Consider the following 113,117-nt stretch of genomic DNA (forward strand, 5'->3'; position numbering starts at 1 on the left):
GACGAGGCCGTCCACATCGGGCCGCCACCTGCCAATGAGAGCTACCTGCTCGCCGACAAGATCATCGCCGCCTGCAAGCAGACCGGGGTCGAGGCGGTGCATCCGGGCTATGGCTTCCTCTCCGAACGCGCCAGTTTCGTCGAGGCGCTGGAGGCGGAGAACATCGCCTTCATTGGCCCGCCAGCCAGCGCGATTGCCGCGATGGGCGACAAGATCGAGTCCAAGAAGCTGGCCAAGCAGGCGGGCGTCAACACCGTGCCCGGCTCCGAAGATGCCATCGATACGACGCAAGAGGCGCTGAAAGTCTCCAACGAAATCGGCTATCCGGTGATGATGAAGGCCAGCGCAGGCGGCGGCGGCAAGGGCATGCGGCTTGCATGGAACGACAAGGACGTGGAGGAAGGGTTCGAGGCGACCAAGCGCGAGGGCCTCAACTCCTTCGGTGACGACCGCGTGTTCATCGAGAAGTTCATCGAGGACCCGCGCCATATCGAGATACAGGTGCTGGGCGACAAGCACGGCACGGTGCTGTATCTGAATGAGCGCGAGTGCTCTATCCAGCGTCGCCATCAGAAGGTGGTGGAAGAAGCGCCGTCGCCCTTCGTCACGCCCGAAATGCGCCGCAAGATGGGCGAGCAGGCCGTCGCTCTCAGCAAGGCCGTGGGCTATCACTCGGCAGGGACGGTGGAACTGATCGTGTCGGGCGCGGACCCGACGGGGGAGAGCTTCTACTTCCTCGAAATGAATACCCGACTTCAAGTGGAGCATCCCGTCACCGAAGCCATCACCGGTATTGATCTGGTGGAATACATGATCCGCGTGGCGGCGGACGAAAAGCTGCCGATGAGCCAGGACGATATCGGCATCGACGGCTGGGCGATCGAAAACCGCATCTATGCCGAAGACCCCTATCGCGGCTTCTTGCCCAGCACCGGGCGACTGGTGCGCTATGCCACCCCGGTCGAGCCGTGGGCGGGCGACCTTCGCGGTGTGGACGGTGTGCGGTTCGATTCAGGTGTGCAGGAAGGCGGCGAGGTGTCGATCTTCTACGATCCGATGATCGCCAAGCTGGTGACATGGGGCAGGACGCGCGACGAGGCGGCAGACCTTCAGATTGCGGCGCTGGACGCGGTGGAACTGGAAGGGCTTGGCCACAACGTCGACTTCCTCTCCGCGCTGATGCAGCACCCGCGGTTCCGCAGCGGCGAACTCACTACCGGCTTCATCGCCGAGGAATATCCCGAAGGCTTCGAAGGGGCGGCGACCAGCGAAGATCGCCTGCGCCGCATCGCTGCCATCGGGGCTGGTATCGAGTTTACGCACCAGGCGCGCCAGCGGCAGATCAGCGGCCAATTGAACGGCCCGCAGCCTGTCACACCCGCATGGATCGTGCGTGTCGACGGTGTCGATCATTCGGTCACGCTGGGCGAGGGACACGCCATTGTCGACGGGCACACGGTGGAAGGACATTGCGACTGGATGCCCGGCCAGCGCGCCGCCACTGCCACGCAGCCCGATGGCCCGACGCTGGGCCTCAGTATCAAGCGCCAGAGGCCGAACTGGGCAATCAACACGCATGGCCGCACCTATACCGTGCGCGCGCTCCCCGCGCGTCTGGCAAGCCACGCCGGGCACATGATCGAGAAGCAGCCGCCCGACACCTCGAAAATGCTGCTGTGCCCGATGCCGGGCCTGCTGGTGAAGCTGCACGTGGGCGAGGGGGAGCAGGTGGAAGCCGGACAGCCGCTTGCCACGGTGGAAGCCATGAAAATGGAAAACATCCTGCGCGCCGAAAAGAGCGGCACTGTCGCCAGCATCAACGCCGAAGAAGGCGAGACCCTGGTGGTCGATGCGGTGATCCTCGAGCTGGAGTAGACGGGCCTTTGTCATGTATTGAACATGGAAGGCATTCGCTCTAGCAAGGCTTCTGCGGATACCGGGCCCCTCTGGCGGGCGGCGCAAGCCACCCGTGATGTCGGACCGCATCGGACAACCGATGCCGTTCGACGGAGCCAATCTCCTCCAATCGCATCGGTTGATGAGAAGAGGAGTGTATTCAATGACCACACGCAGAAATTTCATCGGCGGCTTGGGAGCCGTGGGTGCCGCCACGGTTCTGAGCGGCAATACGGCCATGGCGCAGGACAGCGCCGGCGGCATGATCCCGGCGCCGCTGGCCACGGATCTGACGCCGCAGCAGGCGCTCGATTTGCTTCGGGAAGGCAACGCGGCGTTCCTGCGCGGAGAGCAGACACGGGTGCTTACCAGCGCGCAGCGCCGGTTGGACCTTGCGCGCGGGCAGTCGCCCTTTGCGGCTTATGTCACTTGTTCGGACAGCCGCGTTCCGCCTGAATTGCTATTTGGTCGGGGATTGGGCGAGCTGTTCATCATCCGCAACGCCGGGAACACCGTCGATACCGTGGCCCTGGGCTCCATCGAATATGCTGTGGCCCAGTTGAAAACCCCGCTGGTAGTCGTGATGGGGCACGAGAGTTGCGGCGCGGTGGACGCGGCCACCAAGGTGGTGACCGAAAACGCGACTTTTCCTGGCTCCATCGGGCCTATGGTCGAGCCGATCATTCCCGCAGTGCTGAGCGTTCGCGACGAACCCGGCGACCTGCTCGACAATTCGGTGCGCGCCAATGTGCGCCGCGTGGTCAACCAACTGCGCAGCCAGACCGATCCGATCATGCTCGATCCGCAGCGCTCCGGCGATCTCTGGGTGGTGGGCGCATATTACCACCTCGATACAGGCGCGGTGGATTTCTTCGATCTGCCGGAAGGCGCGGCGTAAGCCTGCCAGGCGCTAGAAAACCAAAGGCCGGCAGAGTCGTTGACGACGCTGCCGGCCTTTTGTCGTCCACTGGTCGGGAAGACAGGATTCGAACCTGCGACCCCCACACCCCCAGTGTGATGCGCTACCAGGCTGCGCTACTTCCCGAGACCAGTGGAGAGCGGCCCTATAGTTGGGCATTTGCGGTATGGCAACCACCTCGATTGCCACAATTTGCCAATGCTGCTAGGCGCGCCGCCAATGTGTCGGAGAGGGGCGCACCTTGAACCTCGCTGCGGCCTCCCCACTCTAGTAATTCCAACGTTCGGGATGGACCTCGATTGATGCTTGATATTCTTTCCGCCGCTGCTGCTGGCGATGCCCCTCCGGGATGGCTGCAGTTCCTGCCCATCGTCGGCATGATCCTGATCTTCTGGTTCCTGCTTTTCCGTCCGCAGATGAAGCGTGCGAAAGAACACCAGCAGAAAGTGGCTGGACTGAAGAAGAACGACCAGGTGGTGACTGCAGGCGGCATCGTGGGCAAGATCACCAAGGTGGACGAGACCTACGCCGAAGTGGAAATCGCCCAGGGTACGCGAATCAGGGTGGTGAAGAGCACCATCGGCGACATTATCCAGCCGGGCGGCAAGCCCGCGAACGACTAACCTTTTCCGGCGGATAACCATGCTCGATTTTCCCATCTGGAAGCGCCTTTCGTTCTGGGCCATCACGCTGGTGCTGGCCCTGCTTGCGTTCCCATCGATTGCGATGCTTTCCGGCTCCGATGTGCCCGAAGCTTTCGAGGGCTACGAAGTCAATCTCGGCCTCGACCTTGCCGGCGGCAGTCACATCCTGCTGGAAGGGGAGACGGAAGCCGTCCAGCGTGAACGCCTGGAAACGATGGAAGAATCGGTCCGCGATGCTCTTGGCGATGCGGAGCCTCCCATTCGAATCGGCGATGTTTCCACGGCTAACGGTCGCCTGTCCTTCATGCTGGCCAATCCGGCCGACGTCGATCGGGCTCGCGAACTCCTTACCCCGCTGATGAACGGGCAAGGGCTGGTGCGCGAATGGGACCTCTCGGTGCTGGACGGCAACCGCATGGTATTGACGCCGACAGAGGAAGGGCTGGAAACCGCTGTCGACGACGCGATGGAAGCGACCGTCGACGTTATTCGCCGCCGCATCGACGAACTAGGCACGCGTGAGCCCACCATCCTGCGCCAGGGGGACGATCGTATCGTCGTCCAGGTGCCGGGTCTGGAAGATCCGGAGCAGCTTAAGAACCTGCTGGGTGAGACAGCGCAGCTCGAATTCAAGCTGGTCGATGCCAATGCGCTGCCAAGCGACGTGGCTCAGGGCATCGCCAATCCGGGCAGCGAGATCGTGCCCTATTCGGAAGACAGCGACTTTGCCGGGCAATTCGAAGCGGTTCGCCGCCTCGGCGGCATTCGCGGTGACAGTCTGACGGGCGCGCAGCAGAGTTTCGATGCGCAGACCAACGAGCCGGTCGTGACCATTCAGTTCGATCAGGAGGGCGGTCAGCGCTTTGCCGTGCTCTCGACCGAGAACGTAGGTCGCCGCTTTGCCATCATCCTCGACGGCGCGGTGATCTCGGCCCCGAACTTCAACGAACCAATCCTTTCGGGCAGCGCCCAGATTTCCGGTGGTTTCACCACGGAAACTGCCAACAATCTCGCGATCCAGTTGCGTTCGGGCGCCCTGCAGGTGCCGCTCACGATCATCGAGGAACGCACCGTCGGACCTGACTTGGGTCGCGATTCCATCGTGGCGGGCGCGATTGCCATGGGCATCGGCTCGCTGCTGGTTATCGGACTGATGATCGCCTCGTACGGCCGTTTCGGCGTCTATGCCACGATCGCACTGGGTCTCAACGTGCTGATGGTGCTGGGCATCATGGCGTTCATGAACACCACGCTGACCCTGCCCGGTATTGCCGGATTCGTGCTGACGGTGGGCGCGGCGGTGGACGCCAACGTGCTGATCAACGAGCGTATCCGCGAGGAGAGGAGGCGAGGGCGGCGTGTGGTTGCCGCGGTGGAAAACGGCTACAAGGAAGCCAGCCGCGCCATTTACGATGCCAACGTCACCAACTTCATCGCCGGTGTGCTGCTGTTCCTGTTCGGCTCCGGCCCGGTGCGCGGTTTTGCCGTGGTGCTGATCATCGGCCTGTTCACCAGCGTCTTCACCGCAGTTACGCTTACCCGCATGTGGGTGGCTGGCTGGCTGCGGGGCAAACGTCCCAGCGACATCAACATTTGAGGGGCGGGGATTAGATCATGAAACTGCTCAAGCTCGTACCCGAGAACACCAACATCCAATTCCTGAAATGGCGGGTGCCGTTCTATGTCGTCAGCCTGCTGCTGATCGCGGCAAGCTGGGGCCTGGTGATGACCAAGGGGCTCAACTACGGCGTCGATTTCGCCGGCGGCCAGGAAATTACCGGCACTTTCCAGGAAGAAGCCGAAGCTCCCATCGGTGAGCTGCGCGATACCGTGGGCACGCTGGGGCTGGGCGACCCTGTCATCCAGCGCTTCGGTGAGGCAAATCAGGTTTCGATCCGCGTGCGCCTTCCTGAAAGTGCCGAGGGCGATCCGGCTGCGGCCAATCGTATTTCAGGCCAGATCATCGACACGGTAACTGCGGAGCACCCCGATTTCCGTGTCGATTCGAACAACACCGTGTCGGGCAAGGTCTCTGGCGAATTCCGAGAAACGGCGCTCTATGCCCTGCTGTTCGCGATGCTGGCGATTGCAGCCTACATCTGGATTCGTTTCGAGTGGCAGTTCGGCGTCGGCGCCCTTTTCGCACTGTTCCATGACGTGTCACTGACGCTGGGCATGTTCGCGCTGTTCCAGCTTGAATTCAGCTTGCAGATCATCGCTGCCATCCTGGCGATCATTGGTTATTCGCTGAACGACACCATCGTGGTCTACGATCGCATCCGCGAGAACCTGAAGAAGTATCGCAAGATGCAACTTCCAGAATTGTTGGACCTGTCGGTGAACGAGACGCTGGCGCGTACGGTGATGACCTCGCTCACCCTGCTGATCGCGCTTCTGCCGCTGCTGTTCTTCGGGCCTGCCAGCCTGTTCGGCATGGTCGCCGCGATCGTGCTGGGCGTGTTCGTAGGCACCTATTCGTCTGTATACATGGCCGCGCCTATCCTGGTGTGGCTGGGCGTGACGAGCGACAGCTTCGTGCCCGAAGAGACGGTTGCGGAGCAACAGGAGAAGAAGGCGCGCGGGGAAATCTAGGCGATGATCCCCGCGTAGTATTCTGCCAGTGCCGCAGCATTCGCGTCCCAACTGAACTGCGCGACCATGTTCGTCACGTCTTGCTGCGCATAATCGGCGGCCAGAACTTCACGTACGCCTTCGGCCACGGCTTGGGGATTTCGCGCCACGATCCGGCCTGCCACCGGCGCTGTCACCAGTTCGCGGGCACCGCCTGCCTCGGTGACAACCAGCGGGGTCCCGCAGGCCAGTGCCTCGACCCACGCATTCGCCAACCCCTCGCTGGCGGAGGGTAAGACCATCGCGTCGGCGGCTGACAGCACCACCGGCAGGCTACCGTGATCGAGGCTGCCGAGGAAATGCACGCGGTTCGGAACACCCAGTTCGATGGCCAGCTGCCGCAGCGCCCCCTCGTCGCCGCCCGTGCCGACGAGTACCAGCTGCGTATCGGGCAGCCGCGCAAGCGCCCGGATGACGAAGTGCTGGCCCTTTCGGGGAATGAGCGCGCCTACGGTTGCCAGAAGTCGCTCACCGTCTTCCAGCCTGACGTTGAAATCCGCGGCCATCTTGCGCCGACTCTGCGTGCGATCCAGCGGCCGGAACAGCTCTCGATCCAAGCCGGTGTAATGTACGGTGATCTTGTCCTTGGGTAGGCCCAGTGCTGTCATGTCATGTTTCAGCGCTCTGCTTACGGCCAATAGGCCTGCCGCTTGCCTGCTGGCTTCCAGCATCTGTTCCAGCGCATATCCCTTGTGGCCCCAGTGCGAGATATCCGCCCCGCGCGCCTTGATGCTGAGCGGCAGGTCCAGCGCCTTCGCAATGGCAGCCGCCGCGGGGCCGTCGGGATAGAAGAATTGCGCATCGATCAGATCGAAAGGCGCTTCGGCACGGAGCCGCTGGGCAATGGGCCACACGGCCTTGGCGATCATGCGCGGATTGAAAGGTCCGCCCACCGCGGGGATCAGCGTGAAGCGCGGACGGCGCACATCGACGCCGCCTTCCTCACCGGATATCGCAGCAGCGGCGAGCGCCCTGTAGCGCCCCATGGGCACGGGTGGCACGCCGATTGGGTTGATGACCGTCACTTCCCAGTCGCCGCGCGCAGCGAGCGCTTCCATCTGCCGCGCGACGAACGTGCCAAAGCGTGGTATGTGGCTGTTGGGGTAAAGCGTGGCGATCGAGAGGACGCGGGGCATCGTGCGCGCAGGCCTCTTACAGTTTCCTCACCAGCATCTCGGCAACGGCTAGCCATGCCGGGCTGTCGATCACGATCTGCCGCTGGCCGATGCCGGGGGGCAGCAGGCCAACCAGCGATCCTTGGCGGTCGATCAGCCGACCGAAGGCAAAGCGACCGCCAGAGCGCGGGGCCAGCACGTCGCGGTTGATGAGGTTCGCGGTTTCATCGGGTGACACCTGCCGCATCCACAACTGGTCTCCGCTGCGGTATTCGCCCTGGCTGGTCTCGATGGAGAGACAGACGAGCGATCCGCCATCGACAAGTTCGGTCGGCAGAATGGCATCGCGCGGTGTCGAAAGGCTTTCCGCCCCGGCTTCGGTGAGACGGGCAATCACCTGTGTCTGCTCCTGCGCTTCGCCCTTAACCAGAGTTTGCGGATCGACGCCCAAAGCCTCACCGATGCGGTTCATCCAGGTGAGCGAGAGGTTGCGCATACCAGTTTCGAGCCGCCCGATAGTCTGCGCCGTGGTCGCCGGATTACACGCAGCGGCCACTTCGGCCAGCGTCATGCCCTTCTGCTTGCGAATGTCACGGATGCGGTTGATCATACTCTGGGACCCCGAATAACCATATTGGTTGCAAGTTTCTCTTTCCTACACCCGATTCGCTTTTGCAAGGGGTGTTCGGCTCGAATGGAAGGGAATCTGCATGAACAATCGCAAGCTCGTGGAACGCGAACTGACATCCGAAGGCCCGCGCCGCCGTGCGGGGGTGGGGCGAAAGCGCCGCAGTGTGACCGTGAACGTTGCCGAAAGTCCGCTCAGTTGGCTGCATGCACGCGGCCACCTCGATGACCGTTTATACGATGCAAGTGAGCGGCTGCGCGCCGATTACGAGCGGGCTCAACTAGGCGCGAACGTCACCATGCGCTGGGATCCGGTGCGAATAAAAGGTACCGGTGAGCAAGGGCTGACACAAACCGAGCGCCAGATTGCGGCGCGCAGCCGATTCGACGCCGCGCTGCAACAGGCGGGGCGCGGGCTGGAAGATATCCTCTGGCGGGTAGTTTGTGCGGGTGAAACGCTGCCGGTGGCAGAGAAGGCGCTCGCTTGGCCGGCGCGCAGCGGCAAGCTTGTTCTGAAACTGGCGCTCGACCGCGTGGCGGACTTCTACCGGATCACCTAGCCGAACAGGCCGCGCAGCCAGTGGGCGAAGCGTGCGAAGATCGAACGTCGATCCCTGCTTTCTTCCTGAGCGGCTGCATCGGCGCGTTCCTGCAGCAGCTTGGCCCGCAGCGAATTGCTTTCGCCATCGGCCAGAGCCTGGAGGGTTCGGCCGCGCGGGTTGTGGGCATACATGAAGGCATAGCCGTCGACTGGTTCGTCTTCGATATCGGTGTAGCTGCCGTCCTGTTCGCCCGTCTCGTCATGCGCGTACGTCGCGCTCGTGTCTTCTATTTCGGGCTCCAGGCCAAGAGGGGCATCCTCTTCCCAATCGTCGTCGACTTCGTACTCGAGCGGCGATGGAGCCTGTGGTGTCTCGCCGCGAACCTGTGCGGGGAAAGGTTGCGGCTCTTCCCGGCGAACGTCTTTGGCTTCGAAGCGGAGCGGAATGGTGGGGAAATCGAGGAAAGGCTCCTCGCCAAAGGCGCTCGCCGGTTTTGACGTTTGCGCAAGTGAGCCGAGCATGGGTTCGGGCTCCGCAGACGAGTGCGCAGCCAGCTCAGGTTCCACCGCCTGAGGCTCGATTATCTCGGGCTCCGGGTCAGGCAACGGATTGACGGGGAAGGCACCGTATCGCGCGATCGGCCCAGTGTTCTGCGGCTCGACAGGTTCCGGTTCGTAAGAAATCGCTATGCTGGCCTCGGGCAAATCGGCTTCGTCCAGAGGCTCTTGCGATGCCGCGCGCGCATCCAGCGCGGCACGCTCGGCTTCTTCCTCGGCGGCGATTTCCTCTTCGGAGCGCAGCGGCAGACTCGGGAAGATGCGATGATCGACATCGAGGTTTTCCAGCTGCCGGGCAATGAAATCGTCCTCGGACGCCTGCATCTCAGGGTCGAGTTCCTGATCCTCCCGCTCGCGTGCGGCCGTTATGCGCAGCACTTCTTCGGCGCTGGGGATGGCGTCGTTGTCGTCGCCCGCTTCGGCATCGTCGCTTTCGCCCATATCCTCGGGCGCGGCTTCCTCGTCGTCGATCGGGGCGAGGCCGAGCACCGCCTTGGGACGTTCAGGACGTTCCACCTGTTCGCCCAGCATCTCCGCGCTGGCTTCCTGGAACATCATGTGGGCCTTTTCCAGTTCCTCGGGATCGAGGACCAGGACGGGCTTTTTCTTGAATTTGCGGGGGCCGCCAAGGTTGGCGAGGCTGCCGAAGGCAGGGCCATCGTCACCCGCGCCTGGCGCAGGCATTACCGGTTGATCGGCACGCAAAGCGGAGCTTATCGCATTCCCCATGAAAATCGTTTTGCGCCGGTTTGGTGCAAACGCCGTAAGCAAGCGTGGTTAACGCGGATTTACCTTCGCAGACGGCATCAATCCTCGACCAGAGAGGCAAGGTCGAGCCAGCGCTCCTCGGCCTCGTCCTTTTCCGTGCGCGCCATTTCCAGCGACTTCGAGATACGCGCGAACTTGTCCGGGTCGCGGGCGTAGAGATCGGGATCGGCAAGCGCTGCTTCGCCCTTCGCGATCAGCGCTTCCAGTTCCTCGATGCGCGCCGGCAACTGCTCGTAATCGCGCTGGTCCTTGTAGCTCAGCTTGGCAGGGTCTTTTGGCGGCGGTGGAGGGGGCGGCGAGGGGGCAGCGTTGCTGTCGCTTGCCTTGCCGTCCTTCTTGCCCGGACGTTCCTTGCGCTTGGCCTGCCAGTCCTCGTAGCCGCCTGCGACGATATCCACCGTGCCGCTGCCGTCGAGGCCAAGCGTCACCGTGACCGTGCGATCGAGGAAGTCACGGTCGTGGCTGACGATCAGCACCGTGCCTTCGTAGTCGGCAATAACCTCCTGCAGCAGGTCGAGCGTTTCGAGGTCAAGGTCGTTCGTCGGCTCGTCCAGCACGAGGAGATTTGACGTGCGGGAGAATTCGCGGGCCAGGAGCAGGCGGGAGCGTTCTCCGCCCGAGAATGTGCCAATCTTCGCATCCACAAGCGAGGGATCGAAGAGGAAATCCTTGAGATAGGCCTGCACGTGCTTGCGATGCCCGCGCACGTCCAGCCAGTCGCCGCCCTCGGCCAGCACCTGCCGCACGGTCATGTCCGGCTTCAGCAGGGCGCGCTGTTGGTCGATCATGACGCCGGACAGGGTCTTGGCATGTGTCACGGTGCCGGTGTCAGGCGCGATTTCCCTCGTCAGCATCTTGAGCAGCGTGGTCTTGCCAGCACCATTCGCACCCACGATGCCGATACGGTCGCCGCGCTGGATGCGCAGGGAAAACGGCTTAATGATCTCGCGCCCGTCGTAAGACTTGGAAATGTCTTCCGCCACGATGACGGACTTCGACTTGAAGTCGTCGTCGCTCGCCAGCTTCAGCTTGGCCGTGCCGCCGGGCGTTATCATGGCGGCGCGAGCGGCCCGCATTTCCCAGAGCTTTTCGAGGCGACCCATGTTGCGCTTGCGCCGTGCGGTCACGCCGCGTTCAAGCCAGTGGGCCTCGATCTTCAGCTTCGCGTCCAGTTTTTCCGCCGCGCGGGCTTCCTCGGCATAGACCTGCTCCTCCCACGCCTCGTAACCGCCAAATCCCACGTCCTTGCGGCGCAGGTTGCCCCGATCCAGCCAGAGCGTGGAGCGTGTGAGGCGTTTCAGGAACGTGCGGTCGTGGCTGATGACGATGAAGGCACCCTTGTATCGCGTCAGCCAGGCTTCCAGCCAGTCGATTGCGGCAAGGTCGAGGTGGTTGGTCGGCTCGTCCAGCAATAACAGGTCAGGTTGCAGGGCGAGGGCGCGGGCGATGGCCGCGCGGCGACGCTCGCCGCCGCTGGCACCCGCGGCGCCCGTCGTCATGTCGATACCGAGCTGGCCCGCGATCGACTCGACCTCATGCTCTGCCGGAGGACGGTCACCCGAAAGCGCGAAATCCATCAGCGTCTCGAACCCGGAGAAATCGGGCTCCTGCTCCAGCCAGACGATATTCGTGTGCGGCTTCACTTTGCGCAGGCCGCGGTCGGCCTCGATCTCGCCGGTGATTAGCTTGAGCAGCGTTGTCTTGCCCACGCCATTGCGGCCGATCAGCGCGAAGCGATCTCGCGGGCCGATATGAAGGTCCATGCCGGGGCCTTCAGCGGGGTCGCCGAACAGCCAGCGTCCGCCTTGTTGCAGGCCCAGTCCTTCCCAGCTCAAGATCGGTGGTTCTGCCATGGTGGACGCGCAGGTAGGGGCGATGTGGGCGACTGGCAAGCTGAAGGAAGGGGAACGGCCCCGTTCAGCCCGGCGTTATGCTGTCTGACGCAGATAACACGCCTGTTTCATTAGGAGCTTTTCGATGATCCGTCCCATTCTTCCCATTGCTGCCGTCGCCGCCCTGGCCAGTCCCGCCGCCGCCGAAGTGGCCATCGAATCGAGCGGCCCAGTCATCCAGCTTTCCGTCAGCGAGAGCGTGGCGGTCGATCCCGACATCGCCAACCTTAGTGCGGGCGTGACGACGGTCGCGCCGACGGCTGTCGAGGCGATGCGCCAGAACGCGCGGCAGATGAATGCGGTGGTCGACCGGATCGAGGCGCTGGGTATCGACGAGGACGATATCCAGACAAGCGGCGTCAATCTGAACGCGGAATACGATTACAACCAGCAAACGCGCGAGCAGGAGTTTCGCGGCTACCGGGTGATGAACCGGGTGAACATCGTTTTGCGCGACATCCAGCGTACGGGCGAGGTGCTGGATGCCCTCGTGGCGGCAGGCGCGACCGACCTTGGCGGTATCGGCTGGGCAGTGGACGATCCCGCTCCTGCCGTCGAACAGGCGCGACAGGCAGCTTTCGCGACGGCGCGCCAGCGGGCGCAGAACTACGCACGGCTTTCCGGATTTTCCGACATCCGCCTGCTCGAGATAAGCGAGAGCGTCACCAGTCGCCCGATGCCGATGATGCGCCAGATGGCGACGGCCGACGTTGCCGAGCAATCCACTCCCGTGCGACCCGGCCAGATCGATGCCGGCATCACGGTAAACTTCAGCTTTGAGATGGTGCAGTAACGCGAAAGCAACACCTTGCTGAACGCGGGGCCCTGGCAACATTCACACCTTGTTCAATGCCCCGCGTTTATGCACATTCGCACCATGAAGACGATATCCGCCTTTATTGCCGCAGCAGCGCTGGCCGCCTCCATTGGCGCGGTGCCCGTACAGGCTCAGCAGGGCCGCGGGGACCAGCAGAGCGCGCGTGCGGAAATGCAGGCGGGCCGCATCCTGCCCATACGCGATATCGAGCGTCGCATCATACCCCGCATGGAGCAGGGCGACGAGTACATCGGCTTCGAATACGACCCGACGGCGCAGGCCTATCGCCTGAAGTTCATTCGCAACGGACGGATGATCTGGGTCGATGTCGACGCGCAGACCGCGCGTATCCTGCGCGTATCGCGCTGAACCTCTCCACAATTTGGCTCGCGGGAAACCAGCCCCTTGCTTGACGCGTTCATGACAAGCGCCCACTTATCGGGCGTTATTGCACGGGAGAAGACAGCCAGATGCGCATCCTGATCGTCGAGGACGAGCCGACACTCGGCCAGCAGCTTAAATCGACGCTGGAACAGAACGGTTATGCGGTGGATCTTTCCACCGATGGCGAGGACGGCCACTTTCTCGGCAGCACCGAGGATTACGATGCCGCCGTGCTCGATCTCGGCCTGCCGGAGATCGACGGGCTGACCGTGCTCGGCATGTGGCGCAAGGAAGGCCGCAATTTCCCCGTGCTGGTGTTGACCGCGCGTGACAGCTGGTCAGACAAGGTCGCCGGTCTGGATGCCGGGGCTGATGATTACCTCGCCAAGCCGTTCCAGACCGAGGAACTGATCGCTCGTCTGCGCGCGCTGATCCGCCGTGCATCGGGCAATGCCTCGTCCGAACTGACCGCTGGCGATGTGCGCCTCGATACCCGTTCCGGCCGCGTCACCCTGGCGGGCGAGCCGGTGAAGCTGACGGCGCAGGAATACAAACTGCTGAGCTACCTCATGCACCACAAGGGCAAGGTGGTCAGCCGCACCGAATTGATCGAGCATATCTACGACCAGGATTTTGACCGGGATTCCAACACGATCGAAGTCTTCGTCACCCGCATCCGCAAGAAGCTCGGCGCAGACGTAATCACGACAATCCGTGGCCTCGGTTACAGCCTCGACGACCCCGACGATCCCGCCCGAGAGTAGCACCTCGCCAGCGGCTGACCCGGCGACGCAGAAGAAGAGTGGCAACACCGCCGCTCCCCTAGCGCCGCGCCATACAGGCAGCCTTGCGCGGCGCATGATGCTGATCGCGGCGGGCTGGATTTTCGCCCTGCTATTGCTTGGTGGGCTCGCGCTGGACAGGGCGCTCACCAACCTTGTCTCGAGCCAGTTCGACGATCAGCTTTCCATCGCCCTCAACGCGATGGCGCTCTCGGCAGAGCTGGACCCGTTCGGGGAAGTGCGCTTCAACCGCATACTTGGCGACCAGCGCTTTCTGGAGCCGAATTCCGGCTATTACTGGCAGATCAACGGGGAGGGGGTGGAGCCGCTGCCGTCTCGCTCCCTGTGGGACGAGCGGCTGGATATCCGCGAGGATGCGCAGGCTCTGGAAACCATCTTCTATGATTCACAGCAGCCCGAACTCGGCTCCCTGCGGCTTGCGCAGCGCACGGTGATCTTGCCAGACAGCGACGTGGAATGGCAGTTCGTCGTTGCGGGAAGCCGCGAGGAACTGGATGCGCAGATCGCCGACATTCGCTCCATCGTGGCCTGGTCTTTTGCCGTGCTGGGCATTGGCCTGTTCCTGATGGCCATGGCGCAGATCTGGTACGGCCTTGGGCCGCTGCGCCGCGTGCGCAAGGCGATTGCGCGTATTCGCTCTTCGGGCAGCAATCGAGTGACTGACCCGCTGCCGCTGGAAGTGCAACCGATGGTGGACGAATTGAACGCGCTGCTGGAACACTCCGAACTCCAGGCGGAGGAAGCCCGGCGACACGCGGGCAATCTCGCTCATGCGCTGAAAACACCGCTCACCGTCGTCACCAATGCCGCGAGCGCCGATGCGCCCGATCTGGGCGAAACCGTGCTGCGGGAGGCGGCCACGATGCGCCGTCAGGTAGATCACCACCTCGCCCGCGCCCGCGCAGTTGGCAGGCGGGCCGTAGGCCTCAGCCGCGCAAACGTCATGGACAGCGCCGTCGCGGTGGAACGCGCGGTTGCTCGCCTCTATCCGGATGTGCGCTTCGATATCGACGGCAACGGCGCGGCTCACGTGGCGGTAGAGAAGCAGGACCTTGAGGAGTTGCTCGGCAACCTGATCGAGAACGCGGCGAAATACGGCGGAGGTAGTGTCTTTGTCACCGTCGACGCCGAACCGGAAGCGGAACAGTGCGCCGTGCTGATCGAGGACGACGGCATGGGCATTCCGGAAGAAAAACGCATCGAGATTTTCGGGCGCGGGGCGCGGCTCGATACGGAGAAGCCCGGCACTGGCCTGGGTCTCGCAATCGTGCGCGACGTGGCCGAAATCTATGGCGGCAGCGTCCAGCTTGGCGAGAGCGAAGACCTGGGCGGCCTACTCATTGCCCTCAGGCTGCCGCGCAACAGCGAATAGCTTCGCCGATGGTATAAGGCGTTACGCCGAGGTGGTTTCCTTCAGAATGCCGAGTGCGGTTTCGATAACCACGTCGCTGTCTGCCGGCTTCGGCAAGTGCTTCGCGCCGAGGTTGCGCACGGTTTCGTCGGCGCGATTCAGATCGCCGGAATGCAGGAGATAGGGAATACCGCGTTGATCGAGTTCCTCAGCAACGGGGACACAATTCTCGCGACCCTTCAGCGTCACATCGAGCACCGCGACATCGATGTCGGCCTCCTTCAGATGCTTCATCGCGGCATCGACGCCAGACGCGCAGTAGGCGCGGCAGCCCTTGTCCTCTGCGGCGAACTCAAGATCCATAAGGATTAGCGGTTCGTCCTCCAGCAAGAGGATTGAGTGTTCCGGCATATTATTGTTTTCCTTGTAAATTATGCTGCGACTACTTGGCGGCGAACCGGATCGTCACTTCAAGCCCGTCAGGTCTCCATTCGCGCGTAATGGTGCCTTCGGCGTGCTTGATCAGCCTGTCGATGATGGCATTGCCGGAGCCCGAGTCCGCCGACGGGTGCGAGGCATCGGGACCGCCGCTTTCGGACCAGGTCACGACGAGGTCACGATCGTCGGGCCCTTCAGCCTGCCAGGCAACCTTCACGATGCCGTCATCGGTCGACCATGCACCGTGCTTCTCCGCATTGGCGGCCAGTTCGTGCAGGGTGACGCCGACGCCGGAAACGACGTTGAAAGGCACCTTCAGGCCATTGCCCTGAAGTTGCAGGCGGCCCGTTCCCAGGTCGTATGGCTCGAGGATGGCGCGAATGGCATTGCCGATCTCGATATCGCCCGAAGAAGCCTCGTCCAGCGTGGTTTCGTAGGCACGGCCCAGCGCCTGCACCCGGTGGTTGATCTCGCGCGCCTCGTCCTCGACGCCGCGCATCCTGCCGGTGATATTCACGATGCCGGAAATGACAGCGAACATGTTCTTCATCCGGTGCGAGAGTTCGCGCGCCATTTCCTTGGCATACAGCTCTTCCGCGCGGGCAGCGCGCACGTCGGACACGTCCCACTGGCTGCCGAAGAAATAAATGAGTTCGCCCCTCTGGTTGTAGATTGGCCCGATGTGCAGCGCGTTCCAGAACGTCTCGCCATTCTTGCGATAGTTCAACAGCTCGACGACGGTAACGTCCTCGGTTTCCAGCGCCCGCCGAATCTTAGCAACCTCGTTGGGATCGGTGTCCGGCCCTTGCAGGAAGCGACAATTGCGCCCGACGATCTCGTCCTGATCGTAGCCAGTCAGTTCGCGAAATGCGCGGTTGGCGAAGACGATGGGCATATCCGGCGCATGCGGATCGGACAGGCAGATTGCCATGCGCGTCTGCGCCATCGCCTGCTCGAAAAGCACGCCCGATGCACCGACGAATTCGTTGTCGGGATTGGCCTTGCGAAACTCGTCGGGACTCCGGTCGTAATCAGGCCGGGTATCGTATGCCTGCGACGAACCCGACGACGGCTTCTCGATCTTAGGTGTAACTGGCTTGTCCATTGGACAACTCAACTCTCAAGGTCAGTATCCGGTTCCGGCACAATCTTTCAGTGCCTTAACCTGTCACAACGAGGGCTTACCCGCCGCGGGCAATCTCGTGGTGGCGGATCACCTCGTCGATCACGAAGCGGATGAATTTCTCGCTGAATTCAGGGTCCAGATCGGCCTCCACGGCCAATTTGCGCAAGCGTTCGATCTGGCGCGCTTCCCGGTTGGGATCGGCGGGCGGAAGCTGCGTTTTCGCCTTGTACTCGCCCACGGCCTGCGTGATCCGAAACCGTTCGGCCAGCATGTGGATCAGCGCGGCATCGATATTGTCGATGCTTTTGCGAAAACCGGTCAGGGTCGGGTCGGGAGCATGGTCGCTTGGGCTATCGGTCATGGCAGTCGAGGGTTCGGGCTGGGGCGATTGACGGGACATGACTACCCCTTGCGGGAGAAATGCGCGCTTGCCAACACCCCTGTGCATCCCCATGGAGGGCCGCATGAGCGACAACGTCGTACCGATCAAGCGCGGCCCGGATGCAGCACCTCCCACGCTGACGCCGATTCTGTCGCTGACAGCCACTCCCATGAATGCGGTCAACGCCATCATCCTCGACCGGATGCAGAGCGAAATCCCGCTAATCCCTGCACTTGCCGGTCATCTGATCGCCGGCGGCGGCAAGCGGATGCGACCGATGCTGACGCTGGCCGGTGCCGAAGTGGTCGGATACCAGGGCACTCGCCATCACAAGCTAGCCGCTGCTGTCGAGTTCATTCACACCGCCACGCTGCTGCACGACGATGTCGTGGACGGCAGCGAGATGCGCCGTGGCAAGGAAGCTGCCAACATCGTCTACGGCAATCCCGCCACGGTGCTGGTGGGCGATTTCCTGTTCAGCCGCGCGTTCGAACTGATGGTGGAAGACGGTAGCCTGAAGGTGCTGAAAATCCTCTCCGGCGCCAGCGCCATCATCGCGCAGGGCGAGGTCGACCAGCTTACTGCCCAGCGCAAGATCGAGACGAGCGAGGATCGCTATCTCGATATCATCGGCGCCAAGACGGCCGCGCTGTTCGCTGCTGCCAGCCGCATTGCCGCCGTCGTGGCGGAGTGCGGCGAGGAAGAGGAACTGGCACTGGATGCATATGGCCGAAATCTCGGCATCGCTTTCCAGCTGGTCGACGATGCCATCGATTACGATTCCGACGCAGCCGAAATGGGCAAGGACCGGGGGGACGACTTCCGCGAAGGTAAGATGACCCTGCCGGTGATCCTCGCCTACGCGCGCGGCAATGCCGAGGAGCGCCGCTTCTGGCAGGACGCCATCGCCGGGTTCAGCACAGAGGACGAAGACCTCGCGCAAGCAGTGGAGCTCATCCGCAAGCACGACTGCGTCACCGAAACGCGCGAGCGCGCCCGGCACTATGCTCAGCGTGCCTGCAATGCGCTGTCGATCTTCCCCGATTCCGCTGCCCGCCGCGCCATGGTGGAAGCAGCCCAGTTCGCGGTGGCCCGCGGTTACTAAATTCGGGACACGCTTCGCCCCGTTCGCCGGAGCGGAGCGTTTCCCTGATCGCGAAGGCCCACCTTACTGGCGGGTTGCGGTGTATCGAACTGTGCTGTTGTCCCGCTGATCCATGCTGACACCCGACATTGTATCGCCATCGACGGTCATTTCGGCAATCGATAGAACCTCGCCATCGCGCGAGTAGGTTTCACGGTAGGAGTTCGGACCGATCTCTTCGACGGCCACCATCGTGTTGGAATTGCTGCCCTCGATCGGCACCGGTTCACCGCCGATGGTCGCAGCGAAACGGCTGCCATTTCCGGTGTAGCTGTACTGGTCACCGTCCACCGAGTAGGAGAACCGCAATCCGGCGTCGCTTACGTTTATGTCGCCGGAGTGCGTCCATTGCCCGGAGACGGCATGTGCGCCATCGGGACCTGCGCGCGTCCGTGTGTAAGTCTCCGAACCGGTGACAGTCTCGTCACCTGCCGTGTCGGTGAATTCGACGGTAAGCGTTTGCCCGTCCTCGCTAACGGTCCAGACCGAACTGCCCAGTTCTTCCTCGCCCAGCCTGAACGCGGTGCGGACGGTGTTGTCGTCGACCACTTCGATCATGGCGCCATCGGTACCGGGGCGATCGATTGTCTGCCATTCGCCGTCTGCCGTCACCTGGTAAGGCGGCGTGCAACTGCGGCACTCCCAGACTCCATCGGCGATCAGGTAATCGCGGGTTTCGTTCTCGAACTCGGCGGAGTCCACATTGACCATCCACTGGCCGGTCAGCGTGCCGTCCGAGGTAGCCTCTTCGGTCTCGACTTCGGCCGAGTCGCCACACGCAGTCAGCCCCGCGCAAAGCGAAGCCGCGACAACGGCTGTCACAATCTTCTTCATTGATTTTCCCCCATTTAGATCTCCGCACCCCAACCGGATCGTTCGATTGTAGGTGCGACCAGATGTGCGCCCGCTCCTTCGGACCTTACAACGAACCCGCAGCGCGACAAAATTCATCGGCGGGAGCACAGCTTGCATGGGGGCTGTAACCTGTCGTCGATCGTGTAATGGCGAGCGGATAATGACTAACTTGCCTATCCATGCCGTTTTGCCGGATCTGCTTCGCGCACTGCGCGAGCGCAGCGGTGCGGTGCTGGTCGCACCTCCGGGTGCAGGCAAGACCACGGCTGTCGCACCGGCATTGCTGGAAGAGCCGTGGTGCACCGGCCAGATCATCCTCACCTCGCCGCGCAGGGTGGCAGCTCGCGCCGCGGCGGAGCGGATCGCGGACATGCTGGGCGAGAAGCCTGGCGAACGCGTCGGTTACCTGACGCGGCTGGATAGCAAGCAATCGAAAGCCACGCGCATCCTCGTGGTGACGGAGGCGATCCTCGTGAACCGGCTGCTGGAGGATCAGGAGCTGGAAGGCATCTCGGCGATCCTGTTCGACGAGGCGCACGAGCGGCAACTCGACAGCGATCTCGGCCTCGCGCTGGCGCTCGAAAGCCAGCAAGTGCTTCGCGAGGATCTGCGTATCTGCGTCATGTCCGCCACCATCGACGGAGCGCAGTTCGCGCGTCTGATGGGCGAGCAAACGCCGGTCGTGGAAAGCGAGGGCAAGGCGTGGCCGCTGCGGCTGGAGTGGCTGGGCGCATCGCCTGAAAAGCGCATCGAGGATTCGATGACGTCGGCAATCCTGAAGGCGTGGCGAGAGGAAGAGGGTGACATTCTCGCCTTCCTTCCCGGCGTGGGCGAGATCGAGCGCACAAGGGAACGCCTTGCCGATCGCCTTCCCGCTGCACCGATCCTGCCGCTTCACGGTCAGGTCCAGCCGCAAGACCAGCGCGCCGCCATTCGACGCGATCCGGAAGGTCGTCGGCGTATCGTGCTGGCCACGAGTATTGCCGAAACCTCGCTGACGTTGGAGGGTGTCTCGGTCGTCGTGGATAGCGGTCTCTCCCGCAGTGCCGAATTCGATCGGACGGCTGGCACCACGCACCTGATCACAAAACGCGCAAGTCAGGCCGCCGCTGCGCAAAGGGCAGGGCGTGCAGCTCGGCAGGGGCCGGGTGTCGCCTATCGTCTATGGGAGGAGGGCGGTCATGCGGGCAGACCCGAATTCGACGCCCCCGAAATGCTCACGGCAGATCTCGCGCCCCTGGTGATGAGCCTTGCGAAGTGGGGCGTCACCGATCCTGCCAGCCTGCAATGGCTCGACACGCCGCCGGAGGCATCCGTGTCTTCTGCTCGTGAAAGACTGCGCGCTCTCGGTGCGCTGGACGAAGCAGGAGCGATCACCGCGTGGGGAGAGAAGGTCGCCGCGCTTCCGCTCGATCCGGAGGGGGCCGCGGCGGTCCTGTTCGGCGCGATGCACGGGCAAGCCGGGGACGCCGCGCGGCTGGTTCTGTTGGCGCAGGAACGCGGCCTTGGCGGGCGCGGGGAGGACCTGATGACGCGGCTGCAACGCTGGCAGTCGGATCGCGGCAAGCGCGCCGATGCCTCGCGCAAGCTGGCTGAGCGTTGGGCGCGAATGGCGGATCGTCTTGTAGGCGATTCGCGGGATGGAGGCACTCTCAATCCTGCGGTGTTCCTCGCAATGGGCAGGCCGGATTTCATTGCCCGGCGGCGCGATGTATCAGGCGAGAACTGGGTGTCGGCAGGGGGCAGGGGTTTTGCGCTCGATCCCGCATCGCCGCTGGCGCGGGCCGAATGGCTGGTAATCGCCGATGCACAGGGGCAGGCCAAGGCGGCGCGCATCACGGCGGCCGCGGAAATTTCGACTTCCGAAGTGGAGAAACACTTCTCGAACCGAATCGAGAAGCGCACCGTAGCGCGCTGGAATTCCAGCGAGAACCGGGTCGAGGTCCGGCTTGAAAGGCGGCTGGGCGCGATCACTCTGGCGAGCGGGCCGGACCCCGATCCTGATCCGCAGGCGATTGTGGACATGCTTGTGGATAAAGCGGTGGAACAGCTGGGGACTTTGCTTCCGGCGTCCTTGCTGGCGCGCGCTCGCTTTGCCGGTATCGAGACGCTTTCCGAGGCTGCATTGGCCGAACACAAGGAGGAATGGCTGGTGCCGCTGCTGCAAGGCCGGCGCGACCTCAACCTGCCCCAATCACGCTTCGCCGAGGCGGCGCTGAACGTGCTTTCGTGGGAAGAACGGCAGCATCTCGACACGGCTGCCCCGCGCGAGTTCACCAGCCCGGCTGGCACGACGCACAAGATCGATTACGCGAGTGACGACGCGCCCAGCGTGGAAGTGCGCGTACAGGCGCTCCTCGGCCTCGAACGCCATCCCATGATCGGCACGACGCCGCTGCTGCTTAAGCTTACCAGTCCGGCGGGTCGCCCCATACAATCCACCCGCGATCTTCCCGCATTCTGGCGCGGTAGCTGGGACGATGTGCGCAAGGACATGAAGGGCCGCTACCCGAAGCACCGCTGGCCGGACGAACCGTGGGCGGAAAAACCCAGCCTGAAGACCAAGAACGCCTTTTCAAAAGGCGGCGGTTGAATTATCCGCATGCCCACTATGGAAGCTCGCATCTACAAACGCCCCAAGAATGCCATGCAGTCAGGCAAGGCGCTCACCGACCAGTGGGTCCTCGACTTCGTGCCTGCTGAAGCGAAGAAGCCCGATCCCCTGATGGGCTGGGCCGGCAGCGGCGACACGCGCCAGCAGGTGCAGCTGAAGTTTCCGACTTGCGAGGCCGCGCAGGCCTACGCCGAGAAATACGGCATCGCCGCGCGCGTCCACACGGTTCCGCCCAAGAAGCTGAAGATCCAGGCCTACGCGGATAATTTCAGATGAGTTGATTGCGAAGCCGCCTCCGCAGCTTCGTCCTCGGTGCTAATCGCTCCGCTTCGCTGCGTGGCACCTGCGGGCGCGCATTCGCGCTTGCGGCCCTAAGGGCCGAAACCTCGATCTACTTTCCCGGTTGAAAAGTGAGCGCAGCCCCGCCATATGGCGCGCCGGGAGTCGGGTGGACGTTCGCGTTTGCTCACCGGGTCAGGTCCGGAAGGAAGCAGCCCAGGTAAATGGCAGCGGGTCGCTCGGCTCCTTTTCCACCACATTGTTGCGATGACATTCGCGCGGGCAGCGCCTACCTTTGCCCGCATGAGTGATTCCCCGGAAAATCCGGACACCCCTCCGTGGAAGGGTGACGACGAGACAGACGCGCAACCTTCGGCGGCGGAGCTGGAGGCGGCCGGGCAGAATTCGATGTTCGGCGATCCCGCGCCCGCTCCGGCAGACGAACCCGCTGCGCAAGAGCCGCCAGTGCCGACAACGCCCGCTCCAGAAGAGCCTTCGGCAACGCAGCCGACAGCCGCCGCCCCGCTGCCCGATCCCGCGCAGCCCTACCGCGTGCTGGCGCGCAAGTATCGGCCGCAGACCTTCAGCGAACTGATCGGGCAGGAGCCCATGGTCCGCACGCTGGGCAATGCGATCGAGCGCGACCGGCTGGCCCATGCTTTCCTGATGACCGGCGTTCGCGGGGTGGGCAAGACCTCCACCGCGCGCCTTATCGCCAAGGCGCTGAACTGTGTCGGGCCGGATGGGCAGGGCGGCCCCACTATCGATCCGTGCGGTGTCTGCGAGCCGTGCCGCGCCATCGCCGAGGGGCGCCATATCGACGTGATCGAGATGGACGCCGCCAGCCATACCGGCGTTGACGACGTGCGCGAGATCATCGAGGCAGTGCGCTATTCCGCCGTTTCGGCCCGCTACAAGATCTACATCATCGACGAAGTCCACATGCTCAGCCGCAATGCGTTCAACGCCCTGCTGAAGACGCTGGAAGAGCCGCCCGCGCATGTGAAGTTCCTGTTCGCCACCACCGAAGTCGACAAGCTGCCGGTGACGGTGCTCAGCCGCACGCAGCGCTTCGACCTGCGTCGTATCCCACGCGAGATGCTGCAAGAGCATTTTGCCGCCATCTGCCGCAAGGAAGGTGTCGAGGCAGAGGACGAGGCGCTGGCCATGATCTCCGCTGCTGCCGAAGGTTCGGTCCGCGATGGCCTCTCCATTCTCGACCAGGCGATTGCCCACGCCGATATGGACGCGGGCACGTCAGGCACCACCGTCAGCGCCGCCAAGGTGCGCGACATGCTGGGCCTTGCCGACAAGGGCGCACAGCGCCGCCTGTTCCAGCACTTGCTGGAAGGCAATGCCAAGGCGCTGCTGGCGGCTGTCGACCAGCAATACTCGCTTGGCGTGGAGCCGCTGGCGCTGATGCGCGCGCTGATGGAGTTTTCGCACCGGATCGCGCTGGCGCAGGTCGCCGACGGACAGGCTGACGCGCCGACCGCGGAGGAACGCGAGGCTCTGGAGGAATGGGCGGAGAAGCTTTCCGCCGGACAGGTTCATCGCCTGTGGCAACTGTTGCTGAAGGGGCACGACGAAGTGCGCACCGCTCCCGACCCGCTGGTGTCCGCGCAGATGGCACTATTGCGCGTGTTGCACGCCGCAGACATGCCGGACCCCGGCAAGCTGGCGAAGGAAATCAGAAACGCGGCGCTTGCGGGCGGCATCGCAAACGGCGGCGGCGCGGCAAGCGCGGGCGGGCCGCAGGCGATCAGCTGGCAGGATCTCGTCGCGCAGGTCGACCACAGCGGCATCGCCAACGCCATGTCGATGGCCTCCATCATGTCGCGCCAGGTGCGGGTGATCGAACTTGCGCCCGGCAAGCTCGTCTATACCCAGCCGCATGGCTTCGATGACGATATCACCCCCGCCATGCGGCAGGCACTGAACGAGGTCACCGGCCAGCGCTGGGAAGTGGTGAAAGGCGAAGGCGAGGGCGCTCCCAGTCTTTTCGAGCAGGCCGAGCTTGCCGTGCAGGCAGAGAAGGACCGCATCGAACAGCACCCGCTGATGCAAGCCGTACGACAGCATTTTCCCGATGCGCGCGCCGTGGAAGACGCGGAACCCCCGCGCGGCCACAAGAATTGGTCTCGCAGCGCATAACCCCCCAAGGAGCATTACATGCAGAACATGGAAGAGATGATGAAAGCCGCGCAGGAAGCGGCGCAGAAAATCCAGCAGCAGATGAACGATGCGCAGGTGAAGCTGGACCAGATCGAGGTCGAAGGCAGCTCCGGTGGCGGCCTTGTGAAAGTCCGCGCCAGCGCGCGTGGCCGCATTCTTGGTGTGAACATCGACGACAGCCTGTTCAAGGAAGAGGAAAAGGGCATCCTCGAAGACCTCGTGGCCGCCGCTTTCAATGATGCGCGCGACAAGGCCGACCGCAAGGCGGGCGAGCACATGGCAGAAATGCAGCAGGGCCTCGGCCTGCCGCCGGGCTTCAATCTGCCGGGTATGGGCTAGGCGGGACGACGTTTTGCGATAAGAATGCGTTTCATGTCTTTGATTCGGATAGCTTGCATCGTATTCCTGCTCGCTGCTCCGGCATTTATGCCGCTAGCGGCAAAGAACAACCGCGTTCTACCACCCAGTTCGCACTGGAACCTCAAGTATGACGAGGACAGCTGTGCTCTGCAAAGAGGCTTCGGCGAGGAGGGAGGCGCCATATTGCTCGAGTTGCGTCAGTTCGCGCCCGGGCCGGGGTTCCAGTTGCTTTTCGCCAGCGTAGATTTCGATTTACGGAACGAGCGTCCCGAAATTCGCTACGGCGGTGATGAGGAAAACCGGCTAATCGAAAATGCCATAATTGCGGATTACGGGGATGACCTTCACGCGGTCATCCTCAGCGACAGTTTCCACACGATCTCCGAAAAAGAGGAATGGGAAGAACTCGACGCGAACGAGAGGGCGCGCTGGAATTTTCGCTCCCTACAAAATTTGGCTTCCCTGCAGACACGCGAAGAAAGCATCGAGGCAATCGGTATTGCCGAGACCTTCGGTGAAGAAATCACGCTCCAGACCGGCTCCATGAGAGCGCCGATGGACGCCATGCGACAGTGCATGGACGAATTGCTCACACATTGGGGCGTTGACGCCGAAGCGCACCGCTCCCTCATCCGCCCTGCACTCCCGCGCAATTACAATCGGCTCGTCCGCCGCGTGATACAAAATTATCCCAGCGCCATGCTGCGACAGGGCAACAATGCCAGATTGCAAGTCCGCCTTTCGGTCAGTGAAGCCGGAGATGTGACGGGATGCTACCTGCAGTTGCCGATCGAATTCGACGATTTTCGACAGGATGCCTGTCATGCACTGGAGCGCGCACGGTTCGATCCAGCACTGGATGCGCAGGGAAACCCGATTGCGAGTTACTGGACGAGTACTATCCTCTACTTGATGAATTAGCAGCGGATTGCAAATCTTCGGCAAGCAATCGGCATTCTGTCTGTAACTGGCTATCCACCCCTAAGCCGCACCTCGTCATTGCAGGCGCAGGCGGTCGCCCCCATATTCCTGCCAAAGCCAGAGACCTGGCAAGAAATATGGACATTGAAATGACTGCATTCCCCCTTCTTCCCTTGCGCGACATCGTCGTTTTCCCCGGCATGGTCGTCCCCCTGTTCGTGGGGCGCGACAAGTCGGTGGCGGCGCTGGAAGCGGCGATGGAAAACGGCAAGGATATTTTCCTTGTCGCCCAGCTTGACCCGGCAACCGACGATCCCGAAGCGGAAGATCTCTACGATCTCGGCGTGGTCGCGCAGGTGTTGCAGATGCTGAAACTGCCCGACGGCACCGTGCGCGTGCTGGTGGAAGGCCAGTACCGCGCCCGGATGACCGAAATGCGCGTTTCCGAAGACTTCGTGATGGCGCAGACCGAGCAGGTGGAGGAAACCACCGCCAGCGGCACCGAAGTTTCTGCCATGATGCGCAGCGCGCTGGGCCAGTTCACCGAATATGCCAAGTCGAACAAGAAGATGTCCGACGAGCTTGAGGAAGAGCTGGAAGCCATCGACGACGCCGGACGGCTGGCCGACGCGATTGCCGCGAACCTCTCCGCGAAGGTCGACGCCAAGCAGCAGCTTCTTGCCGAAAGCGACGCGCTGAAGCGGCTGGAAATGGTCTTCTCCGTGATGGAGGGCGAGCTTTCCGTGCTGCAGGTGGAGAAGAAGATCCGTGGCCGCGTGAAGCGGCAGATGGAGAAGACCCAGCGCGAATATTACCTCAACGAACAGCTGAAGGCGATCCAGAGCGAACTGGGCGGTGAGGGCGAGGACGGCGACGAGCTGTCCGAACTGGCCCGCCAGATCGAGGAAACGAAGCTTTCCAAGGAAGCCCGCGCCAAGGCGGAAGGCGAGCTCAAGAAGCTGCGCTCCATGCAGCCGATGAGCGCCGAGGCGACCGTGGTGCGCAACTATCTCGAGGTTCTGCTCGGCCTGCCGTGGGGCAAGAAGAGCAAGCTGAAGAAGGATATCGGCAAGGCGCAGGACGTGCTGGATGCCGATCACTACGCGCTGGAAAAGGTGAAGGATCGTATCGTCGAATACCTCGCCGTGCAGGCGCGCACCAACAAGCTGAAGGGGCCGATCCTGTGCCTCGTCGGCCCTCCCGGCGTGGGCAAGACCAGCCTCGGCAAGTCGATCGCCAAAGCGACGGGTCGCGAGTTCATTCGCCAGTCGCTGGGGGGCGTGCGTGACGAAGCCGAGATCCGCGGCCACCGCCGCACCTATATCGGCTCGCTGCCGGGCAAGATCGTGTCCAACCTGAAGAAGGCCGGCACCAGCAATCCGCTGTTCCTGCTCGACGAGATCGACAAGCTCGGTCAGGATTTCCGCGGCGATCCGGCTTCGGCGCTGCTGGAAGTGCTGGACCCCGAACAGAACAACAAGTTCCAGGATCACTACCTGGAACTGGATATCGACCTTTCGGACATCATGTTCGTGACCACCGCGAACAGCCTCAACCTGCCGCAACCGCTGCTCGACCGGATGGAGATCATCCGCCTCGAAGGCTACACGGAAGATGAAAAGGTCGAGATCGCCCAGCGTCACCTCATCGCCAAGCAGGTGAGCGACCACGGCCTGAAGGACGGCGAATTCGAGCTGACCGAAGCGGGCCTGCGCGACCTCATTCGCTACTACACCCGCGAGGCGGGCGTGCGTACGCTGGAGCGCGAAATCGCCAAGCTGTGCCGCAAGTCCTTGCGCAAGATTCTCGAGAAGGAAGTCGAGAGCGTGACCGTCACGCCGGAAAACCTCGGTGACTTCATGGGCGTCCGCAAGTTCAAGCACGGCGTTTCCGAGGAAGAAGCGCAGGTGGGTGCAGTAACGGGCCTCGCCTGGACCTCCGTGGGCGGCGAGTTGCTCACAATCGAAAGCGTGACCACGCCTGGCAAGGGCGAGGCAAAGACGACTGGCAAGCTGGGCGACGTGATGAACGAATCCGTTGCCGCCGCTTTCAGCTTCGTAAAGGCGCGGGCACCTGCCTACGGCATCAAGCCGAGCATCTTCCAGCGCAAGAACATCCACATCCACCTTCCCGAAGGGGCGGTGCCGAAGGATGGGCCGAGCGCGGGCATTGGCATGGTCACTTCCATCGTCTCCACGCTGACGGGCATTCCTGTCCGTCCCGAAGTGGCGATGACGGGCGAAGTCACGCTGCGCGGCCGGGTGCTCGCCATCGGCGGCCTGAAGGAAAAGCTGCTGGCGGCGCTGCGCGGTGGCATCAAGACCGTGCTGATCCCGGAAGAGAACGAGAAGGACCTCGCCGAGATACCGGACAACGTGAAAGAAGGGTTGGAGATCATCCCCGTCAGTCATGTCGACCAGGTGCTGGAACACGCACTCACCGCGCTGCCCGCGCCGATCGAGTGGACCGAGGCGGACGACATCGCCAGCCAGCCGCACGGTCCTGGCGCCGGTGGAGCCCCGATCACGACTGCACACTGAGTCGCGCGCGGACTCCGGACGAGGGTGGCTCGCCGAAAGCGGCAGTTACCCTCGCGAGGGGGGTCTCGGCGCAAGAATCAGGGCGTTGCACGAGATAAAGCTACGTCCTGCCTCAAAAATCCCGCCAGTTGAGCGGCTTTGCCTTTGACTCGGGCGGGAAAACTCGCTCAATTCCCCCGCATCGCAAAGCGATTCAGAATTTTCGTTTTGAGCACAGAACAAGTGAGGGGGTTCTCCGAAACATGAACAAGAATGAACTTATCGGCGCGGTCGCGGACTCCAGTGGCCTTTCGCGCAACGATGCGACGAAGGCTGTCGAAGCTGTTTTCGATACCATCACCGGCACGCTGTCCAAGGGCGACGAAGTACGCCTGGTAGGCTTCGGCACGTTCTCCGTGGCGAAGCGCAAGGCGTCGACCGGGCGCAACCCGCGCACCGGCGAGCCGATGACGATCAAGGCATCCACCCAGCCCAAGTTCAAGGCTGGCAAGGGCCTCAAGGACGCCGTCAACTAGGACGCGAAAACCGGGGTACCGGGGCGCGGACCCGCGCCGAATCTACAGGGGGAGAAAGGGCTGTCCGTAAGGGCGGCCCTTTTCTCTTTGCCGCTCACTACTCGCCGAAATCGATCAGGGCCGTCGGAGCGGCAGCGGTGCTGCTGCCGATTTCCCAGACGAGCATCTGGCCGCGCGGATCTGTCTTCGGCCCATCGTCAGTGTTGTTGGCAAGGATGGGCGCGTCGGTGATGATCCGGAAAGTGCCCTCTGGCTGACGCATGTCGATCTGCGGATTACTTTCGCCGCCCTCCGCGCTTTCTTCTGCAAAGGCGCCCATCATTCCCATGAACATCGCGCCCATGGGATTTCCACCGGTAGGAGCAAAGCCCGGCGCGGAAATCCTCGCGCGGCCATCCTGGCGCAGGCGTACCTGCACGAAGGAATTGGACATCGGCATATCCTCAAACGTTGGGAAGTCGAAGTCGTGGCCAAGCGTGCTGGTGATGGAGAAATCGACGACGAATGTCCCATCGCCGATGAATTCCACGCTGTTCCAGCCGGCCTGCCGTTGCAGCATGGCGGTCATCTCGGCGACCTGCTCCTCGTCCTCCAGGTCGACGCCGCCGAGCATCCCTTCCATCATCTGACGGCCCATGGCGTCTTCACGCGCGCGCTCGGCCAGTTCCTCCTCGGTGCAGGGACGCTCCTTGCCGCTGCTCTCGTTGTAGCAAGGCTGCTGGCCCTCGGCCTCCTGTGCCATGTCTGCCAACTGGTCCATGCCGGCCATCACGATCTCGCCGTCGTAGGTGAAGGTGAACTGTCGATCCGCCGCAATGTGGAGCGTGGCATCGAACGTGCCTGGCTGGAACAGACAGCCCGACAGCAGCGCGCTTGACGCCAGCAAAGTCGCCGAGGCGGCAAGGCGTTTGATACGGATCGGCATGGTCATGATCGGTTCCCCCAAGAAAGTCTGTCTAGCCCAGGTCGCGTGTCGCAATAGCATATAGCGCAATCGCACCCGCATTGGACACATTGAGACTTTCCATCGCCTCGCTGATCGGCAGGCGGGCGAGGGCGTCGCAATGCTGGGTGACGTTATGGCGCATGCCTTCGCCTTCGGCGCCCAGGACCAGAGCGACAGGGCCGGTGGGCAGTGCCTCCGCCAGCGTTGCCTCCGCTTCACCGGCAAGACCGATGCGCCAGTATCCTGCCTCTGCGATTTCCTCCAGCGCGCGCGACAGGTTGACCACGCGCACCCAGGGCACGATTTCCAGCGCGCCCGATGCGGACTTGCCGATCACCCCGCCTTCGGGCGGCGCATGGCGATCCTGCGTCACGATGGCGGCCGCGTCGAAAGCGGCGGCGGAGCGCAGCAGCGCGCCAACATTGTGCGGGTCCGTCACTTGGTCCAGCACCACGATGGGCCGCGTAGGGTCTCCGTCGAGAACATCGCTGAGATGCAGGTCTTCCAGCGGCTCGCATTCCAGCACCAGGCCCTGATGCGGGGCATCCTTGGCTACCAGGCGGGCGAGATCGCTGACATCGGCATATTCAACGGGGAAATCTGCAGGGAGTTCGCCGTCGAGCGATTCGACGCCTTCACGGGTCGCCCAAAGCTTGCGGTGCTGGCGGCGCGGGTTCATTAGCGCGGCTTCCACCGCGTGGCGCCCCCACAGGCGCACCGCGCCCTTGCTCGCCCGGCCGGAGCCGCGCCCGCCCTGCATGCGCCCGGCGCGTCCGCGCAGCGCTTTCTTGTTCTTGGCCATTTCACTTCGCCTTTTTCGAAAGAATGGCGCCTCCTGCCAGCACGCCCATTGACAGGCAAGCGGCGCTTCGCCATTGGGGCGCCTCTCGGCTGGAAAGCGCACTTTCAGGGCGCCAACCAATGCGGGCCAGCGCCCGCCTCCGGCAACGGTGTGGACAGGTGGCCGAGTGGTTAAAGGCAGCAGACTGTAAATCTGCCCGCGCAAGCGTACGCTGGTTCGAATCCAGCCCTGTCCACCACCGCCGTTACCAAGAAAAACGACCGCCCCGGCCATGGCCGCGACGGTCGCTTTCCCTCTCCAGCTCGTGTCAGCGCCCTTGCTTCGCCAGCGCTCGTGCGCGGTGCAGAACGGGCTCGGTATATCCCGACGGTTGCTTCGTCCCCGCAACGATGAGTTCTCGCGCGGCGTTCAGCGCGATCGAGTGGCGCTCGTTCCCGGCCATCGGGCGGTAGGTCGGGTCGCCATCGTTCTGCGCATCGACCTTTGCCGCCATGCGGTGCAGGGCATCGTCCACCATGAAGCGGCTTACGATCCCGTGGTGCAGCCAGTTGGCGATGTGCTGGCTGGAAATGCGCAGCGTCGCGCGGTCTTCCATCAGGCCGATATCGTTGATGTCCGGCACCTTGGAGCAGCCGACGCCTGCATCGATCCAGCGCACCATGTAGCCGAGGATGCCCTGCACGTTGTTGTCGAGTTCGGTGGCGATCTCGTCCGCGGACCAGTTCGCGTCCTCGGCCAAAGGGACGGTCAGCAATTTCTCGACCGGCACCGTTTTTTCGTTCGCTCGTGCGCGCTGGCGATCCGCCACATCGCAGTGGTGATAGTGCACCGCGTGAAGAGTGGCCGCCGTAGGCGAGGGCACCCAGGCGGTGCTCGCGCCGCTCATCGGATGGCCGATCTTTTCCGCCAGCATGGCCTGCATCCTGTCGGGCGCGGCCCACATCCCCTTGCCGATCTGCGCACGTCCGGCCAAGCCGCAAGCGAGCCCGATCTGCACGTTGCGATCCTCGTAGGCAGCAATCCACTCGGCCTTCTTGATGTCGCCCTTGCGCTGCATCGGCCCGGCCAGCATCGAGGTGTGTATCTCGTCGCCCGTGCGATCGAGGAAGCCGGTGTTGATGAAGAACACCCGGTCCTTCACAGCGTGAATGCAGGCGGCGAGGTTGGCGCTGGTGCGCCGTTCCTCGTCCATCACGCCGATCTTGATGGTGTTGCGGGCAAGGCCGAGCATGTCCTCGACGGCTGCGAACAGGCTGTCGGCGAAAGCGCACTCTTCCGGTCCGTGCATCTTTGGCTTCACGATATAGATCGAGCCTGTGGCACTGTTTCCGAGACGGCCAAGGCCCTTGAGATCGTGCAGACCGATCAGGCCGGTGACGGCGGCGTCCAGCACGCCTTCGAAGATCTCCGATCCGTCCGGCAGGTACACGGCGGGGTTCGTCATCAGGTGGCCGACGTTGCGCACCAGCAGCAGGCTGCGGCTTCGCAAGGTGCGTTCATCGCCGTGCATGTCGCGATAAGTGCGATCGGGGTTGGCCGTGCGGATCACCTTCTCGTCACCCTTGGTGAAGCTGGCGACAAGATCGCCGCGCAGGGCGCCTAGCCAGTTGCGGTATCCGGCAACCTTGTCGACCGCGTCGACGGCGGCGACTGAGTCTTCGAGGTCTATGATAGTGGAAAGTGCGGATTCGAGGCGCACGTCGGCGATTCCCGCCGGATCGCCGCTGCCGATAGGGTGGCTGTCGTCGATGACGATCTCGATATGCAGGCCATTGTGCTTCAGGATGAAGTTGTCGCCGATCGTTCCGACCAGCTGGTCGGGATTGGCGAGGGCGGGTACGCTGCCGGTCCACTCGCTCCACATCCCTTCGGCGAGCGGGACTACATCATCCAGGAATGCCTTGGCCCAGGCGATCACTCTTGCCCCGCGCCCGGCATCATAGTCCGCGCCTGAGGGCGTGGAGCCGTCCAGTGCATCGGTGCCGTAAAGCGCGTCGTAAAGACTGCCCCAGCGCGCGTTCACGGCATTGAGGACGAAGCGGGCGTTGAGCGCCGGAACCACGAGCTGCGGTCCTGCAATGGTGGCGATTTCGGGATCGACATTCGCCGTGCCGATAGTAAACGCCTCCGGTTCCGGCACGAGGTAGCCCATCTCGCGCAGCTTGCGCGGAGGAACGCCGATACCGGCATCGGGATTTGCGCGGTGCCAGTCGTCGATCTGGTGCTGCAATTCTTCTCGCCGCTGCAACAGGTCGCGGTTCTGCGGCGTGAAGCGGTCGGCGAGATCTGCGAGGCCGGACCAGAAGCGCCCGGCCTCAATTCCGGTGCTCGGCAATGCTTCGTGTTCAATAAAATCGGCCAGCACAGGGTCGACGGCCAATCCCGCGCGCTGGACGGTGCCGGCGCGCGGGGTGTTGGCATCGCTTTGCTGTTGCTGGCGAAGCGATGCGGTGGTCATCGGCCGAACCGCCCCATGCGGTGATGCAGGTTCACCAGCTTGCGGGTCTCGGCGTTGTCTTCTCCGTTGCGGATGGCGACTGCCAGCGCGTTGCGGATGAGGCCGAAATCTTCGGTCGAGAAGACCGGGCGGGCCATTGTCGGGTGTGCCATATTACTTCTCCTTCTTCGCGTTGCGCCGGCTCATGCGGCAAACTGGTTCATCGTGTTGTGCTCGCCGCCAGCCTTCAGGGCTGCTTCTCCGGCGAATGCTTCCTTGTGATCGTCGCCGATGTCGGAACCGGCCATGTTCTGGTGCCTGACACAGGCAATCCCTTGGCGGATTTCCTCGCGCTGCACCTGCTTGACGTAGCCGAGCATCCCTTCTTCGCCGAAGTAGCGCTTGGCGAGGTTGTCCGTGCTCAGCGCTGCCGTGTGGTAGGTCGGCAGCGTGATCAGGTGGTGGAAGATGCCCGCCCGCTTCGCAGCATCGCGCTGGAACGTGCGGATCTTCTCGTCGGCTTCCTTCGCCAGATCGCTGTCGTCGTAGTGCTGGCTCATCAGCTGCTCGCGTTCGAACATCGACAGGTCGCGGCCCTCGGCTTCCCAGGCGTCGTACACCTGCTGGCGGAAGTTCAGCGTCCAGTTGAAGCTGGGCGAATTGTTGTAGACGAGCTTGGCATCGGGAACGACCTCGCGGATGCGATCCACCATGCCGGCGATCTGTTCGATGTGCGGCTTCTCCGTCTCGATCCACAGCAGGTCGGCACCGTTTTGCAGCGCAGTGATGCAGTCAAGAACGCAGCGATCCTCTCCCGTGCCGGGACGGAACTGGAACAGGTTGGACGGCAGACGCTTGGGGCGCATCAGCTTGCCATCGCGGTTCAGCAGCACGTCACCGGGATTGCCCGCGCCGTCCACTGCCTCGCAATCGAGGAAGCTGTTGTACTGGTCGCCCAAGTCTCCCGCTTCGCGAGTGAAAGCGATCTGCTTCGTCAGGCCAGCGCCCAGCGAATCGGTGCGGGCGACGATGATGCCGTCAGGCACACCCAGTTCAAGGAAGGCGTAGCGGATCGCGCGGATCTTCTGGAGGAAGTCCTCGTGCGGAACGGTAACCTTGCCGTCCTGGTGGCCGCACTGCTTTTCGTCCGAAACCTGGTTCTCGATCTGCAGGGCGCAGGCACCGGCTTCGATCATCTTCTTGGCGAGCAGGTAGGTCGCCTCGGCATTGCCGAAGCCTGCATCGATATCGGCGATGATCGGCACGACGTGGCTCTCGTGGTTGTCGATCGCCTGCTGCGCCTTTGCGGCAGCGGCTTCGTCACCGGCCTTGCGAGCTTTGTCGAGATCGCGGAACAGGCCGCCCAGTTCGCGAGCGTCTGCCTGACGCAGGAAGGTGTAGAGCTCCTCGATCAGCGCGGGAACGCTGGTCTTCTCGTGCATGGACTGGTCGGGCAGGGGGCCGAATTCGCTGCGCAGTGCGGCGACCATCCAGCCCGAAAGGTAGAGGTAGCGGCCCTTTGTGCTGCCGAAATGCTTCTTGATGGAGATCATCTTCTGCTGGCCGATGAAACCGTGCCAGCAGCCGAGCGACTGCGTGTACTGGGCCGGATCCTTGTCGTAAGCTTCCATGTCCGCACGCATCACCTTGGCCGTGTGGCGGGCGATATCGAGGCCGGTCTGGAACTTGTTCTGTGCCCGCAGCCGAGCGGCGAATTCGGGGTCGATACCCTGCCAGTCTGCGCCGTGGCGATGCTTGATACCGGTCTGGCGATGGATTTCTTCGAAGTAAGTCATGATGATACGGTCCTTGGCGTTGGTGTCGCTTGACAGTCATGTGGCACCCGATTTCGTGGCCGTCGCGCATTCCGGTGTAATGTTGTCGAACTTTACAAGATTTGCGTGTAATGTTGTAAACAACCGCACTCGCACCGGAATGACCATGGCTACCAAGACACTCTACCTCGGACCCCGCCTGAAAAAATTGCGCCGCGAACTGGGGCTGACCCAGGCCAACATGGCGAACGATCTCGATATCTCGCCCAGCTACATCGCGCTGATGGAGCGCAACCAGCGCCCCGTGACGGCGGAGATGCTGCTGAAGCTGGCGACCACCTATCGCATCAACGTGGCAGACCTGGCGGACGAGGACGCCGACGAAACTGCCGCCCGCCTGCAATCGGCCCTGCGCGATCCGCTGTTCGCGGATATTGCCATCGAACCCCTCGATATCGAGGATATCGCCACCAGCTACCCCGGCATGGCCGAGGCGCTGCTGCGCCTGCACACCGCGTTCGGCGAGGAACAACTCGCCCTTGCCGAGCGCCGTGATGCAGCGGCAACCGAAAGCGCGGGAGTGGCGTCCAGCGATCCGGTGGGCGAGGCGAGGGCGTTTCTCGCTGCGCGGAGAAACTGCTTCCCCGAACTGGACGACAGCGCCGCCGCGCTATCGAAAAAACTCGATTCCTTTGCCGCAATGAAGGATCATCTTGCCGAGAACCACCAGCTCGACTTGCGCCTGACAGATGACGGGCTGCTGCGCGGCGCGCTGCGCTGGCACGACTATCACCGGCGGCGCATCCATGTGTCGGAGCGGATCGACCAGGCCGGGCGGCGGTTTCAGGCGGCCTTGCAGATCGCCATTCTGGAACAGGAAGAGCCGATCGCGCGCATCGTGGCCGAAAGTCGCCTCACCAGCGAGGATGGCAAGCGGCTGGTCCGCCGTGCCCTGCAATCATATTGGGCCGCAGCGCTGTTAATGCCTTACCGCGCTTTCGCCAAGGCTGCCGAGAACCTGCGCTATGACGTGGAGGCGCTGTGTTCGCGCTTCGCCGTCAGTTTCGAGCAGGCGGTGCATCGGCTGACGACCTTGCAGCGTCCCGGCGAGGAAGGCGTGCCATTCTTCTTCCTGCGCGTCGACCGCGCGGGCAATGTTTCGAAACGGCTGGACGGTGCGGGCTTCCCATTCGCGCGGCATGGCGGCGGGTGTCCGCTGTGGAACGTGCACACGGTGTTCGATCAGCAGAACGTAGTCGACGCGCAGTTGATCGAACTGCCCGACGGCGAGCGATACGTCTCTATAGCGCGCACGGTGCGAGGCGGTGGCGGTGCTTTCGGTGTTCCGCGCGTCGTGAGGTCCGTGGCGATTGCCTGCTCGGCTACGCACATGGACAAGCTGGCTTATGGCGACGCGCTGAAACAGAGCGACCCTACTCCGATAGGCGTTGCCTGCCGCCTGTGTCACCGCCCACGCTGTATTGCGCGATCCGCTCCGCCGATGGGCCGCGAGATCGTGCCCGTTCGCTTCCGCGAAAGCGGCGTGCCGTTCGACTTTTCCATGGAATAGGTCGCGCTAACCGGAAGGCAGGCTGGCAAGCTTCGCCTCTACCATTGTCCGAATATCTATCTTTGCCTTCATGCGAGCAGCCAGCAGGGCAGTGCCGCTGATCTTGCGCTGGGCGAAGAGCATCTCGGCAGGCGGCAAGTGCCATGCAGCCTTGTCCTGCGCGATGGCCATGCCTTCTTCGCGCACTGTCTTCACGAAGGACCGGTCACCGAAGTCGAAATCGCCGGGCTTGCCGAGCTCCTCGACGATCACCGCGATGATCCTGTCGAGGTTGGCACGGTGTGCGTCTGCCGTGTGCCGAGAGAGAAAGCCCGCCGCAATCGCGGCTTCGGCAATCGCCTCGTGATCTTCGGCCAGCCCTGCGGCCAGAAGCCGGCGATAGCTCATGGTAATGTGCGGCGATACTTCGCGCGCGGCGCCGAAATCGAGCAGCACCAGCTTTTCGCCGTCCTCCGAGATCCGGTAATTGGCGAAGTTCGGATCGGTCTGCATCAGGCCGAAATCGAATAGTTCGCGCAGCACGAGGGCGATCAGCCGCTCCATCATGGCGTCGCGCACTTCCTGCGGCTCGTGCTCCAGCGTATCGATGGAGCGGCCCGGCACGAAATCCATTGCGAGCACGTTCGTGGTGGTGAGATCGGCGTGAAAGCCGGGGACGATGTATTCGCTCTCCCCCGCCAGCAATTCGCCGTAAGCCTGCATCTGCCGCGCCTCGCGCTGATAGTCGGCTTCTTCATGCAGTTGCTGCTTGGCCTCTGCCAACAGGGGCGCAATATCCATGTGCTTGGGAAGCAGGCCCGAAACGCGCAGCAGCGTTGCCACATTGTCGACATCGGCATCGATCGATTCGCGCACGCCGGGATATTGCACCTTGATCGCCAGGTCGCGCCCGTCGCGCGTCTTGGCGCGGTGAACCTGACCGATGGATGCCGCCGCAAGGGGCCGCGGGTTGAAATACTTGAACTCGCGCCGCCAACCAATGCCCCAGTCCTTCGCCAGCACGGCCTCAAGCTGCTTGGGCGGCATCGAATGGGCATTTTCCCGTAGTCGCGCCATGATCTGCGCCAGTTCGGGCGGCAGCACGTCGCCTGCATCCATGGACACCATTTGCCCCAGCTTCATCGCCGCACCGCGCAATTCGGAAAGCCGGTCTGCCACACGGCCCACGTTGCCCGGTGTCAGGAGCAATTCATTGAGACGAGGGCGCTTTCCTTCCGCCAGTCGGCGGGCGCCTTCGGCCATGACGCCGCCCGCCAAGCCTCCAGCCAGTCGGCCGAATTGGCCAAGGCGCGCGCTTCGGCTGCCGGGAACGGCGCGCGAGCCGCCATCGTTATCCTTGTCAGACATTCACATTAGCTGGTGTGCGCGGCAGCGAAACGCCAGCGGGGACAAAAGGCGGTATCGCTTGTGAGCGCAGCAGCAACAGCATAGGTAGAGGCGATGGCTGGTGAACTCAGAGACAATCGCGGTCGCGGCGATGCCGAGTGGGGCTTACCCCCGGTCCATCCCGAGGGCCGCAAGTTCGGCATGATCGCCACGGCGATTGCGCTGGCGGTGCTGGTTATCTTCGACTGGGACTGGCTGGGCTGGCCGCTGCTGTTGCTGGCGGTTGGCGTCTTTGCCTTTTTTCGCGATCCCGAGCGTGTCGTGCCGCAGGGCGACAAGCTGATGGTGTCCCCGGCCGATGGTCTGGTGACGCTGATCTCGCAGGTAACGCCGCCGACGGAACTGCAGAACGCGACCGAGGATGGCGGCCGCGGGCTGGGCAAGGACCCCGTGACGCGCATATCCATCTTCATGTCTGTCTTCGACGTGCACGTGAACCGATCGCCGATATCGGGCACGATCAGGCGCATCGTCTATATCCCCGGCGCTTTCATGAATGCCGATCTGGACAAGGCGAGCGAGGAGAACGAGCGCCAGCACGTGCTGATCGAGCGGGGCGACGGGACCGCCATCGGCTTCACGCAAATTGCCGGGATGGTGGCGCGGCGCATTGTGCCGTTCGTGAAGCCGGGCGATATCGTCGCCGCCGGACAGCGGGTCGGACTGATCCGCTTTGGCAGCCGGGTGGATGTCTATCTGCCCGCAGGGACGGAACCCAAAGTGCTGCTGGGGCAGCGCGTTATCGCAGGAGAGACAGTGCTGGCCGAGATCGGGACGGTAGGGCTGCTTGAAGGAGTAAGCCAGTGAGGCCAGGCCAGGACGACACGAAAGACTTTGATGAGGACGAGACAGTAACCGCCGGTCCTGCATGGCTCGGTCCCAAGGCCAGCGAGCATGAGCGGGTAACGCGGTCGCGTGCGGGGAAGGGACTGTCGCTGCGTGCTGTCTTGCCCAATGCGATCACCGCGGCGGCACTGTGTTCGGGGCTTACCAGCATTCTTTTCGCCATCGGCGGGCAGTGGCCGCAGTCGGTCTTCGCCATGATCCTTGCCGGCGTGCTGGACGCGATGGATGGCCGAATTGCTCGCCTGCTGAAGGCGCAGTCGCGCTTCGGTGCGGAGCTCGATAGCCTCTCGGATTCAGCCAGCTTCGGCATTGCGCCTGCGTTGGTGCTTTACCTGTGGGCGCTGGTGGATGCGCCGCGTCTCGGCTGGCTCGCGGCGTTGGCTTATGCCATTTGCTGCGCTCTGCGATTGGCCCGCTTCAACGCGCAGATCGATATGGAAGAACAGCCGCACAAGTCGGCGGGCTATCTCACGGGTGTTCCTGCGCCAATGGGAGCAGGCTTTGCCTTCATGCCGGTCTATCTCTGGTTGGCGACGGGCGAGCCGATCTTCCGCGAACCCTTGCTGGTTGGCCCGTGGATCATCCTGGTTGCGGTGCTGATGGTATCCAACATGGCGACGCCCAGCTGGAAGTCCCTCGCGCCGTCCGGCGATTTCAAGCTCGCTTTCATCGCGGTGGCCGGGCTGCTGGTGGGCGGCCTGCTGATCGAAACCTGGTGGACGCTGGTGCTGATCGGCGTTGTCTACATGGCGCTGATCGTCTGGTCGGTCAGCGGCTATGCCAAGGTGAAGCGGGAGCGGCGCGCTGCCGCTGCGGGCGACGTGCCGGACAATGGGCCGGACGACGAGGAAACCGCTACGCCGCCATCCGGGCGAAAGCCTCTTGCGGTCGACGAAGTGGACGCGGCTCTGCAAGAGAAGCGCGACCGATAGCGGCCAGTTCGCGGCGCGTCTGGCGCCAGCGGACGACGCCATAACGGATGCAGGCGTGGCAGGAGAGCAGGGCAATCGCTGCCACCAGTCCGAAGAAAATCGAAATCGCCAGTGCAAATGCCATAAACCGTGATCCTTTGGCTCAAAGCCCCTCCGGCGACCATCGAATGCCGGAACCGCCTGTTTGTTCCTGATGCGTTCTTTGTTCCAATTTCGTTCCTGTCGGTCAAGCACTTTGTTCCGCTTGTGTTCCGCACTTGCAATTTACAGGTGGATTTCCCCATGTTGCTGGGCTAAGGGCCGCCACGCCTGAAGGGCAGAAGCGATTCCCGTTTCTGCCGAAGAGGGCAAATCCACATGGAAGGCACTGACATACCGGTGCCGCCCGCGGGGCAAGTTCCCAAGGGTCGGTTCCCCGTCTTCCAGAGGCTCAACCGGAAAGGAATTTACCTATGGCGGCACCTACCGTCACGATGCAGCAATTGATCGAGGCCGGCGCACACTTCGGCCACCAGACCCACCGCTGGAACCCGCGGATGAAGCCGTACATCTTCGGCAGCCGCAACGGTGTTCACATCATCGACCTGTCGCAGTCCGTGCCCCTGATGGCGCGCGCGCTAGACTTCGTGTCCTCCACCGTGCGTGCTGGCGGCAAGGTTCTGTTCGTCGGCACCAAGCGTCAGGCGCAGGAGCCGATCGCACAGGCCGCGCGTGCCTGCGGCCAGCACTTCGTCAACCACCGCTGGCTGGGCGGCATGCTCACCAACTGGAAGACGATTTCGCAGTCGATCAAGCGCCTGAAGAACCTGGAAGAGCAGCTTGCCGGCGACACCAGCCTGCTGACCAAGAAGGAAGTCCTGCAGCTGACGCGCGAGCGTGACAAGCTGGAACTTTCGCTCGGCGGCATCCGCGACATGGGCGGTATTCCGGACGTGATGTTCGTGATCGACGCCAACAAGGAAGACCTGGCCATCAAGGAAGCCGGCGTGCTCGGCATCCCCGTGATCGCCGTGCTCGACACCAACGTCGACCCGACCGGCATCGCTTTCCCGATCCCCGGTAACGACGACGCAAGCCGCGCCGTGCGCCTGTACTGCGACGCCGTGGCCCAGGCCGCGACCACCGGCAAGACCGAAGGCGTGGTGGACTCGGGTGCCGACATCGGCGCCATGGAACAGCCGCCCGAAGAGGCTGCCGTTGCCGAAGAAGCCAAGGCCGACGCCTGATCTTCGAAATGTGATCGCCGCCGCGTAAGCCGCGCGTCACAATTCACGCACAATGCGCCGGTTCGCTCCCCCAGCGGACCGGCACAAACCCAATCTGAAGGAATTACGACATGGCTGCATTTTCCGCATCCGACGTGAAAGCCCTGCGCGAGAAGACCGGCGCGGGCATGATGGACGCCAAAAAGGCGCTGGAAGCTGCCGACGGCGATATCGAAGCCGCGATCGACGCGCTTCGCGCCAAGGGCCTCGCCACTGCACAGAAGAAGTCCAGCCGCACCGCTGCCGAAGGTCTCGTCGGCGTTGCCGTCGAAGGCACTAAGGGCGTTGCCGTCGAGGTGAACTCCGAAACCGACTTCGTCGCCAAGAACGAGAAGTTCCAGGATTTCGTGCGCAAGACCACCGAGGTCGCCCTGTCGCAGGACAGCGACGACGTGGAAGCGCTGAAGGCTGCATCCTACCCGGACGGCGGCACTGTGGCCGACAAGCTGACCGACAACGTCGCCACCATCGGCGAGAATCAGCAGGTTCGCCGCATGAAGACCGTGTCCGTCTCGAACGGCCTGATCGTGCCCTACATGCACAACGCGCAGGCCCCGAACCTCGGCAAGATCGGCGTGCTCGTCGCGCTGGAATCCGAAGCCGGCGAAGACGTTCTGGAACCGCTGGGCAAGCAACTGGCCATGCACATCGCCGCCGCTTTCCCGCTGGCGCTGACCGCTGAAGACCTCGACCCCGAAGTGATCGAGCGCGAGCGCAAGATCGCTGCCGAGAAGGCTGCCGAAAGCGGCAAGCCCGAAAACGTGCAGGAAAAGATGGTCGATGGCGCGATCAAGAAGTACGCCAAGGAGAACGCTCTCCTCAGCCAGGTCTACGTGATCGACAACAAGACGCCGATCGCCGACGTGGTTGCCGCCGCTGGCAAGGAAGCCGGTACGTCTATCGTCCTGAAGGACTACGTCCGCTTCCAGCTTGGTGAAGGCATCGAGAAGGAAGAAAGCGACTTCGCCGCAGAAGTGGCTGCTGCCGTCGGCGGCTGATCGCTTTCTCAGCAAAGGCTTGAAGGGGCCGCCGGACACGCATGTTCGGCGGCCCTTTTCGTGTCCTGCGCCCACACAAAACACTGCCGGAACCCTTGGCAGTTTCACCCGCTCGCTCTAGAAGCCCGCAAACCCCGCTTCCTGGAAGGAATTTCCCCCCATGCTCCTGCCCGACGCCAAACGCATCCTGCTCAAGCTCTCGGGCGAGGTGCTGATGGGGGAACAGGAGTTCGGCATCGACCCCGCCTACGTCATGCGCCTTGCCGAAGAGGTGAAGGCCGCGAAGGAAACGGGTCTGGAGATCTGCCTCGTCATTGGCGGCGGCAATATCTTTCGCGGGATGGCAGGCGCGGCGCAGGGGATGGACCGGGCGCAGGCGGACTACATGGGGATGCTGGCGACGGTGATGAACGCGCTCGCCATGCAGAGCGCGCTGGAGCAACTGGGCGTCGATACCCGTGTGCAGAGCGCCATCCAGATGGACCAGGTGTGCGAGCCGGTGATCCGTCGCCGTGCCGAACGCCACCTGGCCAAGGGCCGCATCGTGATCTTTGCAGCAGGCGTAGGCGCACCCTACTTCACGACCGACAGCGGCGCTGCCCTGCGCGCGGCGGAACTGCGCTGCGATGCGCTGCTGAAGGGCACCAGCGTGGACGGCGTTTACGACTCCGATCCCAAGCGCAACCCCGATGCCACCCGTTTCGAAACCGTCACCTATGACAAGGTGCTGGCAAATAACTTGAAAGTCATGGATGCTTCTGCCGTTGCCCTGTGCCGCGACAACGCCATCCCCATCGTGGTCTTCTCGATCCGCGAACGGGGCAACGTGGCGCGCGTGCTGGCGGGCGAGGGCGTGCAGACGATTGTGAGGAAGGACTGAAAGCGATGAAATACGACAAGGCCGATATCGAGCGCCGCATGGCCGGCGCCGTCGAGAGCCTGAAGGGAGATCTTTCGGGCCTGCGCACGGGCCGCGCCAACACCGCGCTGCTCGATCCCGTGGTGGTCGAGGTCTACGGCTCCATGATGCCGCTCAACCAGGTGGCCACCGTCTCTGCGCCAGAGCCACGCATGCTGAGCGTGCAGGTGTGGGACAAGGCGAACGTCAGTGCCGTGGAGAAAGGCATCTCCAAGGCCAACCTCGGTCTCAACCCGATGCAGGATGGCCAGACCATCCGCCTTCCGCTGCCCGACCTCAACGAGGAACGCCGCAAGGAATTGGCAAAGCTGGCCGGCGAATATGGCGAGAAGGCCAAGATCGCCATCCGCAACGTGCGCCGCGATGCGAACGAGGCGCTGAAGGAAGACGAGAAGAAGAAGGAAATCTCCGAAGACGACCGCAAGCGCCTCGAAGACGAGGTGCAGAAGCTCACCGACAAGTACGTGAGCGATACCGACGCGGCGGTGGAGAAGAAGGTTCAGGAAATCCTGACCCAGTAATCGAGGCCGGATGATACCGGCTGTCTTGTCATGACCAACCCTTCCTACCCCCGCCACGTGGCAATCATCATGGATGGCAATGGCCGCTGGGCGAAGAAGCGCGCCATGCCGCGCGCCCTGGGCCACAGGCAGGGCGGGGAGGCGGTGCGCCGCACGGTGCAGGCGGCGGAGAACCTCGGGCTGGAATGCCTCACGCTTTACGCGTTCTCCAGCGAGAACTGGAAGCGAGAGGAAGGCGAGATCTCGGACCTGATGAACCTGATGCGCAGGTTTATCGAGGCCAATCTGGAAGACATGGTTGCGCGCAAGGTGCGCCTGAAGATCATCGGCGATTACAAGGCCTTCGCGCCCGATATTGTCGAACGGCTTGAAGACGCACTGGAGCGCACAAAAGACGGCGAACGCACGCTTGCCGTGGCGTTGAACTACGGTGCGCAGCAGGAAATCGCCCGCGCCGCGCGGTTGGCGGCAGAGGAGGGCGATGTGACGCCCGAAGCGATAGACCGTCACCTCTACACCGCCGACCTCCCACCGCTGGACCTGCTGATCCGTACCAGCGGCGAGGTTCGCCTGTCGAACTTCTTGCTGTGGCAATCGGCCTATGCCGAGATGCTGTTCATGGACGTGCTGTGGCCGGATTTTGGCGAGGATCACCTGCGCGAGGCGTGCGAGGAATTCGCGAAGAGGGAGCGCCGCTATGGTGGACGCTGACCTCGAGAACGAACGCAAGCGCGACAGGCTGAAGCGCTACGCCCGCAAGGCTGTCACCGTACCGCTTTCGGTGCGCACGGGTGACTTGCCGAAACGCGCCGCCAGCGCGGTGGTGATGCTCGCCATCGTGTCCGGTGCCATCTGGGCCGGGGGCTGGATCTGGTCGATCTTTGCGGGCCTGCTGGGTCTTGGCGTGTTCTTCGAATGGACTGCGATCGTATGGCGCATCACCGAGAGCTTGATATGGCGCGTAGTCGCCCTCTTGCTTGGCGTCCTCTACATCGGGTTTGGAGCGGCGGTGATCGGCGCGCTCGGCAACGATGAACTCATGGGGCTATCTGAGGGACGGCTTCCGTGGGCGCTGATCGGCATTGTCGCGATCGTTATCGCGACGGACACCGGCGCCTATTTCAGCGGCCGTACCATCGGCGGCCCGAAGATCGCACCTGCCATCAGCCCATCGAAGACCTGGGCGGGGCTGTTCGGCGGCATGATCTGCGCAGCGCTTGTCGTGGCCTATATCTCCATTCAGGACACCGGGATGCCGATTCCTCTGGTCGGCGGAATGATCGCCGGCGCACTGCTGGCGGTAGTCGCGCAGGCTGGCGATTTCCTTGAAAGCTGGATGAAACGCCGCGCCGGGCTGAAGGATTCGGGCAAGCTGATTCCGGGCCACGGAGGTCTATTTGATCGGCTGGATGGATTGCTGGCGGTTGCAAATGTAACCGGAGCAGTGCTTATCTCTCACCTTATGACAGTGAGTAGTTCATGAGCGCAGCCCGGTCCATTTCCCTCCTCGGCGCCACCGGCTCCATCGGCGATTCCACGCTCGACCTGATCCGCAACGATCGCGCCAACTGGACGGTGCGCGCGCTGAGCGCCAATTGCTCGGCGGAAAAGCTGGCGAAGCTGGCCATCGAATTCGACGCCGAGATCGCGGTGGTTGGTGACGAGGCCTGCCTGCCCGAACTCAGGCAGCACCTCTCAGCTACTGGGATCGAAGCGGCTGGCGGCCGCGAGGCGCTCTGCGATGCCGCGGCCCGCCCGGTCGATATTACCGTTGCCGCTATCGTCGGCTGCGCGGGTCTCGCGCCCACGATGCGGGCGATAGAACAGGGCAACACCGTCGCCCTGGCCAACAAGGAAGCGCTGGTTTCCGCAGGCGAGGTGATGACCGCGCTGGTCGCGAAGCATGGCACCACGCTGCTGCCGGTCGACAGTGAGCACAATGCCATTTTCCAGTGCCTGGAGGGCAACAATCTCGAGGACGTGCGCTGGATCACGCTCACGGCGAGCGGCGGCCCGTTCCGGACCAAGACATGGGAAGAACTGGACGCTGCCACCCCTTCACAGGCCGTTGCCCACCCCAACTGGTCGATGGGCGCGAAGATCAGCGTCGATTCCGCCACCATGATGAACAAGGGGCTGGAATTCATCGAGGCGTTCCACCTGTTCCCGGTCGGCCTCGATCGTCTGCGCATCATTGTTCACCCGCAAAGCGTGATCCACTCGATGGTGGAATACCGCGACGGCTCGACGCTGGCGCAACTCGGCCCCAGCGACATGCGTGTGCCGATTGCCTCCACGCTGGCATACCCTGCGCGGATGGATACCAATTGCAAGCCGCTGGACCTCGCAACCATCGGGGAACTGAGCTTTTTCGCCCCCGACGAAGAGCGGTTCCCGGCAACCAGGCTGGCCCGCGAGGCCGCACATGCCGGTGGCGGTACACCCGCCGTTCTCAATGCCGCGAACGAGGTGGCGGTGGCTGCCTTCCTCGCCGGTCAGGTGAAGTTCACGCAAATTTCGGCAATCTCTGCCAGAACCCTCGACAATTACGCGCCCCCTGCGCCACAAACGCTCGACGACGTGCTCGCCGTCGATGCGGAGGCGAGGGCTCGCGCCGGGGAAATGCTGGAGTTAGCCTGACGTGAATTTCGAAACGCTGCCGTTCTGGGTCTACATCGTCGGCTTCCTGCTGATGCTTGGCCCGCTGGTCGTGCTGCACGAACTTGGCCACTACCTCGTCGGCCGCTGGTTCGGCGTCGGGGCAGAAGCGTTCTCCGTCGGCTTCGGCAAGGAAATTGCCGGTTATACCGACAAGCGGGGCACTCGCTGGAAGCTCTCTGCGCTGCCACTGGGCGGTTACGTACAGTTCCAGGGCGACATGAACCCGGCCAGCCAACCCGACCCGGACCAACCCGCGCGCGAAGGCGACTTCCAGAACGCGCCGCTTTGGCAACGGGCGTTGATCGTTGCTGCCGGGCCGGTAGCGAACGTTATTGTCGCCATAGCTATCTTCAGCGCCTTCTTCATGATCTTCGGCCAGCCGGTAACCGGCAATGCCGAGCAGGAAAACGTCATCGCGGAATTCGCCGAGAATTCACCGGCGCAGGAAGCCGGCATTGAAGTCGGTGACCGGATCGTTGCCATTGAAGGCGAGGAAAGGGCGACTTTCCGCGAGGTGCAGCAGGCGATCTGGCTCTATCCGAACGAGGAACTGGACGTCACCGTCGAGCGCGATGGCTCGCGCATCACCATTCCTGTCACAACGCGCGCGGAAGAGATCACCGACCAGTTCGGCAACGCCTCTGTCATTGGCCTGATCGGCGTGCAGGGTCAGCCTGCCGAGCGTGTTTTCGAAACAGTCGGTCCCATCGCCGCTATCGGTCTCGCCTGGCAGCAATGCGTCGAAACGGTCGACATGATGCTGGTGGGGATCAAGCAGATCATCGTCGGCGACCGCTCCGTTCAGGAGCTTGGCGGCCCGATCACGATTGCCAAGGTTTCGGGTGAGCAACTGAGCCTCGGGTGGCTCGAGTTCACCAGCTTTGCCGCTTTGATTTCACTTAATTTGGCATTCATCAACCTGCTGCCAATCCCCGCTCTCGACGGTGGGCACCTGGCTTTCTACGCGGTCGAGGCGATCCGTCGCAAGCCAGCCAGCCCGCGCAGTCAGGAACTGGCGTTCCGTACCGGCATGGCTCTCGTGCTGGCCTTGATGCTGTTCGTGACCGTCATCGATATTGCCAAATTGCCGATTTTCGGCAGCTAGGTATCGCGAGGCCCCTAGGTGGGCCGAAGTGGGGATAGAAAGGCACTTATCGCGCGAAACGGGGCAACTTCGCTTGATTGCCAGACTGGCATCGGGCAAGGGCGCTGTTCGCGACTGAGGCAGGTTACTGATGCTCGCAGGGGGTGGGCAAAGCAGTTTCCAGCCTCGCCGATGCGATAGTGTCGACAAGAGTGGACGGATAATGGGTTCCAAGGCCAGGACGATAATTTCCCAGCATTACGCGGCGGCCCTGTTGGGTTGCACCATGCTTGCAGGCATGCCCGCGCAGGCGCTGGCACAGGACGGCGATGCGCCCGAAGCGCAGGAGCCCGCTACGGCGCAGGAAGAGCAGGCAACGCCGGCTCCAACTCCGGCACCTGTGCAGCAGGAGCAGGGCGAGATCATCCGCTCTATCGCTGTCGCAGGGGCCCAGCGTCTGGAGCCGGAGACGATCGTTTCCTATATCCAGCTTCGCCCCGGCGACCGTTACACCCCGGCCGCGGCTGACGAGGCGCTGCTGTCGCTATCGCGCACCGAGCTTTTCTCCGACTTCCAGATCGCCTTCAACGAAGACACCGGCGCGGTGGTGATCACGGTCGAGGAAAACCCGATCATCAACCGCATCATCCTGGAGGGCAACCGCCGGATTGATAACGACGAGATCCTGCCCGAGATCAATCTCTCGCCGCGCCAGATATTCACTCGCAGCCGCGTGCGCGCCGACGTTGCCCGCATTATCGAGCTGTACAAGCGCCAGGGCCGCTTCGCCGCAACGGTCGAGCCGCAGATGGTCATGCTCGACCAGAACCGCGTGGACGTGATCTTCGAGATTTCCGAAGGTCCCAAGTCCAAGGTCCGCCAGATCAACATCATCGGCAACGAGGTGTTCTCCGACGGGGACCTGCGGGACGAGATGGTGACGCGCGAGGACAGTCTCTTCGCCATATTCAGTTCGAACACCAGTTACGATCCCGATCGCCTGGCGTTCGACCAGCAGAAGTTGCGCCAGTTCTACCTGACTGAAGGCTACGCAGATTTCCGCGTCGTCTCCGCCGTGGCAGAGCTGACGCCGGACAAGCGCGACTTCATCATCACCTACGTGGTCGAAGAAGGTGAACGCTATAAGTTCGGCGACGTCGAAGTCGTCAGTCAGCTGCGCGATTTCTCTTCAGAGCGGCTTTCGTCCGGTCTCAGCATGGAAGCGGGCGACTGGTATAACGCGGAGCTCGTCGACAACACGATAGAGGGCCTTCAGGAAACTGCCGGGGCGTTCGGTTATGCCTTCGCCGACGTGCGTCCGCGCATCACCCGCAATCCCGAAGATCGCACGATGGACGTGACTTTCACCGTGGCCGATGCGCCGCGCGTGTATGTCGAGGCGATCGAGATCAACGGCAACACGCTGACGCAGGACAAGGTGATCCGCCGCGAGTTCCGTATCGCGGAAGGCGACGCTTTCAGCTCGTTGCAGGTCGCGCGTTCGTCTGCCCGCATCAACTCACTGGGTTATTTCCAGGAGAATTTCGAAGTCGAGCAGGTCGAGGGTTCCAGTCCGGACCGTATCATCCTGCAGGCAAACGTGCAGGAAGAGCCGACTGGCGAACTGTCGCTGTCCGCCGGTTTTTCGTCGCTCGAGAGCTTCATCTTCAACGGTTCGATCCGGCAGAACAACTTCCGCGGGCGCGGCCAGACCATCGGTCTTGGTATCAACTATTCGCGCTATTCGCGTTCGGCCAACATCAGCTTCACCGAACCCAAGGTGTTCGACCGCGACATCGCACTGGGCTTCGATATCTACCGGCAGGATTACAACAACGGCTACTTCGACCGCGACAACGCGACCTATGAACAGGCCACCACCGGTATTTCGCTGCGCATGGGCGTGCCGCTTACAGAATACATGAGCCTGCTGGGCAGCTACACGCTGAATTACCAGGAAGTGACCGTGGCCGAGCAGCAGTTCTTTGCCGACTTTGACGGTGACGGCGTGGCGCAGTGCGAGCCGCTTCTTGCAGGCCGCTACCTGTGCGATGCGCTGGGTGACCGGTTGCAGTCGATCCTCGGTCTCACGCTCAACTACAGCACGCTCGACAGCCGTATCCGCCCGACACGCGGCGAGAACGTGCAGTTGCAGTTCCAGTTCGCCGGCCTTGGCGGTGACACCCGCTATTTCCGCACACGAGTGAACGCTTCGAAGTTCTGGCCGCTCGGCGCCGGTTTCATCGGTTCGCTGCGTCTTGAGGGCGGTTACATCAATGGCCTGGGCGACGACGTGCTGCTGACCGACCGTTTCTTCCTTGGTGAAGGACAGATTCGCGGCTTCGATATCCGCGGTGTCGGTCCGCGTGTCGTGCGCCAGTTCTACGAGCGTGACGAGGACGGCAACCAGGTGCTCATCCCGCTTGACGATCGCCGCAACCAGGATGATGCGCTAGGCGGCGAGGCCTATTATCTGGCCCGTGCCGAGATCGAGATTCCTCTCGGCTCCGGCGCGCGTGAACTGGGCCTGCGTCCGTCGATCTTCCTCGATGTCGGTTCCGTCTTCGGCGTCGACACGCCACAGCTGACACAAAGTCCGCTGCCCGATGGCCTGTTCATTCCGCAGCGGGATGGCGATGGCAACCTTCTTTATTCGCAGGCTACCCTTGGGGACAACGGCCAGGTGATCGCCCAGGAGATCGTAACGAACCCCGTGGCTCCCGATGGCCGCCTCAACGAACCTATCGGTCGCCAGTTGCCGCCGTTCTTCGAGGAATTCCTCGGCGATACCCCGTCGCCGCGCGTAACCGCCGGTATCGGCGTGAACTGGAACTCCCCCTTCGGTCCGTTCAGGATCGATGTAGCTTACGATGTGCTATCGGAGCGCGGGGACGAAACCAAAACCTTCTCCTTCAATGTAGGAACGCAATTCTAATGAATATTGTCACAAAATCGGCGCTTGGCGCCGTGCTTGCTGCCGCGAGCGTTGTTGCACCCGCGGTTGTCGCTCCGGCAGCAGCGCAGTCGAACGAGCGCGTCGCTTTCGTGAACGTCCAGGCCGTGGTGGTAAACTCCACTGCGTATCAGACCGCACAGACTCAGCGCCAGACAACCTATGCCGCGCAGTTGCAGCAGGCCGAAACCCGCCGCGCAGCGATTCAGGCGCAGCTCGATCCGTTGATCACCGCTTTCAACACCGCACGCCAGCAGCCGAATGCCGATCAGGCCGCGCTGCAGCAGCAGGCTGCACAGATCCAGCAGATCCAGCAGACCGGCCAGAACGAACTGCAGCAAATCCTTGCGCCTGTCGCCCTGAGCCAGGCCTATGTCGAAGAGCAGATTCGCGACCAGCTTGGGACTGCCATCCAGAATGCCGCGCGCGCGCAGGGCGTCACCCTCGTGATCTCGCCGGACACCATCCTGCACGCCGAAGCCAGCCACAACCTCAATGAAGCCACGCTGGCGCAGCTCAACTCGCTGCTCCCTTCGGCCCAGATCGTTCCGCCCGATGGCTGGCTGCCGGCTGAAATGCGTGCGCAGCAGGAAGCTGCCGCAGCGGCACAGGTTCAGGCCGGTGCCCAGCAGCCGGCAACGTCCGGACGCTAAGAAGCAAGCGGTAGGGGCAGGGCCATGAGCGAAACACCCGACTACGACGTCGTCAGGATCCTCAAGGCCCTGCCGCATCGCTACCCCATGCTGCTGGTCGACAAGGTCGACGAGCTGGTGAAGGGGGAGCGGATCAGCGCGACCAAGGCGGTGACCTTCAACGAGGGTTTCTTCCAGGGGCACTTCCCCGGTCGTCCGATCATGCCCGGCGTCCTGCAGATCGAGGCGCTGGCGCAGGCCGCCGGCATACTCGGGATCGAGACGCTCGATCTCGCCGACAGCGGCAAGCTCGTCTATTTCATGGCGATCGAAAACGCCAAGTTCCGCGCCCCGGTGCTGCCCGGTTGCCTGCTGAAGCTGGATGTCGCGTTCACACAGCAGCGCGCCAAGATCTGCAAGTTCGAGGGCAAGGCCAGCGTTGACGGCAAGGTGACCTGCGATGTCAGCTTTACCGCCATGATCGCAGACCCGCCCGAATAAGGTTGCTTTTGGCGCGATGTGCCGCTAGGCGCGCGCCTTTCCGATTATCCATCCATCTGCAGATCGGTCGGAACCGGTCGAACGCAAAGGAAACTATGCCATGAAGGCCGATACGCATCCCGATTACCACATGATCACGGTCAAGATGACCGATGGCACCGAATTCCAGACGCGCTCCACCTGGGGCAGCGAAGGCGATGTCATGAACCTCGAAATCGACCCGACCAGCCACCCGGCCTGGACTGGCGGCCCGCAGCGACTGCAGGACGGTGGCCGCGTTGCCCAGTTCAACAAGCGTTTCGGCGGTCTCTCGCTCAAGAAGAAGTAAGCTTTCTTCGCGAGATCGAAGCGAATTTGAGGAAAAGGGCGGTCCGCAAAGGCCGCCTTTTTTCGTTTCAGTCCACGAGGCGTTCAAAACGCATGGTGCCGATCCTGACCGACTTGCCGGTATCAACCGGATGCTTTTGGCCGTCGAACACCGGGACTTCGGCGAAATCGTAGATCGTCATGCCGTCGATGCAGGCAAGATTTACGCCGCACCTGTCCGGATCGGAGCGAGTCTGGTGGAACGGATGGATTCCGCATTTCGAGCAGAACCGGTGTTTCGCTTCACCTGTGCCGAATGTGTAAAGCGTAAGCGCGCTCTCTCCGTCGGTGATCTCCAAGGCAGACCGCGGCACATCCAGCATCACCACCCCCTTCATGGCGCAGATCGAGCAGTTGCAGCGCCGCACTCTCGGTTCTCCGGGTAGGTTCACCGTGAACCGCACTGTGCCGCAGTGACATCCGCCTTCGCGCTGCTCGCTCATCGAATCACCCCCACGGCCTTTCGCGATACCATTTGGTGATCACGTATTTTACGCCGCGACGCACTTTCATGCCGTGGTGCAGGGTGGCGGCGTTGCAGCTGCCGTCGGGCCGCTTGTTGTCCCAGCAAACCAGACGTCCGGTTTCGGGCTGGAAGGTCTTGCCGATCACCTTGAACCGGGTGCCGCCGCCAGCCTGCACTTCGTTCAGGTAGACCATGAAGGTCCACGTCCTGTTCCCCGCGACGCCGCAGTACTTCTGGAAATCGCCGCCCTGCGGCTCGAAATAGTCGGTGTGCGCCTTGAATTCCTGCCCTTCGGCGTAACGCTGGCCCTGCACGGGTTCGCCGTGGGCCGGGTCGATGCCGTTCAACTCGAACAGCTTGTGTTCCAGTTCCTTCACGGCAGGCTCGCCCGGATCGAGATCGCAGGTTTCGCTCGTTCGGAAGTAGTCGTCCCCATTCGCATCGGCGATGGTCGAGGGGCGGCGGTCCTTGTCGATCAGTTCGATGAGGCTTCCGCAAAGGTCCGGCGCAAGGAAGTTCGCCGCGGTCAGGAGGGTGAGGCGCGGGGTGGGCACGTGGCGCACCCGCTTGTCGCGCATAAGGAATTCAGCAGAGGTCGTCCCCGGAGTCGTCATGCCGGTGATTCTTAGGCGAGGGCGGGCAGCTTTCAAACCCGCGAAATTTTCTTGCGCATGTGGGCCAAAAGCGCACTTTTCACTTTGCAGGCGAGACGAATTGTGCAACAGGCTCGCGCCCGCGCCGAATGCGGGTTGACCGACCGGCGCAGACCCCTAACAGGCCGCCTCTCGGCATGTGTGCCTGGTTCTTGTGGCGATCGTAGCTCAGTTGGTTAGAGCGCCGGTTTGTGGTACCGGAGGTCGGGGGTTCGAGACCCCTCGATCGCCCCATTTTCTCAAGGGCTTGCTTGCCGTTCTTGTAACGAGAGAGGGCAAGGGCCATGCCGGCATTCTGGAGCGAACCCGACTGGGACGAACACGAGCGGGTCGAGGTAGTGCACGATCGCGCCAGTGGCCTTACCGCCATCATCGCACTTCATTCGACGCACCTTGGTCCGGCCGCAGGCGGTACCCGATTCTGGCATTACGACGAGCCGGCAAAGGCGATGCGCGATGCGCTGCGCCTGTCGCGCGGGATGAGCTACAAGAATGCCATGGCGGGCCTACCCATCGGTGGCGGCAAGGCCGTGGTGCTGCTCGACAAGGATGGCACGAAGACCGAGGCCATGCTCCACGCGTTCGGTGACGCGGTGGAAGCTCTGGGCGGTCGTTATGTTACGGCAGAAGACGTCGGCGCGAGCGAGGCGGACATGGTGGCGATCCACACCCGTACACAGCACGTTTGCGGTCTGCCTGCCGAAGACGGCGAGGCGGGCGGCGATCCCGGTCCGTTCACGGCGATGGGCATCTACCTCGGCATCAAGGCGGCTGTTGCGCACAAGTTGGGCAAGTCTTCCATGCAGGGCGTGCACGTGGCGGTGCAGGGCTGCGGATCGGTCGGCGGCGGCGTCGCCCGCCTGCTGGCGAATGACGGCGTGAATCTTACGCTCTCCGACATCGACCAGAATCGCGCCGCCGCCCTGGCGAGCGAACTGGGCGGAGAGTCCGTTTCCGCTGGCGATGTGATGAGCGTGTCGTGCGACGTTTTCAGCCCCAACGCTCTTGGCGCGATTATCGATGACGAAAGCATCGCCAAGCTGGATTGCGCAATTGTCGCGGGCGGTGCGAACAACCAGCTAGCGCGGCCTCACCATGGCCAGCAGTTGCACGATCGGGGCATTCTCTATGCGCCGGACTACGTGATCAACGCGGGCGGCATCATCAATGTCAGCTACGAATACCTCTGCCGCCGTGAAGGCAAGCCGTGCAATCTCGACGATGTGAACGCGCGGATTGGGCAGATTCCGGGTCGCCTGCGCGAGATCTGGAAGGAGAGCGATGCCAGCGGACGCCCCTCGAACGAGGTGGCCGATGCAATGGCGCAGAGGCTGATCGGGCGCTGAGCGGTAACTGATCGCGCGGGCGTACCAAATCCGGCAGAAACCTCCGGTTTTGCTTGTCCAAGCGGGCTGTCACTGTAAAAGGCACAGACAAAGAGTGACTTTGTCCGGAACATGCACGGCTTCGCCAATCCCACCCGCTTCCTGAAGATCGCCAAATGGCTCACCGTGCCCTTGCTGGTGAGCGGGCTGGTGCTCTCGCTCGGTGCCGTGCTGTGGGGGCTGACGCAGGTTCCGCCCGACCGCCTGATGGGTGAGACAGTGCGAATCCTTTTCGTGCATGTGCCTGCCGCCTGGCTGGGCATGGGCGGCTGGACGGCGATTGCCATTGCCAGCCTTATGGAACTTGTCTGGCGGCACCCGTTGGCGGCCATCGCGGCGCGCGCTGCTGCCGTGCCTGGCGCAGTCTTCACTGCAATCTGCCTTGCCACCGGCTCCATCTGGGGGCGCCCTACTTGGGGCACTTGGTGGGTCTGGGACGGGCGTCTCACGTCCATGCTCGTGCTGCTGTTCCTCTATTTCGGCTACATCGCCCTGTCCTCCTCGCTGGCGCGGGAAGGGCAATCCAGCCGCATCGCCGCGATCTTCGGACTGGTGGGCGCGATCAACATCCCGATCATCAACCGTTCAGTCGTATGGTGGAATAGCCTGCATCAGCCTCCCAGCATCACCATGGGCGAAAGTGCCATTGATCCAGTTTTCCTCTGGCCGCTATTGATCGCAACGCTAGGCTTCTCGCTGCTGTTCGGCGGTGTGGTGCTGGCGCGAATGCGGGCGATCCTGGCCGATGTCCAAGCCGATGCTCGCTTGCGACGCAAAGCCTTGCAGGCAGAGGAGCTATCCGCGTGAGAGAGAGCCTCGACCAATGGCTGTTCGTCTACGCGGCGCTGGGCGTGACGCTTGTTGGCATGCTAGCGCTGGTTATAACTAGCTGGCTCGCCATGCGCCGAGCGGAAAGGCGGCGTGAGGAGACGCGTAGGAAATGAGCGATAACGCTTCACGAGGGTTGAAGCCCAAGCACCAGCGCCTTGTGTTGGTGGTGATTGCCCTTGTCGCCATCGTCGGCGCCGGGTTCCTGGCGGCCTACGCGCTGAGCAACCAGGCGAGCTACTTCTACGTTCCTGCCGATATCGAGGCAGATCCACCCGAGGCAGGGCAGGCCATCCGCCTTGGCGGCATGGTGGAGAACGGCTCGATCAACACCGCCGCCGACGGTGTGACGGTGGAATTCGTTGTGCAGGACGGGCAGGCACGCGTTCCCGTCAGCTACACCGGCATCGTGCCTGCGCTGTTCGTGGAAGGGTCGGGCGTGGTCGCCGAAGGGGCGATGCGGGCCGATGGCGTCTTCATCGCCGATAACCTGCTGGCCAAGCACGACGAGAATTACATGCCGCGCGAACTTGAAGGCATGAGCAGCGCGGAGCTGCGCGAGGAACTGCAAGAGAGCATCGAATGATCGCCGAGATCGGCCTTGCTGCCCTGTGGCTTGCGGCTGCCCTCGCCGTGTTGCAGCTGATCGGCGGTTTCGTTGGCGCGCGTAACGAAAGCAGCGAGCTGACCGCCCTCGTGCGTCCCGCAGCGGTGTTGCAGGGCCTGCTTTGCGCCGTGTCATTCCTTGCGCTGGTCTATGCCTTTGCCGTCACCGACCTTTCGGTGAAGCTAGTCGCGACGCATTCCCATTCGATGAAGCCGATGGCGTTCAAGTTGTCGGGCGCATGGGCGAACCATGAAGGTTCCATGCTGCTGTGGATCGCCATCATGGCGTTTGCCGGTGGTTTGATTGCCTTTATCGAGCGCCGCTTGCCCGAAAAGACGATGATGGCGACGCTTGGCACGCAGGCATTCGTCGGCATCGGTTTCTATCTCTTCATCTTGCTGTCCTCGAACCCGTTCGAACGGCTTTCGCCCGTGCCGATGGAGGGCAATGGCCTCAATCCACTGTTGCAGGATATGGGCGTCTCCTTCCACCCGCCCACTCTGTACATCGGATACGTCGGGCTTTCGATCGCCTTCAGCTTCGCGCTTGGTGCATTGCTGACGCGCAATGTGACGCCCGAGTTCGCGCGCGTGATGCGTCCGTGGGTGCTGGGGGCCTGGATTTTCCTCACCATCGGCATCACCGCCGGGTCCTATTGGGCCTATTACGAGCTTGGCTGGGGTGGCTGGTGGTTCTGGGACCCGGTGGAGAATGCCTCGCTCATGCCATGGCTGGCGGCAACCGCGCTGCTGCATTCCGCCAGCGTGCTGGCCGCGCGCGATGCCTTGCGCACGTGGACGATCATGCTGGGCGTCGTCGCCTTTTCCATGAGCATGGTGGGCACGTTCCTCGTGCGTTCGGGCATTCTCACCTCGGTCCATGCCTTTGCCGTCGATCCGGAGCGCGGCAGTTTCATCCTGGCGCTACTGGCGTTGTATATTGGCGGGGCGCTGATTGTCTTTGCGCTGCGCGCCAACACCATCGCCGAAGGGGAGCGGTTCTCGCTGCTCAGCCGTGAAGGCGCGCTGGTGGTCAACAACGTCGCGCTTTCCGCCATTCTCGGCATCGTGCTGCTCGGTACGCTCTATCCGTTGCTGACCGAGGCTTTCGACGTGCGCGTGTCCGTGGGGCCGCCCTATTTCGACCCGGTGAGCGCGATCTTTTTCCTGCCGATGCTGGCGATCCTTGCTGTCGGCCCGCTGCTGCGCTGGCGAAAAGACAGTTTTGATCGGATCAGGTTGCCGGTGATTATCATATCCGTTGTGACTGTAGCCGTACTGGCGCTTGTGCTGGCGCTGTCGGATATTGGAGTCTTGCCGCTGCTCGGGATGGCGATGTCTGTCGGTGTTGCCGTGGCCAGTTTCATGCCGTTGCGTGGCCGTGCGATCCGCCGCGTGCCGCTGGCCGTGTGGGGCATGTGCATCGCGCACTTCGGCGTCGCCGTCGGTCTGTTCGGGATCGCCGCGGACACGGCCTACCAGAAGGAACGACTCGTCGCCGCCAGCCCCGGAGACACGGTGGACATCGGCCCCTGGGAAGCGACGCTGGCCTCGATCAGTCCCGTGGCCGGTCCGAACTGGACCGCTATGCAGGGGGACATCTTCGTGTCCTACGAAGGCGGACCCGCCACGGAAACCTTCCCGCAGGCCCGCAGCTTCTGGGCGCCGCAGGGCGAAACCAGCGAAGTGGCACTCGTCACGCGCTGGAACGGCCAGCTCTACGTGGCGCTCGGCAACATGGCCGAGGATGGGCGCTGGCAATTGCGGCTGTGGTGGAAGCCTTTCGTCACCTGGATCTGGTACGGCGGACTGCTGATCGCTCTTGGCGGTGCGCTGGCGCTGGTGGGCCGTGTGGTGGGCGACGTGCGCCGCCGGTCGGCTACGCAGCGCGGCGAGGAGCGCCGGGCCGAGGAAGCTGCCCTTGTCGCGGAGCCTGCCGAATGAAACGCTTGCGGTATTCACTTTGGATCATTGTCGGCATTGCCTCCGCGCTGTTCGGCCTGTTCGCTTACCAGTTGACCCAGCCGAAGGACGAGTTCGTCCAGTCCGCCATGGTGGGCGAGCCGATGCCGGACTTCGAACTCCCGCCAGCGGTTCCAGCCCGTCCGGGCCTTTCCCGCGCCGACCTTGCCGATGGAGAGGCAAAGCTTCTCAATGTTTTCGCTAGCTGGTGCATCCCGTGCGCGGCCGAAGCCCCGCAACTCGAAGCGCTGGAGCGCAGCGGGGCGAACATTGTCGCCGTCGCCATTCGTGACCGGCCTGAGGACGTCGAACGGTTCCTGTCGGTCTACGGCAATCCCTTCACCCGCATCGGGCGCGACGATATCTCCGAAGTCCAGCTTGCCATTGGTTCGAGCGGTGTGCCGGAAACTTTCGTGATCGATGGCGACGGCGTCATCACGTATCAGCACATTGGCGACATTCGCGAGAATGACGTGCCCAAGCTGCTCGAAGAATTGCGCAAGGCGCAGTCCTGATGCGTTGGCTTCTCCCCATCCTCGCCGCTTTCGCGCTGTTACAACCCGCTGCCGCGCAGGATCGGATGCCGCCCGCGCCCTATGCCTACACGCAGCTTGAAGACCCTGCCCTCGAGGAGCAGGCGCGCGAGTTGATGCACACGCTGCGCTGCCTGAAGTGCCAGAGCCAGTCGATTGCCGACAGCGATGCGCCGATGGCCGGCGACATGCGCCACCAGGTCCGCAGCCGTATCGCGGCCGGAGAGAGCCCTGATGAGGTCCGCAACTGGCTGGTCTCGCGTTACGGAGACTACGTGAGTTACGAGCCGCAGGTCAGTTCGACCACCTGGCCGCTGTTCGCTATTCCCATTGTATTGCTGCTGCTGGCCGGAACAGTGTTGCTGCGCCGGATCGGGCGGCCCACCGATACGGCGGACGAGGGCGAGAGCGCATGACCTGGCTAGCGGTGATCGCGCTTGCCGTGGCGACTTTCGCCATCGCTGCATTCGGCTTCGGCCTGTCTAAGGGATTGTGGACCAGTCTTGCCGCCGCACTCGGCTTCGGCTTGGCGGGATATGCCTTGCAAGCCAGCCCGGAAATGGCCGCCGCGCCGAAATCTGCCGTCGCCGACCAGGGGGAGCAGGAATTCGATATTGTGGAAGCACGGCGCGAGTTCGTCAGCCTGTCGGACCGGTCCGGCAGTCCCATGCTGGTTACGTCGGATGCCATGGCGCGGCGCGGTCGATATGCCGATGCCGCGCAGATGCTGGAGGGCGTGACGCGGCAGAACCCGCAGGATTTCGAAGCCTGGCTGGCGCAGGCGATTGCCCTTGCTGAACATGCCGACGGTAACCTGTCGCAAGCCTCGCTCTACGCATTTCAGCGCGCCGCGAATGTGAAACCCGAAAACCTCGCGCCCGGCTATTTCCTTGGGGTCTCGCTGATCCGGCAGGGACGGCTGATGGAAGCGCAACAGGTCTGGCGGGAAACGCTGGAGAATTCGCCGGAAGATGCCGAGGGCAGGGCCGGTGTGGCAGATCGCCTGGCTCGCCTCGATGTCATGTTGGGGGCGATGCAAGCAGGACAGATGACGATGCCACCGGCAGCCGGCCCCGCCGCTCCCGCACAGAGCGGCGATTAATGTTGCACTGCATCATGTTGCCGTGGGCGCGGACTGCTGCTAACGCGCCCGCTTCGCCGTTATAAACGGGTCACATGGGCTGAAAATCCATATGAGCGCTACCGGACAAGACCGGGATTCTGCCAAGCTAAAACTCGCCGCGGGTGCCATTGGCATCGTTTTCGGCGATATCGGCACGTCCCCGCTCTACGCTTTCCGCGAAACCTTCCGCGGCGCGCACAGCCTGCCGATCGACGATCTGCACGTGCTTGGCGTGGTCAGCCTGATCTTCTGGTCGATGACGCTCGTCGTGGCGATCCAGTACGTCACCATCCTGATGCGAGCGGACAACAACGGGCAGGGCGGCAGCCTCGCTCTCGTCGCGCTGCTTTCGCGCAATATCGGCAAGACCAGTTATGGCTGGCTGGTCGTGTTGCTCGGCGTTTTCGCGACGGCGCTGTTCTATGGCGACTCGATGATCACGCCCGCCATCTCGGTGCTCTCCGCAGTGGAGGGTCTGACGGTGGTAAACAACGAACTGGACCGGTGGGTCATTCCTATCGCGCTCGTATTGCTGGTTGGCCTGTTCGTGCTCCAAAAGCGCGGCACAGCCAAGGTCGGCGCGTTGTTTGCGCCGGTGATGATCCTGTATTTCACGACCATTGCGCTGCTCGGTATCGTGCAGATCTTCGACACACCGCAAATCCTGTGGGCGCTCAACCCCTGGTACGCGGTCCAGTTCTTTATCGTCGACAAGTGGTTCGCCTTCCTCGCTCTTGGCTCGGTCGTGCTGGCCGTGACGGGAGCGGAAGCATTGTATTCCGACATGGGCCATTTCGGGCGCGGTCCGATGAAGCTGTCGTGGTTCGGCTTCGTCATGCCCTGCCTGCTGATCAACTACTTCGGACAAGGCGCAATGATCATCGGCCTGCCCGACGCGGCGGCGGAAGAGGCGATCATGAGCCCGTTCTTCTTCCTCGCCCCCGAAGCCTACCGCCTGCCGCTGGTGATCCTGGCCACCTGCGCCACTTTCATCGCCAGCCAGGCGGTGATTTCCGGCGCGTTCTCGATCACGCACCAGGCCATTCAGCTTGGCTTCGTGCCGCGCCTCTCGATCCGGCATACGAGTGACGAGCATTCCGGCCAGATCTACATTCCCGTCATCAACTGGGCGCTGATGGTGGCCGTGATTCTGCTGGTCCTCACGTTCCAGAACTCGTCGAACCTGGCCAGTGCCTATGGTATCGCGGTGACGGGCGCAGTGACGATCGACACGCTGCTGATGGCTGTGCTGTTTATCGGCGTATGGAAATGGCCCAAGTGGCTTGCCATTCCGGTCGTGCTGCTGTTCCTTATCGTGGACGGCGCCTACTTCGCTGCCAACCTTACGAAGGTGCCGGACGGCGGGTGGTTCCCGCTGCTGGTGGGCGGTATCGCCTTCACTCTGCTGACAACGTGGGCGAAGGGTCGCCAACTCATGCGGCAGCGTATGACGGAGGCGGGCCTGCCGCTGGATATCTTCGCCAAGTCCGCCCGCGGCAGCACGGCGCGCGTGCCGGGCACGGCAATTTTCATGAATTCCGGCAGCAAGGGCACGCCATCGGCGCTGTTACACAACATCAAGCACAACAAGGTGCTGCACGAGCGGGTGATCGTGCTGACCGTCCTGATAGGGGATGTCCCCTATGTGCCCGAGGAAGAGCGATGTAGCATTGAGGAACTGGGCGACGGGTTCTTCCGTGTCATCCTGCATTACGGTTTCATGCAGGAGACCGATGTCCCGGCGGCGCTCAAGCGGCGCGAGATGTGCGGCGGCCCGTTCGACATGATGCAAACCAGTTTCTTCCTCAGTCGGCAAACGCTGCTTTCGGCGGACAATCCGGGCATGATGGTCTGGCGCGAGAAGCTGTTCGCCTGGATGATGCGCAATGCGGCAACGCCGATGGAGTTCTTCCGCCTGCCGACGAACCGCGTGGTGGAGCTGGGCAGCCAGGTCGAGATTTGACGGTTTGTCCGGTCTGACATAGCTTCCGGGCTTCGGCGCCGCTTCTCCGCTGCGCCGGATGCCGGGGGGCAGCCATGAATAGATCTGAACGGGAGCAACCGCTCGGCTTGCTGATGAGCCTATCGCTCGTCATCGGGACCATGATTGGCGGCGGGATTTACGTCCTGCCGACATCCCTCGCACCGCTTGGATGGAACGCGACGCTGGGGTGGCTGATCTGCGGCGCGGGGGCCTTGTGCCTCGCAGCCAGCTTCCGCTTCCTGGTCGACGGAACAGGGGAGGGCATCCAGCACAACATAGAGCGCGTGATCGGCGAGATATCGGGTTTCCTTGCCGTCTTTGCCTATTTCGCGGCCGGATTTACTTCGATTGCAGCCTTGGTGATCGCGGGCGGTTCGATCATCGTCAATCTGACCGGCGTTGGCGATGGTGATTTCTACGGGGTGATCGCGTCGCTGGTGCTGCTGGCGCTAATTACCGGCGTGAACCTGGTCAGCACGCGTTCGGCCGGGCGGTTGCAGGTGGCCTCGGTGGCAGTCAAGGTCGTGCCTCTCCTGCTCGTGGTCGTCACCGTCGGCGCATTGCTCATGATGGACACGCTCGAAACCAAGGCTGTCGCGCCCGCGCCCATCAATTTCGACAATATCGCGGCCGCCGTGGCCCTGACGCTGTTTCCGCTCCTGGGGTTCGAGGCAGCGACGATTCCGGTCAACAAGATCCGCAATCCTCGGCGCAACATTCCCATCGCGATGATCGGCGGCACGCTTTTCGTCGTGGTGCTTTACCTTCTGGCGACGACGGGTCTGATGGTGATCATGTCGTCGAACGAGATCGCACAATCCAGCTCACCTGTATCGGATGCTCTGGCCATGATTTACGGGCCGGTTCTGGGCACCGTTGTCGCACTGTGCATCATGGTGAGCGTGACGGGATGCGCGAACGGATTGGTTCTGATCGGAGCGGATTGCACCTATTCGATGGCCTTGCGCCGCGAAGTGCCCTTGCTGTTCGCGGATACGAACCAGCACGGCGTTCCTCACTGGGGCGTAATCCTGCAAGCGGCGGGCGCGGCAGTGCTTATCCTTCTTAACTCCTCTCGCGGGATGTCCGGGATATTCACGTTCCTGGCGCTGCTGACGACGGGAGGGGTGCTGGTTTTCTACATTCTCGGGTTGGTCGCCGTGTTCAAGGAGAATCGCAGTCCAGCGCACTTGCCGGTGCTGATCGTGGGATTGGCCTTCGCCTGCTTCGCCGTCTACGGCTCCGGGCTGGAAACCAGCCTCTGGGTGCTGGCCCTGCTGGCAATCGGCCTGCTCACGCGGTGGATGTGCCGCCGCTCGGTGAAAGCAGTGCCAGCAGGCTGACGCGCCTATTCGGTTCTAGGAGGATCCTGAAGCACTTCTTCCTTGTCTTCCACGTTCAGCCCGTGGCGCATCAGCATCGGCACCTGCGTGAAAGTGAACAGGAACGTGAGTGGCAGGAACAGCCAGAGCTTCGCGGCCAGCCAAGTCTCGAAGCTGACCATGAAGATGAGCGCCGTGTTCAGCGCCGCCAGCACGATGAAGAAAAGGCCCCAGTTGCGTGAAAGCTTCAGCCAGCCTTCGTCGGTCAAACCTTCGAAAGCGGCTTCCAGCAGTATCTTCAGCAGCGATTTGCCCTTGGCATAGCCGACGAGCAGCACCGCGGAGAACAGCACGTAGATGATGGTCGGCTTCCACTGGATGAAGCGCTCGTCCTGGAAATAGATCGTCAGCGCGCCGAAGCCGACGATCATGGCTGTCGACAGCCACAGCATCGGGCTTACCCTGCCCAGTCGCCACTTGCTGACAGCTAACGCGACGACAGCCGCGATGATGAAGGCGCCGGTGCCGCGAATGACGGCAAAGATTTCCCCGGCGGTATCGTCGCCGGCGTTCTCGGGCGAATAGAACTTGTAGACCAGGAAGAAGACCAGGAGCGGCCCGTAATCGACGGCGACGTTGAGCCAGCCCGACTTGGGCTTTTCCGTTGCAGCGGCCTGTTTGGGTGCTTCGGTCGTCATCAGGCAACTCCTGCTATCACACGCGCCACCAGGTCCGGATCGAAGGGGCGCAGGTCGTCCAGCGTCTCGCCCACGCCGATGGCATGGATGGGCAGGCCATACTGCTCTGCCGCCGCGACCAGCACGCCGCCGCGCGCCGTGCCGTCCAGCTTGGTCATGATCAGGCCGGTAACGCCTGCCACTTCCTTGAATATTTCGATCTGCGAGAGCGCGTTCTGGCCGTTGGTGGCATCCAGCACCAGGACCACGTCGTGCGGGGCTTCGGGGTTCAGGCGGCCAAGGACCTTCCGGATCTTGGCGAGTTCATCCATCAGTTCGCGCTTGTTCTGCAGTCGGCCGGCGGTATCGACGATCAGGGCATCGGTGCCGATCTCGGTTGCCTTCTTCACCGCGTCGAACACGATGGAGGCAGGGTCGCCGCCTTCCGGGCCGGTAACGATGGGAGCACCGATACGGTCCGCCCAGATTTTCAACTGGCCGATGGCTGCGGCGCGGAAAGTATCGCCTGCCGCCAGCATGACCTCGTAATCCTCTTCCTGGAACCAGTGGCCCAGCTTGGCGATGGTTGTGGTCTTGCCGCTCCCGTTCACACCGATGACGAGAATGACCTGCGGGCGGGGGAATGCGGTGACTTCAAGCGGAACGGCTACCGGGCGCAGGATCGCGGCGATTTCCTCGGCCACGGCTTCCTTCAGTTCGCGCTCCGTGATGCTGAGGCCGAAGCGCTTCTCCGCCAGCTTCGCACGGATGCGCGCTGCGGCGCTGGGGCCAAGGTCGGACACGATCAGCGCGTCTTCCACGTCGTCCAGCGTGGCGTCGTCCAGTTTCGCCGTGCCGACGACGCCGGTGAGATTCTCCGAGAGACGGTCCGACGTTTTGCGGAATCCGCCGAACAGCCTTTCGGACCAGCTGGTTTCGCTCACTTTAGCAGGCCTTCCTCGATCGATTGCGGCGTGACAGTCACGATAGTGCCCGGCGCGGTGCCTTCGGGCGGAGCAACGCGGGCGAAGTTCTCGGCATAGCCTGTGCCGTCGCGTTCGGTAAGGACGCTCAGGCTTTCGCCCACAAGGCTTTGCTGCCAGGTATTGCGCGCTTTCGATACCTCGGCGCGCAGTTCGGCAGCACGCTGCTTGATCACCGCGCGTTCGATTTGCGGCATCCGGGCCGCCGGCGTGCCCGGTCGCGGCGAATAGGGAAAGGTATGGCCGTGCACGATAGCGAGCTCCGCGATGATGGAGCGGTTGTCCGCATGGTGCGCTTCGGTTTCGGTCGGGAAGCCCGCGATCAGGTCCGCCCCGATTGCTACATCGGGCCGCCTGTCTTTCAGCCGTTGCACCAGGTCCACGGCATCGCGGCGCAGGTGGCGACGCTTCATTCGCTTCAGGATCAGGTCGCTGCCGTGCTGCAGCGAGAGGTGCAGGTGCGGCATCACGCGTGCCTCGCTGGCGAACATCTCGAACAGGGCAGGGTCGATCTCCACCCCGTCGAGCGACGACATGCGCAGGCGTTGCAATTGGGGAAATTCATCGAGCAGCGCGCGAACGAGATCGCCCAGCGGCGGCTTGCCTGGCAGGTCGTGCCCCCAACTGGTGACGTCAACGCCGGTCAGCACCACTTCCGGAGCGCCTTGCTCAAGATGGCGCTCGACCTCGCGCAGCACCTGCGCAATCGTCAGCGAGCGGCTTTCCCCGCGCCCTTGCGGTATGACGCAAAAGGTGCAGGCATGATCGCATCCGTTCTGCACCGCGATGAAAGCGCGGGTATGTTTCGAAGGCGCCAGATCAACGCGCTGCGGCACGTTCCAGGAACGCGCATCTAGCTTTTGCGTGTTCGGCACCAGGCCATCGACTTCCGGCATGGCGGACAACTGGGCGCGTTCGATATCGGCGGCACAACCCGTCACCAGCAGCCGCGCATCGGGCCGCGCCCGGCGCGCCTTGCGGATCGCCTGCCGCGTTTGCCGAACGGCTTCCGTGGTGACGGCGCAACTGTTCACCACCACGACGTCACTCTCGTCGGCCAGCAGGGTACGGATGCGCTCGCTTTCGGCGATATTCAGACGGCAGCCGAGGGAAATGACTTCCGCCGCGCTCATGCGTATTCGTCCAGTTCGAAGCTGCCGCGAAAGGACTCTGTCGCAGGGCCCGTCATGGTGATGCGATTGTCTTCGCCCCACGCGATGGTGAGTGGTCCGCCCGGCAGGTGCACGATGACTTCGCGCTCCACCAGGCCGCGGCGCATTGCGGCGACAGCCGTTGCGCAGGCCCCGGTGCCGCAGGCGCGCGTCAGGCCGACGCCGCGCTCCCATACGCGCAGGCGCAGCGCCTTGCGGTCCACAACGCTCGCAACGTTCACGTTGATGCGCTCGGGAAAAAGCGGATCGGTCTCGATCTGCGGACCAAGCGCGTCCAGCGGCACGGCGTTGCAATCCTCGACGAAAAAGATCACGTGCGGATTGCCCACGTTCACCGCCAGCGGCTTTTCCAGCAAGTCCCAGCCGACCGGCATGGCAGCGGTATCCATGGGGTAGGCGAGGGGGATCGCGTCCCACTCGAAACGCGGCTCGCCCATGTCGACAGCGATACCTCCGAGCTGCGGAGTGGTGGTGATGAGCCCGCCCGCCGTGGCGATTGTCGCCGTTTCTCCCAGCAGTAGGCCTATGGCGCGTGCGGCATTGCCGCAGGCTTCCACTTCGCCTCCGTCGGCGTTGAAAATGCGCATTCGCACTGTCGCCTCTGTATGAGGTTCCAGGATGATGAACTGGTCGCAGCCGATGCCCAGCGTCCGATCGGAAAGGGCGCGGATAGTCTCGCCGGAAAGAACGGGCAGGGCCTTGTCTCGCGCGTCGAGCACGATGAAGTCGTTACCCAGACCGTGCATCTTGGTGAAGTGGACGCGCATGAGCGCCACCTAGGGGGCTTGTCCGCCTATCGCAATGGCTGGCGCGTAAGTCAGCTCGCCTTGCGCTGCGTGGCGGGGGTGTTGCTGCAATCCGCTGATAGTTCAGCCCGGGGTTTTGCCAGCAGATCCAGCGCGGCGAGCCGACTGCGTGTGGCGGCGGCATCTTCCGGCTTGCCGTAGAGGTAGCCCTGTCCTTTCAGATCACCCATCGATTTCAGGTAGCCGAGCGCCTCGTCGGTCTCGATTCCCTCTGCGGTGACGGGCAGGGAAAGCCCCTTTCCGAGCGAGATAATCGCCTCGACCAGCGAGCGGCCTTCGCCACCTGCGGTCAATTCGGCAACAAAACTGCGATCGATCTTCAATCGGTCGAACGGCAGCGAGCGCAGCTGCGAGAGGCTGGAATAGCCGGTGCCGAAATCGTCCAGGCTGATGCGAATCCCCTGGTTCTTCAGGCTGGAGACGATGGAGCGCACCGCGCCGATGTTCTCGTGCAGGCAGCTCTCGGTAATCTCGATTTCGAGGCGGGCGGCGGGGAAGCCGCTTTCCACCAGCAAGTGCAGCAGCTTTTGCGCGAACCACGGATCGCGCAACTGGACGGGAGAAATGTTGACCGACAGCGTAAGGTCGGGATCCCATTCCTTCGCATCTTCCAGCGCCTGACGTATCAGCCCTTCGGAAAGCTGCCCGATAAGGTCGATCTCCTCGGCAATGGGAATGAAAATTTCAGGGCTGACAATCCCGTAGCGCGGGCTGTTCCAGCGGGCCAGCATTTCGAAGCCTGAGAGCTTGCCGGTCTCGAGATCGATCTGCTGTTCGTAATACGGCACGAATTCACCAGCGGGAATGCCCTGGCGGATGCCCGCTTCCAGCTCATTTCGGAAGCGCAGCTCGTCTTCCATCTGAGGTTCGAACCAGTAGTAGCGGTTCCGCCCGCGCTTCTTCGCGTGGTACATGGCAATGTCGGCGCGGTGGATCAGCGCTTCGGCATCGATCGCGGCTTGCTGGGCATAGCTGGTGCCGGTTTGCGCAAGGCCGATGGAAACAGTGGCTTCCACCGTCATCCGGTTGGCTTCCACGGGCGCGGAAACGGAGCGGATGATGATCGCGACAAGATCGTCCACGTCCTCGCGCATATTGGATTCGTAAGGAACGGCGCATGCGAATTCGTCGCCGCCAATGCGGGCGAGGATGCCTTCTGCTGGCAGGCAGTCCGCAATCCGGCCCGCGATGGTGGTAAGCACGGCATCGCCCATCTGGTGACCGTTCAGGTCGTTGATCTGCTTGAAGTTGTCGAGATCGATCATCATCACCGCCAGTTCGCGATGCGAACCTTCCAGCGACCGACGAAGCTGCTCCATCGCCGGAGGGCCGCTGCGGCGGTTCAGGCAGCCGGTCAGTGGGTCCCGCTCAGCAAGTTCGCGCGCGCGGGTCTCGGCCTGGCGGCGCACTTGAACCTCGTCATGCAGGTCTCGGTATCGGCGCCAGCCGAACAGCAGCAGGGCAATATTGAGCAGTACGGCGTTGACGAGCACCAGGTCGGGCGCTTCTCCGCCCCAGAACCAGGCGCGGGCGATCTTTGGCATCAGGCTGCCGCCGGTCCCGACGAACAGGATAATTGCCGCTGCGGCAATACCAAGCGCGATCATGTCCCGCTCCGCCTTGCGGATTGTCCTGTCGGCAGGTTTTTCGTTCTTTTCCAGCGCCCGTTTCAACTGCGATTGTCCCCAAATCAACGGATCGCATATCGCGCATCATCGTCAACATCGGGTTAATTGCCCTACGCATCACCGCCCGCTACGAAGCGCATCGCGCAGCAAAGGAGACAACATTGCCCAACCACTGGCTGATCAAATCGGAGCCGTTCAAGTACTCGTGGGATCAACTCGTCGAGGATGGAGAGACGATCTGGGACGGCGTGCGCAACCACCGCGCGGCAAACAACCTGCGGGCGATGGAGAAAGGCGACAAGCTGTTCTACTATCACTCGAACAAGGGGCTGGAAATCGTCGGTATCGCCGAAGTGAGCGAGGCCGGATTGACCGATCCTACCGATCCGGAAGGCAAGTGGCCGACAGTGAAAGTGAAACCGGTGCGTCCGCTGCAGAATTTCGTGACGCTGAAAGCGATCAAGGCCGAACCAACGCTTGAAGGCATCGAACTGGTCCGGCTCTCGCGCCTGTCCGTGGCGGAAATACGGCCAGAGGAATGGGATATTATTCTCAAGATGTCAGAGGCTTAATACGGAACGATTGTTCGACGCTGTCCGTTGTATGATCAAAGGGCCCGCGATGGTCGCGAGAGTCCGAACGACTAACGGAGAAGCACCATGGGTGAATTCACTGAGAAGGTAAAAGGCAACGTCAACGAAGCAGTCGGCAACGTAAAGCAGGAATCGAACAATCCCGAGACCCGCGCCGAAGGCCGTCAGCAGGAAAAGAAAGGCGAAGCTCAACAACTGAAGGGCGAAGTCGAAGGCAAGCTTGGCAACGACATTTGAGTCGTCTTGAAGCGAGTAAAGGGGCCGCTCCCGGTTTGGGAGCGGCCCTTTTTCGTATGGGCTAGTTGCCTCGCAAGGCGCTGACGGTTGCGCCCGCCGCGCTGAGCTGTTCGATATCGGTGATGCAGTGCAAAAGGCGGATGCCCTTGCGCTGCATTGCCGCTTCCAGTGCGGCATCGAACTCGGCGTTGTTCTCGACCCGCGCGCCCCAGCCGCCGAAGCTTTCGGCCAGCTTGGCGAAATCCGGATTGGCAAGATGGGTGGAAGCCTCGCGACCCGGATACTCGCGTTCCTGGTGCATGCGTATGGTGCCGTAGGTCGAGTTGTCGAACACGATCACCAGCATATCCAGGCCATATTGGGCCGCTGTGGCCAGTTCCTGTCCGTTCATCAGGAAATCGCCGTCGCCTGCCGCGGCGACGACGCAGCGGTCCGGGTAACGCAGGGCAGCGGCGACCGCCGCTGGTACGCCATAACCCATCGCGCCAGCGGTAGGGGCAAGCTGGGAAGGATAGCCTACGTAAGGCCAGTAGCGATGCCACCAGCCTGCAAAGTTGCCGGCACCGTTGCAGATAATTGCGTCCGCGGGCAGCAGCTTGCGACACGTTGCCATGGCCAGCGCAAGGTCCAGATCGAACCGCGCATCTTCCCCCGGCGTGTTCCACTCGATCCAGTCGGCGTGAGCCTCGGCACCGCAATCGAAATCGATTACGTCGCTCTCGTCCCACAGGGCAGCGCTTTCAGCGAACTCTGCCATGTCGGCGCAGACGGGAAGGTCCGTGCGGTAGACGCGGCCCAGTTCCTCCGGATCGGGGTGGATGTGGATCAGCACCTGGTCCGGATGGTCCGGGGTTATGAGCGAATAGCCGTCGGTCGTCGCCTCTCCCAGGCGAGCGCCGACCACCAGCAGCAGGTCTGCGTCCCTCGCTCGCTTGGCAAGCTTCGGGTTGGGGCCATAGCCGAGGTTTCCGGCATAGACTTTCGAGTCCGGAGAGATCGCGTCCTGCCGCCGGAAAGCGGTGGCGACAGGCAGGCCGATTCGCTCGGCAAATTCGGTGAAGTAGTGTCGCGCACGGCTATTCCATCCGGCGCCGCCCACGACCGCGAGCGGAGCCGCGGCATCGCCGATCATCTGCATCACAGTTGCCATCACGTCGGGACAGGGAGCCTGGGCTGGCCTGACGACCGCCGGACGCACCGGGCTCGTGATTCCTTCTTCGTGCAGCATGTCCTCTGGCAAGGCGAGCACCACCGGGCCGGGCCTTCCGCTGATCGCGGTTGACCATGCGCGGGCGATGTATTCCGGGATGCGCCGGGCGTCGTCGATACGGGCGGACCATTTCGCGATGGGAGCGAAGAAGGCGGGGAAGTCCACCTCCTGGAAGCCTTCCCGGTCACGCATGGTGCGGTCCAAATCGCCGATAAACAGGATCATCGGCTGGCTGTCCTGCATGGCCACGTGCACGCCGATGCTGGCGTTCGTTGCACCCGGACCGCGCGTGACGAAGGCGATGCCGGGCTGGCCTGCCATCGCGCCGTCGGCGCAGGCCATGAAGGCGACGCCGCCCTCCTGCCTGCACGTCACGGTCTCGATCGCATCGCAATCGGACAGGGCGTCGAGAACAGGGAGGAAGCTTTCGCCGGGCACGGTGAAAGCGCGTGATGCCCCTTGTTCGACAAGGCAATCGACAAGGAGGCGGGCTGCGGTCGTGGTCATGCCATACGGATTAGCCCCGGCTCGCGAGAGCGGCAACCGGTTACGCGAGTTACCAACCGTCCCGTGTTTGAACAGCTTGACGGGGCCGGGAGCCAATTCGTTACCAAAACGTTAAAACCGCATCATGAGACGTTCACTTGTCCTGACCACCGAGTCGTCCCGCCACCCGTTTCGGGCATCCTTGCCGCCCCACGTCCTGGCGCGCGCTAACGAGATGGAGCCGATGGCTCCGTGGCGCAAGCGTATGGCACTGGGCCTTTCGCGGCAGGACCTGGAAACCGTGGCTGCAACTTACGCAGCGGGCTTCCTGGCCACAATCACCTTCATCGCCTGATCGCCTACTTCGCCGCTGCCAGCACCGTGGCCGCTTCCTTCTCGGCGCGGTAGAGCCGGGCGCCTAGCCACACGGATACGAGGCACATGCCAGCGCTCAGCAGCACCTGCTCTGCCAGCGGCACGCCTACTGCGCTGAGAGCGAGGGCAAACAGCGAACCCACAACCATTGCGCCAGAGTTGACGATGTTGTTCGCCGCCACCGCACGGCTGGCCTGCGAGCTTGGCACCTTGGTAGTAAGGAAGGCGTATAGCGGCACCACGAACATACCGCCGAAAATGGCGATCAGCAGCAGGCTGCCCAGCACGGCCCAGGCCAGCGGGTAGGACAGGAACGTCGCCACATCCATTAGCTGCGTGTCACGAAGCCCGGCGTTCCACGCCTTGCACACGAAGTAGAACACCGCGACCATGCCCGCCATCAGCAGCACCGATACAGGCGAATAACGCGACGAGACCTTGCCCTTCAGCAGCAGGTTGACCGCGACCGAGCCCACCGCGACGCCGATGGAGAAGAACACGAGGAACAGGCTGGCGACAGTGGGGTCGGCCAGCAATACATTCTTGGCGAGCGGCGGGAACTGGATGAACAGCACGGAGCCGATGGTCCAGAAGAAGCTGATCGCGAGGATGGCGTAGAACACTTCCTTGTTGTGCGTGCACTCCCGGATCATCCGCCACGAGGACGTGAAAGGGTTGAAGTCGATCTTCTCCGGTACACCCATCGGCGGGGCGGAGGGAACGTGGCGGCTGGTGAGATAGCCGATTACGGCGAAACCCAGGATGGCGGCAGCGGCAATCTCTACCTGATCGGCCAGGAAGCCCGCCAGGATCGTGCCGGTCATGATCGCGATGTAGGTGCCGGCCTCGACAAGGCCGGTGCCTGCCAGCACCTCGTCCTTTTCGAGGTGCTGCGGAAGGATCGCATACTTGATCGGGCCGAAGAATGTGGAGTGCACACCCATCGCGAACAGCGCCAGCATCAGCAGCGGAATGGCGAGCATTTCCACGGCAATCCCCTCCCAGGCCAGGAACAGGCCGAACGCGCCGACCGTCATGATCCCGATTTCCGCCGCTTTCACCCGCCGGATGATGCGCGCCTTGTCGGTCAGGTCGGCAAGCTGTCCGGCGATGGCGGAGAGCAGGAAGAACGGCAGGATGAAGACGGCAGAGGCCGCGCCCGAGAAGACCGTTTCGGCATCTGGCGAGTTATAGACGCTGTATACGACGAACAGCACCATCGTCGTCTTGTAGAGGTTGTCGTTGAAGGCGTTCAGGAGCTGCGTGCAGAACAGCGGCAGGAACCGGCGTTGCTTCAGCAGGTGAGTGGAGGTGAACATAAAGCCTGTTTTCAGCGCCCGGTGGGCCAATCCGCCGAGGGACTTAACGGCTTTTCCCCCAAATAGCAGCAGCAACCATCCTTTTTCCGTAAACGATTCCGGTCTAGGGCTGGTGCCACCATGTGGACCTTGCCCAACATCCTCACTCTCAGCCGCATCCTCACGCTGCCGCTGCTCGGCTTCCTGCTCTGGTGGCCGGGTTGGGCGCTGGGCTACCTTTTCGCCTTCGCGCTTTATTGCCTGATGGGCATCACCGACTACTTCGACGGCTTGCTGGCGCGTTCCAGCGGCGCGGTGAGCAAGCTGGGCATCTTCCTCGATCCCATTGCCGACAAGATCATGGTGGCAACCGTGATCCTGGTGCTGGCCGCACAGGGCATCCTGCGCGGCCCCTACGTGGGCGACGCGCACGTGATTGCGGGTCTGATCATCCTGATTCGCGAGATCGCCGTCTCTGGCCTGCGCGAGTTTCTGGGCGAATTGCAGGTGAGCGTGCCGGTGTCGAAGCTGGCCAAGTGGAAGACGACGTTTCAGCTCGTGTCGCTGGGCGCGCTGATCCTGGGGCAAGGCTTGCCGGGCTGGAATTTCATGCTGGCAGGCGTCGAGCACAACGTGCCGCACCTCGTGGGCCTCGTCACCTTGTGGGGCGCGGCGATCCTTACGGTGATAACCGGGTGGGACTATTTGCGGGTCGGCCTCAAGTACATGGACTGATTTTGCAGACGAACGTGGAACGCCAATGGGGGCGTTTCGAAAAAGTTGGTTCCGGCAGTAAAGTGTTTCTTTACAGATGCCTGCTGCGATAATCGCCGTCTGTCGTGTAACCTTTCGGATCGCAGGCTGGGCGTCCGGCGTCGGGGGTGCGACAAGGCTGGCAGATTGGCGGGCGGAGGCAGGCATGACCTACTTTTGAGCCCATGCCGAACCGGTAGGAAATCGTCTCGTTCACCATAGCACAGGAGCGCCGACGGAACCCGCAAGGCCCTTGCGTCGGCGCTCCTGAAAGTCAGAGGCCCAGCGCCGCGCGCACCGCTGCCCAGCTTACCAGCTTGAAGTTCTGCGCCTGCGGCTCGTTCCAGCCGTCTTGCGCGATGAACAGGCCCTGCGAATAGTCCGGTCCGAAGCTGTGCGTGTCGAGCGAAATGCCGTCGGTTTCCTCGGCGCTTCCGTAGGTGCCTGCACCGATGGCGAAGCGACCGACCGGGGTCATATCGGGCAGCGAAAAGACCGCAAAGGCGTTGTCCCCCTGGCTGGAGGCGACGAGGTATCCGCCATCCTCACCCTCGGGCGCAATGGCAAGACCTTCGACATCGGCGACAAGGTACTGGTTATCGATAGCGGTCACGAGTTCGCCGGTGGTCGCGCCATCGGCAAAGCGCCAGATGCCCGCCATTTCCTCGCCCACGTAGAGCGTGCCGTCACGCTCATCATAAACGCAGCCTTCGGGCTGGCTGGGTACGGACATTTCACGCACCATCTCGGCCGTCGGCGCTTCGCCGGGTGCCCATTCGGCAATCTCGTATTCGCGCAGGTTGCCTTCCTTGGTCACCATCAGCGCGGTGAGCGAGCCATGTTGGCTCATGCAGAAGCCGTAACCTTCGCCCGGACCGCTCGGGAAACGACCGAGAGCGGTTAGTTCGCCGCTGGCGGTGTCCAGCGTGAAGGTCGAGATATGCGAATTGGCAAGGTCGATCCGGTCGCTGGCGGCAACGAACACCGTGCCGTCTTGCAGTTCCACCAGGTCGACATTGTTGACGGCGCCCGCGTCGATGAAGCTGCGAATCTGCCCATCTAGGCCATAGACGTAGAGTCCGGCTTTCTTGTCTGTCGCGACGATCAGGCTTTGCGACGGGTCCGCCGCGTTGCGCCAGATCGCGGGGTCGTCGGCGGCGTCCTCGTTGGCGGTGCCCACGGGCTCGGTCTCGCCAGCGGCGAGAACCGAAACCGGGGGAAGGCCGGTGGGCGTGGTGGCGCAGCCTGCAAGCAGGGCCGTGGCGATAGTCGTGGTTGCAATACGCATCAGAACGTCACCCTCACGCCGCCCTTGAAGGTGCGGCCGTAGATTTCATACTGGTAGTTGTTCTGCCGTCCGCCCACGGTGTTGTAGGCGAAGTATTCGGCATCGGTCAGGTTGATCGCTTCGACGAACACCTGCACGCCTTCCAGCACGGTGAAACGGGCGCTGGCGTCGAGCTGGAAGTGGCTGTCGACAAAACGGTATTCCTCCGGATCGCCGCCCAGTTCATCCAGGTAATCGTCGCGGTATGTACCCGCGAGGCGCAGCGACACCGGACCCTTCTCGTAGCCGAGCACGCCGTTCAGCGTATGCTCGCTGGAGGCGGGCAGCGGGATCGTGTTGATGCCGTTGCCGAAGCCCTGGCCGAACAGGTCCAGCGATCCGTCGGAGATCGTGGCGGTGGCGTCGGTGTAGGTGTAGTTCGCCTGCGTCAGCAGCCCGTCAAAAGGCGCGGGCAGCATGTCCCACTGCATGGCAAAGCCCAGTTCGATGCCCCAGACCTCGGCGCTGTCGCCGTTCACGGGGATCGCGGCCTCGTTGAAGGCGATGCCGTTGAACACCAGCAGTTCGTCCGCGCCAATCTCGTCGTCGCCATCGAGATCTTCGGCTTCGTAGTCTACCGTTACGATGTAGTTGGAAATGTCCTTGTAGAAGAACCCGGCGCTCAGCGCGCCGTTGCCGCCGAAATAGTATTCGACGCCTGCATCGAAGTTCCACGCCTCGTAGGGATCGAGGTTCGAGTTGCCGAATTCGCCTTCCACTTCGTCATCGTCGTTGCGCTCCGTGATGAAGCGCGGGGCGAGCTGGGCAAAGCCGGGGCGCACGAGGCTGCGGTATCCGGCGGCGCGGAAGACGAGATCGTTGACCGGTTCGTAGCGGATGTTCAGGCTGGGCAGCCAGAAACCGTAGTTGGCAGGCGTGGTCTGCGGGGTGACGATGACGGTGTCGTCGGTAGCGATGGAACCATCGGGCAAGCTGCCGTCCTCTTCCACCAGCAGGGTGAAATTGCCGATGATGTCGGTCTGCGTGTATTCGTGGCGGACGCCGCCGATCACCGTCAGGCTGTCGCTTTCCCAGCGGCCGAGCAGGTATCCGGCGTAGATGTCTTCCTCGATCGCGTAGTCCTCCGCCGCGCTGTCGAACAGGCTGTCGGCTTCCTGCAATTCGAAAGCATCCCGGTTGGCGAAGAAGAAGTCGCTGGCGCCGCTGTAGCTGGCGACCGGCGAAATGTCGGTGATGCGATAGGTCTGCTCGCCGACGAAATCGGCGAGGCTCACGTCGTCGATCTCGTAGAAGCGGATTTCACCGTTGAAGCTCTTCTCGCGCCAGCGGCCCTTGAAGCCTGCCTGCAGGGTGAAGACGCCGTCTCCGCTGGCAAATTCGCGACCCACGTCAAACTTGGCGGAATACTCGGTATCCTCGGAATCGGAGAGGTCGGTCAGTTCCACCTCGTCCAGTTCATACAGGGATGCATCGGTGAAATTCGCGGTGCTGGTGGAGAACATCGGGACGCGCGGGTCCGAATAGTCGAACGTCACGGCCAGCGGGTTGCGCTCGCCCGGATCGTCGGGGTGTTCGCCGAAGAAATCCTGCGCGAACACGGTGGGGTCGACGCTGTCGTTTTCCTTCTCGCTGGATTGCGCCCAGCTGCCCGAATACTCGATGGTCCAGGGGCCGGTCTGCGTTTCGCCGCCGATGCTGAGTGAGTAGATTTCCTGCCGCTCGAAGCGGTCCTTTATGTCACGCTCCACCGTGGCCTCGAACGGGTCTTCGTCAGCGTCGGCCTGATCAGGCGTGGAGAAGGTGACGGTGTTGCCGCTGCCCGAAACGGCGGAATCGCCGAAATCGAAAATTGTGCGGCGGCGGTATTCCTGGTCGTCGAACCGGCTGTAGAGGCCGCGGGCGTAGAGCGTCGTCGTGTCGGACGGGCGCAGGTCGAAGCCGAGCGAGGCGGAGATACGCTCGCGCTCAACGTCGTAGTCGCGATACTGCACTTCCTCTGCATAAACGAGGCCGTCGTCCTCCACCCAGTCGTCCGCCTCGATGTTGTCGGTCTCGAAGAAGCGGTTGTAGTAGGACAGGCCGCCGGACACGCCGAAATCGTCGGTCAGGCGGTAGGCGAAGTTGATGCTGCCCTTGGGGTTCAGCTCTTCGGAATACTCGTTGTAGCTGCCTTCTGCGGACACGGTGACGAAGTTGCCGCGGCGATCGAAGGCGGAGACGGTATTGATCTCGATGCTGGCGCCGATGGTGTCGGCATCCATGTCGGGCGTCAGCGACTTTCTTACCTCGATGCTCTCGATGATGTCGCTGCCGATCACGTCCAGCGCCACGGCGCGCACATCGCCTTCGGGTGCGGGCAGGCGCACACCGTTGACGGAAGTGGCATTGAGGTTCGGATCAAGGCCGCGCACGGCTACGAAACGGCCTTCGCCCTGATCGTTCAGCACGTTCACGCCCGGCAGGCGGCGCAAGCTTTCGGCCACGTTCTGATCCGGGAACTGGCCGATGGCATCGCGCGTCAGCACGTCGACGATGGTATCGCTGGCATATTCGCGGCTAAGCGCATTGGCCTGGTTGGCGCGTTGGCCGTAGACGAGGATGCTGGCCGCATCGTCGCCGCCCAGCATGAAGTTGACCATGACCGCGCCCTGCTCGGGAACCTCGATCACCTGCGTTTCGGTGGGCACACCGACATAGCGGGCTTCGATCGTATAGGTGCCGGCAGGCACATCGGTGATGCGGAAGCTGCCGTCGCGCTGCGTCACCACCTGGCGGTTGATTTCCGGGATGCGCACGACTGCGGATTGCAAGGCGACCGTCTCGGTCTGGTCGATCACCACGCCTGTCACATCGCCTGCAAGGGCAGGGGCTGCACAAAGCGCAATCGCGGCAGTGCTGGCACAGGCCAGCAAGCGGGTATTTCTCATGAGGTCCTCCGGTCCGTTGTTGGAGGGGCAGCTAGGGCCGCCGCGTGACCGGGGTATTTCCGTTAGGTGACGCGCAGAAGAATCTGTGACGCGCAGGTTTCAGTTCGAAGGCCGGAATGTGACCTTCGTGGCCATGATCTCAGCTTTCGCTTTGTCCGGGCAGAGCCTCGTGAAAGGCAATCACCGCGCGCGTCACTTCCTGCATCATCTGCATCCGCTCGATGGTCGGGCGCTTGGTGACGCCGATCATCACCGCCACGGCATAGGCCGAGGAGTCGGGCGCGAACAGCACGCCAACGTCGTTGTAGCCCGACTGCTGGCCGTTCCAGAACTGGCCGGTGCCGGTCTTGTGGCTCACCACCCAGCCTTCGGCCCTGCCACCCTTCAAACGGCGCGGGCCGCTGCGGGTGTTGGACATGATGGTGAGAAATTCCTCGGCACGCTTGGGCGACAGGACCTCGCCGCGCTCGATCGCCGCCAGCGCGCGGGCAATGGCGATGGGCCGCGCCCCGTCGACAGGGTCGGCGAGATAATTCTCGAACGCGACCTTGCGCAGGTTGGGCGAAACACGGTCCCGCGCGTCGTAAAAATTGTTCTCGTAGGAATAGCTGTCGTCCCACTCCATCCCCGCAATAGCTGCCTGCATCGGCTTTTCGCCAGGGCCGAAACGGATACCGTCCAGCCCTTGTTCGCGCAGCATGGCGCGCACGGCGCGCGGGCCGCCCACGCGTTGCAGGATGGCGTTGTTCGCGGTGTTGTCGCTTTGCTGGATCGCGCGTTCGATAAGCTCGCCGACCGTGGTTTCCACCGCGCCGCTGCGCAGGATTTCCTTGCGGATCGGCTGGTGGAACAGGGTCAGGTCCTCGCGGCTGACGCGGATCGGCGCGTCGAGGTTGAGCAGGCCCTTTTCCGCCATCGTCAGCGCGGTAAGCGTAACCCAGGTCTTGCTGACGCTTTGCTGCGGTAGCAGCGCGGTTTCGTTGAAGCCTGTGCTCCAGCCGGTATCGACGTCGACCACGGCGATGCCCAGCGTGCCGCCGAATTCCTCGCCAATGGCCTCCAGTTTGTCGCTCAGTTCCTCGCGCGCCAAGACGACCTGCGGGTCTGGCGCGGGGGTGGGAGTGGGCGTTGCCACGGGCGGAGCCTTGGCCTGCTGCTCGGCCTCGCGCACGTCTTCGCCCCATTCGACGCCGAACGGCGGGCTGGGGTTTTCGGCAGTACCGCAAGCGGCAAGCGCAAGTGCGGCGGAAGCGGGCAGGATAAGACGGGTCGGTTTCACATTAACCCAATGAGCGAGAACAGTTTGTTATCCGAGAAAACCGGGCCGGTGGCAGCCCGGTTCATCCGGCGCGCAATTCTTCGGCCAGCAGGCGGAATTCGTCACCGCGCGGGCTGTTGGCGCGCCAGACAAGCGCGATCTCGCGGCTGGTGTGATCGCCTTGCAAGGGGCGGGCTACCACGTCCGTCTCGTGCAAAATTCCCGCGTCGATCGCCATTTGCGGCAGCATGGTGAGGCCTAGGCCATTGTCGACCATCTGCACCAGCGTGTGCAGTGAGGTGCCGATCATCGTGGCGCTGGCATTCAGCTCTGGCCGGTTGCAGGCGGCAAGGGCGTGTTCCTTCAGGCAATGCCCGTCTTCCAGCAGCAGCAGGCGCCCCTCGTCGATCATGGCGGGGCTGATTTCGGCGGGCGGATCGCGGGGATCGTCCTTGGGGAAGGCGACGTAGAGTTCGTCCTTGCAGATGGTTTCACTTTCCACTTCACCGGTGGCGAAGGGCAGGGCCAGCAGCACGCAATCGGCGCGGCCGTGGTGCAGCGATTCGAGCGCCTGGTCGCTGGTTTCCTCCCGCAGGAACAGCTTAAGCTGCGGGCGCTCCTTGCGCAGGCGCGGCAGGATGCGCGGCAGCAGGAACGGCGCGATGGTGGGGATCACACTCATGCGCAGTTCGCCCGAAAGCGGCTTTCCGGCGGCTTGCACCAGTTCGGCCAGTTCCTCCGCCTCACGCAGCACGCGGTGCGCCTTGTCCACCACCGAATTGCCCAGCGGCGTGAAGCGCACCACGCGGCGGCTGCGCTCCACCAGCGTTACGCCCAGCAGCGATTCCAGCTCGCGGATACCGGCGGACAGGGTGCTTTGCGACACGAAGCTGGCCTCGGCCGCGCGGCCAAAGTGCTGCTGCTCGTGCAGGGCGACGAGATATTGCAACTGCTTGATGGTGGGGAGGTAGGTGCTCACTCGGCGCCCGCTGCCTCCGCTTCTTCCGCCTTCGCTTCGTCGATGTGGGTCATCTTGAGGCGACCCTTCTCGACGGCGAAGGCGAGCTTGCCTTCCACAAGGTCCAGTGCGTCCTTGCCGAACACCTCGAAACGCCAGCCTTCCAGCACCGGCAGCTTGCGCACGCCTGCGGCCAATGCCTCCAGTTCATCGGAGCGGGTGAGCAGGCGGGAGGCCACGTCGATCTCGCGGGAACGGATTTTCAGCAGCAGCTTCAGCAGGTCCGCCACCAGCGCGCCTTCCTTGCCCAGCGGCGCGCCGCGCTTCGGCTTGTCGGGCATCTCGTCCTTGTCCATCGGCTCTGCATTGGTGAGCACTTTCATCAGCCGCCTGCCGATGTCGTTTTCCTTCCAGGCGTTGGACAGTCCGCGCACCTTGGCAAGGTCGGCCTGCTTCTTGGGCGGGTGGCTGGCGAGGTCAGCCAGCGTCTCGTCGCGAATGATGCGGCCGCGCGGAATGTCCTTGTCCTGCGCCTCCGTCTCGCGCCATGCGGCCAGCGCCTTCAGGCGGCCCAGTACGGCGGGATTGCGACCTGGCGAACGGATGCGCTGCCACGCAACGTCAAGGTCGTTGGCGTAGTTGGAAGGATCGGCCAGCTTCTCCATCTCCGCGTTCAGCCAGTGGCCGCGATCGGTCTTGATCAGCTTCTTCAGAATCTTGGGGAAGATCTTGGCGAGGTAGGTCACATCGCCGATCGCATATTCGATCTGCCGTTCGGTGAGAGGGCGGCGGCTCCAGTCGGTGAAGCGCGCACCCTTGTCGATGGTCTTGTTCAGCCAGCTTTCCACGAGGTTGGCGTAGCCGATCTGCTCGGACTGGCTGATGGCCATCATGGCGATCTGCGTGTCAAATATGGGGTGCGGGGTCTTGCCCGTCAGGTTGTAGATGATTTCCACGTCCTGCCCGCCAGCGTGGAAGATCTTCAGCACCTCCTCGTTCTCGCACATCAGGTCCAGCAACGGGGTGAGGTCGATGCCGTCGGCCAGCGGGTCCACCGCGGCGGCTTCCTCCTCGTTGCCGATCTGGATCAGGCAGAGGAGCGGGTAATAGGTGTTCTCGCGCATGAACTCGGTGTCCACGCAGACGAAATCGTGTTTCGCCAGCCTTTCGCACAGGTCGGCAAGGTCTTGGGTCTTGGTAATCAGGGGATGGATATGCATTCGTCTTCTTTTCGTATCTGGCCGGTTCACCGTCCTGCGGCAGCCGCGCGGCGTGTCATTCCTTGACAAAACGCCCTGCTTCGCCTGTTAGCGCGCGCTTGATATACGGCTAAGTCGCCGCGCATCGCCCGCGCGCCCTTAGCGCCATAACCTGCGAAATGAAAAGAGTCCTCATGCACGCCTATCGTACCCACAACTGTGCAGCCCTTACCAAGGCCGACGTCGGCCAGACCGTCCGCCTGTCCGGCTGGATCCACCGCAAGCGTGACCACGGCGGCGTCCTGTTCGTGGACCTGCGCGACCATTACGGCATCACGCAGGTGGTGGCGGACGAGGACAGCCCTGCGCTGGAACTGCTCGATTCGCTGAAGCTGGAAAGCGTCATCACCATCGACGGCGAAGTGAAGGCGCGCGACGCGGCGGCGGTGAACCCGAACCTGCCGACCGGCGAGATCGAGGTCTTCGCCCGCGAAGTGACCGTGCAGAGCCACGCGAACGAACTGCCGCTGATCGTGAACTCGGCAGAGGATTACCCCGAGGATACGCGCCTCAAGTACCGCTTCATCGATCTGCGGCGCGAACGGGTTCACAACAACATCATGCTGCGCAACCGGGTGATTACCTCGCTGCGCCGCCGCATGACGGACCAGGGCTTTTCCGAGTTTCAGACGCCGATCCTTGGTGCTTCCAGCCCCGAGGGCGCTCGTGACTATCTAGTGCCCAGCCGCCTGCATCCCGGCCGTTTCTATGCGCTGCCGCAGGCGCCGCAGATGTTCAAGCAGCTGCTGATGGTGGCCGGTTTCGACCGTTACTTCCAGATTGCCCCGTGCTTCCGTGACGAAGACCTGCGCGCCGACCGTTCGCCGGAATTCTACCAGCTCGACTTCGAGATGAGCTTCGTGACGCAGGAAGACGTGTTCAACGCCATCGAGCCGGTGCTGGCCGGCGTGTTCGAGGAATTCGGCGAGGGCAAGAGCGTGACCCCTGCGGGCGAATTCCCGCGCATTCCCTATGCCGAATCGATGCTGAAATACGGCACCGACAAGCCCGACCTGCGTAATCCGATCATCATTTCCGATGTCTCGCACCACTTCGAGAAGTCGGGCTTCGGCATTTTCGAGAAGATCGTGGGTGGCGGCGGCATCGTGCGTGCCATCCCGGCGCCCAACACCAACGAGAAGAGCCGCAAGTTCTTCGACGAGATGAACGACTGGGCGCGCAAGGAAGGCTTCTCCGGCCTCGGCTATGTCACCCGTAAGCAGGGCGAGTTTGGCGGCCCCATCGCCAAGAACCACGGCCCCGAGGAAATGGCCAGGCTATATGACGAGCTGGGCCTTGGCGAGAACGACGGCCTGTTCTTCGCAGCAGGCAAGGCCAAAGACGCCGTGAAGCTGGCCGGTGCCGCGCGCACCCGTGTGGGCGAGCAGCTGGAGCTGATCGAGCAGGGCTGCTTCAAGTTCTGCTGGATCGTCGATTTCCCGATGTTCGAATGGGACGAGGAGCTGAAGAAGGTCGACTTCAGCCACAACCCGTTCTCCATGCCGCAGGGCGAGATGGACGCGCTGGAAAACCAGGACCCGCTGGAAATCAAGGCGTGGCAGTACGACATCGTCTGCAACGGCTACGAACTGTCGAGCGGCGCCATCCGTAACCACCGTCCGGACATCATGTACAAGGCGTTCGAGATCGCCGGTTACACGCAGGCCGATGTGGACGCGAATTTCGGTGGCATGATCGAGGCGTTCAAGCTGGGCGCACCACCGCACGGCGGCTCCGCACCGGGCATTGACCGCATCGTCATGCTGCTGGCGGACGAGCCGAACATCCGCGAAGTGATCGCCTTCCCGCTGAACCAGCGCGCGCAGGACCTGATGATGGGCGCGCCCAGCGTGGTGAGTGCGCGGCAGCTTCGCGACGTGCACATCCGCCTGTCGGGCGACGCGCTGGAAGCGCAGAAATCCGCCAGCGGGGCCGAGGCAACCGACATGAACAGCAATGCGGCGAAGAACGACATTCCGCCGCAGGAAGGCTGATCGATAAGGAAAGGGCGCGGCTCCCATCGGAACCGCGCCCTTCATTTGTCCAAGCTTCGATCGATCAGCCCATCTGGTTGTCGATCATGTCACCGAAACGCTCGCCCTCGCTGATCTCGGCGTAGCACTGTTCGATCACGGCACGCGACTGCGGGTCGAGATCGTCGTCGTCCAGCGCGCTCTGGAACTTGCCCTTCAGGTAGTCCTCGCCTTCCTCGACGCGCTCGGCGGCCGCTTCGTCGCCGCTTTCGAAGGCGTCGGCAATGCTCATCCACGTGCGGTGCGCGGCGCCTGTCACCGTGCCCTTCGTCACGAGTTCACCGCCTTGGCGCTGGATTTCCGAATTGAGCTTGGCGACCGTCTGTTCGCGCTGTTCGCGGCGGCGATTGAGGGCATCTTTCAGGTGCGGGCTGTTCGCCTTCTCGGCGGCCTTGCGATAGCCCTCCACCGAATCGAACGCGGTGTCGGTCAGGGTTTTGAGTACGGAATTGGCAGACATCGAACTTTCCTTCCTTATCAGTTTGATATCTGTGCAACGCGCAGGATGCCGCTAACTTTCCTGCGTTCTGGCGCTGGTGCAGGCCGTTCCGGCGCGTTTCAGGATTGCGCGGCTTTCCACGCGCCCATCGAACCCAGGTAGACGTCGACCTTGCTGAAGCCCTTGCTGGCGAGCCAGCTCGCGGCAACGGTGGCCCGCATCCCGCTGGCGCACATCAGGGTGTAGCTTTCCAAGGGGTCGAGGTCCTGCCACTGTTCGTTGAGGTGCCCGGCGTAGATATGGCGGGAGCCGTCGATCTTCGCTCCCTCCCGCTCGTCCGCCGCGCGCACGTCGATCAGGGTCCAGCCCGCCTGTTTCTGCTCCAGCCGTCGGCGCACTTCGTCGGTCTTGATCATCGGCACCTGGCCCAGATCGCGCCCCTGTGCGGCCGCCGGGATCACGCCGGTGTAGCCGCCGACGATATTGTCCAGCCCGATACGCACGAAATGCTGCGCCGCTGTCGCCATTGCGGACTGGTCTGCTGCGACCAGAGCGATGCTCTCGCCCTCGGCAATGAACCACCCGGCAAAGGCGGGGATCATGCCGACGGGAATGCAGTAGCTGCCGGGCAAATGGCCCGCGCACCACGCGCCGGGCTCGCGAATGTCGATCACGTGGTTCGCATCCGCGCTTTCGAATTGGTCCAGCGTCAGTGCCCTTGGCTGCATGACGCGGGGCGGGGCACTGCCGCCTTCGAGGTTCAGCCGCTCCATCAGTCGGAAGTAGGGCGGCTGGTAGTGAACCTCCGCCAACTTGGCCTCGATGAAGGCTTCCCGATCAGCCAGTTGCAGTGGCGGATTGTTCGCGCGTTCGTGCCCAATCGTGGAAAACTCGCGCTCAGCCATGCCCGATCCGCAGACCGAGCCTGCACCGTGCGCGGGGTAGAGAATGGTCTGGTCGCCAAGGCTGAGCAGTTTTTGCAGGCTATCATAAAGCAGGCCGGCGACTTCGCGGGCACGGTCCGGGTAGAAATCGGTGCGGCCAACATCGCCGACGAACAGCGCGTCTCCGGTGAATACGCCCACAGGCCCATCGGGATAGGCACTGTCGTGCAGCACGTAGGAGAGGCTGTCGTCGGTGTGGCCGGGCGTTTCCAGCACCTCGATCCTGAGCTGGCCGATCTCGAACCTGTCGCCCTCGCGCGCCGTTTCGGCGTAAGATACCTCGCCATCGGCGTTGGGGCCGTGCAGCACTTTCGCTCCGGTCCACTCGGCAAGGATTGGGGCGCCCGAGACGAGGTCCTCGTTGCGGTGCGTTTCGAAGATGTGGGTGATGGTGAGGCCCTCGGCGCGCGCCTTTTCCACGTAGATCTCGCAGTCGCGGCGCGGGTCTATCACGGCAGCCTGGCTACCGGAGCCGACGAGATAGGAAAGGTGCGAAAGGCCGGGCGTCTTGATTTTTTCGAGCAGCATGTCGACCTAACGCGGCACGGCGACCGATGGTTTCCTGCCGCGAGGCGCGAAATCGGGGAAATCCGGCACGTCCCGGCACTTGCTTTGCCCGCCGCCGTTCATTAGGGCGAAATCATTATTCGAAACCCCAAAGTGAGAGGGATTACATGAGCGATATCGCTGCACGCGTTAAGAAGATCGTTGTCGAGCATCTCGGCGTCGAGGAAGACAAGGTGACTCCGGACGCCAGCTTCATCGATGACCTTGGCGCCGACAGCCTCGACATCGTCGAGCTGGTCATGGCCTTTGAGGAAGAGTTCGGCGTGGAAATCCCGGACGATGCTGCCGAGAAGATCAACACGGTCGGCGACGCCAACAAGTACATCGAAGAACACACTTCGTAAGCGACCACTGGCCTCGTTCGCGAATGGTCTCCCCGGACGCGGACGGGGTTGGAAGGCTCGGCCCGAAAGGCTGGGCCTTTCTTGATTGGAGAGAAGAATATGCGGCGTGTCGTCGTAACCGGACTTGGCCTTGTTACCCCGCTGGGCGGTGATGTCGAAACCACCTGGAAGAACCTGCTCGCCAGCGAAAGCGGGATCGCCACGATCACCCGCTTCGATACCGAGGGGCAGAAGTGCACCATCGCGGGCGAGGTGAAGCCTGCCGATCACAAGTGGGGCTTCGACCCGAACAAGCGCGTGGACGGCAAGGTGCAGCGCCAGGTCGATCCGTTCATCGTCTACGGCATCGATGCCGCGGGTCAGGCTCTGGAAGACGCCGGCCTTACGGACATGGACGAAGAGACGAAGCTGCGCGCAGGCTGCTCCATCGGTTCGGGTATCGGCGGGCTGCCGGGCATCGAACTCGAATCGGTCAATCTGCATGAGCGCGGTCCTGGCCGCGTTTCCCCGCACTTCGTACACGGTCGCCTGATCAACTTGATCAGCGGGCAGGTGAGCATCAAGTATGGCCTGATGGGCCCGAACCACGCGGTGGTGACGGCATGTTCGACCGGCGCGCACTCGATCGGCGATGCAGCGCGCATGATCAAGGATGACGATGCCGACATCATGCTGGCGGGCGGTGCGGAAAGCACGATCAACCCGCTCGGCGTTGCAGGCTTCGCCCAGGCGCGTGCGCTCAATTGCTCCATGAACGATCGCCCGACCGAGGCGAGCCGCCCTTACGACAAGGACCGCGACGGCTTCGTGATGGGCGAAGGCGCTGGCGTCGTCGTGCTGGAGGAATACGAGCACGCCAAGGCGCGCGGCGCGAAGATCTATGCCGAAGTCGTGGGCTATGGCCTCTCCGGCGATGCCTACCACGTCACCGCGCCGCACCCGGAAGGCAAGGGCGCGGAAAACGCGATGCGCATGGCGATCCGTAAGTCGGGTCTCGATGCGTCGGATATCGACTACGTCAATGCGCACGGCACCTCGACCATGGCCGACACCATTGAACTGGCCGCGGTAAAGCGCGTGCTGGGCGACGATCTCGGCGGTGCCAGCATGAGCAGCACCAAGAGCGCCATCGGCCACCTGCTGGGCGGCGCGGGCGCGGTGGAAAGCATCTTCTGCATCCTCGCCATGCGCGACCAGATCGTTCCGCCCACGCTGAACCTGCACAATCCGGATGACGGCACCGAGGGCGCGGACCTCGTTCCGCTCACCGCGAAAAAGCGGGAAGTGAACGCGGTGCTCAACAACAGTTTCGGCTTTGGTGGCACCAACGCCTCGCTGGTGATGAAGCGCGTCGAGGACTGATCGAAATGAAAAAGCTGCTGGCGGCGGTTGTCGCGCTGGGGATCCTGGCGGTCTTGGCCGTCGGCGGCTGGTTCGCGCTTGGCTGGTATGGCGGCGCGGAAGTGGAAGAAGAGACGGCTTTCATCGTCCCTTCCGGTGCCACGCTCACTTCCGTTGCGGGCAAGCTGGAGGAGGAGGGCCTGATCGCCTCTGCCGACGGTTTCCTGCTGCGCGCGAAGGTGCTGGGCAGCGGCGATCCGATCAAGGCAGGCGAATTCCTGCTGACGCCCGGCATAAGCAACGCGGGCATTCTCGACCATCTCCAGCACGGCGAGGTGATCCGCCGCTTCGTCACGATCCCCGAAGGCACCCCTTCGGCGATCGTGCACGACATTCTGATGGCGGAACCCCTGCTGGTGGGCGAGATCCCGGTGCCCGAGGAGGGTAGCGTCCTTCCCGAAAGCTACGATTTCGAACGCGGAGAGGAGCGGGTAGCCGTTCTCGCCCGGATGCAGCGCGCGATGGACGAGACTATTGCCGAGCTATGGCCGAAACGCTCGGATCGCACGGTGGCGAACACCCCGGAGGAAGCGGTGACGCTGGCCTCGATCGTGGAAAAGGAGACGGGCGTGCCGGAAGAGCGGCGCATGGTCGCCGGACTCTACTCCAACCGCATCCGACAGGGTATCTTCCTGCAGGCGGACCCGACGATCATCTACCCGATCACGCGCGGGCGTCCGCTAGGCCGTCGCATCCGCCAGTCCGAAATCGCCGATATCAACGACTACAACACCTACCAGATGGCAGGCCTGCCTGCCGGGCCGATCACCAATCCGGGCCGCGCCAGTATCGAGGCCGTGCTCAATCCGGCGGAGACCGATGCGATCTTCATGGTGGCGGACGGCAGCGGCGGACACGAATTCAACGATACGCTGCAGGAGCACAATGAAGCGGTAGAGCGCTGGTTTGCCCTGCGCCGCGAACGGGGCGAGATGTGAGCGCGGACGGTCCCGCTCCGCTGATCGTCACCGCAGAAATGCCGCCGGACCTGTTCAGCTGGGCGAACCAGCTGAGGCAGGAGCATTTCCCGCCCGAACGCAATTACCTGAAAGCCCACGTCACGCTGTTCCACGCTCTGCCGCCCAGTTGCGAAAGCGAGCTTCGCGATTGCCTGAAGGAGCTGGTGCGCGACAACCCACCGGTGCCCGCGCGCCTCGTCGGAGTGATGAAGCTGGGGAAGGGCACCGCGCTGCAACTGGAAAGTCCGCAGATGATCCACTTGTGGCGACAGATGGCGGACCGTTTCCACGGCCTGCTGACCCCGCAGGACGAGCACAAGCCGCGCCTGCATGTCACCGTGCAGAACAAGGTGAGCATCGAGGAAGCGAAAGCTCTCCAGGCCGATCTCGCGCCGCGCGTCGAACCACGCGACTTCGTCTTCACCGGCCTTGCCTATCACTACTATCGCGGCGGCCCATGGGAAGCGGCAGGCAAGTTTGCCTTCCGCGGGGCAAAGCGTTGATGATCGAGGTTGCAGCGGCGTATCCGAGCTGATTTGCGCAAGCGCAAATTGGCAGGTTGACCGCAAGCAAAAGCGGACCTAAATGCGCGCCTCGCCTGCCGCCCGTTCGGCGCTCGCAGGCCAGCCGGATGGCGGAGTAGCTCAGGTGGTTAGAGCAGCGGAATCATAATCCGCGTGTCGGGGGTTCGAGTCCCTCCTCCGCTACCATCCTCATGGATTTGCAGCCGTCGCCTGCGATCCCTTTATTCCTTCCACGATATCACCTCGTCGACCGATCGCCACTCCGCCGGCCCGATCAGCTTGTCGTGCGCAATGCGGACAGACTGGATCTCTGCCTCGATCTCGCGTCGCCAGTGGTCGAGGAAATCGAACAGCACGGGAAAATCCGGCGCGGCATCGTATTCCTGCCAGGCGAACAATTGCAGCAGCGAAGGGTGGTCGGGCAGGTAATAGCAGATTTCGGCAGTGGTCAGTCCATAGCCGTCTAGCTGGGCGATGAAAGCGCGGTCTGTCATCGCCTGGCGTTGCCATTCTCGCATGGCCGGGGCCGGTCCGTCCGGCGCTCCCGTTCCCACGAGGCTAACAGCGCGCGGGCAACTTCCGGCTCATAGGCCGGGCCTGCCGGGTCGAAGGGATGAAGATAGCGGGAGAAGGGCTGCGACATCACGTGGTCCTCCTTTCGGTCTTCGATGCCTGCTCCATATCGTCTGACGAGACGGACGAATTTTGAGTCAGGACAACGATCTCGTCAAGCCGAAACGGAAGCGGGACCTGTCGCCGGTTGGCACTCGCCATAGAGAGTGCCAAAAAATTTTCAGAGACCTCTTGAAGCCGATTTTTTTTCCGCCCATTTTTCTCCCGTCTCCTGCTGGATAACCCGGAGGAGACACCATTGACATATCGCTTATTGATGGAGGTTATCTATGAATTTCCGTCCTTTGCACGACCGCGTGCTGGTTCGCCGTATCGAGGCGGAGGAAAAGACCGCTGGCGGCATCATCATACCTGACAGTGCCAAGGAAAAGCCGATGGAGGGCGAAGTCGTCTCCGTGGGCGCCGGCAACCGCGACGATTCCGGCAAGCTGGTCGAACTGGCCGTGAAGGCCGGGGACCGCGTGCTGTTCGGCAAGTGGTCAGGCACTGAAGTGCGCATCGAGGGCGAGGATCTGCTCATCATGAAGGAGAGCGACATCCTCGGCATCATCGAGGCGAGCGCCGAACTGAAGAAGGCTGCGTAAAACACGCGAGCCCGATCAATCCCAACCAATCTTGAAAGGAGCAGGCCACAATGGCTGCCAAGGAAGTAAAATTTGCGTCGGATGCGCGTGATCGCATGCTCCGCGGCGTGGATACGCTTGCGAATGCGGTCAAGGTTACTCTGGGGCCCAAGGGTCGCAACGTGGTGATCGAGAAGAGCTTCGGCGCGCCGCGCATCACCAAGGACGGCGTCACCGTCGCCAAGGAAATCGAGCTGAAGGACAAGTTCGAGAACATGGGCGCGCAGATGCTGCGCGAAGTCGCCAGCAAGCAGAACGACAAGGCCGGCGACGGCACTACCACCGCCACCGTGCTGGCGCAGGCCATCGTGCGCGAGGGTGCGAAGGCGGTTGCTGCGGGCATGAACCCGATGGACCTGAAGCGCGGTATCGACCTCGCCGTCGGCGCCGTGGTGAAGGACCTCGAGGCCCACGCCAAGGAAGTGTCGGCCAACAGCGAGATCGCGCAGGTCGCCACCATCTCGGCCAACGGCGATGCCGAGGTGGGCCGCATCCTCGCAGAAGCGATGGAGAAGGTCGGCAATGAAGGCGTGATCACGGTGGAGGAGGCCAAGAGCCTCGAAACCGAGCTGGAAACGGTCGAGGGCATGCAGTTCGACCGTGGCTATCTCTCGCCCTACTTCGTCACCAATGCCGAGAAGCTGAAAGTGGAACTGGAGGATCCCTACATCCTCATCCACGAGAAGAAGCTGTCGAACCTGCAGGCCCTGCTGCCCGTGCTGGAGCAGGTGGTGCAGTCGAACCGTCCGCTGCTGATTATCGCCGAAGATGTGGAAGGCGAGGCGCTGGCCACCCTCGTGGTGAACCGCCTGCGTGGCGGTCTGAAGGTCGCGGCCGTGAAAGCCCCGGGCTTTGGCGATCGGCGCAAGGCCATGCTGAATGATATCGCCATCCTGACGGCGGGCAATGTCATCAGCGAGGAACTGGGCACCAAGCTGGAGAACGTCGCGCTCTCCATGCTCGGCAGCGCCAAGAAGGTCATCATCGACAAGGATAACACCACCATCGTCGATGGTGCGGGTAACCGCGAGGACATCGATGCCCGCGTCGCCCAGATCCGCGCGCAGATCGAGACGACCACCAGCGATTACGACCGCGAGAAGTTGCAGGAACGCGTTGCCAAGCTGGCGGGCGGGGTCGCCGTGATCCGCGTGGGCGGCGCGACCGAGGTCGAGGTGAAGGAGCGCAAGGACCGCGTGGACGATGCCCTGCACGCCACCCGTGCCGCGGTGGAGGAAGGCATCCTCCCCGGCGGCGGTATCGCGCTGCTGCGCTCGCTCAAGGCACTGGAAGGCCTCACAGCCGCCAACGACGACCAGCAGTCGGGCATCGACATCGTACGCCGCGCCCTGCGCGCGCCTGCCCGCCAGATCGCCGACAATGCCGGTGAAGACGGTGCTTTCATCGTCGGCAAGCTGCTGGAGGGCGATGACTACAACCATGGCTTCAACGCCGCTACGGGCGTCTACGAAGACCTGGTGAAGTCCGGCGTGATCGACCCGGCCAAGGTCGTGCGCACGGCGCTGCAGGACGCTGCTTCCGTCGCTTCGCTGCTCATCACCACCGAAGCGCTTGTGGCCGAACTGCCGAAGCAGGAGAGTGCATCGCCCTCAATGCCGGCGATGGACTTTTAACGGCGACCATATCTCCTGGAAGCCGGACAGGCGCGTTCGCAAGAACGCGCCTGTTTTTTTGCTTTGGCGATCCTTTAGCTGCGCTTGCCCTTGGCTGAGGGCTTCTGGCCGCGGTGCGGCTTGGCCGGCTTTCCTGCCGGACGACGCTTCTTGTCCTTGTTGCCGAAGCCATCCTTGCCCTTGGGGGCCTTTCCAAAAGCAGGCTTTGCCTTCACGCGCGGCCCGGCGGCGTTGTCGCGGCCCATGCGGCCCTTGCGATTGCCGCGGGCCACTTCGCGCGGTCCGGTGTCCGAGCGTTCGATATGCACCGGCTCCTCGTCGCCGTCGGCCTGGGCTGAGCGCGCGGCGGCATCGGCGAACTTGTCGGCGATCGGGCGCGGGATCTGGAAGAACGTCTCTTCAGGGCCGATCCGGATCGCGCCGATCTCGTTGCGGGTGATGTGCCCGCGGCGGCACAGCAGCGGCAGGATCCAGCGCGGGTCCGCGTTCTGGCGGCGGCCAAGGTCCATGCGGAACCACACCGTGTCCTCGAAGCCGGGGCGGTGACGCTCCTTCTGCGCTTCGCGGCGGGCTTCGGGCGTGTTGGCGATCAGGTCTTCCGGCTCCGGCATGGAGGCGCGGTGCGCCTGCACCAGCATGGCAGCGATTTCTTCCGGCGAACGCTCGTCTAGCAGACGCTGGGCAAGTTCGCGGTCGCCGTCATCGACTTCGACAGGCTGCAACAGCTTTTCCATCAGCCGATCACGGTCCTTTGCCTTGATCGCATCCCTGTCCGGCGTGTCGATCCAATCCGCGCTGACTTTGGCGTGGCGCAGCATCGATTCGACGCGCTTGCGCCGCGAGAACGGCACGATCAGCACCGCGGTGCCCTTCTTGCCTGCGCGTCCGGTGCGGCCCGAGCGGTGTTGCAGGGTCTCCGCATCGCGCGGAATTTCCACGTGGATGACGAGGCTGAGCGAGGGCAGGTCGATGCCGCGCGCGGCCACGTCCGTTGCCACGCAAACGCGGGCGCGGCGATCCCGCAAGGCCTGCAAGGCCTGGTTGCGTTCGGATTGCGAATGTTCGCCGGACAGCGCGACGACGGCAAAGCCACGCTCCTGCAAGGTCGCGTGCAGGTGGCGCACCTTCTCGCGCGTGGCGCAGAAAAGGATGGCCGTGTCCGCCTCGTGATAGCGCAGCAGGTTGACCACCGCGTTCTCGATTTCGGGTGGAGAGACCGTCACCGCCTGGTAGGCGATGTCGCCATGCCCGCGGCTGTCGTTGATCGTTGCGATGCGCAGCGCGTCGCGCTGGTAGCGGCGGGCCAATGCCTCTATGGGCTTGGGCATGGTGGCGGAAAACAGCAGCGTGCGGCGCGTTTCCGGCGTCGCGTCGAGGATTTCCTCCAGTTCTTCGCGAAAGCCCATGTCGAGCATTTCGTCGGCTTCATCCAGCACCACGGCGCGCAGGCCCGAAAGGTCGAGCGCGCCGCGTTCGAGATGATCGCGCAGGCGGCCCGGCGTGCCGACCACGATGTTCGCGCCGCCGCGCAGCGCCTTGCGCTCCGCCTGCGGGTTCATGCCACCGACACAGGTGGCGATATGGCCGCCTGCCTTGGCGTAGAGCCAGCCCAGTTCGCGGCTCACCTGCAACGCCAGTTCACGGGTAGGCGCGATGACGAGGGCGAGCGGGCCTTGCGCGTAATCGAAGCGATCCCCGTCACCCAGCAGTTCGGCTGCCATGGCGAGGCCGAAGGCAATCGTCTTGCCGGAGCCGGTCTGCGCGGAAACGACCAGGTCGCGGCCCGCAGCTTGCTCTTGCAGCACTTCGGCTTGCACCTGTGTGGCTGTCTCGTATCCGCGCTCTGCAAGGGCGGCCTCGAGGCTGGAGGGTAGGGGCGGGAAATTCATGGGCTGGGCCTGTCAAATAGGATGGGACGCTGCCTCGCTGGAAAGCGGCGTTGTTAGCGAAGTTTTATGGAGCGGAGGCGCGATGGTTCTGCGCGTTTGGCGCCCCATAGGCGCATTTTCGCCGTTTGGCTTGCGAAAAAGCACGGCGGTCGTCGCAGCCTTGTATTGTCATACCTTGTCGCTAGACCGGGCGGCGATGACTTCGCTGCCTCCTCCGCCAAGCCTTCCCGACCTCGAGGCCGAAGGGCCGGTCGCGCTTTTCCTCGATTTCGACGGCACTCTCGTGGACCTGGCGCCCACGCCGGACGGCATCGAAGTCCCGGAACACTTGGCGCGCAGCCTGCACCGCCTGGCCGAGCAGTTCGACGGGCGGGTGGCGCTGGTAAGCGGCCGGGCGATCGTCGACCTCGAAAAGCATCTCGGCGCTATCGGGATGGCCTGCGCCGGTTCGCACGGCAGCGACTGTCGGGGGGCGGACGGCGTGAACATCGGCGAGATTCCCGACGGCCTGCCGCCGAAACTGCTGTCCGAAGTGGCCGAGTTTGCGGAGAAAAACGGCTTCGCGCTGGAAGACAAGCCGCACGGCGCGGCGCTGCATTATCGTTCCGATCCGTCTCTGGAGGAAAAGGGCCTCGCTTTCGCGACGCGGGTTGCAGAGGACGGCGATCTCGACATCAAGCGCGGGAAGTGCGTGATCGAACTTGTGGGACGCGGGGCCAACAAGGGTTCGGCCCTGCGCGCCTTCATGGAGAAGGAGCCGTTTGCAGGCGCTCGCCCCGTCTTTGTAGGCGACGATATCACCGACGAGGACGGGATGCGTGCCGCGACCGATTTGGGCGGTTACGGCGTAATCGTGGGGGACCGCGAGCCGACCTGCGCCAAATACGGCCTTGCAAGCCCTGCTGCAGTGCACCATTGGTTAGGGCTGTGACAGCATATCAAAGCAATCTCGACCTCTGGCCGATCGGCAACTGCCAGGTTTCCGGCCTTATCGACAACCGCGGTGGAATAGTCTGGGGCTGCGTTCCCAGGGTCGACGGCGACCCCACTTTCTGCGCTCTGCTGAACGGCGAATCGCAGGACGTTGGCGTCTGGCGGTTCGAACTGGAAGGCCAGTGCAGCGCGCACCAGGAATATATCCGCAATACGCCGATCCTCGTCACTCGTCTCGAATCCGAAGACGGCAGCGTGGTGGAAGTTCTGGATTTCTGCCCGCGTTTCGAACGCTCCGCCCGGATGTATCGCCCCGTCGCCTTTGCACGCATCGTGCGACCCATCGCGGGTAATCCGCGCATCAAGGTCGTGCTGAAGCCGATGAAGAACTACGGCGCCGAAGTGGCCGATACCACCAGCGGGACCAACCATATTCGCTACCTGACGCAGGGGCAGGCGCTGCGCCTCTCCACCGATGCGGCGGTGGGTTATATCCAGGACAAGCGCACCTTCCGCGTCGAGGAGGACACGCACTTCTTCCTTGGGCCGGACGAGCCTTTCGTCGGCAACCTGCGCGAACAGGTGCGCCGGATGGAACAGTCAACGCGCAGCTACTGGCAGAACTGGTCGCGCAGCCTGGCGACTCCGTTCGAATGGCAGCAGGAGGTGATCCGCGCCGCGATCACGCTGAAGCTGTGCCAGCACGAGGAAACGGGCGCGATTGTCGCCGCGCTCACCACCTCGATTCCGGAGGCTCCGAATAGCGAGCGCAACTGGGACTATCGCTACTGCTGGATTCGCGATTCCTATTACACCGTGCAGGCGCTGAACCGCCTGGGCGCGCTGGACGTGCTGGAGAAATACCTCGGCTACCTGCGCAATATCGTGGATTCGGCGAAGGGCGGGCAGATCCAGCCGCTCTATTCCGTCATGGGCGTCGCCGAACTGAACGAGACGACGGCGAGTTGGCTCGCAGGCTATCGCGGCATGGGGCCGGTGCGTGTGGGCAATGCGGCCTACAAGCAGATCCAGCACGATTGCTATGGCCAGATCGTGCTGCCGACGGTGCAGGGCTTTCTCGACAAGCGCCTGCTACGGATGGCCGACGACCGCGATTTCGAGAGCCTGGAGCAGGTGGGCGAAATGGCGTGGAAGATGCACGACCAGCCCGACGCAGGCCTGTGGGAATTCCGCACCCGGCAGGAAGTGCACACCTATTCCGCCGTGATGAGCTGGGCCGCGTGCGACCGTCTTGCCACGGCTGCCCACTATCTCGGCAAGGACGACCGCGAGACATTCTGGCGCGAGCGCGCGAACAAGATTGCCGCCACGATCGAGGCGAAGGCCTGGAAGGAGAACGGGGAGGGCGGCCACTACGGTGCCAGCTTTGAAAGCGACTACCTTGATGCAAGCCTGCTGCAATTGCTGGAACTGCGCTTCATCGATCCCGACGATGGCAAGTTCCTCTCGACCTTCGAAATGATCGAGCGCGACCTGCGGCGCGGCGAACACATGTTGCGTTATGCGGCGGAGGACGATTTCGGCGCGCCCGAAACAGCGTTCAACATCTGCACCTTCTGGCTGATCGAGGCGCTGGCCCTGATGGACCGCAAGGAAGAGGCGCGTACCCTCTTCTGCACCATGCTGGACCATCGCACAGGGTCGGGCCTACTGTCCGAGGACATGGACTTCGAAACCGGAGAACTGTGGGGGAACTTCCCGCAAACCTATTCCTTGGTTGGTATAATCAACTGCGCCTCGCTGTTGTCGAAAAGCTGGAACACTGTTCGCTAGGAGGCTGAAATGCCACGTCTTGTTGTCATCTCGAACCGCGTCGCCGTACCCAAGGCCCGCGGGGTCGCAGGGGCGCAGGGCGGGCTTGCCGGTGCGCTCAATTCCGCGCTGAAAACCAACGGCGGTATATGGTTCGGCTGGTCCGGGCAGGAGATCGAGGAGTTTACAGGCTCCATCAATTACGTCCGCTCCGCCGAGGGCGTGACGACGGCCACGATCGATCTCGAGCATCAGGATATCGAGGAGTATTATAACGGCTACGCCAATTCCACGCTGTGGCCGCTGTTTCACTACCGTATCGACCTGACCAAGTACGAACGCGAATTCGGCAAGGGCTACGAGCGGGTGAACGAGCGCTTTGCGGAAAGCGCGCTGCCGCTGATCGACGAGGGCGACCTCGTCTGGGTGCACGACTATCACCTGATGCCGCTGGGCGAACGCCTGCGCTCCATGGGTGTGAAGAACCGCATGGGCTTTTTCCTGCACACCCCGTGGCCGCCGACCAACCTGTTCGTGTCGCTGCCCTATCACGAGCGGCTGGTGAAGGCCTTGCTTCACTACGACCTTCTCGGCTTCCAGTGCGACACCTGGCTCGACAGTTTCATGCACTATTGCTGGAAGGAATTGGGGGCCGAGGTCGATTACGAGACGGGCGAGATCACGCTGGACGGCCGCACCACGGTCGCCCGCGCATATCCCATCGGCATCGACTACGAATTCTTCACCAGCAAGGGCGAGACCGGAGAGGCGCGCCAGGCCGGGCAGCGCCTTCTCTCATCCACCCGCCATCGTACGGCGATGATCGGGGTAGACCGGCTGGACTATTCGAAGGGCCTGCCCGAGCGTCTGGACGGCATATCCCGCTTCTTCGACCGTTATCCGGAGCGGGTGCGCGACCTCGTATTCATCCAGATCGCCCCGCCGAGCCGGGAGGACATCGGCAGTTACCAGGAAATCCGCACCACGCTGGAGCAGAAGGCCGGCCAGATCAACGGCGCGCGTTCGGATGTGGACGTGGTGCCTGTGCGCTACGTCAACAAGGGCTATCCGCAGGAAGAGCTGTTCGGCTTCTATCGCGCGGCCAAGATCGCCCTTGTCACGCCGCTGCGTGACGGAATGAACCTCGTCGCCAAGGAATACGTCGCGGCGCAGGACCCGGAAGACCCCGGCGTGCTCATCCTCTCTCGTTTCGCCGGTGCCGCGCAGCAACTGGATTGTGACGGAGAGGGGGCCTTGATGGTTAATCCCCATAGTTCGGACGATATCGCTCACAACATCCGGATTGCGCTCGACATGTCGCTGGAGGAGCGCAAGGCGCGCTACGAGAAGCTGATCGTTACCGTGCGCGAGGAGAACGTGCAGCGCTGGACGGACAATTTCATCACCGACCTGGCGCAGGACGCGGCCTGACGCACCCTTAAAGCGTCAAGACAAGAGCGCGCACGCCGAGGTAGGCCAGCGCCAGCGTGGACAGCAGGAACAGTGTGAAACGCACGGGCAGCGTGTTTACCAGCGATTGCCACAGTGAATGGACGATCCGCAGGCCGGTGTAGATCCACGCGGCGATTACCGTGTCCTGCGAGCCGCCTGCAATCGCCAGGATGGCGACGACTGCATAGAATAGCGTCGGCTGCTCCATCAGGTGCGTGTAATTGTGCGCTTTCCAGTTCACTTCGTCCGGGATGCGGCCTTCCAGGTCCTGCCCACGTGCGCCGGGCTTCGCTTTGCCCAGACCAGCGCCGCCTCCCCCAGTCTTGCCCATCTTCGCCATGGCCGGAAACCGGGTGAGGGCCATCCACACCAGCATGATGATCGACCACACGATCAGGACCGCGGCGGGCGCGAGTATCTGGGTATTCATGGCAAAGGCTCTCCCGTTGAATGGGCGTGAGCCTGCTTGCCGCCAGTTAGATTGTCAATTGAAACGTATTTTGAGTCGCTCAGCCCTCGGCGATAGTTCGCGCAAACTCCTGCGGGTCGACATTGCCGCCGGAAAGAATGATCGCGGTCGTGCCATTCAGCTCGGTTTTTCCCGTCAGGGCAGCGGCCAGAGCCACTGCGCCGCCGGGCTCCAGCACCAGTCGCAGGTTGGCAAATGCGAAACGTTGCGCATCACGCACCTCCTCTTCGGTTACGCGCAAACCGTATTCGCAGCGCTCCTTCAGGACGCCGAAATTGATCGGGCTTGTCTGGAATGTCTGCAAGGCGTCGCAGGCGGTCGGCGGCGGGCTGCTGCCGACGGACTGGATTTTGCCGGTTTCCAACGAACGGCAAACATCGTCCCATCCTTCCGGCTCCACCGGCACCACGAGCGCATCGGGGCAGGCAAGGGCGAGACCCGCGGACAGGCCACCGCCGCCGCAGCAGGCGAGGATGCGGGTGGGGGCGGGCGCGCCTTGCGCGGCGAGCTGATCAAGAATTTCGATCCCGGCGCTACCCTGACCTTCGATCACCCACGGATCGGCAAAGGCATGGGCATAGGTCGCGCCTTTCTCTTCGGCGAGGTTCTGCGCGATCTCCTCGCGGTTTTCGGTCATGCGGTCATAGGTGACGACACTCGCGCCCAGTTCCTTCGTGCGCGCCAGTTTTATCGGTGGGGCGTCCTGCGGCATCACGATGGTCGCCTCGATCCCCAGACGCCGCGCCGCCCATGCTATACCTTGAGCGTGATTCCCGCTGGATACGGCGACGACGCCGCGTGCCCGCTCTGCCTCGCCAAGCGCGGTAAGCCGGTGCCACGCCCCGCGAATCTTGAACGCGCCGATGGGTTGCAGGCACTCTGCCTTCACCCACACCTGCGCCCCGCCGATCTCAAGCGGAATCAAGGGGGTGGGGGGCAGGATCGCAGCCATCTTGGCCGCGGCTTCCAGAACCCCTTCGCGGGTGGGTGATCTTTGTGGCTGTGCTTCGCTCATGGGCGCGTTATTACGGCTTTACCAAAGCCGCGCCAGCACCTAATGGCGCGCGCCGCTTCACTGCGGAACCCACGCACCTTATCCCCCGTTGTTCCGGGGAATGCGGACAGGAGAATTTGAAAGAATGGCCGACAGCAAGATCAACGATACGCGCAAGAAGGAACTGCTTTCCACCGAGGTCGAGCATATCGACATCACCAGTTTCGATGCCCGTCCGATCATCGATTCGATGAAGAAGATGAGCTTCACCAGCCGCGATCTTGCCAACGCCACGGGCATCTACAACCAGATGCTGGCCGACAAGGACTGCACGATCTTCCTCGTCATCGCCGGTTCCACCAGCGCGGGCGGCTGCATGGATGCCTATGCCGAACTGGTCCGTTCCAACATGGTGGACTGCGTGGTGGCGACGGGCGCGACCATCGTTGACATGGATTTCTTCGAGGGGCTCGGCCACAAGCACTACCAGGCGCTGGAAGTGCCCGACGACGATACGCTGCGCTCGCTCTATATTGACCGTATCTACGACACCTACATCGACGAAGAAGCGCTCCAGGACTGCGACTTCACGATCAACGAGATCGCCAACTCGCTGGAACACCGCGGCTATTCCAGCCGCGAGTTCATCCGCGAGATGGGCAAGTATCTCTGTGAACACGGTAAGAAGGAAAACAGCCTCGTCAAGCTCGCCTACGAGCACGACGTGCCGATCTTCTGCCCCGCCTTCGTGGATAGCTCCGCCGGATTCGGCCTCGTGAAGCACCAGGTCGACCAGATGGCGAAGGGCGAGGGCTACATGATGCTCGACGCCATCGCCGATTTCCGCGAGCTGACCCAGATCAAGATCGAAGCTGGCGAATCTGGCCTGCTGATGGTGGGTGGCGGCGTGCCCAAGAACTTCATCCAGGACACCGTCGTCTGCGCAGAAATTCTCGGCCACGAGGACGTATCGGTGCACAAATACGCGGTGCAGATCACCGTGGCCGACGTGCGCGACGGCGCATGCTCTTCCTCTACGCTTCAGGAAGCGGCCAGCTGGGGCAAGGTCAACACCGGAATCGAGCAGATGGTGTTCGCGGAAGCCGGTTCGGTCATCCCGCTGCTGGCGAGCGATGCCTACCACCGCGAACACTGGAAGAACCGCGACAAGCGCCGCTGGGCCAAACTGTTCGACAAGTAAGGCTCTTCGCCAAATCGTTACGCGAATTGAGAGGCGGGGCGCTTAGCGCTCCGCCTCGTTCAGTTGGGCGCACAGGTCTGCCATCGCCATGAACTGGTTGACGCAGGTCTCCACCATTTCGCGGTCGCGGTTGTGATCGAGATGGCCGCTTTCGAACATGTCGCCGCTTTTCAGCACGATAGTAAGCTCGCCGTCCTTGAACAGCGTCTTGATGTCCTTCCCTCGGAAGGCGTTCTCCAGCGCGATCAGCCGCTCGATGTAAGCGGGGTGGACGAGGTAACGCGCCTCGGTCTGGTCGCTGGTGAAGACCGTGAAGGCATCCTCGAAATCGGGGTGCACCATGTCGGCTTTCTGCAAGATTTGCCCGCCGACTTTCAGCGTGTCCTTCTCTCCGAAGAACAACAGCTTGGTGTGGCGGCCTGCCCGCTCGACAAGCGTGGTGCCGTGGAACTGGCGCGCGAAGCCTATGGTGATTACGGGGCCGCGAAATACCGTGACCCAGCGCCGGTTCTTGCCGCTGCCGCGTTGTTCCTCAAGATGCGCCTCGTGTAACGAGAAAGGCTTTCCGGCCATCTCGCCCCACCACAGGTCCTCGAATTTCGCGCGGTCGTGGCTGGGAAACATCTTGTGGGTTTTTGCGCGAAGGAACCCGTGCCCCTCGTGGCAATCGTGCCGGTAATCCAGCCCCAGCGCCTGCGCGATCGCGGCGTTGATGCCCGACTTGGTCTGTTTCTTCGCCTTGTTGACGGGAATCCGGCTCCACCACCATGCCCCCATGGCAATCAGCGCGGAGATGAAGAACCTGAAATCGCCAAGCGGGGAAAACCAGACGAAGCCAAGTATCGGCAGGGCTATCGCCGCGCAGATTACGAAGCGACCGCGAGTGCTTTCCCTGGCTACTTCCCGAACGGTGACTTGCCGTTGCAGGAATTGCCCAAGTTCGCCCTCCATCAGGGCGTCCACATCGGGCCGCTCGATCATTCATTCCCCCCTTACGGTGCCAATAATCGTTGCCTTCGCCAGCCTTCATGGCACACATTTATTTAACAAGGGTAGGCTAGGGGGAACACATGGAACTGATTATCTTGCTCGCCGTGATCGTGCTGCTGCTGCTCGTGCTGGTCGGTATCTACAACCGCTTGGTCGGACTGCGGCAGAACGTGAAGCAGGGCGCGGCCGATATCGATGCGCAGTTGCGCCAGCGGCACGACCTCATCCCCAACCTGGTGAACACCGTGAAGGGCTATGCCGGGCACGAGCAGGAGACGCTGGAACAGGTGATCGCCGCGCGCAACACCGCGGCGCAGGGGACGATAAACTCGGCTGACGAGGCGCAGCTGCGCATTGCGCTGGATCGGGTGTTGGCCCTGGGCGAAGCCTATCCGGATCTGAAGGCGAGTGCCAACTTCCAGGAGTTGCAGAGCGAACTTGCCGATGTCGAGGACAAGCTGGCGGCATCGCGCCGTGCGCTGAACGCGGCCGTTTCGCGCTACAATACCGCGCGGGAAACTTTCCCGGCGGTGATGTTCGCGGGCGCGATGGGTTTCGAACCTGCTGATTTCCACCAGCTCGACGACAGTGAAAAAGGCATTGTGGATCAAGTGCCAAACGTTCAATTCCAAGGCTGACAGGCTGCCGCGGAACGGTCCGTCCGAATTCACTTGCAATTCACCCTATCGGGCTTAAATGCGCGGCTCCGCTGCCCCAAGGGATTCCCACCGCAAGGCAGCTTTATGTCGAATTCGTCGTTAGGGGGTCCCTTGAATTGCTCCAATATCCTGATGCCAAGGCTGTAGTCCGCGCCCTCGAGCCGGACGAACCCGTGACACTTCTGCGTCCGCACGCAGCATCGCGCGCGGCCCGATTCTTCACCGAGAAGTTTCCGGGCAAGGCGATGTATGCCGTGAAGGCGAATCCTTCTCCAGACCTGATCCGCATCCTGTGGGACGCGGGCGTGACGCATTACGACGTCGCCTCCATCGCCGAAGTGCGCATGGTGCGCGATGCACTGCCCGATGCCACGCTGTGCTTCATGCACCCGGTGAAGACCAAGCGCGCCATTCGCGAAGCTTATTTCGAACACGGCGTGAAGACCTACAGCCTCGATACGCTGGAGGAACTCACCAAGGTCGTCGAAGCGACCACTGCCGAAGATGGCGCGCCTGCCAAGGACCTGAACCTGCTGGTGCGCCTGCGCGTTTCCTCGGAGCATTCCGAGCTTTCGCTGGCCGCCAAGTTCGGCGTGGACCTGGTGGATGCCGCGCCCCTGCTGCAGGCCACCCGCCAGCATTGCGATGCGCTGGGCATCTGTTTCCATGTGGGCAGCCAGGCGATGACGCCGTTCGCCTACGTGCAGGCGCTGGAGCGCGTGCGCGCTGCGATCGTGGAAGCTGCGGTTACCGTGGACATCATCGATGTCGGCGGCGGTTTCCCCAGCGTCTATCCGGATCTCGATCCGCCTGCGCTGGAAGACTACTTCCAACTGATCCACCAGCACTTCGAGGCGCTGCCGATTTCCTATTCGGCAGAGCTTTGGGCGGAACCGGGCCGGGCGCTGTGCGCGGAGTATTCGTCCATCATCGTGAAAGTGGAAAAGCGCCGCGGTGACGAGCTTTACATCAACGACGGCGCCTATGGCGCGCTGTTCGATGCAGCCCACGTCGCCTGGCGTTTCCCCGTGGTGGCGCTGGAGGACGACCTGCTGAAGCCGCTCGCCGAATTCTCGTTCTACGGCCCCACCTGCGACGATGCGGATTTCATGAAGGGTCCCTTCATGCTGCCCGAGGATATCCAGGCCGGCGACTATATCGAGATCGGTATGCTGGGTGCCTACGGCGCTGCCATGAAGACGAATTTCAACGGCTTCGGCGCTACCGAGGCGGTTCACGTTGCGGACGAGCCGATGTTCAGCCTCTACCGCGGCGATCGCCCCGATCCGCGCAGCAGTGACAACGTGGTGAGCCTGCGCTGATAACGAGCGCAGGCGCGTTCATGGGTGCTATCAGTCGAACATGCTGACCCCGCGCGACTCCCGCTCGGTCGAACGGTGCAGGATGCCTTCCGATGGCAGTTCCGGCTTGAAGGCGTTGTGGCACCCTTCGCAATTCTCGATCAGCCGGTCGCCAATGGCGCGCCAGGCCTCCACGTCGGTCGACTGCGCCTCGGCGAGGGGCAGGGCATCCTGTCCGATGAGAGTGAGCTGGTCTGACCATTCCTGCCATGATTCCTCGGCGGTCCATTGAGCGTCGAACTCACCGCCGCCTGGGACCTTCATCACCTGTCCGCCCAGGATCATGTCGTAGGTAGCGCTGCGAACGAGGTCCCAGTCCAGTTCGTCTTGCGGCAGGTCCCCGTTGCCGACTGTCCAGATGTAGTCCGCCGAATTGTCTATCAGGCCGACCATCGTTGCGTTGATGCTCACGGGCAATTCCGTGAGCGCAGGGCCCGAAGGTACCGTGTTCTCGGCTACTGGCGCGCCCTCGTTGCACGAAACCAGCGCGAGAGCCGTCATCGTCAGTCCGGAGTAAAGGTGGATACGCATAATCATCTCCCGTTCCGCGACCTCGGGAGAGAATGTCGGCGATGTTACGAAGCAGTGCCTTGATGCACGTCAAGCAGCGCCTCAATTCCTTGTGACTGTCACCTGCATGAACTGTGGCTGGCTCTTCTGTCCATCGCCTCCCAGCATGGAGCTGGGGTAGTTGCCGGGCGGTAGCGAGGTAAGCGGCATGCCTGCCGCTGCCAGGGCATAGGGCGACACGCGGTGGCGGGTGCAAAGGCCGCCTGAGCCATCGTTGATGAGCGGTGTTTCGAATTCGACGCCGATGGTGGCATCCATGCTGCGACGCACCTCGCATACCACAAGCTGGCCGCCACCAAGGTCCAGAACCAGGCCGGTGCCGACGGGCACGCCGACAAGGCCTTCGATCCGGCTGCCGGTCTTGCTCAGGTCCCGCATCACGGCTTCGTAGCGGTGATCCTCGTGGATCACGCCGATACGGCGAAACACGCTGCGGCGTTCGGGGCGATAGGTGTCCGGCCCGCTGGGCTCGATCTTGTATCCACCGCTGGCGATCTCGGCGAGAATATCCCCCTGCGGGCGGGCCTTGGAGTAGATCCAGCCCTGGATATATTTCGCGCCCTTCTCGCAAACGAGGTTGAACTGGTCGAAAGCTTCCACGCCTTCCACCGTCACATCCATGCCCAGCGCATCGGACAGACCGATGATTGCGGAAATGATCTTGGCGCTGTTCTGGTCTTTCTGCGTGCAACTATCGACGAAGCTCTTGTCCACCTTCAGCTTGTCGAACGGGGCGGAGCGCAGGTAGCTGAGCGACGAGTAGCCGGTGCCGAAATCGTCGAGCGCGAGGCGAACGCCCAACCGCTTGAGCGCAGTGAAGGTCTTTTCCGTGGCTTCGAGGTCGCCGACGAAGACCGTCTCGGTCAGTTCCAGCTCCAGCCGGTCCGGATCGATACCGGTTTCGGCCAGTGCTTGCGTCACGATGGTGACGAAGCCCTTGTTGGCGAACTGCTTGGCGGAGACGTTCACGGCCACGCGCACGTTCTCGGGCCAGGCCATCGCGTCTTCGCAGGCGCGGCGCAGGGCCCACTCGCCCAGTCGGTTTATGAGGTCTGAGTCCTCGGCAACCGGAATGAAATGGTTTGGCGGGATGTTGCCCTTCTCGGGGTGCTCCCAGCGCATCAACGCCTCGAAGCCGACTATGGTGTTGTCGAGCGTGCTTACTACGGGCTGGTAATGCAGCTTGAGATGGTTCTTCTCCATCGCTTCGCGCATGTCGTCCAGCATGATCTGGCGTTCCTGCTCGACGTCTTTCAGCTCGGCCGAATAAAAGCGATACATGCCGCGGCCGCCGTTCTTAGCGGCATAGAGCGCGAGGTCGGCAGAGCGGGTCAGTTCATCGCGCTCCAGGCCATCGTAGGGAGCGATGGAGATGCCGACAGAGCAGCCGATGATCGCACGTTTTCCTTCAACCTGATACGGAGAGGCGAGCATCTGGATGATCTTGTCGGCCAGTTCTCCCAGTTCTCCGCGATCGTCCATGTCCGGCAGGATGACCTGGAATTCATCACCGCCCAGGCGCCCGATCTCGCCGCGGTTGGCGATGACGGCGCGCAGGCGGTCTCCTACCTGGCGCAACAGATCATCGCCTGCCGGGTGGCCCATGGTGTCATTGACGTACTTGAACTTGTCGAGATCGAGCAGCATCAGCGCGCAGGCGCGTTTTGCGGACTTGTAGGCGGCGAGGGTGGAATCGAGCCGCCGGTCCATCCGGTGGCGATTGGCAAGACCCGTGAGAGCGTCGAATTCGGCCATGCGCGAATCTTCCAGCTTGCGCTGGAACGCGACGGTAATGTCCTTGGCGCTGCCACGATAACCCTGGAACGAACCGTCCGGGCCCATCTTGGGGTGTCCGGAAAGCGACCACCAGCGCGGCTTGTCGGTCTTTCCCACGAAGCGCACGACGAGATCGGTCAGTTTGTTGCGGGCGGAAAGCTGGAAATTGAGCGGTCGGTCGGATTTCTCGTCGGGATTGTCACGGTCGATCTCGAACAGGGTCGGCAGCGGCTCGCCCAGCAATTCGTCGGCATCGCGGCCTAGGCAATCAATGGCCTTTTCGGAAAGGTAAATCAGGCGGCCTTCGGCGTCGCTGGCCCAGATCCAGCCGATGCCTGCCTGCTCGAAGTCATCGAGCACTTCGCGGCGCAGGGCATCGTTACCCTTGCTCCGGCCACCGGCAAAACCTTTGAGAAGGCTCGAAACCGCCATGTTGCTCCATCACCCAAGAACTGCGGGTCGATAGTCTGACCCGGCATCAGCTTTGGCGAACAATGGTTAACATGGCGCTAAATCTCGCGGGCATCCCTGCCACGTGCAGCGCAGATGATCAGGCCGCTTCGCGCAGTTCGAGGTCCAGCCGGTCCCAGATTTCGACAAGCGCTTCAGCCAACTCGTCCATCATCGCTTCGGAGTGGGCCGGACCGGGTGTGAAGCGAAGCCGCTCCGTACCACGCGGCACGGTGGGGAAGTTGATTGGCTGCACGTAGACGCCGTATTCGGCCAGCAGGATATCGCTGATCTTCTTGGCGCGCACGGGGTCGCCCACCATCAGCGGCACGATGTGAGTCGTGCTGTCCATTACCGGCAGGCCCCTGGCGCGCAGCTTCTGCTTGAGCGCGGCGGCGGCGGCCTGCTGCCCGTCACGTTCCACGCTGCTTTGCTTGAGGTGACGGACCGAGGCGAGCACACCTGCGACCAGCACCGGGCTGAGCGACGTGGTGAAGATGAAGCCCGGCGCGTACGACCGGATGCAGTCGATCACCTTCTTGCTGGAGGCGACATAGCCGCCCATCACGCCGAACGCCTTGCCGAGTGTTCCCTCGATCAGGTCGATCCGGTGCGCGGCATTGTCCCGCTCCGAAATGCCGCCCCCGTGATCGCCGTACATGCCCACGGCATGGACCTCGTCGATGTAGGTGAGGGCGTTGTACTTCTCGGCTAGATCGCAGATCGCATGGATCGGGGCCACGTCTCCGTCCATCGAATAGACGCTTTCGAAAGCGATGACCTTGGGCGTGTCCGGGTCTTCGGAAGCAAGCAACTGCTCCAGATGCTCGACATCGTTGTGACGGAAAATCCGCTTCTCGCAGCCGGAATTGCGAATGCCGGCGATCATGCTGGCGTGGTTCAGTTCGTCGGAAAAGACGATGCAACCGGGCAGCAGCTTGGCGAGTGTGGAAAGCGTCGCGTCGTTGGAAACGTATCCGCTGGTGAACAGCAGCGCGGCTTCCTTGCCGTGCAGATCGGCAAGCTCGTTTTCGAGCTGGATGTGATAGTGCGTGTTGCCGCCGATGTTGCGCGTGCCGCCAGAGCCTGCACCGACATCGTGCAGCGCTTCTTCCATCGCGGCCACGACTTTTGGATGCTGGCCCATGGCGAGGTAATCGTTCGAGCACCACACCGTGATCGGTTTCGGTCCGTTGTGTCCTGCAAAGCAGCGCGCATTGGGGAAGGCACCCTTGTTGCGCAGGATGTCGATAAAGACGCGGTAACGCCCCTCGGAATGCAGGCGATCGATGGCCTGGTCGAAGATCTGGTCGTAGTTCAGCGTACCTGTCCAAGCTGCGCCGCTAAGGGACTCGCGGCTCTGTATGGGGGCGGATTTAGTCAATAAGTGCTCAGGTTTGAAGCACGAAGTTTGCGAACCATTCGCATTAAAGTGGCAGTATTCTGCCGATTCCGTATCGTTCAAGTCCGCCGAGTAGAGCTTCGTTAACTTGTCCATCACCCGTCACAATCGCAAAGTCATCATCCTGCCGGTCGAACGACTGGCCTTGGGTAAGGTAGGCGATACGGCGAGCGATTCCTTGCGCTCCGTCAATGAATTGCACTTTGTTGCCGAAAGCTACGGCCAGTTCATCCTGCACCAGCGGGAAGTGGGTGCAGGCGAGAACGACGGTGTCGATGTCCTCTCCGCGCGCCTGCCGGCGCAGGCCCTCGGCAGCAGCGGTGAATATCGCGGGATCGGGAGTACCGCCGCGCAGCTTCAGTTCTGCCGCGGCGACAAGATCGGGCGCGGCATGGCGCAGCAGCAGCTTCCCTTGCGCAAATTTTGCCTCGAGATTGTCGACGTAGGTCTGCCGGATGGTGGCAGCCGTCCCCAGCAGGCCGATCGTGCCGGTCCGCGTCAATTCGGCGGCGGGCTTGATCGCGGGCACCGTGCCGACGATCGGTGTTTCCAGCACGTCACGCACCATGCCAAGGGCGATGGTGCTCGCGGTGTTGCAGGCGATGCAGATCAGGCGAGGGTGGTATCGCTCGGCCAGGCGGCCCAGCAGGCCAGCGACGCGCGCGGCAACTTCGGCCTCCGTCTTTTCGCCGTAGGGAATGCCCGCGAGGTCGGCGGCGTAGATCACCGGTGCATCGGGCAATTCCCGTCGCAGCTCGGCAAGCACGGTGAGGCCGCCGAAACCGGAATCGAAAAGCAGGATGGGGGCTGTGGGCTGAACGTCCAAGACAAACTCCGTTCGGGCCGAGCTTGTCGAAGCCCTGCACTTCACTTAGGCGCTCAACTAGAGGAAAAGACAGCCCTTCGACAAGCTCGGGGCTAACGGTTATGGGGCATTGATGGAACAGTTTCTTGGATTGCTGCTGGGATACGCCTTCGGCTCGATCCCGTTCGGCCTCCTGCTGGCCAAGGCAGGTGGCAAGGGCGACATCCGTAGTATCGGCAGCGGCAACATCGGCGCGACCAACGTGTTGCGTACGGGTTCGAAGAAGCTGGCGGCGGCTACCTTGCTGCTCGATCTGGCGAAGGGATTGATGCCGGTCCTGATCGCCAAGGCTGTGTTCGACCAGTCGGCCAGTGCTTTCGGCCCTGTTCCCCTCGCTGCCCTCGGCGCGGTGCTGGGTCACTGCTTCCCGGTCTGGCTCGGCTTCAAGGGCGGCAAGGGCGTAGCCACCAATGCGGGCGTTTCCTTTGGTCTCGCGTGGCCGATCGGGCTTGCTTACGCGCTGGTCTGGATCGCCGTCGCCTACCTCTCGCGCATCAGTTCTCTGGCCGGAATGTGCGCGGTGATAGCCGCTGCGATTGCTGCCGCCGCGCTGGGATATGCGGCCTACGTGCCTGCGCTGGCGATCATCGCCGTGCTCGTCCTGTGGCTGCACCGCGCGAACATCGGCCGCCTCGTTCGCGGAGAGGAGCCGAAGATCGGGCAGGGCAATTGACCGCGGAAAAGCTGTCGCAGGAGGAGGCGTTTGCCCGCATCCAGCTGCTGCGCTCTGCCAATATCGGGCCTGTCAGCTATGCCCAGCTCCTGGGCCGCTTCGGCAATGCTCGCGACGCGGTGGACGCCCTGCCGGACTTGGCCGCTCGCGGTGCCAAGCGCAATTACAAGGCCGCGCCGCGCGAGCGGATCGAGCGAGAGGTGCAGGCCGCGCGCAAGGCCGGGGCGCGCTACCTGTTTCACGATCAGCCGGACTATCCCGCAAACCTTGCGGCTATGGACGGCGCGCCGCCCATCGTGACCATGCGCGGCGACCTGTCGCTGGCCTCGCGGCCTTGCGTCGCCATGGTGGGCGCGCGCAACGCCTCTGCCGCTGCCGTGAAGCTGGCGCGGGATTTTGCGCGCGAACTGGCGGCGGAGGGCTTCGTGGTCGTCTCCGGCCTTGCCAAGGGTATCGACGGGGCCAGTCACGAGGGTGCATTCCCACACACCGTCGGCGTGATCGCCAGCGGCATCGACATTGCCTATCCCGCACAGCACGCCAAGTTGCAGGAACGGATCGCCAGCGATGCGCTGCTGATCGCGGAGGAACCGCCCGGCACCGAGCCGCGCGGGCAGCAGTTTCCCAAGCGCAACCGCATCATCGCAGGGCTCGCCGTGGGCACCCTCGTGGTCGAAGCCGCGCCGAAGTCTGGCTCACTCATCACCGCAAGGTTGGCGGGCGAGGCGGGTCGCGAAGTAATGGCCATTCCCGGCCATCCGGCGGATGCGCGGTCTCATGGCTGCAACCAGCTGATCCGCGAAGGCGCCGTGCTCGTGCAAACCCCGCAGGACGTCGTCGAATTGCTCTCGGGCTTCGACGGCCAGCCCCGTTCCAGCGTGCGGGAAGCCGCATACAACTACGCGTTCAGCGAAGCGAACGAAGACCTTCCGGCAGACGACATTGCCACGATCCTCTCCAGCGCGCCCGTCGCGGTGGACGAACTGGTCCGCCAGACCGGCACGACGCCGGGCGCGGTGCAGATGGCGCTGCTGGAACTGGAGATTGCCGGGCGGCTGGAGCGCCACGCCGGTGGGAGAGTGAGCCTTGCCTGATACGCCGAATTCCGCCGTCACTTTCGCGCGGCGCGTATATATCATAGCCGCGATCTACGGTTTTCTCGCCGTGCCGGCTCTTTACTTCACCGACGCGCCCGATCCGCACCGGCTGCTCTATTTCGCCTTCGCCGGGATTGCGCTGGTGTTCCAGGGCGTGTTCCTCGTCATCGCCCGCGATCCGCAGCGCTACGCCGCTTTCCTTCCGCTCACCGTGTTCGAGAAGATCAGCTTCGGCATTCCCGCGCTGGCCTTCTGGTCGCAGGGGCAGGCGGCGGAAGATATGGCACTCGGCGGAGCGGTGGACCTCGTTTTTGCCGCGCTCTTCATCGCCGCGTGGCTGAAGATGCGAAAGGCGGCTTGACGAATCCGGCCAAGGGCCACCACCTTCGCGCGTACGTACACGTGAGGCTCGCCGTGCCGGGCCGGACATCAGGATACTTCAGTCACAATGCAACTCGTCATCGTTGAGTCGCCCGCCAAGGCGAAAACCATCGAAAAATACCTCGGCAAGGACTTCAAGGTTCTGGCTTCCTATGGCCACGTCCGCGACCTGCCGCCCAAGGACGGCTCGGTTCGACCGGACGAGGATTTCGCGATGGATTGGGAAGTCTATGCCGACCAGCGAAACCGGGCGCAGGTGAAGGCGATTGCCGATGCCGCAAAGAATGCAGACCGCCTGATCCTGGCCACTGACCCCGATCGTGAAGGCGAGGCGATCAGCTGGCACGTCATGGACCTGCTGAAGAAACGCAAGGCACTGCCGACCAAGGTGGAGCGCGTGACTTTCAACGCCATCACCAAGACCGCCGTGACCGAGGCAATGAAGAAGCCGCGCGAACTCGATCAGGATCTGATCGACGCATATCTGGGCCGCCGCGCGCTGGATTACCTGTTCGGTTTCACCCTTTCTCCCGTACTTTGGCGCAAGCTGCCGGGCGCGAAATCGGCAGGCCGCGTGCAGTCCGTGGCGCTGCGCCTGATCTGCGAGCGCGAGCGCGAGATCGAGGTGTTCCGGGCGGACGAATACTGGTCCGTGGTTGCCAAGATGGAGCAGGACGGCACCGCCTTCGACGCGCGCCTCGTGCGCTATGACGGCAAGAAGCTGGAGCGGCTTTCAATTGGCGACAGGGGCACGGCGGACGCTGCGAAGGCTGCCGTCGAGAGCGGCAACTTCAAGGTCGAGGAAGTCGACACCAAGCCGGTGAAGCGCAACCCCGCGCCGCCGTTCACCACCTCTACCCTGCAACAGGAGGCCGCCCGCAAGCTGGGCTTCTCTGCCAGCCACACCATGCGCTGCGCCCAGACTCTCTACGAGGCGGGCGCAATCACATACATGCGTACCGACGGCGTGCAGATGGATATGAGCGCGATCATGGCCTGCCGCGATGCGATTGCGGAGCGGTTCTCCGACGACTATCGCCCGGAAAAGCCGCGCTTCTACTCGACCAAGGCGAAGAACGCGCAGGAAGCGCACGAAGCGATCCGGCCGACCAATTTCAGCAAGGACCGCGCAGGATCCGGCGACGAGGCGAAGCTGTACGACCTTATCTTCAAGCGCGCGATGGCGAGCCAGATGGCGACCGCGCAGCTGGAGCGCACCACCGTCACCCTGCGCGAGGCGACCGGCGCACATGAGTTGCGCGCCACCGGGCAGGTGGTGAAGTTCCCCGGCTTCCTTGCCGTCTATTCCGAAAGCTTCGACGAGAAATCGGAAGAGGACGACGACAACCTGCTGCCGATGATGCGCAAGGGTGACAGCCCGGCAAAGAAGGCCGTCGAGGCGACCCAGCACTTCACCCAACCGCCGCCGCGTTTCAGCGAAGCCAGCCTCGTGAAGCGGCTGGAGGAACTGGGCATCGGGCGACCTTCCACCTATGCCTCCACCATCCAGACGCTGCGTGACCGTGACTACGTACGGATGGAGAAAAACCGTTTCTTCGCAGAGGATTCGGGCAGGCTGCTGACAGCATTTCTCGAACGCTTCTTCCCCCGTTACGTCGCCTACGACTTTACCGCGGAAATGGAGGACGAACTTGACGAGGTTTCCGGCGGGCGCTTCCAGTACAAGACGCTGCTGGAAAACTTCTGGCGCGATTTCAAGCCGAAGAGCGACGAGGTGATGGAGCGTCAGCCTTCGGAAGTGACCGAGGTGCTCGACACCTTCCTCGAGGACTTCCTCTTCCCCGAACGCGAGGACGGCCATCACCCGCGCTGGTGCCCCTTGTGTGCCGAGCAGGGCCGCGAAGGGGGCGAACTGCACCTGCGCGGGGGCCGATACGGCGCGTTCATCGGCTGCGTGAACTATCCGGAGTGCAATTTCCGTCGCAAGTTCGGTCAGCCGGGCGGCGAGGATGGCAGCAACGATGGCGTGATGGGCGAAGACCCGGAAACGGGCTTGCCGGTGGAGCGCAAGACCGGGCGCTTCGGCCCTTATGTGCAGCTGGGCGAGGGCAAGGACGCCAAGCGCGCCTCCATCCCGAAAGACCTCGACGATTTCGACCTGGAATGGGCGCTCAAGCTGCTCGCCCTGCCGCGCGTGGTCGGCCAGCATCCCGATACCGGCAAGGATATCGAGGCGGGCCTGTGGCGCTATGGCCCCGCGGTCCGTCACGAAGGTACCTACGGCAAGCTGCAGAACACCGCCGAAATTTTCGAGATCGGCATGAACCGCGCGGTGGACCTGCTGGCGCAATCGGCCAACCGTAAGGGCGGTGGGCGCGGTAGCCGCGAGCCGCTGAAGGTGTTCGGCAAGAATGACGCGGGTGACGAGATCAAGTTGATGGACGGCCGCTATGGTGCCTACGTCACGGACGGCACCACCAACGCGACCATCCCCAAGGATACCGACAAGGACGCGCTGACGCTGGAACAGGCGCTGGAACTGATCGCGGCGAAAGCGGCGAAGGGTCCGGCGAAGAAGAAGCGCAAGGCTCCTGCCAAGAAGAAGACCGCCGCGAAGAAGAAGGCTCCGGCCAAGAAGAAAGCCCCGGCGAAGACTGCGGAAGACAGCTGATGGCCAAGGAGCAATTCGAACGCCACAAGCAACCCTGGAACGGTGAGGAGGCGGGCAAGCTGAAATTGCTCGCCGCCAAGGGGCAGGGCTTGAAGCAGATCGCCAAGGCGTTGAACCGGAGCGAGGAATCGACGCGGGATTTCGCCAAGAAGAACAAGATCGGTATCGCCAAGAAGCGCTGACGCCGAACGGCGGATTTTTTCGCACTTGCACAATTGGCAACACGGTCGCACATGGTGGCGATGCAGCGCCACGGCACATTCTCCCACAATCCGCAGGCCGGGAAGGTTGCGGATGACCATCCCGGCTTGCCAAAGCCGCGTCGGTGGTGGGCGATTGCAGCAATCAGCTTCGGCACCGCGCTGCTGGTGATCGACGGCGCGATTGCCAATGTCGCGCTGCCCACCATCGCCCGCGAACTCTCGGTCAGCGAGGCAGCCGTTACCAACGTGGTGACGGTCTACCAGCTCGTGCTGGTGATGCTGCTCCTGCCGTTTTCGTCGCTGGGTGACAGGCTGGGCCACCGAACGCTTTACCAGGCGGGGCAGGGACTGTTCATGGTCGCTTCTGCCGCGTGCTACTTCGTCGAGAGCTTCACCGTTCTGCTGCTGCTGCGCGCCTTTCAGGGCATCGGCGCGGCCATGGCGCTGAGCGTTTCGGCAGCGATGCTGCGGCAGATATATCCGGCCAGCAAGCTGGGCACAGGCATGGGCGTCAACTCCGTTATCGTGGCGAGTTCCGCTGCCCTCGCGCCGACGCTGGGCGGGTACATCGTGGGCAACCTGCCGTGGCAGATCGTTTTCGTGGCTGCGGCGCCTCTGGCGGTCGTCTCGCTGCTGATGGGGCGATCTCTGCCCGATCCCGAACCGCGCGACCAGCCTTCAAAGTGGCGCAGCGGCGTGCTGAGCGCGCTGACCATGCTGTTCCTCGTCGGCGGCATCCAGCTCGGTACGCACGACGCGCTGGGCTGGGGCATTGCGACGTTCGTTGCGGGTGTGATCCTGCTGCTGCTGCTGATCCGGCGCGAACGGCGGCGGGAGGCTCCGGTATTCCCGGTAGACCTGCTTTCGAAGCCAGTCTTGGGGCTGTCGGCACTCGCCAATTTCTGTAGCTTCATCGCCGCAGGCGCGCTGATGCTGGGCCTGCCGTTCCGTCTGGAGATCGGCATGGGCTACGATCCGCAGACCGTGGGCCTGCTGCTGCTGCCGTTCCCGCTGACGATGCTGGTCGTCTCGCCCATCTCCGGCTGGGCGTCGGACCGGATCCCGGCGACCAAGCTGGGCGTCACAGGCATGAGCATCGCGATCGTCGGCCTGCTGCTGCTCGCCACCATGCCCGATCAGCCGGGCGAATGGGGCATCGCCTGGCGCCTGAGCCTGACGGCGCTGGGCTTCGGCCTGTTCTTCAGCCCCAACTCGCGCCTGCTTATCGGCCGCGCCCCGCGTGACCGGGCAGCGGCGGCAGGCGGCCTGCTCTCCACCTCGCGCTTGTTCGGGCAGACGATGGCCGCCGTGGTGATCGGCCTGCTGCTGGCGGGCGGTTTGGGCCTTGGCCCGGTGCCGCTGTATGTCAGCTGCGCCCTGGCCGTGGTGGCGGCACTGGCGAGCCTCGCGCGGTTCTCCCAGCGTAAGAGCGCGGCAAACGGGTGATCGGCACACATTCAGGCCAGTTTCACCGTCGGTGCCGATGTCTACATCGCCAAGCCGTTCGAAGAGCTTGTGCTGAAAGCCAAGCTGGAGATACTGGGCGCTCTTTGAGCCCGCTCATGTGTCGGTGGTGACATCGTCCCA

Annotated in this window: 105 protein-coding genes, 4 tRNA genes and 1 other RNA gene (1 of these 110 running past the window's edge); 69 read left to right on the forward strand and 41 right to left on the reverse strand. The window is 63.0% G+C overall.

What is annotated here, in order from left to right; genetic code table 11:
* Both D4Q51_RS00810 and D4Q51_RS00815 read left to right on the forward strand, forming a co-directional pair.
* Positions 1-1,875 (forward strand): ATP-binding protein (locus D4Q51_RS00810; protein WP_120075613.1); only part of this gene is annotated, 1,875 nt, incomplete at its 5' end.
* 184 nt (positions 1,876-2,059) lie between these two features.
* Positions 2,060-2,794: a carbonic anhydrase gene (locus D4Q51_RS00815; RefSeq protein ID WP_162925079.1), complete on the forward strand. Its 735-nt coding sequence runs from the start codon at positions 2,060-2,062 to the stop codon at positions 2,792-2,794.
* A gap of 70 nt (positions 2,795-2,864) precedes the next feature.
* Here D4Q51_RS00815 and D4Q51_RS00820 read toward each other — a convergent pair.
* Positions 2,865-2,941: transfer RNA gene (locus D4Q51_RS00820), tRNA-Pro, on the reverse strand.
* 176 nt (positions 2,942-3,117) lie between these two features.
* On the opposite strand from D4Q51_RS00820, the gene yajC reads away from it, so the two are divergent.
* Genes yajC through secF form a run of 3 tightly spaced genes read left to right on the forward strand, consistent with a single transcriptional unit; the run spans position 3,118 to position 6,051 of the window.
* On the forward strand, positions 3,118-3,438 hold the full coding sequence (gene yajC / locus D4Q51_RS00825; protein WP_120075617.1) for a preprotein translocase subunit YajC: 321 nt from the start codon (positions 3,118-3,120) through the stop codon (positions 3,436-3,438).
* Between the two features lie 19 nt (positions 3,439-3,457).
* Positions 3,458-5,056 carry a protein translocase subunit SecD gene (gene secD / locus D4Q51_RS00830; RefSeq protein ID WP_120075619.1) on the forward strand — a complete coding sequence of 533 codons (1,599 nt, stop codon included), beginning with the start codon at positions 3,458-3,460 and terminating at the stop codon, positions 5,054-5,056.
* Between the two features lie 17 nt (positions 5,057-5,073).
* Entirely contained in the window at positions 5,074-6,051 is a 978-nt protein-coding gene (secF, locus tag D4Q51_RS00835) for a protein translocase subunit SecF (protein WP_120075622.1), read from the forward strand.
* Here secF and D4Q51_RS00840 read toward each other — a convergent pair.
* Both D4Q51_RS00840 and D4Q51_RS00845 read right to left on the reverse strand, forming a co-directional pair.
* Positions 6,048-7,226, reverse strand: coding sequence for a glycosyltransferase (locus D4Q51_RS00840; RefSeq protein ID WP_120075624.1), 1,179 nt, complete (start codon positions 7,224-7,226; stop codon positions 6,048-6,050). The two genes, secF and D4Q51_RS00840, sit on opposite strands and share 4 nt — an antisense overlap.
* Before the next feature lie 16 nt (positions 7,227-7,242).
* The gene (locus D4Q51_RS00845; RefSeq protein ID WP_120075626.1) at positions 7,243-7,815 is read right to left on the reverse strand and encodes a helix-turn-helix domain-containing protein; all 573 of its coding nucleotides are present in this window, start codon (positions 7,813-7,815) and stop codon (positions 7,243-7,245) included.
* A 100-nt stretch (positions 7,816-7,915) separates the two neighbouring features.
* Between D4Q51_RS00845 and D4Q51_RS00850 the strand changes: the two genes are divergently transcribed.
* Positions 7,916-8,392, forward strand: coding sequence for a DUF6456 domain-containing protein (locus D4Q51_RS00850; RefSeq protein WP_120075628.1), 477 nt, complete (start codon positions 7,916-7,918; stop codon positions 8,390-8,392).
* Here the strand turns inward: D4Q51_RS00850 and D4Q51_RS00855 are convergent.
* Entirely contained in the window at positions 8,389-9,615 is a 1,227-nt protein-coding gene (locus tag D4Q51_RS00855; protein ID WP_120075630.1) for a hypothetical protein, read from the reverse strand. The two genes, D4Q51_RS00850 and D4Q51_RS00855, sit on opposite strands and share 4 nt — an antisense overlap.
* 122 nt (positions 9,616-9,737) lie before the next feature.
* On the reverse strand, positions 9,738-11,552 hold the full coding sequence (locus D4Q51_RS00860; protein WP_120075632.1) for an ABC-F family ATP-binding cassette domain-containing protein: 1,815 nt from the start codon (positions 11,550-11,552) through the stop codon (positions 9,738-9,740).
* Positions 11,553-11,676: 124 nt separating this feature from the next.
* Between D4Q51_RS00860 and D4Q51_RS00865 the strand changes: the two genes are divergently transcribed.
* The 4 genes from D4Q51_RS00865 to D4Q51_RS00880 all read left to right on the forward strand — a co-directional run bounded on the left by D4Q51_RS00865 (position 11,677) and on the right by D4Q51_RS00880 (position 14,967).
* Entirely contained in the window at positions 11,677-12,384 is a 708-nt protein-coding gene (locus D4Q51_RS00865) for an SIMPL domain-containing protein (RefSeq protein ID WP_120075635.1), read from the forward strand.
* An 84-nt stretch (positions 12,385-12,468) separates the two neighbouring features.
* A complete protein-coding gene (locus D4Q51_RS00870; protein WP_120075841.1) occupies positions 12,469-12,777 on the forward strand; it encodes a hypothetical protein in 309 nt (102 codons plus the stop codon).
* Between the two features lie 101 nt (positions 12,778-12,878).
* Positions 12,879-13,556, forward strand: a complete 678-nt coding sequence (locus tag D4Q51_RS00875) for a response regulator transcription factor (protein ID WP_120075637.1) — start codon at positions 12,879-12,881, stop codon at positions 13,554-13,556.
* A 94-nt stretch (positions 13,557-13,650) separates the two neighbouring features.
* Positions 13,651-14,967: a sensor histidine kinase gene (locus D4Q51_RS00880; RefSeq protein ID WP_120075639.1), complete on the forward strand. Its 1,317-nt coding sequence runs from the start codon at positions 13,651-13,653 to the stop codon at positions 14,965-14,967.
* 21 nt (positions 14,968-14,988) lie between these two features.
* Here the strand turns inward: D4Q51_RS00880 and D4Q51_RS00885 are convergent, their stop codons facing one another.
* From D4Q51_RS00885 to D4Q51_RS00895, 3 genes are all read right to left on the reverse strand, one after another.
* Positions 14,989-15,357, reverse strand: a complete 369-nt coding sequence (locus D4Q51_RS00885; protein WP_120075641.1) for a response regulator — start codon at positions 15,355-15,357, stop codon at positions 14,989-14,991.
* Positions 15,358-15,388: 31 nt separating this feature from the next.
* Complete coding sequence (locus tag D4Q51_RS00890; RefSeq protein ID WP_120075643.1) at positions 15,389-16,489, reverse strand: PAS domain-containing protein; 1,101 nt, start codon at positions 16,487-16,489, stop codon at positions 15,389-15,391.
* 76 nt (positions 16,490-16,565) lie between these two features.
* The gene (locus D4Q51_RS00895; protein WP_120075844.1) at positions 16,566-16,871 is read right to left on the reverse strand and encodes a chorismate mutase; all 306 of its coding nucleotides are present in this window, start codon (positions 16,869-16,871) and stop codon (positions 16,566-16,568) included.
* Positions 16,872-16,974: 103 nt separating this feature from the next.
* Between D4Q51_RS00895 and D4Q51_RS00900 the strand changes: the two genes are divergently transcribed.
* Positions 16,975-17,997 carry a polyprenyl synthetase family protein gene (locus D4Q51_RS00900; RefSeq protein ID WP_120075846.1) on the forward strand — a complete coding sequence of 341 codons (1,023 nt, stop codon included), beginning with the start codon at positions 16,975-16,977 and terminating at the stop codon, positions 17,995-17,997.
* Positions 17,998-18,060: 63 nt separating this feature from the next.
* Here the strand turns inward: D4Q51_RS00900 and D4Q51_RS00905 are convergent, their stop codons facing one another.
* On the reverse strand, positions 18,061-18,870 hold the full coding sequence (locus D4Q51_RS00905) for a hypothetical protein (RefSeq protein ID WP_120075645.1): 810 nt from the start codon (positions 18,868-18,870) through the stop codon (positions 18,061-18,063).
* Positions 18,871-19,051: 181 nt separating this feature from the next.
* Here D4Q51_RS00905 and hrpB point away from each other — a divergent pair, with 181 nt between their 5' ends.
* The 8 genes from hrpB (at position 19,052) to D4Q51_RS00945 (ending at position 28,295) form a co-directional block, all read left to right on the forward strand.
* A complete protein-coding gene (gene hrpB / locus D4Q51_RS00910) occupies positions 19,052-21,484 on the forward strand; it encodes an ATP-dependent helicase HrpB (RefSeq protein WP_120075647.1) in 2,433 nt (810 codons plus the stop codon).
* 18 nt (positions 21,485-21,502) lie between these two features.
* Positions 21,503-21,781 (forward strand): ETC complex I subunit, encoded by a 279-nt coding sequence (locus D4Q51_RS00915; protein ID WP_120075649.1) that lies wholly within the window; start codon positions 21,503-21,505, stop codon positions 21,779-21,781.
* 161 nt (positions 21,782-21,942) lie between these two features.
* Positions 21,943-22,037: signal recognition particle sRNA small type (gene ffs, locus D4Q51_RS00920), an RNA gene on the forward strand.
* 50 nt (positions 22,038-22,087) lie between these two features.
* Positions 22,088-23,938 carry a DNA polymerase III subunit gamma/tau gene (locus D4Q51_RS00925; RefSeq protein ID WP_120075652.1) on the forward strand — a complete coding sequence of 617 codons (1,851 nt, stop codon included), beginning with the start codon at positions 22,088-22,090 and terminating at the stop codon, positions 23,936-23,938.
* Between the two features lie 18 nt (positions 23,939-23,956).
* Positions 23,957-24,298 carry a YbaB/EbfC family nucleoid-associated protein gene (locus tag D4Q51_RS00930; protein ID WP_120075654.1) on the forward strand — a complete coding sequence of 114 codons (342 nt, stop codon included), beginning with the start codon at positions 23,957-23,959 and terminating at the stop codon, positions 24,296-24,298.
* A 33-nt stretch (positions 24,299-24,331) separates the two neighbouring features.
* Positions 24,332-25,240 carry an energy transducer TonB gene (locus D4Q51_RS00935; RefSeq protein ID WP_205689419.1) on the forward strand — a complete coding sequence of 303 codons (909 nt, stop codon included), beginning with the start codon at positions 24,332-24,334 and terminating at the stop codon, positions 25,238-25,240.
* 149 nt (positions 25,241-25,389) lie between these two features.
* Positions 25,390-27,780 (forward strand): endopeptidase La, encoded by a 2,391-nt coding sequence (lon, locus tag D4Q51_RS00940; RefSeq protein ID WP_120075849.1) that lies wholly within the window; start codon positions 25,390-25,392, stop codon positions 27,778-27,780.
* Between the two features lie 242 nt (positions 27,781-28,022).
* On the forward strand, positions 28,023-28,295 hold the full coding sequence (locus D4Q51_RS00945) for an HU family DNA-binding protein (RefSeq protein WP_120075658.1): 273 nt from the start codon (positions 28,023-28,025) through the stop codon (positions 28,293-28,295).
* Positions 28,296-28,392: 97 nt separating this feature from the next.
* Here the strand turns inward: D4Q51_RS00945 and D4Q51_RS00950 are convergent, their stop codons facing one another.
* Both D4Q51_RS00950 and rlmB read right to left on the reverse strand, forming a co-directional pair.
* Positions 28,393-29,226: a hypothetical protein gene (locus D4Q51_RS00950; RefSeq protein ID WP_120075660.1), complete on the reverse strand. Its 834-nt coding sequence runs from the start codon at positions 29,224-29,226 to the stop codon at positions 28,393-28,395.
* Positions 29,227-29,251: 25 nt separating this feature from the next.
* Entirely contained in the window at positions 29,252-30,043 is a 792-nt protein-coding gene (gene rlmB / locus D4Q51_RS00955; protein WP_120075662.1) for a 23S rRNA (guanosine(2251)-2'-O)-methyltransferase RlmB, read from the reverse strand.
* A gap of 152 nt (positions 30,044-30,195) precedes the next feature.
* Between rlmB and D4Q51_RS00960 the strand changes: the two genes are divergently transcribed.
* Positions 30,196-30,281 (forward strand) — tRNA-Tyr (locus tag D4Q51_RS00960).
* A 69-nt stretch (positions 30,282-30,350) separates the two neighbouring features.
* On the opposite strand, the gene D4Q51_RS00965 is transcribed toward D4Q51_RS00960, so the two are convergent.
* Genes D4Q51_RS00965 through D4Q51_RS00970 form a run of 3 tightly spaced genes read right to left on the reverse strand, consistent with a single transcriptional unit; the run spans position 30,351 to position 34,276 of the window.
* A complete protein-coding gene (locus D4Q51_RS00965) occupies positions 30,351-32,501 on the reverse strand; it encodes a malate synthase G (RefSeq protein WP_120075664.1) in 2,151 nt (716 codons plus the stop codon).
* Complete coding sequence (locus tag D4Q51_RS15570) at positions 32,498-32,653, reverse strand: hypothetical protein (RefSeq protein WP_162925080.1); 156 nt, start codon at positions 32,651-32,653, stop codon at positions 32,498-32,500. The genes D4Q51_RS00965 and D4Q51_RS15570 overlap by 4 nt, the downstream gene beginning before the upstream one ends.
* Positions 32,654-32,683: 30 nt before the next feature.
* A complete protein-coding gene (locus D4Q51_RS00970) occupies positions 32,684-34,276 on the reverse strand; it encodes an isocitrate lyase (protein ID WP_120075667.1) in 1,593 nt (530 codons plus the stop codon).
* Between the two features lie 145 nt (positions 34,277-34,421).
* Between D4Q51_RS00970 and D4Q51_RS00975 the strand changes: the two genes are divergently transcribed.
* The gene (locus tag D4Q51_RS00975) at positions 34,422-35,825 is read left to right on the forward strand and encodes a helix-turn-helix domain-containing protein (protein ID WP_120075852.1); all 1,404 of its coding nucleotides are present in this window, start codon (positions 34,422-34,424) and stop codon (positions 35,823-35,825) included.
* Between the two features lie 6 nt (positions 35,826-35,831).
* On the opposite strand, the gene D4Q51_RS00980 is transcribed toward D4Q51_RS00975, so the two are convergent.
* Positions 35,832-37,172: an ABC1 kinase family protein gene (locus tag D4Q51_RS00980; protein WP_120075669.1), complete on the reverse strand. Its 1,341-nt coding sequence runs from the start codon at positions 37,170-37,172 to the stop codon at positions 35,832-35,834.
* 93 nt (positions 37,173-37,265) lie between these two features.
* Here D4Q51_RS00980 and D4Q51_RS00985 point away from each other — a divergent pair, with 93 nt between their 5' ends.
* The 14 genes from D4Q51_RS00985 to rpmE all read left to right on the forward strand — a co-directional run bounded on the left by D4Q51_RS00985 (position 37,266) and on the right by rpmE (position 50,851).
* Complete coding sequence (locus D4Q51_RS00985) at positions 37,266-38,018, forward strand: phosphatidylserine decarboxylase (RefSeq protein ID WP_120075671.1); 753 nt, start codon at positions 37,266-37,268, stop codon at positions 38,016-38,018.
* Complete coding sequence (locus tag D4Q51_RS00990; RefSeq protein WP_120075674.1) at positions 38,015-38,989, forward strand: CDP-alcohol phosphatidyltransferase family protein; 975 nt, start codon at positions 38,015-38,017, stop codon at positions 38,987-38,989. The genes D4Q51_RS00985 and D4Q51_RS00990 overlap by 4 nt, the downstream gene beginning before the upstream one ends.
* Positions 38,990-39,441: 452 nt before the next feature.
* On the forward strand, positions 39,442-40,215 hold the full coding sequence (rpsB, locus tag D4Q51_RS00995) for a 30S ribosomal protein S2 (protein ID WP_120075676.1): 774 nt from the start codon (positions 39,442-39,444) through the stop codon (positions 40,213-40,215).
* 110 nt (positions 40,216-40,325) lie between these two features.
* Positions 40,326-41,252: a translation elongation factor Ts gene (gene tsf, locus D4Q51_RS01000; RefSeq protein WP_120075678.1), complete on the forward strand. Its 927-nt coding sequence runs from the start codon at positions 40,326-40,328 to the stop codon at positions 41,250-41,252.
* Between the two features lie 160 nt (positions 41,253-41,412).
* Complete coding sequence (gene pyrH / locus D4Q51_RS01005; RefSeq protein ID WP_120075680.1) at positions 41,413-42,132, forward strand: UMP kinase; 720 nt, start codon at positions 41,413-41,415, stop codon at positions 42,130-42,132.
* A gap of 5 nt (positions 42,133-42,137) precedes the next feature.
* On the forward strand, positions 42,138-42,692 hold the full coding sequence (frr, locus tag D4Q51_RS01010) for a ribosome recycling factor (RefSeq protein ID WP_120075682.1): 555 nt from the start codon (positions 42,138-42,140) through the stop codon (positions 42,690-42,692).
* A 30-nt stretch (positions 42,693-42,722) separates the two neighbouring features.
* Positions 42,723-43,403: a polyprenyl diphosphate synthase gene (uppS, locus tag D4Q51_RS01015; RefSeq protein WP_120075685.1), complete on the forward strand. Its 681-nt coding sequence runs from the start codon at positions 42,723-42,725 to the stop codon at positions 43,401-43,403.
* A complete protein-coding gene (locus tag D4Q51_RS01020) occupies positions 43,390-44,175 on the forward strand; it encodes a phosphatidate cytidylyltransferase (protein ID WP_120075687.1) in 786 nt (261 codons plus the stop codon). Before uppS ends, D4Q51_RS01020 begins: the two co-directional genes overlap by 14 nt.
* On the forward strand, positions 44,172-45,332 hold the full coding sequence (locus D4Q51_RS01025; protein ID WP_120075689.1) for a 1-deoxy-D-xylulose-5-phosphate reductoisomerase: 1,161 nt from the start codon (positions 44,172-44,174) through the stop codon (positions 45,330-45,332). Before D4Q51_RS01020 ends, D4Q51_RS01025 begins: the two co-directional genes overlap by 4 nt.
* A gap of 52 nt (positions 45,333-45,384) precedes the next feature.
* A complete protein-coding gene (rseP, locus tag D4Q51_RS01030; protein ID WP_120075854.1) occupies positions 45,385-46,458 on the forward strand; it encodes an RIP metalloprotease RseP in 1,074 nt (357 codons plus the stop codon).
* Positions 46,459-46,723: 265 nt separating this feature from the next.
* Complete coding sequence (gene bamA, locus D4Q51_RS01035; protein WP_240624508.1) at positions 46,724-49,372, forward strand: outer membrane protein assembly factor BamA; 2,649 nt, start codon at positions 46,724-46,726, stop codon at positions 49,370-49,372.
* Positions 49,372-50,043: an OmpH family outer membrane protein gene (locus tag D4Q51_RS01040; protein ID WP_120075693.1), complete on the forward strand. Its 672-nt coding sequence runs from the start codon at positions 49,372-49,374 to the stop codon at positions 50,041-50,043. The genes bamA and D4Q51_RS01040 overlap by 1 nt, the downstream gene beginning before the upstream one ends.
* A 24-nt stretch (positions 50,044-50,067) precedes the next feature.
* On the forward strand, positions 50,068-50,523 hold the full coding sequence (fabZ, locus tag D4Q51_RS01045; RefSeq protein WP_120075695.1) for a 3-hydroxyacyl-ACP dehydratase FabZ: 456 nt from the start codon (positions 50,068-50,070) through the stop codon (positions 50,521-50,523).
* A gap of 100 nt (positions 50,524-50,623) precedes the next feature.
* The gene (gene rpmE, locus D4Q51_RS01050) at positions 50,624-50,851 is read left to right on the forward strand and encodes a 50S ribosomal protein L31 (protein WP_120075697.1); all 228 of its coding nucleotides are present in this window, start codon (positions 50,624-50,626) and stop codon (positions 50,849-50,851) included.
* 67 nt (positions 50,852-50,918) lie between these two features.
* Here the strand turns inward: rpmE and D4Q51_RS01055 are convergent, their stop codons facing one another.
* Both D4Q51_RS01055 and D4Q51_RS01060 read right to left on the reverse strand, forming a co-directional pair.
* Positions 50,919-51,332, reverse strand: a complete 414-nt coding sequence (locus D4Q51_RS01055) for a GFA family protein (protein ID WP_120075699.1) — start codon at positions 51,330-51,332, stop codon at positions 50,919-50,921.
* A 4-nt stretch (positions 51,333-51,336) separates the two neighbouring features.
* The gene (locus D4Q51_RS01060) at positions 51,337-51,969 is read right to left on the reverse strand and encodes a prolyl hydroxylase family protein (RefSeq protein ID WP_120075701.1); all 633 of its coding nucleotides are present in this window, start codon (positions 51,967-51,969) and stop codon (positions 51,337-51,339) included.
* A 196-nt stretch (positions 51,970-52,165) separates the two neighbouring features.
* Here D4Q51_RS01060 and D4Q51_RS01065 point away from each other — a divergent pair.
* The 10 genes from D4Q51_RS01065 (at position 52,166) to D4Q51_RS01110 (ending at position 61,772) form a co-directional block, all read left to right on the forward strand.
* Positions 52,166-52,242, forward strand: a tRNA-His gene (locus D4Q51_RS01065).
* Between the two features lie 50 nt (positions 52,243-52,292).
* Positions 52,293-53,354 (forward strand): Leu/Phe/Val dehydrogenase, encoded by a 1,062-nt coding sequence (locus D4Q51_RS01070; RefSeq protein ID WP_120075703.1) that lies wholly within the window; start codon positions 52,293-52,295, stop codon positions 53,352-53,354.
* Between the two features lie 111 nt (positions 53,355-53,465).
* Entirely contained in the window at positions 53,466-54,200 is a 735-nt protein-coding gene (gene ccmC / locus D4Q51_RS01075; protein ID WP_120075705.1) for a heme ABC transporter permease CcmC, read from the forward strand.
* Positions 54,201-54,333: 133 nt separating this feature from the next.
* On the forward strand, positions 54,334-54,807 hold the full coding sequence (gene ccmE, locus D4Q51_RS01080) for a cytochrome c maturation protein CcmE (RefSeq protein ID WP_120075707.1): 474 nt from the start codon (positions 54,334-54,336) through the stop codon (positions 54,805-54,807).
* Positions 54,804-56,771, forward strand: coding sequence for a heme lyase CcmF/NrfE family subunit (locus D4Q51_RS01085; protein WP_120075708.1), 1,968 nt, complete (start codon positions 54,804-54,806; stop codon positions 56,769-56,771). Before ccmE ends, D4Q51_RS01085 begins: the two co-directional genes overlap by 4 nt.
* A complete protein-coding gene (locus D4Q51_RS01090) occupies positions 56,768-57,304 on the forward strand; it encodes a redoxin family protein (RefSeq protein ID WP_120075710.1) in 537 nt (178 codons plus the stop codon). Before D4Q51_RS01085 ends, D4Q51_RS01090 begins: the two co-directional genes overlap by 4 nt.
* Positions 57,304-57,738: a cytochrome c-type biogenesis protein gene (locus D4Q51_RS01095; protein WP_120075712.1), complete on the forward strand. Its 435-nt coding sequence runs from the start codon at positions 57,304-57,306 to the stop codon at positions 57,736-57,738. Before D4Q51_RS01090 ends, D4Q51_RS01095 begins: the two co-directional genes overlap by 1 nt.
* On the forward strand, positions 57,735-58,424 hold the full coding sequence (locus tag D4Q51_RS01100) for a tetratricopeptide repeat protein (protein ID WP_120075714.1): 690 nt from the start codon (positions 57,735-57,737) through the stop codon (positions 58,422-58,424). Before D4Q51_RS01095 ends, D4Q51_RS01100 begins: the two co-directional genes overlap by 4 nt.
* A gap of 91 nt (positions 58,425-58,515) precedes the next feature.
* Positions 58,516-60,408 carry a potassium transporter Kup gene (locus D4Q51_RS01105; protein ID WP_120075716.1) on the forward strand — a complete coding sequence of 631 codons (1,893 nt, stop codon included), beginning with the start codon at positions 58,516-58,518 and terminating at the stop codon, positions 60,406-60,408.
* Positions 60,409-60,482: 74 nt separating this feature from the next.
* The gene (locus D4Q51_RS01110; protein WP_120075718.1) at positions 60,483-61,772 is read left to right on the forward strand and encodes an APC family permease; all 1,290 of its coding nucleotides are present in this window, start codon (positions 60,483-60,485) and stop codon (positions 61,770-61,772) included.
* A 5-nt stretch (positions 61,773-61,777) separates the two neighbouring features.
* Here D4Q51_RS01110 and D4Q51_RS01115 read toward each other — a convergent pair whose 3' ends face one another.
* From D4Q51_RS01115 to D4Q51_RS01135, 5 genes are read right to left on the reverse strand one after another with little or no spacing between them, the layout of a single operon-like run.
* Positions 61,778-62,449 (reverse strand): inner membrane-spanning protein YciB, encoded by a 672-nt coding sequence (locus tag D4Q51_RS01115; RefSeq protein WP_120075721.1) that lies wholly within the window; start codon positions 62,447-62,449, stop codon positions 61,778-61,780.
* Positions 62,449-63,372 carry a signal recognition particle-docking protein FtsY gene (ftsY, locus tag D4Q51_RS01120; RefSeq protein ID WP_120075723.1) on the reverse strand — a complete coding sequence of 308 codons (924 nt, stop codon included), beginning with the start codon at positions 63,370-63,372 and terminating at the stop codon, positions 62,449-62,451. Before ftsY ends, D4Q51_RS01115 begins: the two co-directional genes overlap by 1 nt.
* A complete protein-coding gene (locus tag D4Q51_RS01125; protein WP_120075725.1) occupies positions 63,369-64,544 on the reverse strand; it encodes a MiaB/RimO family radical SAM methylthiotransferase in 1,176 nt (391 codons plus the stop codon). The genes ftsY and D4Q51_RS01125 overlap by 4 nt, the downstream gene beginning before the upstream one ends.
* Positions 64,541-65,350: a diaminopimelate epimerase gene (dapF, locus tag D4Q51_RS01130; RefSeq protein WP_120075727.1), complete on the reverse strand. Its 810-nt coding sequence runs from the start codon at positions 65,348-65,350 to the stop codon at positions 64,541-64,543. Before dapF ends, D4Q51_RS01125 begins: the two co-directional genes overlap by 4 nt.
* 50 nt (positions 65,351-65,400) lie before the next feature.
* Positions 65,401-67,062 (reverse strand): putative bifunctional diguanylate cyclase/phosphodiesterase, encoded by a 1,662-nt coding sequence (locus D4Q51_RS01135; protein WP_338068440.1) that lies wholly within the window; start codon positions 67,060-67,062, stop codon positions 65,401-65,403.
* Positions 67,063-67,178: 116 nt separating this feature from the next.
* On the opposite strand from D4Q51_RS01135, the gene D4Q51_RS01140 reads away from it, so the two are divergent.
* Both D4Q51_RS01140 and D4Q51_RS01145 read left to right on the forward strand, forming a co-directional pair.
* On the forward strand, positions 67,179-67,589 hold the full coding sequence (locus tag D4Q51_RS01140; protein WP_120075730.1) for an EVE domain-containing protein: 411 nt from the start codon (positions 67,179-67,181) through the stop codon (positions 67,587-67,589).
* A gap of 87 nt (positions 67,590-67,676) precedes the next feature.
* Complete coding sequence (locus D4Q51_RS01145) at positions 67,677-67,847, forward strand: CsbD family protein (RefSeq protein WP_120075732.1); 171 nt, start codon at positions 67,677-67,679, stop codon at positions 67,845-67,847.
* A 61-nt stretch (positions 67,848-67,908) separates the two neighbouring features.
* Here the strand turns inward: D4Q51_RS01145 and D4Q51_RS01150 are convergent, their stop codons facing one another.
* On the reverse strand, positions 67,909-69,564 hold the full coding sequence (locus D4Q51_RS01150; protein WP_120075734.1) for a thiamine pyrophosphate-binding protein: 1,656 nt from the start codon (positions 69,562-69,564) through the stop codon (positions 67,909-67,911).
* Between the two features lie 181 nt (positions 69,565-69,745).
* Here D4Q51_RS01150 and D4Q51_RS01155 point away from each other — a divergent pair, with 181 nt between their 5' ends.
* A complete protein-coding gene (locus D4Q51_RS01155) occupies positions 69,746-69,898 on the forward strand; it encodes a hypothetical protein (protein ID WP_240624509.1) in 153 nt (50 codons plus the stop codon).
* Between the two features lie 4 nt (positions 69,899-69,902).
* On the opposite strand, the gene D4Q51_RS01160 is transcribed toward D4Q51_RS01155, so the two are convergent.
* The gene (locus D4Q51_RS01160; protein WP_120075739.1) at positions 69,903-71,237 is read right to left on the reverse strand and encodes an MFS transporter; all 1,335 of its coding nucleotides are present in this window, start codon (positions 71,235-71,237) and stop codon (positions 69,903-69,905) included.
* 120 nt (positions 71,238-71,357) lie between these two features.
* Here D4Q51_RS01160 and pgsA point away from each other — a divergent pair, with 120 nt between their 5' ends.
* Positions 71,358-71,951, forward strand: coding sequence for a CDP-diacylglycerol--glycerol-3-phosphate 3-phosphatidyltransferase (pgsA, locus tag D4Q51_RS01165; protein WP_120075741.1), 594 nt, complete (start codon positions 71,358-71,360; stop codon positions 71,949-71,951).
* A gap of 292 nt (positions 71,952-72,243) precedes the next feature.
* On the opposite strand, the gene D4Q51_RS01170 is transcribed toward pgsA, so the two are convergent.
* From D4Q51_RS01170 to rnd, 5 genes are all read right to left on the reverse strand, one after another.
* Positions 72,244-73,257 (reverse strand): phytase, encoded by a 1,014-nt coding sequence (locus tag D4Q51_RS01170; RefSeq protein WP_120075743.1) that lies wholly within the window; start codon positions 73,255-73,257, stop codon positions 72,244-72,246.
* Positions 73,257-76,184, reverse strand: a complete 2,928-nt coding sequence (locus D4Q51_RS01175) for a TonB-dependent receptor (RefSeq protein WP_120075746.1) — start codon at positions 76,182-76,184, stop codon at positions 73,257-73,259. The genes D4Q51_RS01170 and D4Q51_RS01175 overlap by 1 nt, the downstream gene beginning before the upstream one ends.
* Positions 76,185-76,323: 139 nt before the next feature.
* Positions 76,324-77,463, reverse strand: coding sequence for a serine hydrolase (locus D4Q51_RS01180; protein ID WP_120075748.1), 1,140 nt, complete (start codon positions 77,461-77,463; stop codon positions 76,324-76,326).
* 61 nt (positions 77,464-77,524) lie between these two features.
* Positions 77,525-78,421 carry a hydrogen peroxide-inducible genes activator gene (locus tag D4Q51_RS01185; protein ID WP_120075751.1) on the reverse strand — a complete coding sequence of 299 codons (897 nt, stop codon included), beginning with the start codon at positions 78,419-78,421 and terminating at the stop codon, positions 77,525-77,527.
* Complete coding sequence (rnd, locus tag D4Q51_RS01190; protein ID WP_120075753.1) at positions 78,418-79,620, reverse strand: ribonuclease D; 1,203 nt, start codon at positions 79,618-79,620, stop codon at positions 78,418-78,420. The genes D4Q51_RS01185 and rnd overlap by 4 nt, the downstream gene beginning before the upstream one ends.
* Positions 79,621-79,793: 173 nt before the next feature.
* Here rnd and aspS point away from each other — a divergent pair, with 173 nt between their 5' ends.
* Positions 79,794-81,653: an aspartate--tRNA ligase gene (gene aspS, locus D4Q51_RS01195; RefSeq protein WP_120075755.1), complete on the forward strand. Its 1,860-nt coding sequence runs from the start codon at positions 79,794-79,796 to the stop codon at positions 81,651-81,653.
* A 64-nt stretch (positions 81,654-81,717) separates the two neighbouring features.
* On the opposite strand, the gene D4Q51_RS01200 is transcribed toward aspS, so the two are convergent.
* Together D4Q51_RS01200 and D4Q51_RS01205 are read right to left on the reverse strand one after the other, a co-directional pair.
* On the reverse strand, positions 81,718-82,152 hold the full coding sequence (locus D4Q51_RS01200; RefSeq protein WP_120075757.1) for a ferritin-like domain-containing protein: 435 nt from the start codon (positions 82,150-82,152) through the stop codon (positions 81,718-81,720).
* A 98-nt stretch (positions 82,153-82,250) separates the two neighbouring features.
* Positions 82,251-83,603 carry an MBL fold metallo-hydrolase gene (locus tag D4Q51_RS01205; protein ID WP_120075759.1) on the reverse strand — a complete coding sequence of 451 codons (1,353 nt, stop codon included), beginning with the start codon at positions 83,601-83,603 and terminating at the stop codon, positions 82,251-82,253.
* Positions 83,604-83,749: 146 nt separating this feature from the next.
* Between D4Q51_RS01205 and D4Q51_RS01210 the strand changes: the two genes are divergently transcribed.
* The 5 genes from D4Q51_RS01210 to D4Q51_RS01230 all read left to right on the forward strand — a co-directional run bounded on the left by D4Q51_RS01210 (position 83,750) and on the right by D4Q51_RS01230 (position 87,056).
* Positions 83,750-83,986 (forward strand): acyl carrier protein, encoded by a 237-nt coding sequence (locus D4Q51_RS01210; RefSeq protein WP_119587519.1) that lies wholly within the window; start codon positions 83,750-83,752, stop codon positions 83,984-83,986.
* A 99-nt stretch (positions 83,987-84,085) separates the two neighbouring features.
* Positions 84,086-85,348 (forward strand): beta-ketoacyl-ACP synthase II, encoded by a 1,263-nt coding sequence (gene fabF, locus D4Q51_RS01215; protein ID WP_120075762.1) that lies wholly within the window; start codon positions 84,086-84,088, stop codon positions 85,346-85,348.
* A 5-nt stretch (positions 85,349-85,353) separates the two neighbouring features.
* Complete coding sequence (mltG, locus tag D4Q51_RS01220) at positions 85,354-86,325, forward strand: endolytic transglycosylase MltG (protein WP_120075764.1); 972 nt, start codon at positions 85,354-85,356, stop codon at positions 86,323-86,325.
* Positions 86,322-86,849 (forward strand): 2'-5' RNA ligase family protein, encoded by a 528-nt coding sequence (locus D4Q51_RS01225; protein ID WP_338068442.1) that lies wholly within the window; start codon positions 86,322-86,324, stop codon positions 86,847-86,849. Before mltG ends, D4Q51_RS01225 begins: the two co-directional genes overlap by 4 nt.
* A 130-nt stretch (positions 86,850-86,979) precedes the next feature.
* Positions 86,980-87,056: transfer RNA gene (locus D4Q51_RS01230), tRNA-Met, on the forward strand.
* A 35-nt stretch (positions 87,057-87,091) separates the two neighbouring features.
* On the opposite strand, the gene D4Q51_RS01235 is transcribed toward D4Q51_RS01230, so the two are convergent.
* Complete coding sequence (locus D4Q51_RS01235; protein ID WP_120075766.1) at positions 87,092-87,364, reverse strand: usg protein; 273 nt, start codon at positions 87,362-87,364, stop codon at positions 87,092-87,094.
* A 408-nt stretch (positions 87,365-87,772) separates the two neighbouring features.
* Between D4Q51_RS01235 and groES the strand changes: the two genes are divergently transcribed.
* Both groES and groL read left to right on the forward strand, forming a co-directional pair.
* The gene (gene groES / locus D4Q51_RS01240; protein ID WP_120075769.1) at positions 87,773-88,087 is read left to right on the forward strand and encodes a co-chaperone GroES; all 315 of its coding nucleotides are present in this window, start codon (positions 87,773-87,775) and stop codon (positions 88,085-88,087) included.
* Positions 88,088-88,137: 50 nt separating this feature from the next.
* A complete protein-coding gene (groL, locus tag D4Q51_RS01245; protein ID WP_120075771.1) occupies positions 88,138-89,760 on the forward strand; it encodes a chaperonin GroEL in 1,623 nt (540 codons plus the stop codon).
* 74 nt (positions 89,761-89,834) lie between these two features.
* Here groL and D4Q51_RS01250 read toward each other — a convergent pair whose 3' ends face one another.
* Positions 89,835-91,649: a DEAD/DEAH box helicase gene (locus tag D4Q51_RS01250; protein ID WP_120075773.1), complete on the reverse strand. Its 1,815-nt coding sequence runs from the start codon at positions 91,647-91,649 to the stop codon at positions 89,835-89,837.
* Between the two features lie 196 nt (positions 91,650-91,845).
* On the opposite strand from D4Q51_RS01250, the gene otsB reads away from it, so the two are divergent.
* From otsB to D4Q51_RS01265, 3 genes are read left to right on the forward strand one after another with little or no spacing between them, the layout of a single operon-like run.
* On the forward strand, positions 91,846-92,580 hold the full coding sequence (otsB, locus tag D4Q51_RS01255; protein WP_162925081.1) for a trehalose-phosphatase: 735 nt from the start codon (positions 91,846-91,848) through the stop codon (positions 92,578-92,580).
* A complete protein-coding gene (locus D4Q51_RS01260; RefSeq protein WP_120075777.1) occupies positions 92,577-94,376 on the forward strand; it encodes a glycoside hydrolase family 15 protein in 1,800 nt (599 codons plus the stop codon). The genes otsB and D4Q51_RS01260 overlap by 4 nt, the downstream gene beginning before the upstream one ends.
* A 9-nt stretch (positions 94,377-94,385) precedes the next feature.
* A complete protein-coding gene (locus D4Q51_RS01265) occupies positions 94,386-95,786 on the forward strand; it encodes an alpha,alpha-trehalose-phosphate synthase (UDP-forming) (RefSeq protein WP_120075779.1) in 1,401 nt (466 codons plus the stop codon).
* Positions 95,787-95,793: 7 nt separating this feature from the next.
* On the opposite strand, the gene D4Q51_RS01270 is transcribed toward D4Q51_RS01265, so the two are convergent.
* Both D4Q51_RS01270 and D4Q51_RS01275 read right to left on the reverse strand, forming a co-directional pair.
* A complete protein-coding gene (locus tag D4Q51_RS01270) occupies positions 95,794-96,237 on the reverse strand; it encodes an MAPEG family protein (RefSeq protein WP_120075781.1) in 444 nt (147 codons plus the stop codon).
* A gap of 79 nt (positions 96,238-96,316) precedes the next feature.
* On the reverse strand, positions 96,317-97,291 hold the full coding sequence (locus D4Q51_RS01275; protein WP_120075783.1) for a threonine ammonia-lyase: 975 nt from the start codon (positions 97,289-97,291) through the stop codon (positions 96,317-96,319).
* Positions 97,292-97,415: 124 nt separating this feature from the next.
* Here D4Q51_RS01275 and D4Q51_RS01280 point away from each other — a divergent pair, with 124 nt between their 5' ends.
* Positions 97,416-98,471: a 1,9-bis(guanidino)-5-aza-nonane synthase gene (locus tag D4Q51_RS01280; protein ID WP_120075786.1), complete on the forward strand. Its 1,056-nt coding sequence runs from the start codon at positions 97,416-97,418 to the stop codon at positions 98,469-98,471.
* Positions 98,472-98,513: 42 nt separating this feature from the next.
* Here the strand turns inward: D4Q51_RS01280 and D4Q51_RS01285 are convergent, their stop codons facing one another.
* The gene (locus D4Q51_RS01285; protein ID WP_120075788.1) at positions 98,514-99,452 is read right to left on the reverse strand and encodes a DUF3137 domain-containing protein; all 939 of its coding nucleotides are present in this window, start codon (positions 99,450-99,452) and stop codon (positions 98,514-98,516) included.
* A gap of 89 nt (positions 99,453-99,541) precedes the next feature.
* Here D4Q51_RS01285 and D4Q51_RS01290 point away from each other — a divergent pair, with 89 nt between their 5' ends.
* A complete protein-coding gene (locus D4Q51_RS01290) occupies positions 99,542-100,099 on the forward strand; it encodes a LemA family protein (protein ID WP_120075791.1) in 558 nt (185 codons plus the stop codon).
* Positions 100,100-100,236: 137 nt separating this feature from the next.
* Positions 100,237-101,442, forward strand: coding sequence for a type III PLP-dependent enzyme (locus D4Q51_RS01295; protein ID WP_120075793.1), 1,206 nt, complete (start codon positions 100,237-100,239; stop codon positions 101,440-101,442).
* 30 nt (positions 101,443-101,472) lie between these two features.
* Here the strand turns inward: D4Q51_RS01295 and D4Q51_RS01300 are convergent, their stop codons facing one another.
* From D4Q51_RS01300 to murI, 4 genes are all read right to left on the reverse strand, one after another.
* A complete protein-coding gene (locus D4Q51_RS01300) occupies positions 101,473-102,012 on the reverse strand; it encodes a hypothetical protein (RefSeq protein ID WP_162925082.1) in 540 nt (179 codons plus the stop codon).
* Between the two features lie 81 nt (positions 102,013-102,093).
* On the reverse strand, positions 102,094-104,259 hold the full coding sequence (locus tag D4Q51_RS01305) for a putative bifunctional diguanylate cyclase/phosphodiesterase (RefSeq protein ID WP_120075798.1): 2,166 nt from the start codon (positions 104,257-104,259) through the stop codon (positions 102,094-102,096).
* A 118-nt stretch (positions 104,260-104,377) separates the two neighbouring features.
* Entirely contained in the window at positions 104,378-105,598 is a 1,221-nt protein-coding gene (gene hemA, locus D4Q51_RS01310; RefSeq protein ID WP_120075862.1) for a 5-aminolevulinate synthase, read from the reverse strand.
* Positions 105,599-105,704: 106 nt separating this feature from the next.
* Positions 105,705-106,505 (reverse strand): glutamate racemase, encoded by an 801-nt coding sequence (gene murI, locus D4Q51_RS01315; protein ID WP_120075800.1) that lies wholly within the window; start codon positions 106,503-106,505, stop codon positions 105,705-105,707.
* A gap of 112 nt (positions 106,506-106,617) precedes the next feature.
* On the opposite strand from murI, the gene plsY reads away from it, so the two are divergent.
* The 6 genes from plsY (at position 106,618) to D4Q51_RS01345 (ending at position 112,976) form a co-directional block, all read left to right on the forward strand.
* Positions 106,618-107,217: a glycerol-3-phosphate 1-O-acyltransferase PlsY gene (gene plsY / locus D4Q51_RS01320; protein WP_120075803.1), complete on the forward strand. Its 600-nt coding sequence runs from the start codon at positions 106,618-106,620 to the stop codon at positions 107,215-107,217.
* Positions 107,214-108,311 carry a DNA-processing protein DprA gene (dprA, locus tag D4Q51_RS01325; protein WP_120075805.1) on the forward strand — a complete coding sequence of 366 codons (1,098 nt, stop codon included), beginning with the start codon at positions 107,214-107,216 and terminating at the stop codon, positions 108,309-108,311. The genes plsY and dprA overlap by 4 nt, the downstream gene beginning before the upstream one ends.
* On the forward strand, positions 108,304-108,675 hold the full coding sequence (locus D4Q51_RS01330) for a hypothetical protein (RefSeq protein WP_120075807.1): 372 nt from the start codon (positions 108,304-108,306) through the stop codon (positions 108,673-108,675). Before dprA ends, D4Q51_RS01330 begins: the two co-directional genes overlap by 8 nt.
* A gap of 87 nt (positions 108,676-108,762) precedes the next feature.
* Positions 108,763-111,327, forward strand: coding sequence for a type I DNA topoisomerase (topA, locus tag D4Q51_RS01335; RefSeq protein ID WP_120075810.1), 2,565 nt, complete (start codon positions 108,763-108,765; stop codon positions 111,325-111,327).
* Positions 111,327-111,509: a hypothetical protein gene (locus tag D4Q51_RS01340; RefSeq protein WP_120075812.1), complete on the forward strand. Its 183-nt coding sequence runs from the start codon at positions 111,327-111,329 to the stop codon at positions 111,507-111,509. The genes topA and D4Q51_RS01340 overlap by 1 nt, the downstream gene beginning before the upstream one ends.
* A gap of 60 nt (positions 111,510-111,569) precedes the next feature.
* Positions 111,570-112,976, forward strand: coding sequence for an MFS transporter (locus D4Q51_RS01345; protein WP_240624510.1), 1,407 nt, complete (start codon positions 111,570-111,572; stop codon positions 112,974-112,976).
* 114 nt (positions 112,977-113,090) lie between these two features.
* Here the strand turns inward: D4Q51_RS01345 and D4Q51_RS01350 are convergent, their stop codons facing one another.
* Positions 113,091-113,117, reverse strand: the 3' end of a protein-coding gene (locus tag D4Q51_RS01350) for a DUF4272 domain-containing protein (RefSeq protein WP_162925083.1). The gene runs 723 nt beyond the window's last position; the window shows 27 of its 750 coding nt (coding positions 724-750); its start codon lies off the right edge, out of view; the stop codon is at positions 113,091-113,093.

Origin of the sequence: Aurantiacibacter odishensis, assembly GCF_003605195.1 — a bacterium.
Classification (GTDB): Bacteria; Pseudomonadota; Alphaproteobacteria; order Sphingomonadales; family Sphingomonadaceae; genus Alteraurantiacibacter; species Alteraurantiacibacter odishensis.

Coding starts and splice junctions, on each gene's coding strand:
- D4Q51_RS01100 (WP_120075714.1), top strand. CDS start 57,735: ATGACCTGGCTAGCGGTGATCGCGCTTGCCGTGGCGACTTTCGCCATC.
- D4Q51_RS00875 (WP_120075637.1), top strand. CDS start 12,879: ATGCGCATCCTGATCGTCGAGGACGAGCCGACACTCGGCCAGCAGCTT.
- groES (WP_120075769.1), top strand. CDS start 87,773: ATGAATTTCCGTCCTTTGCACGACCGCGTGCTGGTTCGCCGTATCGAG.
- D4Q51_RS01200 (WP_120075757.1), bottom strand. CDS start 82,152: ATGTCTGCCAATTCCGTACTCAAAACCCTGACCGACACCGCGTTCGAT.
- D4Q51_RS01040 (WP_120075693.1), top strand. CDS start 49,372: ATGAATATTGTCACAAAATCGGCGCTTGGCGCCGTGCTTGCTGCCGCG.
- D4Q51_RS00970 (WP_120075667.1), bottom strand. CDS start 34,276: ATGACTTACTTCGAAGAAATCCATCGCCAGACCGGTATCAAGCATCGC.
- D4Q51_RS01340 (WP_120075812.1), top strand. CDS start 111,327: ATGGCCAAGGAGCAATTCGAACGCCACAAGCAACCCTGGAACGGTGAG.
- D4Q51_RS00900 (WP_120075846.1), top strand. CDS start 16,975: ATGAGCGACAACGTCGTACCGATCAAGCGCGGCCCGGATGCAGCACCT.
- rseP (WP_120075854.1), top strand. CDS start 45,385: ATGCTTGGCCCGCTGGTCGTGCTGCACGAACTTGGCCACTACCTCGTC.
- D4Q51_RS01300 (WP_162925082.1), bottom strand. CDS start 102,012: ATGCGTATCCACCTTTACTCCGGACTGACGATGACGGCTCTCGCGCTG.
- topA (WP_120075810.1), top strand. CDS start 108,763: ATGCAACTCGTCATCGTTGAGTCGCCCGCCAAGGCGAAAACCATCGAA.
- uppS (WP_120075685.1), top strand. CDS start 42,723: ATGACCAACCCTTCCTACCCCCGCCACGTGGCAATCATCATGGATGGC.
- rpsB (WP_120075676.1), top strand. CDS start 39,442: ATGGCGGCACCTACCGTCACGATGCAGCAATTGATCGAGGCCGGCGCA.
- D4Q51_RS01095 (WP_120075712.1), top strand. CDS start 57,304: ATGCGTTGGCTTCTCCCCATCCTCGCCGCTTTCGCGCTGTTACAACCC.
- D4Q51_RS01110 (WP_120075718.1), top strand. CDS start 60,483: ATGAATAGATCTGAACGGGAGCAACCGCTCGGCTTGCTGATGAGCCTA.
- D4Q51_RS00845 (WP_120075626.1), bottom strand. CDS start 7,815: ATGATCAACCGCATCCGTGACATTCGCAAGCAGAAGGGCATGACGCTG.
- rlmB (WP_120075662.1), bottom strand. CDS start 30,043: ATGGCCAAGAACAAGAAAGCGCTGCGCGGACGCGCCGGGCGCATGCAG.
- ccmE (WP_120075707.1), top strand. CDS start 54,334: ATGAGCGATAACGCTTCACGAGGGTTGAAGCCCAAGCACCAGCGCCTT.
- D4Q51_RS00840 (WP_120075624.1), bottom strand. CDS start 7,226: ATGCCCCGCGTCCTCTCGATCGCCACGCTTTACCCCAACAGCCACATA.
- D4Q51_RS00865 (WP_120075635.1), top strand. CDS start 11,677: ATGATCCGTCCCATTCTTCCCATTGCTGCCGTCGCCGCCCTGGCCAGT.
- fabZ (WP_120075695.1), top strand. CDS start 50,068: ATGAGCGAAACACCCGACTACGACGTCGTCAGGATCCTCAAGGCCCTG.
- yajC (WP_120075617.1), top strand. CDS start 3,118: ATGCTTGATATTCTTTCCGCCGCTGCTGCTGGCGATGCCCCTCCGGGA.
- groL (WP_120075771.1), top strand. CDS start 88,138: ATGGCTGCCAAGGAAGTAAAATTTGCGTCGGATGCGCGTGATCGCATG.
- D4Q51_RS01170 (WP_120075743.1), bottom strand. CDS start 73,257: ATGCGTATTGCAACCACGACTATCGCCACGGCCCTGCTTGCAGGCTGC.
- D4Q51_RS00965 (WP_120075664.1), bottom strand. CDS start 32,501: ATGACCACCGCATCGCTTCGCCAGCAACAGCAAAGCGATGCCAACACC.
- D4Q51_RS01115 (WP_120075721.1), bottom strand. CDS start 62,449: ATGACGACCGAAGCACCCAAACAGGCCGCTGCAACGGAAAAGCCCAAG.
- rnd (WP_120075753.1), bottom strand. CDS start 79,620: ATGCATATCCATCCCCTGATTACCAAGACCCAAGACCTTGCCGACCTG.
- pyrH (WP_120075680.1), top strand. CDS start 41,413: ATGCTCCTGCCCGACGCCAAACGCATCCTGCTCAAGCTCTCGGGCGAG.
- D4Q51_RS01305 (WP_120075798.1), bottom strand. CDS start 104,259: ATGGCGGTTTCGAGCCTTCTCAAAGGTTTTGCCGGTGGCCGGAGCAAG.
- D4Q51_RS01150 (WP_120075734.1), bottom strand. CDS start 69,564: ATGACCACGACCGCAGCCCGCCTCCTTGTCGATTGCCTTGTCGAACAA.
- D4Q51_RS00890 (WP_120075643.1), bottom strand. CDS start 16,489: ATGGACAAGCCAGTTACACCTAAGATCGAGAAGCCGTCGTCGGGTTCG.
- D4Q51_RS00950 (WP_120075660.1), bottom strand. CDS start 29,226: ATGACCATGCCGATCCGTATCAAACGCCTTGCCGCCTCGGCGACTTTG.
- D4Q51_RS00855 (WP_120075630.1), bottom strand. CDS start 9,615: ATGCCTGCGCCAGGCGCGGGTGACGATGGCCCTGCCTTCGGCAGCCTC.
- D4Q51_RS01160 (WP_120075739.1), bottom strand. CDS start 71,237: ATGTTCACCTCCACTCACCTGCTGAAGCAACGCCGGTTCCTGCCGCTG.
- D4Q51_RS01345 (WP_240624510.1), top strand. CDS start 111,570: ATGCAGCGCCACGGCACATTCTCCCACAATCCGCAGGCCGGGAAGGTT.
- D4Q51_RS00870 (WP_120075841.1), top strand. CDS start 12,469: ATGAAGACGATATCCGCCTTTATTGCCGCAGCAGCGCTGGCCGCCTCC.
- D4Q51_RS01275 (WP_120075783.1), bottom strand. CDS start 97,291: ATGAGCGAAGCACAGCCACAAAGATCACCCACCCGCGAAGGGGTTCTG.
- hrpB (WP_120075647.1), top strand. CDS start 19,052: ATGACTAACTTGCCTATCCATGCCGTTTTGCCGGATCTGCTTCGCGCA.
- D4Q51_RS00980 (WP_120075669.1), bottom strand. CDS start 37,172: ATGTCTGACAAGGATAACGATGGCGGCTCGCGCGCCGTTCCCGGCAGC.
- D4Q51_RS01290 (WP_120075791.1), top strand. CDS start 99,542: ATGGAACTGATTATCTTGCTCGCCGTGATCGTGCTGCTGCTGCTCGTG.
- D4Q51_RS01090 (WP_120075710.1), top strand. CDS start 56,768: ATGAAACGCTTGCGGTATTCACTTTGGATCATTGTCGGCATTGCCTCC.
- D4Q51_RS01055 (WP_120075699.1), bottom strand. CDS start 51,332: ATGAGCGAGCAGCGCGAAGGCGGATGTCACTGCGGCACAGTGCGGTTC.
- D4Q51_RS00975 (WP_120075852.1), top strand. CDS start 34,422: ATGGCTACCAAGACACTCTACCTCGGACCCCGCCTGAAAAAATTGCGC.
- D4Q51_RS00815 (WP_162925079.1), top strand. CDS start 2,060: ATGACCACACGCAGAAATTTCATCGGCGGCTTGGGAGCCGTGGGTGCC.
- aspS (WP_120075755.1), top strand. CDS start 79,794: ATGCACGCCTATCGTACCCACAACTGTGCAGCCCTTACCAAGGCCGAC.
- otsB (WP_162925081.1), top strand. CDS start 91,846: ATGACTTCGCTGCCTCCTCCGCCAAGCCTTCCCGACCTCGAGGCCGAA.
- bamA (WP_240624508.1), top strand. CDS start 46,724: ATGCTTGCAGGCATGCCCGCGCAGGCGCTGGCACAGGACGGCGATGCG.
- dapF (WP_120075727.1), bottom strand. CDS start 65,350: ATGCGCGTCCACTTCACCAAGATGCACGGTCTGGGTAACGACTTCATC.
- tsf (WP_120075678.1), top strand. CDS start 40,326: ATGGCTGCATTTTCCGCATCCGACGTGAAAGCCCTGCGCGAGAAGACC.
- D4Q51_RS01105 (WP_120075716.1), top strand. CDS start 58,516: ATGAGCGCTACCGGACAAGACCGGGATTCTGCCAAGCTAAAACTCGCC.
- D4Q51_RS01285 (WP_120075788.1), bottom strand. CDS start 99,452: ATGATCGAGCGGCCCGATGTGGACGCCCTGATGGAGGGCGAACTTGGG.
- ccmC (WP_120075705.1), top strand. CDS start 53,466: ATGCACGGCTTCGCCAATCCCACCCGCTTCCTGAAGATCGCCAAATGG.
- D4Q51_RS00935 (WP_205689419.1), top strand. CDS start 24,332: ATGTCTTTGATTCGGATAGCTTGCATCGTATTCCTGCTCGCTGCTCCG.
- D4Q51_RS00915 (WP_120075649.1), top strand. CDS start 21,503: ATGGAAGCTCGCATCTACAAACGCCCCAAGAATGCCATGCAGTCAGGC.
- D4Q51_RS00985 (WP_120075671.1), top strand. CDS start 37,266: ATGGCTGGTGAACTCAGAGACAATCGCGGTCGCGGCGATGCCGAGTGG.
- rpmE (WP_120075697.1), top strand. CDS start 50,624: ATGAAGGCCGATACGCATCCCGATTACCACATGATCACGGTCAAGATG.
- D4Q51_RS00930 (WP_120075654.1), top strand. CDS start 23,957: ATGCAGAACATGGAAGAGATGATGAAAGCCGCGCAGGAAGCGGCGCAG.
- D4Q51_RS01070 (WP_120075703.1), top strand. CDS start 52,293: ATGCCGGCATTCTGGAGCGAACCCGACTGGGACGAACACGAGCGGGTC.
- D4Q51_RS01025 (WP_120075689.1), top strand. CDS start 44,172: ATGAGCGCAGCCCGGTCCATTTCCCTCCTCGGCGCCACCGGCTCCATC.
- D4Q51_RS01270 (WP_120075781.1), bottom strand. CDS start 96,237: ATGAATACCCAGATACTCGCGCCCGCCGCGGTCCTGATCGTGTGGTCG.
- secF (WP_120075622.1), top strand. CDS start 5,074: ATGAAACTGCTCAAGCTCGTACCCGAGAACACCAACATCCAATTCCTG.
- fabF (WP_120075762.1), top strand. CDS start 84,086: ATGCGGCGTGTCGTCGTAACCGGACTTGGCCTTGTTACCCCGCTGGGC.
- D4Q51_RS00860 (WP_120075632.1), bottom strand. CDS start 11,552: ATGGCAGAACCACCGATCTTGAGCTGGGAAGGACTGGGCCTGCAACAA.
- D4Q51_RS15570 (WP_162925080.1), bottom strand. CDS start 32,653: ATGGCACACCCGACAATGGCCCGCCCGGTCTTCTCGACCGAAGATTTC.
- D4Q51_RS00925 (WP_120075652.1), top strand. CDS start 22,088: ATGAGTGATTCCCCGGAAAATCCGGACACCCCTCCGTGGAAGGGTGAC.
- secD (WP_120075619.1), top strand. CDS start 3,458: ATGCTCGATTTTCCCATCTGGAAGCGCCTTTCGTTCTGGGCCATCACG.
- D4Q51_RS01265 (WP_120075779.1), top strand. CDS start 94,386: ATGCCACGTCTTGTTGTCATCTCGAACCGCGTCGCCGTACCCAAGGCC.
- frr (WP_120075682.1), top strand. CDS start 42,138: ATGAAATACGACAAGGCCGATATCGAGCGCCGCATGGCCGGCGCCGTC.
- D4Q51_RS00895 (WP_120075844.1), bottom strand. CDS start 16,871: ATGACCGATAGCCCAAGCGACCATGCTCCCGACCCGACCCTGACCGGT.
- D4Q51_RS01085 (WP_120075708.1), top strand. CDS start 54,804: ATGATCGCCGAGATCGGCCTTGCTGCCCTGTGGCTTGCGGCTGCCCTC.
- pgsA (WP_120075741.1), top strand. CDS start 71,358: ATGTGGACCTTGCCCAACATCCTCACTCTCAGCCGCATCCTCACGCTG.
- D4Q51_RS01250 (WP_120075773.1), bottom strand. CDS start 91,649: ATGAATTTCCCGCCCCTACCCTCCAGCCTCGAGGCCGCCCTTGCAGAG.
- D4Q51_RS01145 (WP_120075732.1), top strand. CDS start 67,677: ATGGGTGAATTCACTGAGAAGGTAAAAGGCAACGTCAACGAAGCAGTC.
- D4Q51_RS01020 (WP_120075687.1), top strand. CDS start 43,390: ATGGTGGACGCTGACCTCGAGAACGAACGCAAGCGCGACAGGCTGAAG.
- D4Q51_RS00885 (WP_120075641.1), bottom strand. CDS start 15,357: ATGCCGGAACACTCAATCCTCTTGCTGGAGGACGAACCGCTAATCCTT.
- D4Q51_RS00850 (WP_120075628.1), top strand. CDS start 7,916: ATGAACAATCGCAAGCTCGTGGAACGCGAACTGACATCCGAAGGCCCG.
- D4Q51_RS01280 (WP_120075786.1), top strand. CDS start 97,416: ATGGCCGACAGCAAGATCAACGATACGCGCAAGAAGGAACTGCTTTCC.
- D4Q51_RS01175 (WP_120075746.1), bottom strand. CDS start 76,184: ATGAGAAATACCCGCTTGCTGGCCTGTGCCAGCACTGCCGCGATTGCG.
- mltG (WP_120075764.1), top strand. CDS start 85,354: ATGAAAAAGCTGCTGGCGGCGGTTGTCGCGCTGGGGATCCTGGCGGTC.
- D4Q51_RS00945 (WP_120075658.1), top strand. CDS start 28,023: ATGAACAAGAATGAACTTATCGGCGCGGTCGCGGACTCCAGTGGCCTT.
- D4Q51_RS01205 (WP_120075759.1), bottom strand. CDS start 83,603: ATGCTGCTCGAAAAAATCAAGACGCCCGGCCTTTCGCACCTTTCCTAT.
- lon (WP_120075849.1), top strand. CDS start 25,390: ATGACTGCATTCCCCCTTCTTCCCTTGCGCGACATCGTCGTTTTCCCC.
- D4Q51_RS00880 (WP_120075639.1), top strand. CDS start 13,651: ATGATGCTGATCGCGGCGGGCTGGATTTTCGCCCTGCTATTGCTTGGT.
- D4Q51_RS01235 (WP_120075766.1), bottom strand. CDS start 87,364: ATGACAGACCGCGCTTTCATCGCCCAGCTAGACGGCTATGGACTGACC.
- D4Q51_RS01125 (WP_120075725.1), bottom strand. CDS start 64,544: ATGAGCGCGGCGGAAGTCATTTCCCTCGGCTGCCGTCTGAATATCGCC.
- D4Q51_RS00905 (WP_120075645.1), bottom strand. CDS start 18,870: ATGAAGAAGATTGTGACAGCCGTTGTCGCGGCTTCGCTTTGCGCGGGG.
- D4Q51_RS01210 (WP_119587519.1), top strand. CDS start 83,750: ATGAGCGATATCGCTGCACGCGTTAAGAAGATCGTTGTCGAGCATCTC.
- plsY (WP_120075803.1), top strand. CDS start 106,618: ATGGAACAGTTTCTTGGATTGCTGCTGGGATACGCCTTCGGCTCGATC.
- D4Q51_RS01060 (WP_120075701.1), bottom strand. CDS start 51,969: ATGACGACTCCGGGGACGACCTCTGCTGAATTCCTTATGCGCGACAAG.